Origin of the sequence: Streptomyces viridiviolaceus, from assembly GCF_014650995.1 — a bacterium.
Lineage (GTDB): Bacteria > Actinomycetota > Actinomycetes > Streptomycetales > Streptomycetaceae > Streptomyces > Streptomyces viridiviolaceus.
Genome location: NZ_BMWA01000028.1, coordinates 1 through 111,890, shown reverse-complemented (window position 1 = coordinate 111,890; position 111,890 = coordinate 1). Strand labels below are relative to the sequence as shown.

Annotated in this window: 111 protein-coding genes and 6 pseudogenes (1 of these 117 running past the window's edge); 59 read left to right on the top strand and 58 right to left on the bottom strand. The window is 72.7% G+C overall.

Annotated features, from left to right (window positions below; genetic code table 11):
- The 4 genes in view from IE260_RS32960 to IE260_RS32945 are tightly spaced (each overlapping or abutting the next) and all read left to right on the top strand, a layout consistent with a single transcriptional unit that may run on beyond the window.
- Positions 1 to 455: the 3' portion of a hypothetical protein gene (locus tag IE260_RS32960; RefSeq protein ID WP_189878597.1), read on the top strand. Its footprint begins 253 nt before the window's first position; only the last 455 of its 708 coding nucleotides appear in the window; its start codon lies beyond the left edge, outside the window; it ends in the stop codon at positions 453 to 455.
- Positions 452 to 1,489, top strand: coding sequence for a DUF6895 family protein (locus IE260_RS32955; RefSeq protein WP_229881514.1), 1,038 nt, complete (start codon positions 452 to 454; stop codon positions 1,487 to 1,489). The genes IE260_RS32960 and IE260_RS32955 overlap by 4 nt, the downstream gene beginning before the upstream one ends.
- On the top strand, positions 1,486 to 2,406 hold the full coding sequence (locus tag IE260_RS32950; protein ID WP_189878595.1) for a DUF6895 family protein: 921 nt from the start codon (positions 1,486 to 1,488) through the stop codon (positions 2,404 to 2,406). Before IE260_RS32955 ends, IE260_RS32950 begins: the two co-directional genes overlap by 4 nt.
- Positions 2,403 to 3,485: a serine hydrolase domain-containing protein gene (locus IE260_RS32945; protein ID WP_189878593.1), complete on the top strand. Its 1,083-nt coding sequence runs from the start codon at positions 2,403 to 2,405 to the stop codon at positions 3,483 to 3,485. The genes IE260_RS32950 and IE260_RS32945 overlap by 4 nt, the downstream gene beginning before the upstream one ends.
- 64 nt (positions 3,486 to 3,549) lie before the next feature.
- Here IE260_RS32945 and IE260_RS32940 read toward each other — a convergent pair whose 3' ends face one another.
- On the bottom strand, positions 3,550 to 4,926 hold the full coding sequence (locus IE260_RS32940; protein ID WP_189878591.1) for an alpha-lytic protease prodomain-containing protein: 1,377 nt from the start codon (positions 4,924 to 4,926) through the stop codon (positions 3,550 to 3,552).
- A gap of 194 nt (positions 4,927 to 5,120) precedes the next feature.
- On the bottom strand, positions 5,121 to 6,785 hold the full coding sequence (locus IE260_RS32935; protein WP_189878589.1) for an alkaline phosphatase D family protein: 1,665 nt from the start codon (positions 6,783 to 6,785) through the stop codon (positions 5,121 to 5,123).
- Between the two features lie 326 nt (positions 6,786 to 7,111).
- On the opposite strand from IE260_RS32935, the gene IE260_RS32930 reads away from it, so the two are divergent.
- The 4 genes from IE260_RS32930 (at position 7,112) to IE260_RS32915 (ending at position 9,824) form a co-directional block, all read left to right on the top strand.
- Positions 7,112 to 7,417 (top strand): hypothetical protein, encoded by a 306-nt coding sequence (locus IE260_RS32930; RefSeq protein WP_189878587.1) that lies wholly within the window; start codon positions 7,112 to 7,114, stop codon positions 7,415 to 7,417.
- Positions 7,418 to 7,634: 217 nt separating this feature from the next.
- Positions 7,635 to 8,336 (top strand): helix-turn-helix transcriptional regulator, encoded by a 702-nt coding sequence (locus IE260_RS32925; protein ID WP_189878584.1) that lies wholly within the window; start codon positions 7,635 to 7,637, stop codon positions 8,334 to 8,336.
- A complete protein-coding gene (locus tag IE260_RS32920) occupies positions 8,333 to 9,310 on the top strand; it encodes a threo-3-hydroxy-L-aspartate ammonia-lyase (RefSeq protein WP_189878582.1) in 978 nt (325 codons plus the stop codon). The genes IE260_RS32925 and IE260_RS32920 overlap by 4 nt, the downstream gene beginning before the upstream one ends.
- Before the next feature lie 154 nt (positions 9,311 to 9,464).
- Complete coding sequence (locus IE260_RS32915; protein ID WP_189878580.1) at positions 9,465 to 9,824, top strand: cupin domain-containing protein; 360 nt, start codon at positions 9,465 to 9,467, stop codon at positions 9,822 to 9,824.
- A gap of 10 nt (positions 9,825 to 9,834) precedes the next feature.
- Here the strand turns inward: IE260_RS32915 and IE260_RS32910 are convergent, their stop codons facing one another.
- Together IE260_RS32910 and IE260_RS32905 are read right to left on the bottom strand one after the other, a co-directional pair.
- Positions 9,835 to 11,193, bottom strand: coding sequence for a vWA domain-containing protein (locus IE260_RS32910; protein WP_189878577.1), 1,359 nt, complete (start codon positions 11,191 to 11,193; stop codon positions 9,835 to 9,837).
- Positions 11,190 to 12,047 carry an AAA family ATPase gene (locus IE260_RS32905; RefSeq protein WP_189878575.1) on the bottom strand — a complete coding sequence of 286 codons (858 nt, stop codon included), beginning with the start codon at positions 12,045 to 12,047 and terminating at the stop codon, positions 11,190 to 11,192. Before IE260_RS32905 ends, IE260_RS32910 begins: the two co-directional genes overlap by 4 nt.
- 157 nt (positions 12,048 to 12,204) lie before the next feature.
- On the opposite strand from IE260_RS32905, the gene IE260_RS32900 reads away from it, so the two are divergent.
- From IE260_RS32900 to IE260_RS32890, 3 genes are read left to right on the top strand one after another with little or no spacing between them, the layout of a single operon-like run.
- On the top strand, positions 12,205 to 12,882 hold the full coding sequence (locus IE260_RS32900) for an ABC transporter permease (protein WP_189878573.1): 678 nt from the start codon (positions 12,205 to 12,207) through the stop codon (positions 12,880 to 12,882).
- On the top strand, positions 12,879 to 13,550 hold the full coding sequence (locus tag IE260_RS32895; RefSeq protein WP_189878571.1) for an ABC transporter permease: 672 nt from the start codon (positions 12,879 to 12,881) through the stop codon (positions 13,548 to 13,550). The genes IE260_RS32900 and IE260_RS32895 overlap by 4 nt, the downstream gene beginning before the upstream one ends.
- Positions 13,547 to 14,482 carry an ABC transporter substrate-binding protein gene (locus IE260_RS32890; protein WP_189878569.1) on the top strand — a complete coding sequence of 312 codons (936 nt, stop codon included), beginning with the start codon at positions 13,547 to 13,549 and terminating at the stop codon, positions 14,480 to 14,482. The genes IE260_RS32895 and IE260_RS32890 overlap by 4 nt, the downstream gene beginning before the upstream one ends.
- A gap of 22 nt (positions 14,483 to 14,504) precedes the next feature.
- Here IE260_RS32890 and IE260_RS32885 read toward each other — a convergent pair whose 3' ends face one another.
- From IE260_RS32885 to IE260_RS32870, 4 genes are all read right to left on the bottom strand, one after another.
- The gene (locus tag IE260_RS32885) at positions 14,505 to 15,659 is read right to left on the bottom strand and encodes a betaine/proline/choline family ABC transporter ATP-binding protein (protein ID WP_189878567.1); all 1,155 of its coding nucleotides are present in this window, start codon (positions 15,657 to 15,659) and stop codon (positions 14,505 to 14,507) included.
- Between the two features lie 273 nt (positions 15,660 to 15,932).
- Positions 15,933 to 16,601 carry a LutC/YkgG family protein gene (locus IE260_RS32880; protein ID WP_189878565.1) on the bottom strand — a complete coding sequence of 223 codons (669 nt, stop codon included), beginning with the start codon at positions 16,599 to 16,601 and terminating at the stop codon, positions 15,933 to 15,935.
- Positions 16,598 to 18,076 (bottom strand): LutB/LldF family L-lactate oxidation iron-sulfur protein, encoded by a 1,479-nt coding sequence (locus IE260_RS32875; RefSeq protein WP_189878563.1) that lies wholly within the window; start codon positions 18,074 to 18,076, stop codon positions 16,598 to 16,600. Before IE260_RS32875 ends, IE260_RS32880 begins: the two co-directional genes overlap by 4 nt.
- Entirely contained in the window at positions 18,073 to 18,825 is a 753-nt protein-coding gene (locus IE260_RS32870; protein ID WP_189878561.1) for a (Fe-S)-binding protein, read from the bottom strand. The genes IE260_RS32875 and IE260_RS32870 overlap by 4 nt, the downstream gene beginning before the upstream one ends.
- Positions 18,826 to 18,983: 158 nt before the next feature.
- Between IE260_RS32870 and IE260_RS32865 the strand changes: the two genes are divergently transcribed.
- From IE260_RS32865 to IE260_RS32850, 4 genes are all read left to right on the top strand, one after another.
- The gene (locus tag IE260_RS32865) at positions 18,984 to 20,009 is read left to right on the top strand and encodes a LacI family DNA-binding transcriptional regulator (RefSeq protein WP_189878559.1); all 1,026 of its coding nucleotides are present in this window, start codon (positions 18,984 to 18,986) and stop codon (positions 20,007 to 20,009) included.
- 103 nt (positions 20,010 to 20,112) lie between these two features.
- Positions 20,113 to 21,414 carry an alpha/beta fold hydrolase gene (locus tag IE260_RS32860; protein ID WP_189878558.1) on the top strand — a complete coding sequence of 434 codons (1,302 nt, stop codon included), beginning with the start codon at positions 20,113 to 20,115 and terminating at the stop codon, positions 21,412 to 21,414.
- 42 nt (positions 21,415 to 21,456) lie between these two features.
- The gene (locus tag IE260_RS32855) at positions 21,457 to 22,200 is read left to right on the top strand and encodes a PIG-L deacetylase family protein (RefSeq protein ID WP_189878556.1); all 744 of its coding nucleotides are present in this window, start codon (positions 21,457 to 21,459) and stop codon (positions 22,198 to 22,200) included.
- Positions 22,201 to 22,350: 150 nt separating this feature from the next.
- Positions 22,351 to 23,181 carry a pentapeptide repeat-containing protein gene (locus tag IE260_RS32850; protein ID WP_229881512.1) on the top strand — a complete coding sequence of 277 codons (831 nt, stop codon included), beginning with the start codon at positions 22,351 to 22,353 and terminating at the stop codon, positions 23,179 to 23,181.
- On the opposite strand, the gene IE260_RS32845 is transcribed toward IE260_RS32850, so the two are convergent.
- Positions 23,143 to 24,669, bottom strand: coding sequence for a cytochrome P450 (locus tag IE260_RS32845; protein ID WP_189878551.1), 1,527 nt, complete (start codon positions 24,667 to 24,669; stop codon positions 23,143 to 23,145). The genes IE260_RS32850 and IE260_RS32845 overlap by 39 nt on opposite strands.
- A gap of 108 nt (positions 24,670 to 24,777) precedes the next feature.
- Here IE260_RS32845 and IE260_RS32840 point away from each other — a divergent pair, with 108 nt between their 5' ends.
- Positions 24,778 to 25,386: a TetR/AcrR family transcriptional regulator gene (locus tag IE260_RS32840; protein WP_189878550.1), complete on the top strand. Its 609-nt coding sequence runs from the start codon at positions 24,778 to 24,780 to the stop codon at positions 25,384 to 25,386.
- A gap of 160 nt (positions 25,387 to 25,546) precedes the next feature.
- Positions 25,547 to 26,272, top strand: a complete 726-nt coding sequence (locus IE260_RS32835; protein WP_189878548.1) for a DUF2470 domain-containing protein — start codon at positions 25,547 to 25,549, stop codon at positions 26,270 to 26,272.
- Here IE260_RS32835 and IE260_RS32830 read toward each other — a convergent pair.
- The 4 genes from IE260_RS32830 to IE260_RS32815 form a co-directional block, all read right to left on the bottom strand.
- Entirely contained in the window at positions 26,240 to 27,448 is a 1,209-nt protein-coding gene (locus IE260_RS32830; RefSeq protein ID WP_189878545.1) for a lactonase family protein, read from the bottom strand. The two genes, IE260_RS32835 and IE260_RS32830, sit on opposite strands and share 33 nt — an antisense overlap.
- A 43-nt stretch (positions 27,449 to 27,491) precedes the next feature.
- The gene (locus IE260_RS32825) at positions 27,492 to 28,550 is read right to left on the bottom strand and encodes a hypothetical protein (RefSeq protein ID WP_189878543.1); all 1,059 of its coding nucleotides are present in this window, start codon (positions 28,548 to 28,550) and stop codon (positions 27,492 to 27,494) included.
- A 32-nt stretch (positions 28,551 to 28,582) separates the two neighbouring features.
- The gene (locus IE260_RS32820) at positions 28,583 to 29,857 is read right to left on the bottom strand and encodes an FUSC family protein (RefSeq protein WP_189878541.1); all 1,275 of its coding nucleotides are present in this window, start codon (positions 29,855 to 29,857) and stop codon (positions 28,583 to 28,585) included.
- Between the two features lie 303 nt (positions 29,858 to 30,160).
- Entirely contained in the window at positions 30,161 to 30,655 is a 495-nt protein-coding gene (locus IE260_RS32815) for an FBP domain-containing protein (RefSeq protein WP_189878540.1), read from the bottom strand.
- Between the two features lie 236 nt (positions 30,656 to 30,891).
- On the opposite strand from IE260_RS32815, the gene IE260_RS32810 reads away from it, so the two are divergent.
- On the top strand, positions 30,892 to 31,221 hold the full coding sequence (locus IE260_RS32810) for a hypothetical protein (protein ID WP_189878538.1): 330 nt from the start codon (positions 30,892 to 30,894) through the stop codon (positions 31,219 to 31,221).
- A gap of 51 nt (positions 31,222 to 31,272) precedes the next feature.
- Here IE260_RS32810 and IE260_RS32805 read toward each other — a convergent pair whose 3' ends face one another.
- The 4 genes from IE260_RS32805 to IE260_RS32790 all read right to left on the bottom strand — a co-directional run bounded on the left by IE260_RS32805 (position 31,273) and on the right by IE260_RS32790 (position 35,685).
- Positions 31,273 to 32,304: an SDR family oxidoreductase gene (locus IE260_RS32805; protein WP_189878536.1), complete on the bottom strand. Its 1,032-nt coding sequence runs from the start codon at positions 32,302 to 32,304 to the stop codon at positions 31,273 to 31,275.
- A gap of 317 nt (positions 32,305 to 32,621) precedes the next feature.
- Positions 32,622 to 33,884 carry an FUSC family protein gene (locus IE260_RS32800; protein ID WP_189878534.1) on the bottom strand — a complete coding sequence of 421 codons (1,263 nt, stop codon included), beginning with the start codon at positions 33,882 to 33,884 and terminating at the stop codon, positions 32,622 to 32,624.
- Between the two features lie 61 nt (positions 33,885 to 33,945).
- Positions 33,946 to 34,602 carry an HAD family hydrolase gene (locus tag IE260_RS32795; RefSeq protein ID WP_189878532.1) on the bottom strand — a complete coding sequence of 219 codons (657 nt, stop codon included), beginning with the start codon at positions 34,600 to 34,602 and terminating at the stop codon, positions 33,946 to 33,948.
- Positions 34,603 to 34,647: 45 nt separating this feature from the next.
- Entirely contained in the window at positions 34,648 to 35,685 is a 1,038-nt protein-coding gene (locus IE260_RS32790; RefSeq protein ID WP_189878530.1) for a PHP domain-containing protein, read from the bottom strand.
- A 134-nt stretch (positions 35,686 to 35,819) separates the two neighbouring features.
- Here IE260_RS32790 and IE260_RS32785 point away from each other — a divergent pair, with 134 nt between their 5' ends.
- From IE260_RS32785 to IE260_RS32775, 3 genes are all read left to right on the top strand, one after another.
- Positions 35,820 to 36,629: an SDR family oxidoreductase gene (locus IE260_RS32785; RefSeq protein WP_189878528.1), complete on the top strand. Its 810-nt coding sequence runs from the start codon at positions 35,820 to 35,822 to the stop codon at positions 36,627 to 36,629.
- 104 nt (positions 36,630 to 36,733) lie between these two features.
- Positions 36,734 to 36,970 carry a hypothetical protein gene (locus IE260_RS32780; protein ID WP_189878526.1) on the top strand — a complete coding sequence of 79 codons (237 nt, stop codon included), beginning with the start codon at positions 36,734 to 36,736 and terminating at the stop codon, positions 36,968 to 36,970.
- A 226-nt stretch (positions 36,971 to 37,196) separates the two neighbouring features.
- Entirely contained in the window at positions 37,197 to 37,739 is a 543-nt protein-coding gene (locus IE260_RS32775; RefSeq protein WP_189878524.1) for a MarR family winged helix-turn-helix transcriptional regulator, read from the top strand.
- A gap of 17 nt (positions 37,740 to 37,756) precedes the next feature.
- Here the strand turns inward: IE260_RS32775 and IE260_RS32770 are convergent, their stop codons facing one another.
- The 3 genes from IE260_RS32770 to IE260_RS32760 all read right to left on the bottom strand — a co-directional run bounded on the left by IE260_RS32770 (position 37,757) and on the right by IE260_RS32760 (position 40,727).
- On the bottom strand, positions 37,757 to 38,110 hold the full coding sequence (locus tag IE260_RS32770; protein WP_189878523.1) for a hypothetical protein: 354 nt from the start codon (positions 38,108 to 38,110) through the stop codon (positions 37,757 to 37,759).
- Complete coding sequence (ctaD, locus tag IE260_RS32765; protein WP_229881510.1) at positions 38,097 to 39,788, bottom strand: aa3-type cytochrome oxidase subunit I; 1,692 nt, start codon at positions 39,786 to 39,788, stop codon at positions 38,097 to 38,099. The genes IE260_RS32770 and ctaD overlap by 14 nt, the downstream gene beginning before the upstream one ends.
- 399 nt (positions 39,789 to 40,187) lie before the next feature.
- Positions 40,188 to 40,727, bottom strand: a complete 540-nt coding sequence (locus tag IE260_RS32760) for a VanZ family protein (RefSeq protein ID WP_189878519.1) — start codon at positions 40,725 to 40,727, stop codon at positions 40,188 to 40,190.
- 252 nt (positions 40,728 to 40,979) lie between these two features.
- Between IE260_RS32760 and IE260_RS32755 the strand changes: the two genes are divergently transcribed.
- The 6 genes from IE260_RS32755 to IE260_RS32730 are packed head-to-tail and all read left to right on the top strand — an operon-like array spanning position 40,980 to position 44,791.
- The gene (locus tag IE260_RS32755) at positions 40,980 to 41,162 is read left to right on the top strand and encodes a hypothetical protein (protein ID WP_189878517.1); all 183 of its coding nucleotides are present in this window, start codon (positions 40,980 to 40,982) and stop codon (positions 41,160 to 41,162) included.
- Complete coding sequence (locus IE260_RS32750) at positions 41,159 to 41,611, top strand: monovalent cation/H+ antiporter complex subunit F (RefSeq protein ID WP_189878516.1); 453 nt, start codon at positions 41,159 to 41,161, stop codon at positions 41,609 to 41,611. The genes IE260_RS32755 and IE260_RS32750 overlap by 4 nt, the downstream gene beginning before the upstream one ends.
- Positions 41,604 to 41,867, top strand: a complete 264-nt coding sequence (locus tag IE260_RS32745; RefSeq protein ID WP_189878514.1) for a hydrogenase subunit MbhD domain-containing protein — start codon at positions 41,604 to 41,606, stop codon at positions 41,865 to 41,867. Before IE260_RS32750 ends, IE260_RS32745 begins: the two co-directional genes overlap by 8 nt.
- Positions 41,864 to 42,649 carry an MnhB domain-containing protein gene (locus IE260_RS32740; protein ID WP_189878512.1) on the top strand — a complete coding sequence of 262 codons (786 nt, stop codon included), beginning with the start codon at positions 41,864 to 41,866 and terminating at the stop codon, positions 42,647 to 42,649. The genes IE260_RS32745 and IE260_RS32740 overlap by 4 nt, the downstream gene beginning before the upstream one ends.
- Positions 42,650 to 42,656: 7 nt before the next feature.
- Positions 42,657 to 43,016: a sodium:proton antiporter gene (locus IE260_RS32735; protein WP_189878510.1), complete on the top strand. Its 360-nt coding sequence runs from the start codon at positions 42,657 to 42,659 to the stop codon at positions 43,014 to 43,016.
- Entirely contained in the window at positions 43,016 to 44,791 is a 1,776-nt protein-coding gene (locus tag IE260_RS32730; RefSeq protein WP_189878509.1) for a complex I subunit 5 family protein, read from the top strand. The genes IE260_RS32735 and IE260_RS32730 overlap by 1 nt, the downstream gene beginning before the upstream one ends.
- A gap of 21 nt (positions 44,792 to 44,812) precedes the next feature.
- Here IE260_RS32730 and IE260_RS32725 read toward each other — a convergent pair whose 3' ends face one another.
- Positions 44,813 to 45,475, bottom strand: a complete 663-nt coding sequence (locus IE260_RS32725) for a DUF4230 domain-containing protein (RefSeq protein WP_189878507.1) — start codon at positions 45,473 to 45,475, stop codon at positions 44,813 to 44,815.
- A gap of 268 nt (positions 45,476 to 45,743) precedes the next feature.
- On the opposite strand from IE260_RS32725, the gene IE260_RS32720 reads away from it, so the two are divergent.
- Positions 45,744 to 46,697, top strand: coding sequence for a ribose-phosphate diphosphokinase (locus tag IE260_RS32720; protein ID WP_189878505.1), 954 nt, complete (start codon positions 45,744 to 45,746; stop codon positions 46,695 to 46,697).
- On the opposite strand, the gene IE260_RS32715 is transcribed toward IE260_RS32720, so the two are convergent.
- Both IE260_RS32715 and IE260_RS32710 read right to left on the bottom strand, forming a co-directional pair.
- Complete coding sequence (locus IE260_RS32715; protein WP_189878503.1) at positions 46,663 to 47,049, bottom strand: anti-sigma factor antagonist; 387 nt, start codon at positions 47,047 to 47,049, stop codon at positions 46,663 to 46,665. The genes IE260_RS32720 and IE260_RS32715 overlap by 35 nt on opposite strands.
- Before the next feature lie 147 nt (positions 47,050 to 47,196).
- Positions 47,197 to 48,147 carry an NADP-dependent oxidoreductase gene (locus IE260_RS32710; RefSeq protein WP_189878501.1) on the bottom strand — a complete coding sequence of 317 codons (951 nt, stop codon included), beginning with the start codon at positions 48,145 to 48,147 and terminating at the stop codon, positions 47,197 to 47,199.
- 290 nt (positions 48,148 to 48,437) lie between these two features.
- Here IE260_RS32710 and IE260_RS32705 point away from each other — a divergent pair, with 290 nt between their 5' ends.
- From IE260_RS32705 to IE260_RS32685, 5 genes are read left to right on the top strand one after another with little or no spacing between them, the layout of a single operon-like run.
- Positions 48,438 to 49,988, top strand: coding sequence for an ATP-binding protein (locus IE260_RS32705; protein WP_189878499.1), 1,551 nt, complete (start codon positions 48,438 to 48,440; stop codon positions 49,986 to 49,988).
- A 5-nt stretch (positions 49,989 to 49,993) separates the two neighbouring features.
- Positions 49,994 to 50,404, top strand: a complete 411-nt coding sequence (locus tag IE260_RS32700; protein WP_189878498.1) for a roadblock/LC7 domain-containing protein — start codon at positions 49,994 to 49,996, stop codon at positions 50,402 to 50,404.
- Positions 50,401 to 50,772: a DUF742 domain-containing protein gene (locus IE260_RS32695; protein WP_189878495.1), complete on the top strand. Its 372-nt coding sequence runs from the start codon at positions 50,401 to 50,403 to the stop codon at positions 50,770 to 50,772. The genes IE260_RS32700 and IE260_RS32695 overlap by 4 nt, the downstream gene beginning before the upstream one ends.
- The gene (locus IE260_RS32690; RefSeq protein WP_189878493.1) at positions 50,753 to 51,358 is read left to right on the top strand and encodes a GTP-binding protein; all 606 of its coding nucleotides are present in this window, start codon (positions 50,753 to 50,755) and stop codon (positions 51,356 to 51,358) included. Before IE260_RS32695 ends, IE260_RS32690 begins: the two co-directional genes overlap by 20 nt.
- On the top strand, positions 51,355 to 52,596 hold the full coding sequence (locus tag IE260_RS32685; protein WP_189878491.1) for a cytochrome P450: 1,242 nt from the start codon (positions 51,355 to 51,357) through the stop codon (positions 52,594 to 52,596). Before IE260_RS32690 ends, IE260_RS32685 begins: the two co-directional genes overlap by 4 nt.
- A gap of 45 nt (positions 52,597 to 52,641) precedes the next feature.
- On the opposite strand, the gene IE260_RS32680 is transcribed toward IE260_RS32685, so the two are convergent.
- The 3 genes from IE260_RS32680 to IE260_RS32670 all read right to left on the bottom strand — a co-directional run bounded on the left by IE260_RS32680 (position 52,642) and on the right by IE260_RS32670 (position 57,016).
- Positions 52,642 to 53,673: a 7-epi-alpha-eudesmol synthase gene (locus IE260_RS32680; protein WP_189878489.1), complete on the bottom strand. Its 1,032-nt coding sequence runs from the start codon at positions 53,671 to 53,673 to the stop codon at positions 52,642 to 52,644.
- 179 nt (positions 53,674 to 53,852) lie between these two features.
- Complete coding sequence (locus tag IE260_RS32675) at positions 53,853 to 55,484, bottom strand: amidohydrolase (protein WP_189878623.1); 1,632 nt, start codon at positions 55,482 to 55,484, stop codon at positions 53,853 to 53,855.
- 29 nt (positions 55,485 to 55,513) lie between these two features.
- A complete protein-coding gene (locus IE260_RS32670) occupies positions 55,514 to 57,016 on the bottom strand; it encodes an APC family permease (RefSeq protein ID WP_189878488.1) in 1,503 nt (500 codons plus the stop codon).
- 135 nt (positions 57,017 to 57,151) lie between these two features.
- Here IE260_RS32670 and IE260_RS32665 point away from each other — a divergent pair, with 135 nt between their 5' ends.
- Positions 57,152 to 57,874, top strand: coding sequence for a TetR/AcrR family transcriptional regulator (locus tag IE260_RS32665; RefSeq protein ID WP_189878486.1), 723 nt, complete (start codon positions 57,152 to 57,154; stop codon positions 57,872 to 57,874).
- Between the two features lie 79 nt (positions 57,875 to 57,953).
- The gene (locus tag IE260_RS32660; protein ID WP_189878484.1) at positions 57,954 to 58,346 is read left to right on the top strand and encodes a VOC family protein; all 393 of its coding nucleotides are present in this window, start codon (positions 57,954 to 57,956) and stop codon (positions 58,344 to 58,346) included.
- A gap of 54 nt (positions 58,347 to 58,400) precedes the next feature.
- Here the strand turns inward: IE260_RS32660 and IE260_RS32655 are convergent, their stop codons facing one another.
- A complete protein-coding gene (locus tag IE260_RS32655; protein ID WP_373303438.1) occupies positions 58,401 to 58,700 on the bottom strand; it encodes a DUF4235 domain-containing protein in 300 nt (99 codons plus the stop codon).
- Between the two features lie 49 nt (positions 58,701 to 58,749).
- Complete coding sequence (locus IE260_RS32650; protein WP_189878482.1) at positions 58,750 to 59,775, bottom strand: glutathione S-transferase family protein; 1,026 nt, start codon at positions 59,773 to 59,775, stop codon at positions 58,750 to 58,752.
- Positions 59,776 to 60,037: 262 nt separating this feature from the next.
- Between IE260_RS32650 and IE260_RS32645 the strand changes: the two genes are divergently transcribed.
- A complete protein-coding gene (locus IE260_RS32645) occupies positions 60,038 to 60,958 on the top strand; it encodes a cation diffusion facilitator family transporter (RefSeq protein WP_189878481.1) in 921 nt (306 codons plus the stop codon).
- A gap of 66 nt (positions 60,959 to 61,024) precedes the next feature.
- On the opposite strand, the gene IE260_RS32640 is transcribed toward IE260_RS32645, so the two are convergent.
- Complete coding sequence (locus tag IE260_RS32640; RefSeq protein WP_189878479.1) at positions 61,025 to 61,474, bottom strand: nitroreductase family deazaflavin-dependent oxidoreductase; 450 nt, start codon at positions 61,472 to 61,474, stop codon at positions 61,025 to 61,027.
- 201 nt (positions 61,475 to 61,675) lie between these two features.
- Here IE260_RS32640 and IE260_RS32635 point away from each other — a divergent pair, with 201 nt between their 5' ends.
- Positions 61,676 to 61,888, top strand: a complete 213-nt coding sequence (locus IE260_RS32635; RefSeq protein WP_189878477.1) for a ferredoxin — start codon at positions 61,676 to 61,678, stop codon at positions 61,886 to 61,888.
- Between the two features lie 35 nt (positions 61,889 to 61,923).
- On the opposite strand, the pseudogene IE260_RS32630 reads toward IE260_RS32635, so the two are convergent.
- A pseudogene (locus tag IE260_RS32630) lies at positions 61,924 to 62,467 on the bottom strand (TetR/AcrR family transcriptional regulator).
- A 98-nt stretch (positions 62,468 to 62,565) separates the two neighbouring features.
- Between IE260_RS32630 and IE260_RS32625 the strand changes: the two are divergent.
- From IE260_RS32625 to IE260_RS32615, 3 genes are all read left to right on the top strand, one after another.
- A complete protein-coding gene (locus IE260_RS32625; protein ID WP_189878475.1) occupies positions 62,566 to 63,027 on the top strand; it encodes a nuclear transport factor 2 family protein in 462 nt (153 codons plus the stop codon).
- Positions 63,028 to 63,050: 23 nt separating this feature from the next.
- Complete coding sequence (locus tag IE260_RS32620) at positions 63,051 to 63,593, top strand: flavoprotein (RefSeq protein WP_189878473.1); 543 nt, start codon at positions 63,051 to 63,053, stop codon at positions 63,591 to 63,593.
- Between the two features lie 81 nt (positions 63,594 to 63,674).
- A complete protein-coding gene (locus IE260_RS32615; protein ID WP_189878471.1) occupies positions 63,675 to 64,643 on the top strand; it encodes an aldo/keto reductase in 969 nt (322 codons plus the stop codon).
- 10 nt (positions 64,644 to 64,653) lie between these two features.
- Here IE260_RS32615 and IE260_RS32610 read toward each other — a convergent pair whose 3' ends face one another.
- On the bottom strand, positions 64,654 to 65,298 hold the full coding sequence (locus IE260_RS32610; protein WP_189878469.1) for a DUF4232 domain-containing protein: 645 nt from the start codon (positions 65,296 to 65,298) through the stop codon (positions 64,654 to 64,656).
- A gap of 86 nt (positions 65,299 to 65,384) precedes the next feature.
- Positions 65,385 to 67,763 carry a SpoIIE family protein phosphatase gene (locus tag IE260_RS32605; RefSeq protein ID WP_189878467.1) on the bottom strand — a complete coding sequence of 793 codons (2,379 nt, stop codon included), beginning with the start codon at positions 67,761 to 67,763 and terminating at the stop codon, positions 65,385 to 65,387.
- Positions 67,764 to 68,060: 297 nt separating this feature from the next.
- Here IE260_RS32605 and IE260_RS32600 point away from each other — a divergent pair, with 297 nt between their 5' ends.
- The 3 genes from IE260_RS32600 (at position 68,061) to IE260_RS32590 (ending at position 70,782) form a co-directional block, all read left to right on the top strand.
- A complete protein-coding gene (locus IE260_RS32600; RefSeq protein ID WP_188181172.1) occupies positions 68,061 to 68,306 on the top strand; it encodes a hypothetical protein in 246 nt (81 codons plus the stop codon).
- A 3-nt stretch (positions 68,307 to 68,309) separates the two neighbouring features.
- The gene (locus tag IE260_RS32595) at positions 68,310 to 68,687 is read left to right on the top strand and encodes a toxin Doc (protein ID WP_189878465.1); all 378 of its coding nucleotides are present in this window, start codon (positions 68,310 to 68,312) and stop codon (positions 68,685 to 68,687) included.
- A gap of 487 nt (positions 68,688 to 69,174) precedes the next feature.
- On the top strand, positions 69,175 to 70,782 hold the full coding sequence (locus IE260_RS32590) for an RICIN domain-containing protein (RefSeq protein WP_189878463.1): 1,608 nt from the start codon (positions 69,175 to 69,177) through the stop codon (positions 70,780 to 70,782).
- Here IE260_RS32590 and IE260_RS32585 read toward each other — a convergent pair.
- On the bottom strand, positions 70,769 to 71,752 hold the full coding sequence (locus IE260_RS32585) for a 2-hydroxyacid dehydrogenase (protein WP_189878461.1): 984 nt from the start codon (positions 71,750 to 71,752) through the stop codon (positions 70,769 to 70,771). The two genes, IE260_RS32590 and IE260_RS32585, sit on opposite strands and share 14 nt — an antisense overlap.
- Positions 71,749 to 72,918: a lactate 2-monooxygenase gene (locus IE260_RS32580; RefSeq protein ID WP_189878459.1), complete on the bottom strand. Its 1,170-nt coding sequence runs from the start codon at positions 72,916 to 72,918 to the stop codon at positions 71,749 to 71,751. The genes IE260_RS32585 and IE260_RS32580 overlap by 4 nt, the downstream gene beginning before the upstream one ends.
- Positions 72,919 to 73,271: 353 nt before the next feature.
- On the opposite strand from IE260_RS32580, the gene IE260_RS32575 reads away from it, so the two are divergent.
- A complete protein-coding gene (locus IE260_RS32575) occupies positions 73,272 to 73,706 on the top strand; it encodes a protease inhibitor (RefSeq protein ID WP_189878457.1) in 435 nt (144 codons plus the stop codon).
- Positions 73,707 to 73,837: 131 nt separating this feature from the next.
- Here IE260_RS32575 and IE260_RS32570 read toward each other — a convergent pair whose 3' ends face one another.
- From IE260_RS32570 to IE260_RS32530, 9 genes are all read right to left on the bottom strand, one after another.
- Complete coding sequence (locus IE260_RS32570) at positions 73,838 to 74,068, bottom strand: CDGSH iron-sulfur domain-containing protein (protein WP_189878455.1); 231 nt, start codon at positions 74,066 to 74,068, stop codon at positions 73,838 to 73,840.
- Entirely contained in the window at positions 74,049 to 74,702 is a 654-nt protein-coding gene (locus IE260_RS32565) for a HemK2/MTQ2 family protein methyltransferase (RefSeq protein ID WP_373303437.1), read from the bottom strand. Before IE260_RS32565 ends, IE260_RS32570 begins: the two co-directional genes overlap by 20 nt.
- A gap of 39 nt (positions 74,703 to 74,741) precedes the next feature.
- Positions 74,742 to 75,737, bottom strand: coding sequence for an iron-containing redox enzyme family protein (locus tag IE260_RS32560; protein WP_189878451.1), 996 nt, complete (start codon positions 75,735 to 75,737; stop codon positions 74,742 to 74,744).
- A 55-nt stretch (positions 75,738 to 75,792) separates the two neighbouring features.
- Entirely contained in the window at positions 75,793 to 75,972 is a 180-nt protein-coding gene (locus IE260_RS32555) for a hypothetical protein (RefSeq protein ID WP_189878449.1), read from the bottom strand.
- A gap of 39 nt (positions 75,973 to 76,011) precedes the next feature.
- A complete protein-coding gene (locus IE260_RS32550) occupies positions 76,012 to 77,019 on the bottom strand; it encodes a Ppx/GppA family phosphatase (RefSeq protein ID WP_189878448.1) in 1,008 nt (335 codons plus the stop codon).
- Between the two features lie 86 nt (positions 77,020 to 77,105).
- On the bottom strand, positions 77,106 to 79,928 hold the full coding sequence (locus IE260_RS32545) for an NHLP bacteriocin export ABC transporter permease/ATPase subunit (RefSeq protein ID WP_189878446.1): 2,823 nt from the start codon (positions 79,926 to 79,928) through the stop codon (positions 77,106 to 77,108).
- 1 nt (position 79,929) lies between these two features.
- Positions 79,930 to 82,152 (bottom strand): NHLP family bacteriocin export ABC transporter peptidase/permease/ATPase subunit, encoded by a 2,223-nt coding sequence (locus IE260_RS32540; RefSeq protein WP_189878443.1) that lies wholly within the window; start codon positions 82,150 to 82,152, stop codon positions 79,930 to 79,932.
- A complete protein-coding gene (locus IE260_RS32535) occupies positions 82,149 to 82,955 on the bottom strand; it encodes an HlyD family efflux transporter periplasmic adaptor subunit (RefSeq protein WP_189878441.1) in 807 nt (268 codons plus the stop codon). Before IE260_RS32535 ends, IE260_RS32540 begins: the two co-directional genes overlap by 4 nt.
- A gap of 102 nt (positions 82,956 to 83,057) precedes the next feature.
- Positions 83,058 to 83,273, bottom strand: coding sequence for a type A2 lantipeptide (locus tag IE260_RS32530; RefSeq protein ID WP_188181184.1), 216 nt, complete (start codon positions 83,271 to 83,273; stop codon positions 83,058 to 83,060).
- 568 nt (positions 83,274 to 83,841) lie between these two features.
- Here IE260_RS32530 and IE260_RS32525 point away from each other — a divergent pair.
- The 8 genes from IE260_RS32525 to IE260_RS32490 all read left to right on the top strand — a co-directional run bounded on the left by IE260_RS32525 (position 83,842) and on the right by IE260_RS32490 (position 93,916).
- Positions 83,842 to 85,146, top strand: coding sequence for a S1 family peptidase (locus IE260_RS32525; protein ID WP_189878439.1), 1,305 nt, complete (start codon positions 83,842 to 83,844; stop codon positions 85,144 to 85,146).
- Positions 85,147 to 85,586: 440 nt separating this feature from the next.
- On the top strand, positions 85,587 to 88,031 hold the full coding sequence (locus IE260_RS32520; RefSeq protein ID WP_229881508.1) for a SpoIIE family protein phosphatase: 2,445 nt from the start codon (positions 85,587 to 85,589) through the stop codon (positions 88,029 to 88,031).
- An 88-nt stretch (positions 88,032 to 88,119) separates the two neighbouring features.
- A complete protein-coding gene (locus tag IE260_RS32515) occupies positions 88,120 to 89,046 on the top strand; it encodes a LysR family transcriptional regulator (protein ID WP_189878435.1) in 927 nt (308 codons plus the stop codon).
- A gap of 106 nt (positions 89,047 to 89,152) precedes the next feature.
- A complete protein-coding gene (locus tag IE260_RS32510; protein ID WP_189878433.1) occupies positions 89,153 to 89,575 on the top strand; it encodes a CBS domain-containing protein in 423 nt (140 codons plus the stop codon).
- A gap of 84 nt (positions 89,576 to 89,659) precedes the next feature.
- Complete coding sequence (locus IE260_RS32505) at positions 89,660 to 89,842, top strand: hypothetical protein (protein ID WP_189878432.1); 183 nt, start codon at positions 89,660 to 89,662, stop codon at positions 89,840 to 89,842.
- 172 nt (positions 89,843 to 90,014) lie between these two features.
- Entirely contained in the window at positions 90,015 to 90,995 is a 981-nt protein-coding gene (gene rfbB, locus IE260_RS32500) for a dTDP-glucose 4,6-dehydratase (protein ID WP_189878430.1), read from the top strand.
- A gap of 46 nt (positions 90,996 to 91,041) precedes the next feature.
- Positions 91,042 to 91,569 carry a metallophosphoesterase family protein gene (locus IE260_RS32495; RefSeq protein ID WP_189878427.1) on the top strand — a complete coding sequence of 176 codons (528 nt, stop codon included), beginning with the start codon at positions 91,042 to 91,044 and terminating at the stop codon, positions 91,567 to 91,569.
- Positions 91,570 to 91,945: 376 nt separating this feature from the next.
- Positions 91,946 to 93,916: an elongation factor G gene (locus tag IE260_RS32490; protein ID WP_189878426.1), complete on the top strand. Its 1,971-nt coding sequence runs from the start codon at positions 91,946 to 91,948 to the stop codon at positions 93,914 to 93,916.
- Positions 93,917 to 93,925: 9 nt separating this feature from the next.
- On the opposite strand, the gene IE260_RS32485 is transcribed toward IE260_RS32490, so the two are convergent.
- Positions 93,926 to 95,179 (bottom strand): YncE family protein, encoded by a 1,254-nt coding sequence (locus IE260_RS32485; protein ID WP_189878424.1) that lies wholly within the window; start codon positions 95,177 to 95,179, stop codon positions 93,926 to 93,928.
- A 169-nt stretch (positions 95,180 to 95,348) separates the two neighbouring features.
- Here IE260_RS32485 and IE260_RS32480 point away from each other — a divergent pair, with 169 nt between their 5' ends.
- Positions 95,349 to 96,017 carry a TetR/AcrR family transcriptional regulator gene (locus IE260_RS32480; RefSeq protein ID WP_189878421.1) on the top strand — a complete coding sequence of 223 codons (669 nt, stop codon included), beginning with the start codon at positions 95,349 to 95,351 and terminating at the stop codon, positions 96,015 to 96,017.
- Between the two features lie 29 nt (positions 96,018 to 96,046).
- Here IE260_RS32480 and IE260_RS32475 read toward each other — a convergent pair whose 3' ends face one another.
- The 3 genes and pseudogenes from IE260_RS32475 to IE260_RS43405 form a co-directional block, all read right to left on the bottom strand.
- Complete coding sequence (locus tag IE260_RS32475; protein WP_189878419.1) at positions 96,047 to 96,412, bottom strand: nuclear transport factor 2 family protein; 366 nt, start codon at positions 96,410 to 96,412, stop codon at positions 96,047 to 96,049.
- 111 nt (positions 96,413 to 96,523) lie between these two features.
- Complete coding sequence (locus tag IE260_RS43410) at positions 96,524 to 96,706, bottom strand: hypothetical protein (protein ID WP_444545577.1); 183 nt, start codon at positions 96,704 to 96,706, stop codon at positions 96,524 to 96,526.
- A 118-nt stretch (positions 96,707 to 96,824) separates the two neighbouring features.
- Positions 96,825 to 97,278: pseudogene (locus IE260_RS43405) on the bottom strand (6TM ABC transporter family protein); the annotation flags it as partial.
- Between the two features lie 173 nt (positions 97,279 to 97,451).
- Between IE260_RS43405 and IE260_RS32465 the strand changes: the two are divergent.
- The 5 genes from IE260_RS32465 (at position 97,452) to IE260_RS32445 (ending at position 101,946) form a co-directional block, all read left to right on the top strand.
- Complete coding sequence (locus IE260_RS32465; RefSeq protein ID WP_189878417.1) at positions 97,452 to 98,540, top strand: S-(hydroxymethyl)mycothiol dehydrogenase; 1,089 nt, start codon at positions 97,452 to 97,454, stop codon at positions 98,538 to 98,540.
- The gene (locus IE260_RS32460) at positions 98,537 to 99,169 is read left to right on the top strand and encodes an MBL fold metallo-hydrolase (RefSeq protein WP_189878415.1); all 633 of its coding nucleotides are present in this window, start codon (positions 98,537 to 98,539) and stop codon (positions 99,167 to 99,169) included. Before IE260_RS32465 ends, IE260_RS32460 begins: the two co-directional genes overlap by 4 nt.
- A 117-nt stretch (positions 99,170 to 99,286) precedes the next feature.
- The gene (locus tag IE260_RS32455) at positions 99,287 to 100,201 is read left to right on the top strand and encodes an SDR family oxidoreductase (protein WP_189878414.1); all 915 of its coding nucleotides are present in this window, start codon (positions 99,287 to 99,289) and stop codon (positions 100,199 to 100,201) included.
- A 94-nt stretch (positions 100,202 to 100,295) separates the two neighbouring features.
- Positions 100,296 to 101,096, top strand: a complete 801-nt coding sequence (locus IE260_RS32450; protein ID WP_189878412.1) for an SDR family NAD(P)-dependent oxidoreductase — start codon at positions 100,296 to 100,298, stop codon at positions 101,094 to 101,096.
- Positions 101,097 to 101,250: 154 nt separating this feature from the next.
- Positions 101,251 to 101,946 carry a L,D-transpeptidase family protein gene (locus tag IE260_RS32445; RefSeq protein ID WP_189878411.1) on the top strand — a complete coding sequence of 232 codons (696 nt, stop codon included), beginning with the start codon at positions 101,251 to 101,253 and terminating at the stop codon, positions 101,944 to 101,946.
- Positions 101,947 to 101,978: 32 nt separating this feature from the next.
- Here IE260_RS32445 and IE260_RS32440 read toward each other — a convergent pair whose 3' ends face one another.
- Positions 101,979 to 102,200, bottom strand: a complete 222-nt coding sequence (locus IE260_RS32440; RefSeq protein ID WP_189878629.1) for a hypothetical protein — start codon at positions 102,198 to 102,200, stop codon at positions 101,979 to 101,981.
- 337 nt (positions 102,201 to 102,537) lie between these two features.
- Between IE260_RS32440 and IE260_RS42075 the strand changes: the two are divergent.
- Positions 102,538 to 102,699 (top strand): annotated as a pseudogene (locus IE260_RS42075) (DNA/RNA non-specific endonuclease); the annotation flags it as partial.
- A gap of 119 nt (positions 102,700 to 102,818) precedes the next feature.
- On the opposite strand, the gene IE260_RS32435 reads toward IE260_RS42075, so the two are convergent.
- The 10 genes and pseudogenes from IE260_RS32435 to IE260_RS32390 all read right to left on the bottom strand — a co-directional run.
- Positions 102,819 to 104,057 carry a PucR family transcriptional regulator gene (locus IE260_RS32435; protein ID WP_189878409.1) on the bottom strand — a complete coding sequence of 413 codons (1,239 nt, stop codon included), beginning with the start codon at positions 104,055 to 104,057 and terminating at the stop codon, positions 102,819 to 102,821.
- A 1,328-nt stretch (positions 104,058 to 105,385) separates the two neighbouring features.
- Entirely contained in the window at positions 105,386 to 106,099 is a 714-nt protein-coding gene (locus IE260_RS32430) for an alpha/beta fold hydrolase (protein WP_189878407.1), read from the bottom strand.
- 160 nt (positions 106,100 to 106,259) lie between these two features.
- A complete protein-coding gene (locus IE260_RS32425; protein WP_229881506.1) occupies positions 106,260 to 106,931 on the bottom strand; it encodes an AraC family transcriptional regulator in 672 nt (223 codons plus the stop codon).
- Between the two features lie 238 nt (positions 106,932 to 107,169).
- The gene (locus IE260_RS32420) at positions 107,170 to 108,006 is read right to left on the bottom strand and encodes an alpha/beta fold hydrolase (protein ID WP_189878403.1); all 837 of its coding nucleotides are present in this window, start codon (positions 108,004 to 108,006) and stop codon (positions 107,170 to 107,172) included.
- Positions 108,007 to 108,380: 374 nt separating this feature from the next.
- Positions 108,381 to 109,097, bottom strand: coding sequence for an alpha/beta fold hydrolase (locus tag IE260_RS32415; protein WP_189878401.1), 717 nt, complete (start codon positions 109,095 to 109,097; stop codon positions 108,381 to 108,383).
- Positions 109,098 to 109,132: 35 nt separating this feature from the next.
- Positions 109,133 to 109,955 (bottom strand): annotated as a pseudogene (locus IE260_RS32410) (alpha/beta hydrolase).
- Positions 109,956 to 110,212: 257 nt separating this feature from the next.
- Entirely contained in the window at positions 110,213 to 110,713 is a 501-nt protein-coding gene (locus tag IE260_RS32405; protein WP_189878399.1) for a GNAT family N-acetyltransferase, read from the bottom strand.
- A gap of 123 nt (positions 110,714 to 110,836) precedes the next feature.
- Positions 110,837 to 111,112 (bottom strand): WhiB family transcriptional regulator, encoded by a 276-nt coding sequence (locus IE260_RS32400; protein ID WP_189878397.1) that lies wholly within the window; start codon positions 111,110 to 111,112, stop codon positions 110,837 to 110,839.
- A pseudogene (locus tag IE260_RS32395) lies at positions 111,109 to 111,764 on the bottom strand (FMN reductase). Before IE260_RS32395 ends, IE260_RS32400 begins: the two are co-directional and overlap by 4 nt.
- A pseudogene (locus IE260_RS32390) lies at positions 111,761 to 111,890 on the bottom strand (5,10-methylene tetrahydromethanopterin reductase); the annotation flags it as partial. The pseudogenes IE260_RS32395 and IE260_RS32390, both read right to left, overlap by 4 nt.

Below are 111,890 nucleotides of genomic sequence, written 5' to 3'. Positions count from 1 at the left end.
CGCCACGCGCCGACGCGGCCCCCGCCGTCGTATGGAGCCACTGGGCCATGGCCCGGGCCCTGCGGCGGCTCGACGAACCGCTTCCCGGACCGCTCGCCGGTGACGGCGACACGGAACCCGACGCCGCCTGGCTGGAGGACGCCGGGTGGCAGTCGCTGACCCACCAGCTCGCCGTGCTCGCCCCGCTCGCGCTGCCCGGCGAGGAGTGCGCGGTGACCCGCGTGGCCCGACGCCGTCCGGTGGACGTCGCCCGGGGCTTCGTCCGGGCGGTGCGCCGCCGGGACTGGCAGCAGGCGGCCGGGGCCGGCCGCTGGCTCACCCTCCTGGACGGCGTGCCGGACACCCTCGGCCTCGACACGGGGCTCGACTTCGTGCGCCTGATGGGCGGCAGCGACCCGCGGGTGGCCCTCCAGCTGGAGGCGGCGCGGCTGATGCCGGCCGGAGTGCTCCTGTGAACGCGACGCCCCCGTCCGAGGCGCGGCGCGTCGGTGAGGCCGCACTCGACTGGGTGTCCGCCCACCGCGACCGCTTCGCACTGGGGGACGACGCGCTGGCGGCCGACGGCCAGGTGAACCGCACCTGGAAACCGCTGGGCGAACTGGCCCAGGTCTGCGCGACCGTGTCCCTGCAGATCCCCCCGTCGGACCCGCTCCACCCGTGCGTGTCCGACCTGCTCGACTTCGCCTGGGAGCAGACGGGCAGGGGTGAGCTGTTCCTGCGCATGCAGGCGCTGGAGCCGTTCGCCACCTACCCGCTCGAGGTGTACGCCGCCTTCGCCTCGGCCGGGTTCCGGCACCCCGGCTACGAGGCGTCCGCCGCCCTGGTGGCCCGGACCCGGAGCTGGCGGCTGACCGAGCAGTACCCCACCCGGCGGCTCGGCGTCATGGAGGCCGAGCGGCGCGGCGGCATCACCCCGCACGGACAGGTGCCACAGGCACTGAGCCGCACCTGGCTCGGCGGACTTCCGGAGCCGTGGACATTCGAGCGCGCGGCAGGCTACGCGCTCACGCACGTCGTCTTCCACCTCACCGACTGGGGACGCGCCGTCCAGGGGGTGCCCCCGGACCTGGCGACCTATCTGCTGCACTGGCTGCCGCCCTGGCTCGACACCTGCCTGGACGCCCGGATGTGGGACCTGAGCTGCGAGCTGCTGGCAGTGGCGGTGAGCCTGCCCCGCCTGACCGAACCGGCCGTCCTCCAGGACGCCTGGCACCGCGTCGCGGCGGCGCAGCACACGTCGGGAGCGATCCCGGAAGAGGGCGTCATGCAGGACGCGGCGCACGAAGCGGGCCTCGAAACCGCCCCGGACCCCTACGACTTCACCGACTGCTACCACTCCACCCTGATGGCGGCGTACGCGGCGGCCCTGACCACGGCACGGCCCGCGGACACGGACGAGGACGGCGGGCGGCGGAAGGCGGCTCGCGGCCCGGCGCCGACGGCCGGCCACACGCACGAGCGGCAGAGCGGACAAGGAGTGCCGGCATGACGGACACCCGCCTGATCCACCACGTCGGCGTCAGCGCCATGGAGTGGCTGTGGGCCCACCGTGACGGATTCCGGCTGGAGCCGGACGTGGACCCCGAAGTGGGCTTCCTGGAACGCTTCAAGCCGGTCGGCGAACTCGCCCTCATCTGCGGGGTGCTGTTCCGCGAGGGCGTCGCCGGGTCACGCCAGGCACAGCTGGCCCGCCAACTGCTCGACCACGCCTGGCGCGAGACCCTGGACGGCGGCCGGATGCTGGTGCGCGGGCAGCGGATCGAACCGTTCTCGCCCATCCCGTTCGAGGTGTACCTGCCGTTCAAGGAGCTGGGCCACAGCCAGCCCGAGCTGGAGCAGGCCACCGCCTTGAACCACCGGCTGGACAGCTGGGTGCGGTTCCCCGTGAATCCGACCCGGCGACTGGGACTGTCCGCGTTCCAGCGCCGCTTCGGCCTGACCGCCCGGCCGCCCGAGGCCGACCTGGTCGGCACCACCTGGCTGGCCCGCACCCCCGAGCCGTGGACGGTCGAGGGACACACCGCCTACGACATCACGCACACCGTGTTCCACCTCACCGACTGGGGCGAGAGCCCCGACGGCCTGCCGCCCCGCATCGCGGACTACCTCGCCACCTGGCTGCCGGTCTGGATCGACGACTGGCTCGACCTGGAACGCTGGGACCTGCTCGGCGAACTCCTCGTCGTCGACGCCTGCCTGCCCCGCCCCACCCTGGACGAGCGGGCCTGGGAGGGCTTCGCCGCCGCACAGCAGCCCGACGGCGCCATGCCCGCCGTACGGACGATGCCCGAGGGCGACCCCGACACGGTGTTCGACATGGTCTACCACCCGACGCTGGTCGCCGCCTTCGCCTCCGTGCTGGCCACCTCCCGCGCCCTCACCGAGCTGGCCCGGACCCCGTCATGACGGCCCGTGCCCCGCTGCCCTGGCCGGGCGACCCCGCCGACGGCGAGGACACCCCGCCGGAGTCCGACCTGCCCGACGAGGGGCCACTGAGCGAGCGGCTCGCCGCCGCCGTCGCCGCCGCCGACGCACCCGACGTCGTCTTCGCCGTCTCCCGGCACGGCCGGCGCACCCTGCACTGCGGCGGCACCGGCACGCCCCCCGACGTGCCCCGCGAGGACCTGCGCTACGAGATCGGGTCCGCCACCAAGGCGTTCACCGCGCTGCTGCTGGCCCGGCTCGTCCGGCGCGGCGAGCTGACCGGGGGAGAACCGGCCGCAGTCTGCCTCGAACCCGGCCGGCCGCCCGGCCCCCGTCCGGTGACACTCGCCCACCTGATCACGCACACGTCCGGACTGCCCGCCCTGCCGCCCGACTTCCTCGTCCGCGCACTGCCGGCCTGGCGCACCAACCCCTACGCCCGCTACCCGGCGGCACGGGTGACCGACGCGTTCCTGCGCCACCGCCCCCGGCACCGGCCGGGCACGCGCTGGCACTACTCCAACTTCGGTGTCTCCGTGCTGGGACACGCCGTCGCGGCGGCCACCGGCACGGCCTGGGAGGACCTGCTCACCGAGCACGTCCTGCGCCCGTTCGGTCTGAGCGGCACGGCCTTGCGGGCGGAGGACGTCAAGACCGACGCCGTCGGGCACCGCAGGGACGGCCGCACCCCCGTCCCGGCCTTCGACGCCGGCGGCTTCCAGGCGGCCGGGGCGGTCCGGGCCACCCCGCACGACCTGCTCACCTTCCTCGAAGCCCACCTCTACCCGTCCGGCTCACCGGCGGCCGGTGCGCTGCGGGCGGTGCGGGTGCCCGTGCTGCGCCGGGGACTGGGTCACCGGCACGTGCACACCGTGGGCTGGTTCCGGCACCCCACCGACGGCGGGCCCATGTACTTCCACGGCGGGGCCACCCTCGGACAGCAGGCGTTCCTGGGCTTCAGGCCCGACACCGGCACGGCCCTGGCCGCGCTGTGCACCCGCCGGTTCCGTGCCCGCGACCCCTTCGTGGCCGCCGCCTACGCGTTCCTCGCCGAGGGATAGGGGGCGGCCGGACGCCGCGCGGCGCGGGGCAGCAGCCCCGCGCCGCGGACCGGTTCACCGTCCGTCACACACGCTGCCACAGGGCGGGCGTGCCGGCGGGTGACCAGGCACCCTGTGCCTGGTGGTTCTGCAGGCACTGGTACCGCACGCCGTCCTGGGTCACGACGGCTCCGACCTCGTAGACGCGGCCCGCGGTCCACGCGTCCGCCGCCGCGTTGTCCTGCGGGGCGGGCGTCTGGACCTGTGCGGTGCTGGTCCTCAGGGTGAGGCCGAAGTCGCTCAGCACCGGATTGATCGGCTGGTAGAAGGTGGTCCCGCCACGCGTGCAGTCACCCGAGCCGCCGGAGGTGGTGCCCTGTGCCTGGGCGCCCGCGGCGAACGGCCCGCCGGAGTCGCCCGGTTCGGCGCACACCGTCGTCTCGGTCAGCCCGTCGACCGTGCCCTCCGCGTAGCTGACACTCGTGTCGTGCTGCCGGATCGTGCCGCAGTGCCATCCGGTGGTGGAGCCCGAGCGGCACACCGACGCCCCGACGAGCGCCTGCACCGAGCCGGCCATCTGCACCCTCTGGTCGTTCTGCGCCCTGATGTCGGGGGTGGCGGTCCAGTCGGCGTTGACCCCCACCCAGGCCATGTCCTTGCCGGGGAACGTGGACGCCTGGACGGTGCCCTGTGCCGCCTGGTTGTACCCGGTCGTCGAGGCGCCGGCCCGTCCGCAGTGCCCGGCCGTGGCGAAGCCCTGCCGGGTGCCCTTGGTGACCGAGAATCCGACGGAGCAGCGGGCCCGGCCGTCGATGTAGTAGGCGTCGCCGCCGACCAGGTCCTCCAGCAGCCGCGGACGGTTCGCCGACACCCGGACGCCCACGTCCTGCCCGGCGACCCCGGCGGCCTCGACGAAGGCCGCGGCGGCCGCGTCGCTGGTGGCCTGGACGACGACCCGGTTCGCCGGCACGTCCACGTACCAGACCGGCGTGTCGGTGGTCTTCACGCGGGTGGCTGCGGCGTCCAGCCGGTCCTTGAGGCCGTCGAGGTCGTCCAGACTCCTCCTGACGACGACGGCCTTGGCGTCCTGGGCCTCGATGGCGGCCACGTCCGCGGCGGCGGTGGTGGCGACGGTCAGCTCGGCGGAGGTCGCGCCGCTCACCCATGCCCCGGCGAAGCGCTCGCCCAGCGTGTTGCGCAGACGGCCCGCGCGGGTGCCCGCCTCCGCCTCGTTGACCAGCCGGGCGTCCGCCTGTTCCGGCGTCAGTTTCAGGTCCCGCTCCATCGCGCGCAGCAGCGACGCCGGCGCGTTGTCGACGCCGAGCGTCTGTGCCGGGGTGGCCAACGAGCCCGTCGTGGGCGGCGGCGCGGCCGACGCGGCCGGGGGGAGCGCGGTCAGGACCAGGGCGCCGAGCGCGGTCAGGGCGGCGCGGCGGCTGCCCACGACGTGTCTGCCGACCATGCGATGTGCCTCCTTGGAAGCGGTGCGAAGCGGTGGGGGGACGGTGAGCCGCGAGGTGACCGTGGTGACTGCGGCGGAGTCCTAGTCCTTGCCGGAACCGCCGGGACCGATGTCGGATGCATGCGTCTTTCGCGCTATGGGGGCGCACAAGGGGTGCCAAGTGCAGTAGGCCGGCGTCATCGCCGGCTCCGGGCTCAGGCGGGCTTCAGCCCGGGGGCGCCCGCCTCGGTGACGAAGGACGCGGCCGTGGTGACGGGGGCGCCGGGGGTGGTGACGGCGGAGACGGTTCGGAAGTCGAGGCGGGCCGCCCGACGGCCGAACTCGACACGGACGTAACCGCGTTTGCCGTTGTAGAACTTCATGTGCGGGTTGGCCCGCATGTAGGTGTCCCAGTTGTCGGGCTTCTCCACCCCGTCCCGCCCGCTGGCGACGGAGCTGCAGGTGACCTCCGTGCCGAGGGTGGCGGACTGCGGGTCGTCGAAGTCGTCCTTGATGTCGAAGGCGTACCCCACGTGCACGTCCCCGGTGAGGACCAGCCAGTTGTCGATCCCGGCCGCCTTCGCGCCGGCGACGACCCGGTCGCGCGAGGCCGGGTAGCCGTCCCAGGCGTCCATGGAGACCGCTGCCTCGGCGTCCTGGCCGAACTTGCGCTGGGAGAAGCAGATCTGTTGGGGCATCACGTTCCACAGCGCGGTCGAGCTCTGCCAGCCGTCGACGAGCCACCGCTCCTGCGCGGTGCCGGTCAGCGTGCGCGCCGGGTCCTGGGACTCGGGTCCCGGGGCGTGCGGCCGGTCGTCGTAGGCCTGGTCCGACCGGTACTGGCGGGTGTCGAGGATGTCGAACTGGGCGAGTGTGCCCCAGTGGAGACGGCGGTACAGCTGCGCGTCCGGGCCCTGCGGCAGTTGGGCGGCGCGCAGCGGCTGGTTCTCCCAGTAGGCCCGGTAGGCGGCGGCCCGCCGCACCAGGAACTCCTCGGGCGGGACGGCGTTCTCGGGGATGTCCGCCGCGTAGTTGTTCTCGGTCTCGTGGTCGTCCCAGGTGACGACGAACGGATGGGCGGCGTGCGCGGCCTGGAGGTCCTCGTCGCTCTTGTAGAGCGCGTAGCGCATCCGGTAGTCGGCGAGGGTCATGGTCTCGCGGTTGAACACGTCGGGCAGCGTGATGTCGGTGTACCGGCGCTCGCCGCCGGACGGGTTCACGGCGTACTCGTACAGGTAGTCGCCGAGGTGGAAGACCACGTCGACGTCGTCCTCGGCGAGGTGGCGGTGGACCGTGTAGTACCCGTCCTGGTACGCCTGGCAGGCGACGGCGGCCAGCCTGAGGGACGAGGCGTCGGCGCCCGCCGCCGGGGAGGTGCGGGTGCGGCCCGCCGGGCTGAACCAACTCCCGGTCCGGAAGCGGTAGTGGTACACCGTGCCCGGCGTCAGCCCCTTGACGTCGACGTGCACGCTGTGGCTGTACTCGGCGTGGGCGAGCGCGGTGCCCCGCTGCACGACGACGGCGAAGTACTCGTCCAGCGCCACCTCCCACTGGACCGACACCCGCTGCTCGCCCAGCCCGCCGTCCACCGCGAACGGCACCGGTGCCAGCCGCGTCCACAGCACCACCGAGTCCGGCAGCGGGTCCCCGGAGGCGACGCCGAGCGTGAACGGGTCGCTGCTGATCCGGGCGGTGTCGAGTTCGCGCGCGGCGGCGGCCCCGCGGGCCGGCACGTTGGTGGTGAAGGCGAGCGCGGCGGCGGCCGCGGTGACGGTGAGGAAGCGCCGGCGGCCGAGGTGCCGGCCGGCGGCGCGCAGCACGGCGTCGTGCGGGGAGAAGGCGTGCTCGGCCAGTGCGCTGTGACGGCCCGTGGGCGCCATCTGGTGTCCTCTCGTACGGGGCGGGCGGAACCAGGGGCGAACGGCACGGGGAGGGGGTGAGCCCCCGGGCGGTCGCCCCGCGCAGGCCGGCACGGGGTGTTCGCTGGTCGCGAGCAGGCATGCACCGTCCACGCCCGGGTCCCGTCGCGCGGTGACGCCGACCCGCGAAACGCGGACCATGCATGCTAAGCAGACGAAACGCCCGAAAATGGAGGGGCTTGCGGAGTGATCACACTGGAGGCGGTACGGGCGTGTGCGAGCCCTCCGCACGGGCACCCGGGGGACGCGGGACCAGCTGGGCGGGAGAGAAGGGCGGCGCGGAGCCCATGGCCAGGACACGGCGTTACGACGTGGCCGCCTCCGGCGGCTGGTGGGACGAGGAGGACAACCGCCGGCTGCCGGCCGGTGAGGTGCACGCCTGGGAACAGGGCACCAACCAGACCGTCTGCGGCCTGTCCCTGCACCGGTCGCAGCTGACCCGTTTCCCGGGCGTCACCTGGGCCGACGTCCTGCCCGAGTCCGGGGGCGCCGCCGACGCGGTCCGCAGGGTCTGCCCCCGCTGCGCCGCCGCGGCGGGCCGGCGCGGTACCGGCGCCCGCCCGTCCTGGCGGCGCACCAACCCCCGGCCCTAGGCCGCACGCCCGGTGCCGGGAAGCCGGTTCCGTGGCGCGCAGTACACGCGCAGTACGGAGGGCGAATCAGGCCCCGTCATGCGTCCTCCCGTTCCTGTACCCGGTCGTCCCGTGGCCAACGCGAGCGCGTCGTCCCGTTCGGGGCGGTGATTGGACTGACAGTCCAGGAGTTGGACATGTAATCTAAGAAGCTCAGCGAGGGCGAGGGGAGAAGCCGATGGCCGGCGAATCGGCCCTGGACGCCGAACGGGACGCCGTCCTCGCCGCGTTCACCCCGGTGGTCCACGGGATCGCGGCGACGTTCGGGCCGGTCTGCGAAGTGGTCCTGCACGACTACCGGCGGCCGGAGAGCTCGGTGATCGCCGTGGCCGGCTCGGTGACCGGACGGACCGTGGGCGGGGCGATGAGCGAGATCGGCATGCGCGTGCTCGCCCGCGGAGACCAGGCGGAGGACGAGCTGAACTACGTCACGCGGACGGCCGCGGGCACGCTGGTGAAGTCCTCCACGATCGTGCTGCGCGACTCCACCGGCGCCGTGTTCGGCGCCCTCTGCGTCAACCTGGACGTCACCGCGGTCGACAGGGCCACCGCGCTGCTCGGCGCCCTCGCGGGAACCCCGGGAGCCGCCGTCCCCGCCGATCCGCCGACGACCGCCTTCGGCGACGACATCGACACCGTGGTCGACGCGATCGTCGACTCGCACCCGCTGCGCCGGGACAGGAGCTGGGCGGAGCTGGACCGCGCCCGGCGTCTGGAGCTGTTCCGCGACCTGGACGCGCGGGGCGTGTTCGCCGTGCGCCGCTCGGTCGAGCAGGTCGCCGCCCGGCTCGGGATCTCCCGGGCGTCCGCCTACAACTACCTCTCCAGGGCCCGGGCCACGACCGACACGACTTCCGACTCCGCTGGAGGACACGCGTGACGACCACCACCCCGCCGGTCACCCTCGACGACGTCCGCGATGCCGCGGCCCGCCTCGCCGGCGTCGCCCACCGCACCCCGGTGCTGCGCTCGCGCACCCTGGACGCGCTCGTCGGCGCCGAGGTCTTCCTCAAGTGCGAGAACTTCCAGCGCGTGGGCGCCTTCAAGTTCCGCGGCGCCTACAACGCGGCCTCACGCCTCACGCCCGAGCAGCGCGCCCGGGGCATCGCCGCCTACTCCTCCGGCAACCACGCCCAGGCCGTAGCCCTCGCGGCCCGGGAACTCGGCACCACCGCGGTGATCGTCATGCCCGAGGACGCCCCGCCGTCCAAACGGCAGGCCACGGCCGCCTACGGTGCCGAGATCGTCACGTACGACCGCTACGGCGGCGACCGCGTCGCCGTCGCCGAGGCCCTGGCCGCCGAACGGGGCCTGAGCCTGATCCCGCCCTACGAGCATCCGCACGTCATCGCCGGACAGGGCACCGCCGCCCTCGAACTCCTCGAAGATACGGGAGAGCTGGACGCGCTGGTCGCACCGGTCGGCGGCGGCGGACTGATCGCCGGCAGCGCCACCGCGGCCAAGGCCCTGCACCCCGGGATCCGGGTCATCGGCGTCGAACCGGAGGCCGGCGACGACACCAAGCGGTCCCTGGAGGCCGGGCGGCGCGTCACCGTCCCGGTCCCGCACACCATCGCCGACGGCCAGGCCCTGCACACCCCGGGTGAGCTGACCTTCTCCCTCAACCGGCGGCTGCTCGACGGGATCGTGCTCGTCTCGGACGACCAGATCCGGGACGCGATGCGCTTCGCGTTCGAGCGGCTGAAGATCGTCGTCGAGCCGAGCGGCGCGACCCCGCTGGCCGCCCTGCTCACCGGCCGCGCCGGCCGCCTGCCCCGCCGGGTCGGAGTGATCGTCTCCGGTGGCAACGTGGACGCCGACCGCTTCGCCCGGCTCTGCGGCCCCGCGCGCTGACGCAGGGGGCGTCGTCCGGATGGCACCGCCCGTGCGAGGGGCGGACGATGGAGTCGTGGGCCGGCCCCGGCCCTGGCCGTGCGTGGGGGACACCTCGTGGCAGACGGAGACCGGCCCCGGCCGCATGCCGACGCGGCCGGGAAGGAGAAGCGTCATGCTTGAGGTCAAGACGCTCGACAAGCCGGACGAGCGGCGCGATTTCCCCCGCGGTCACCTCGAAGCCGTACACCTCGAAGGGCTCGATTTCGCGGTGGCCACCTTCGAACCGGGCTGGCGCTGGTCGGAGTCCGTGGCCCCCGTCGCGGGCACCGACAGCTGCCAGATCCACCACAACGGCTACGTCGCCCAGGGCCGTATGCGCATCCGCATGGACGACGGCGCCGAGAGCGAGGTGGGCCCCGGCGACGTCTTCGTCTGCCCGCCCGGGCACGACGCCTGGGTCGTGGGTGACGAGCAGTGCGTGATGTACGACTTCGCGGGCCCCATGGCCCAGAAGTACGCGAAGGCCGACTAGGTCCGGTGCCTCACACCGGCAGCAGCCGGGTCACCAGGGCGCCGAGCTGGCGGGCGTTGCGGCACTCGTGCATCTCGACCAGTTCGGCGTACGCCGGCGCGGCGGAGTCGCCCGTGCCCCAGCGGGAGCGCTGCTCGGGGTTCAGCCAGTACACGCGGCGGGCCCGTTCGGCGATCCGCCGCAGGGCCGCGAGGTTCGGGTCGCTCATGTTCGTACGGGCGTCCCCGAGCACGAACACGGTCGTGCGCGGGCCGACCGCGTCGCCGTACCGCTGCGCGAACTCGCCCAGGGCGACGCCGTAGTCGCTGCTGCCGTGCCAGCCCGTGAGCGTCGCCTCCGCACCGATGCGGGCGCCGAGGCCCTCCGGGTCGGCGGCGCCGTGCACGAGCAGCCCGGTCACCTCGTCGATCCGGTTGACGAAGGCGAACACCCGCACCTTGCTGAACTGGTCGTGCAGCGCCTGCACCAGCAGCATCGTGAAGTCCGAGAACCCCGCCACCGAGCCCGACACGTCGCACAGCAGCACCAGTTCGGGCCGGACGGGACGGCGCCGGCGCAGCACGGGCTTCATCGGCACCCCGCCCGTGGACAGCGACCCGCGCAGCGTCCGCCGCAGGTCGACGCTGCCGCGGGAGGCACGGCGCCGGCGTGCCGCGAGCCGCGTGGCGAGCTTCCGGGCGAGCGGGGCCACGGTCCTGCGCAGCTCGGCCAGCCGGTCTTTGCCGATGAGCAGGAAGTCGACGCGGTCGGGGGCCGGGGCCACCGCCCGCCGGGCGATCTCGTCCCGTCCGCGCCGCTCGGCGGCCCGGCGCCGCGCCTCCGCCGCCACCATCCTGCGGAAGCCCTCGATGCGCCGCCTGATCTCGTCCTCCAGCAGCCGGTCGGTGAAGCCCGCGCCACCACCCCTCGCCCGGACCTCGTCGCGTACCCGGGCGAGCAGCGTCTGCGGGCGGAGCCGGTCGAGCGTCTGGTGCGACGACCAGCCGTCCGAGCCGGGGGAGGAGCCGTACCCGCCGAAGCCCTCGACCGCCGCCACCGCCAGTCGCTCCATCAGCGCCCGGTCGTCGTCGGCGAGCGCGGCGGCGAGCCGGTCCCGCAGTTCCTCACGGCCGGCGGACGCCGCCTCGGGGCCGGGGCCTCCGACACCGCGGGGGAAGTACAGGTCGAAGACCGGGTCGAACACCTGCCGCTGGCCCGCGGTGTGCAGCAGTGTCGCCGCCAGTCCCTCCCGCAGCCGCTCCCGGTCCGCCAGCCCGAGCGCCTCGACCGCCCGCGCCGCGTCCACCGTCTCGCCGGTGCCGACCCGGATGCCGTGCGCCCGCAGGGCCGCGACCAGCGAGGTCAGCCGCTCGGCGACGCCCGTGGTCACAGGGCGTCCAGGTCCAGCTTGGCCGCCGCCTTCAGCACGTCGTCCTGGTGCTTGAGGACCACGCCGAGGCTGTCCCGTACGACGGTCTCGTCCAGGTGGTCGGCACCGAGCGCCAGCAGCGTGCGGGCCCAGTCGATGGTCTCGGCGACCGACGGCACCTTCCGCAGGTCCATGGCCCGCAGCGCACCCACCACCCGCACCAGCGACGCGGCGAGGGCCTCGTCGAGGCCGGGCACCTTCAGCCGGACGATCCGCCGTTCCAACTCCTCCTCGGGGAAGCCGATGTGCAGGAACAGGCAGCGTCGGCGCAGCGCCTCCGACAGCTCACGGGTCGCATTGGAGGTGAGCACGACGAAGGGGCGCCGGGTCGCGGTGATGGTCCCCAGCTCGGGGACGGTGACCTGGAAGTCGCTGAGCACTTCCAGGAGCAGGCCCTCCACCTCGACGTCCGCCTTGTCGGTCTCGTCGATCAGCAGCACCTTGGGGTCGTCGCCGCGGATCGCGGTCAGCAGCGGGCGGGTGAGCAGGAACTCCTCGCTGAAGATGTCCGTCCGGGTCTCGTCCCAGCTCTCGTCGCGGCCCGCACTGATCCGCAGGAGCTGCTTGGCGTGGTTCCACTCGTACAGCGCGCGGGACTCGTCGACCCCCTCGTAGCACTGGAGTCGCACCAGCCGTGCGTCCGCGACCCGGGCGACGGCCTTGGCGAGCTCCGTCTTGCCGACCCCGGCCGGCCCCTCCACCAGCAGCGGCTTGCCCAGGCGGTCGGCGAGGAAGACGGTCGTGGCGACCGCGGGCGACGCCAGATAGCCGGTCTCGGCCAGACGGGCGGAGACGTCGTCGACGGAAGTGAACACCGGGTGCCTCCAGCTCGGGACGGTGCCTGGGCCTCTATCTAAGCGCTTGTTCACCCTCACTGTCACCCAGACGGTGATGAGCGCCTCGTCCGGCCGTGACGCCCGTACGGGCCACCACAACGAGACCGCCCCGGGCACGTCCCGATGCAATGGAGAGGTGACCGCGCCCCCGGACGACTGCCTCGCGCGCAACGAGTGGATCTGCGGCGAGTACCTGAGCACCCGCCGCGAGATCCTCCAGGACGCGGTGGTCCAGCACCTCCAACTGACGGCCGCCTCGGTGCTGATCGCGCTCGTCGTCGCGCTGCCGCTCGCCCTCCTGGCCCGCCGCCGCTGGGCGGCCGGGCCCGTGCTCGCCGTGACGACGGTCCTCTACACGATTCCGTCCCTGGCCATGTTCTCGCTGCTGCTGCCGGTGTACGGGCTGTCGGCGAGTCTCGTCGTCGCCGGACTCGTGCTGTACTCGCTGACCCTGCTCGTCCGGAACATCCTCGCCGGACTGCGTGCGGTGCCGGAGGAGACCCGGCAGGCCGCCCGCGGCCTGGGCTACGGTCCGATCCGCTTGCTGCTCACCGTCGAACTGCCGCTCGCGCTGCCCGCCGCCATGGCCGGACTGCGCATCGCGACCGTCTCCGCCGTCTCCCTGCTCACCGTGGGCGCGATCGTCGGGTTCGGCGGGCTCGGCAACCTCATCTACGCCGGCATGAACACCTACTTCAAGGCACAGGTACTGACCGCCTCGGTGCTCTGCGTCGTCATCGCCGTCGCGGCCGACCTGCTGCTCCTGGGCGTGCAGCGGCTGATCACGCCGTGGACCAGGGCGGCACGCGGATGAACACACTCACCGACGCCTGGGAGTGGCTCACCGACCCCGTCCACTGGCCGGGGCCCGACGGCATCGCCCACCGGCTCCTGGAACACCTGGTCCTCACCGTCGTCTGCCTGGTCGTCAGCTGCCTGGTCGCCCTGCCGGTCGCCCTCGTCCTCGGCCACCTGGGCAAGGGCGGCGCCCTGGCCGTCAACATCTCCAACGTCGGCCGGGCCGTGCCCACGTTCGCCGTGCTGGTGCTGCTGCTCCTGACCCCCGTGGGCCGCTGGGGCGAGGGCCCGACCGTCGTCGCCCTGGTCCTGTTCGCCGTGCCGCCCCTGCTGACCAACGCCTACGTCGGCATGCGCGAAGTGGACCGGGGGGTCGTCCAGGCGGCCCGCGGAATGGGGATGACCGGGCGGCAGATGCTGTTCCACGTGGAACTGCCCCTTTCGCTCCCGATGGTGCTGACAGGGGTCCGCATCGCCGCCGTGCAGCTCGTCGCCACGGCGACCATCGCCGCCCTGGCCGGCGGAGGAGGGCTGGGCCGCATCATCACCGCGGGCTTCAACCTGGCCAGCACGCCGCAGGTCGTGGCCGGAGCGGTACTCGTCGCCGGCTTGGCGCTGGTCGTGGAGGGCCTCTTCGGACTCGTCGAACGCCTGGCGCCCCGGTGGGCCCGGGGAGCGCCGTGAGACTCCGCTCGGCGCTGGCCACCCTGCTGCTCGTCACCGGCTGTGCCACCGGCCCCTCCCTGGAGAACCGCGGCCAGGTCACCGTCCCGCCCGGCGACAGCCACCGGCTGACCGTGGGATCCGCCGGCTTCACCGAGAGCGACCTGCTCGCCCAGATGTACGCGCTGTTGCTGGACCGGGCCGGACACGACACCTCAGTGATCACCGTCGCCAACCGGGAACTGTACGAACCCGCCCTGGAATCCGGCCGGATCGACGTCGTGCCCGAGTACGCGGCCACCTTCGCCGACTGGCTGGCCGCCAAGACCCACGGCGCCGACGCGCCGCCCGCCGGTTCCCCCGACCTCGGCGCCACCATGGACGCCCTGCGCCGTCTGGCCGCGCCCCGCGGGCTCGCCGTACTCGAACCCGGCCGGGCCGTCGACCAGAACGCCTTCGCCGTGAGCGCCTCGTACGCCCGCCGGCACGATCTGAGGACCCTCAGCGACCTCGGCGCCTCGGGACTGAAGGTACGCCTCGCGGCCGGCGACGAGTGCGTGCAGCGGCCGTACTGCGCCCCCGGACTGCGCAAGACCTACGGCATCGACATCACGGGCGTGGACCCGAAGGGTGTCGGCACCACGCAGGCCAAACGGGCCGTGCAGAGCGGCACCGACCAGATGGTGCTCACCACCACCACGGACGCCACCCTCGACGAGTTCGGCCTGGTGCTGCTCGCCGACGACAAGCACCTGCAGAACGCCGACCACGTCGTCCCGGTCGTCAACCGCGCCAGGGCCGGCGGCGAGGGCGTCACCAAGGCGCTCGACCGGCTCAACGCCGTGCTGACCACGGCCGACCTGGCCTTGATGAACCAGCAGGTGGACAGCTGGCGCCGACTGCCGAAGGACGTGGCCCGCTCCTATCTGGAGGAGAAGGGACTGGTGCGGTGAGCCGCGGCGGCACAGGCACCGCTCAGGCGTCCGCCACCGAGTCGAACGGCACCTCGGCGCGCGCGACGCCCCGGGCCTCGGCGTCGACCGACCGGCGCAGCGCCTCGTGCAGCTTCGCGGGCGTCAGCACGCCGAGGAACCGTGCTCCGTCCAGGACCGCGACCCAGCCGGCGTCGTGCTGGAGCATCACCCCGAACGCCTGCTTCAGGGGAGCCCCCACCGGCACCCAGGCGCTCATCCGGTGGGCCTGGTCGCCGACCGAGCCGCCCCCCTGCAGATCCTCGGCCCCGACCCAGCCGTGCAGCTCACCCCGGTCGTCCAGCACGACGGCCCACCGCGCGCCCCGCGCCCGAAGTTCCGCCGCCGCCCGCCCGGCCGGATCGTCCGGACGGACGACCGGCGGCTGCTCCAGGTCGCCCGGCTCGATCTCGGTGACGGACAGCCGCTTCAGCCCTCGGTCCGCACCGACGAACGAGGCGACACGGGGCGTTGCGGGGCTGCCGAGTACCGCGCCCGGCGTGTCGAACTGTTCGATGCGGCCCTGCCCGTACACGGCGATCCGGTCGCCCAGCCGCACGGCCTCCTCGATGTCGTGCGTGACCAGCAGCACCGTCTTGCGCACGGCGGCCTGCATCCGCAGGAACTCGTCCTGCAACTGCGCCCGCACCACCGGGTCGACGGCGCCGAACGGCTCGTCCATCAGCAGCACCGGCGGATCGGCGGCCAGCGCCCGCGCCACGCCGACCCGCTGGCGCTGCCCGCCGGAGAGCTGGTCCGGATAGCGCGGACCGTACGTCGCCGGGTCCAGGCCGACCAGTTCGAGCAGCTCGGCGGCGCGTGCGCGTGCCTTCGCCTTCTTCCAGCCGACGAGCGCGGGCACGGTCGCCGTGTTGTCGAGCACCGTGCGGTGGGGGAAGAGCCCCACCTGCTGGATGACGTACCCGATGCGCCGCCGCAGCCGCACCGGGTCGACCGCGGCGATGTCCTCACCGCCCACGAGGATGCGGCCCGAGGTGGGCTCGATGAGCCGGTTCACCATCATCATGGTCGTCGTCTTGCCGCAGCCCGACGGCCCGACGAGCGTGACCAGTTCCCCCTCGGACACCTCGAAGCTCAGGCCGCCCACGGCCGTCGTACCGTCCGGATACCGCTTGGTGACGTCCTCGAACCGGATCATGACCTCACGCTAAGCGCGGGTGTCTCCCGCCGCTCACCGGCGGCGTCCCGCCGACTGACCGGGCAGCCCGGGCGACAGGGGCCGCGTCGTCGTCGACGCCGCCCGGACCGTCACCGACCCCGACCGTGCCGCCGGGGCCACCGCGACCCTGCGCATCCCGGCCGCCGACCCGGCCGGCGTCCGCGCGGGCCGCACGCCGCTGGAGCGGGTCGACCAGGTGGAGCACCTGGGCTTCGAGGACGGCACCGCCTCCTACCGGCTCCCCTCCGGACGCTACGACCTGACCTCGTCCCTGGACTGATCGTCCACCAGCACCACCTCCAGGGTGCGCGGACCGTGCACCCCCTCGACCCGGTCCAGCTCGATGTCGCTGGTCGCCGACGGACCGGAGATCCAGGTCAACGGGCGGGCCGGGTCGAGGCGTTCGAGGGCCTGGGGGACGGAGGAGACGACCTGACCGGGCACCCGCACCACGCAGATGTGGTGGTCGGGGACGAGCGTGATCCGGCGGCGGCCCTGGTCGGCGGACCCGTCCAGGACGATCGTGCCGGTCTCGGCGACAGCGACGGCGCAGCCCGTGACCACGCTGTCGATCCGGTCCAGTTCGTGCGCTGTGCTCCCGGCCCGGTCCGGGACCCGTTCCGCAACGGACGACGCGAGCCAGTCCGGGTCCAGGCCCGGCGGCACGAGCACCGTCCTCGAGCCGCGCGCGGCGAGCAGCCCGGCGACCGTCGACGCCAGGTCCCCGGCCGTGCAGCGGTGCACGACGGCCCGGTAGTCCGCGAGGTTCTCGGCGAGCAGCTCCACCGTCTCCGCGACGGTCCGCTCCCCGTGCTCGCGCAGACAGTCCCGTCCGACCGCCCGCTCGTACGGAGCGTCGTCGCGGGGCACGTCCGCGAGGGCGCGCCGCACCCGGCCCAGGATCCGTTCCCTGCTGCTCACTTCGCCCCGTCCCTTCCACCGCGCGTGCGCTGCCACCAGTCGCGGAACGGCTCCGCGGGCACCTCGGGCAGGTCCCGGCTGCCGGTCCACGCCCGTCCCGGACCCGGCAGCGTCCGCGGATGCAGACGCCGGGTGCGCGAGGCCAGCCGCTGGCCGGTCCGCAGGGCGCCGGGGTGCGACAACGCCCACTGCGCGGCCCGCATCGCCGCCCGCTCGGCCGCGTGTCCCTTGGCCGGCTTCAGGACCACCTTGTTGCCGTGCCGGATCACCGGCCCGCCCTGGACGACCCGTTCCCGCAGGTGGACCAGGACCTCCGGGATGTCGATGGCGACCGGGCACACCTCGTAGCAGGCGCCGCACAGCGAGGACGCGTACGGCAGGGAGGCGTCGATCTCACTGCCCGTCCCCCGCAGCTGGGGGCTGAGGATCGCGCCGATCGGGCCGGGGTAGACCGACCCGTAGGCGTGGCCGCCGGCCCGCTCGTACACCGGGCAGACGTTCAGGCACGCCGAGCAGCGGATGCAGCGCAGCGCCTGCCGGCCGACCTCGTCGGCGAGGGTGTCGGTGCGCCCGTTGTCCAGCAGGACCAGGTGGAAGGTCCGCGGGCCGTCCCCGTCAGTGGTCCCCGTCCACATCGACGTGTACGGGTTCATCCGCTCGGCCGTCGAGGAGCGGGGGAGCGTCTGCAGGAACACCTCCAGGTCCCGCCAGGCCGGCACGATCTTCTCGATGCCGACGACCGAGATCAGCGTCTCGGGCAGGGTCAGGCACATCCGCCCGTTGCCCTCGGACTCCACGACGACCAGCGTGCCCGTCTCGGCGACGACGAAGTTGGCGCCCGAGATGCCGACCTTGGCACGCAGGAACTTCTCCCGCAGGTGCAGCCGGGCGGCCTCGGCGAGTTCGGCGGGCGTGTCGGTCAGCCCGTCGGGAGCCGGCCGGCCCCACTCGCTCATCTCGGAGCGGAAGATGTCCCGGATCTCACCGCGGTTGCGGTGGATCGCCGGCACCAGGATGTGCGAGGGCCGGTCCTTGCCCAACTGCACGATCAGCTCGGCGAGATCGGTCTCGTAGGCGCGGATCCCCTCGGCTTCGAGGGCCTCGTTGAGACCGATCTCCTGCGTCGCCATCGACTTGACCTTGACGACCTCCGACTCGCCGGTCTCCTTGACCAGCCGCGTCACGATCCGGTTGGCCTCGTCCGCGTCGGCGGCCCAGTGGACGATGCCGCCCGCCGCCGTCACCGCCTCCTCCACCTGCACCAGGTAGCGGTCGAGATGGCGCAGCGTGTGGTCCTTGATCCGCTTCCCGGCCTCGCGCAGCGCCGCCCAGTCCGAGACCTCCGAGACGGCCTTCGCGCGCTTGGCGCGGATGGTGTGCGTGGCGTGGCGCAGATTGCCGCGCAGCGTCGCGTCGCGCACGGCCGTCCGCGCCGCCTCGGGGAAGGCCGGCATCCCCAGGTACGTCCCGCTCATGCGGCAGCCCCCTCCGTGCTCGCCAGGATCTGAGCGATGTGCACCGGACGCATGCCGGACCGCAGCCGCGCCATGGTCCCGCCGATGTGCATCAGACAGGAGTTGTCGGCCGCGCACAGCACCCGGGCGCCCGTCGACTCGGCGTTGCGCACCTTGTCCGCGCCCATCGCCGCCGACACGTCGGAGTTCTTCACGGCGAAGGTGCCGCCGAAGCCGCAGCACTCCTCCGCGCCCGGCAACTCCACCAGCTCCAGCCCCTTCACCGCCTCCAGCAGCCGCCGGGGCCGGTCGCCCAGGCCCAGGCCGCGCAGCCCGTGGCAGGTCGGGTGGTACGTCACCGTGTGCGGGTAGTACGCCCCCACGTCCGTCACCCCCAGCACGTCCACCAGGAACTCCGTCAGCTCGTACGTCTTCGGCACCACCGGCGCCAGGGTGGCGGCGAGCGTGCCCCCGCGGCCCTCGGCCCGGGCCCGCTCGCCCATGCGGGGATACAGCTCCCGCACCATCGCGCCGCACGATCCCGACGGCGTCACGATCGCCTCGTACTCCTTGAAGACATCGGAGAAGTGCCGTGCCAGCGGCTCCGCCTCGTACCGGTACCCCGTGTTGTAGTGCGCCTGTCCGCAGCACGTCTGGGCCATGGGGAAGTCGACTTCGACGCCCAGCCTGGTCAGCAGTTTCACCACGGCACGGCCGGTGTCCGGATAGAGCGTGTCGTTGACGCAGGTCAGGAACAGGGCGACACGCATCGCGGCTCCTTGTGCTCGATCATGATGATCACCGGTGAGACGCAGGGTAGTCGGCAGGCCGGGGCCCCGGGGAGACCGGCGACGGTAATGTGAAGGTCTTCCGGCCGCCCCGCGTTCCTGGTGCGTTCCCCTAGCTCGACCCTGGAGGTCCCTGCCCGATGGCCCAGTCGGTGGGTATCAAGGACGTCGCCCGCGCCGCCGGAGTCTCCGTGGGCACGGTGTCGAACGTCATCAACCGTCCGGACAGCGTGGCCACCGAGACCCGCGCCAGGGTGCTGTCCGCGATCGACCGGCTCGGCTACGTCCGCAGCGAGTCCGCGCGCCAGCTGCGCGCGGGCCGCAGCCGGATCATGGGGCTGCTCGTCCTGGACATGGGCAACCCCTTCTTCGTCGACGTGGCACGAGGCGCCGAGCGGGCCGCGCGCGAGGCCGGGCTCGGGGTGATGGTCTGCAACAGCGCCCAGAGCCCGAGCGAGGAGGCCGATTACCTGTCGCTCTTCGCCGAGCAGCGGGTGCGTGGCGTACTGCTGACGCCGGCCGACGCCACCGGCCGCAACATCGACGCCTTCCGGCGCCACAACATCCCCTTCGTCCTGGTCGACCGGGTCGCCGAGGGCACCACCGAGTGCTCGGTCTCCGTCGACGACGTCGCCGGCGGCGCACTGGCGGTGCGCCACCTCGTCCACGCCGGGCACCGCTCCATCGCCTACGTCAGCGGACCACCCGGCCTGAACCAGGTGCGCGACCGCCGCACCGGCGCCCTCGCCGCCCTCGCCGAGGCCGGCCTCGGACCCGACGCCCTGCGCGAGGTGCCCACCGAACGCCTCGACGTCGCCGCCGGCCGCGACGCCGGCGCCCGCCTGCTCGGCCTCACCGACCGGCCGACCGCCGTGTTCTGTGCCAACGACCTGCTCGCCCTCGGCGTGCTGCAGGCCATGTACGCGGCCGGCGTCGCCGTCCCCGACGACCTCGCCATCGTCGGCTACGACGACATCGAGTTCGCCGCCGCGGCGGCCGTCCCGCTCACCTCGGTGCGCCAGCCCGCCGTCACCATGGGCGCCATGGCCGCGGAGCTGCTGCTGGAGGAGACCGAGTCCGAGGGCGCGGCCCGGACGCACACCCACCGGCGGGTCGTGCTCCAGCCCGAACTGGTCGTGCGGCGCTCCAGCCTGGCCGCCCGCTGACCCGCCGTTCAGCACGATGTCGTGATCCCGGCGGGTCGCGGCCGCAGAACCATGTGCTGAACTGGGACACGGCCGAAAGAATCCGTCCGTCCAGGGAGCCCCGTTGAGCGTCAGCTACCGTCAGCCCGGCGTCGTCCTCACCGACCGCCGTTTCACCGTGCCCCTCGACCACGACGACCCGGCGGGGGAGACGATCGAGCTGTACGCGCGCGAGGTCGTGGCGAGCGACCGGACGGGACAGGACCTGCCGTGGCTGGTCTACCTCCAGGGCGGCCCCGGGTTCGGGGCGGACCGTTTCGTCGGCCGCCCCGCCTGGCTCGGCCGCGCCCTGAAGGACTATCGCGTGCTGCTCCTGGACCAGCGCGGCACCGGCGCCTCGACGCCCGCCAACCGGCAGACGCTGCCGCTGCGCGGCGGCCCCGCCGAACAGGCCGACTACCTCACCCACTTCCGCGCCGACTCCATCGTCCGCGACTGCGAGGCGATCCGCCCCGCGATCACCGGCGGCGCCCCGTGGACCGTCCTCGGCCAGAGCTTCGGCGGCTTCTGCACCGTCGCCTACCTGTCCCTGGCCCCCGAGGGCCTGAGCACCGCCCTGATCACCGGCGGCCTGCCCTCCCTGGACGCCCACGCCGACGACGTCTACCGGGCCGCCTACCCGCGGATCGAGCGCAAGGTCGCCGCACACTACGCCCGCTACCCGCAGGACGTCGAGCGCGCCCGCCGCATCGCCGACCACCTGCTGAGCCACGACGTCGTCCTGCCGGGCGGCTACCGGCTCACCGTCGAGGCCTTCCAGTCCCTCGGCATCCTCCTCGGCCGCGGCGAGGGCAGCCACCGGCTGCACTTCCTCCTGGAGGACGCCTTCGTCAGCACCCCGCGGGGCCCGGAACTGTCCGACGCCTTCCAGGAACAGGTGCAGAGCCTGCTCTCCTACGCCGGCCACCCGCTGTACGCCCTCGTCCACGAGGCCATCTACGGCCAGGACGGGCGCCCCACCGACTGGTCGGCCGAACGGGTCCGCGCCGAGTTCCCCCGCTTCGACGCCGCCAAGGCCCTCGCCGGGGACGAGCCGCTGATGTTCACCGGCGAGTCCGTCCACCCCTGGACGTTCGACTGCGACCCGGCGCTGCGCCCGCTGCGCGAGACCGCCGAGCTGCTCGCCGCCCGCACCGACTGGCGGCCCCTGTACGACCGCGCCCGCCTCGCCGTCAACGAGGTACCGGTCGCGGCGGCCGTCTACCACGACGACATGTACGTCGACACCGACCACTCGCTGACCACCGCCCGGGCGATCCGCGGCCTGCGCACCTGGGTCACCGACGAGTTCGAGCACGACGGCGTACGGGCCGGCGGGCCCCGCGTCCTGGACCGCCTGCTGGCCCTCGCCCGCGACGAGGCGTGAATTCCCGCGTCCGATGTCAGCGGTGGGGGTTAGTGTGCGGGCATGACGGAGCCGACGATCACGCAACTGGAGGCCATGCCCGGCGACTGGCAGCGAGCCCTCGCCGTCGTGGCCCACCCCGACGACCTGGAGTACGGCTGCTCCGCGGCGATCGCGGCCTGGACCGACGAGGGCCGCGAGGTCGCCTACGTGCTCGCGACCCGGGGCGAGGCGGGCATCGACACGCTGGCGCCCACGGAGTGCGGGGCACTGCGGGAGCGGGAGCAGCGGGCGAGCGCGGCCGTGGTCGGGGTGAGCGAGGTGGAGTTCCTCGACCACCGGGACGGCGTCGTCGAGTACGGCATCCCGTTGCGCCGGGACATCGCCGCCGCCATCCGCCGGTACCGGCCCGAGCTGGTCATCACCCTCAACCACCGGGACACCTGGGGCGGCGTGGCCTGGAACACCCCGGACCACGTGGCCGTCGGCCGGGCCACGCTCGACGCGGCGGCCGACGCCGGCAACCGGTGGATCTTCCCCGAGCTGATCGAGCAGGGCCTCGAACCCTGGAACGGCGTCCGGTGGGTCGCCGTCGCCGGTTCCACCCGGCCCACGCACGCCGTGGACGCGAGCGCGGGGCTGGAGCGCGCGGTCCGCTCGCTGCTCGAACACCGCACGTACATCGAGGCGCTGACGGACGAGGACCCGGAGACGTACGTCCGCGGATTCCTCACCGGGTACGCCCAGGCCACGGGCGAGCGGTTCGGGGGCAGGCCGGCGGTCGCGTTCGAGCTCCTCGGCCGGTAGCGGCAGGGCGGCGGGGGAGGACCCGGCCGGGCGGTTCGAGGAGCACCGGGGCCGTCCGAAGGCGGCGGCCCCTCGGCATGCTCGGTTCCCTGCCCGAGGCGCAGGCAGGCCCACGACACGCGGGCGCGGCCGTTCCGTATGCTCGACGCCATGCAAGAAGAGACGGCTGACCTGGCAGAACTGCGCGGCGACTGCGAACGGTGCTTCGGTCTGTGCTGCGTCGCCCTGCCGTTCTCCGCATCGGCGGACTTCAAGATCGACAAGGCCGCCGGAAAGCCGTGCCGCAACCTCCGGGACGACCACCGCTGCGGCATCCACGCGCGGCTGCGCCAGAGCGGCTTCACCGGCTGCACGGTCTACGACTGCTTCGGCGCCGGGCAGAAGGTCTCGCAGATCACCTTCGCCGGTCAGGACTGGCGGAACGCCCCGGCGGAGCACGCCCGGCGCATGTTCGACGTGTTCCCGGTGGTCCGTCAGCTGCACGAGCTGCTGTGGTACCTGACAGAGGCCCTGGCCCTGCCCGCCGCCCGCCCGGTCCACGCCGACCTGCGCCGGGCGCTGGCCGCCACCGAACGGCTCACCCGCGAGCCCGCCGAGGAACTGGCCGGCCTGGACGTGGCCGCACACCGGCAGGAGATCAACGTGCTGCTGCTGCGCACCAGCGAGCTGGTGCGGGCCGGGACGCGCGGCCGTGGGAAGAACCGCCGGAACGCCGACCTGATCGGTGCCCGCCTCAAGGGCGCCGACCTGCGCGGTGCCGATCTGCGCGGCGCCTACCTCATCGCCGCCGACCTGACCGGCGCCGACCTGCGGGGCGCGGATCTGATCGGAGCGGACCTGCGCGACGCCGACCTGACCGATGCGGACCTGACGGGCGCGTTCTTCCTGACCCAGCCGCAGGTCGACGCGGCCCGGGGCGGCGCCGGTACCCGGCTGCCGGGGTCAGTCACCCGGCCCGCGCACTGGGCAGCGCGGCTCTGACGGGGCCCGTTCCGCGACCGGCGCGGCGACGGCGGGCGCACCCGAGCGCCGGGTGGGCCACAGCCGCAGCCCGTGGGGCATCAGTGTCAGGCGTTCGGTCACGCGCAGCCGGTAGCCGGGGTCGGGCCGCAGCTCGTAACGGCGCAGCAGCAGCCCGAGGACGAGCGTGGCCTCGTGCAGGGCGAACTGCCGCCCGATGCACGCCCGCGCACCTGTGCCGAACGGCTTGAAGGTGTGCGGGGGGCGGGAGCGCACCGCCCCCGCGTCGAAGCGGTCCGGATCGAACCGTTCGGCGTCGGGCCCCCACACCTCCGGGTCGCGGTGCAGCATCGGGGTCAGGACCAGTGCCCAGGCGCCGCGCCGCATCGGATGCGTGCCGGCCAGCACCGTGTCCGCGCGGGCCTCCCGCGAGAAGGCGGGCGCGGTCGGCCACAGCCGCAGCGACTCGTCCAGCACCCGGCGCACATAGCGCAGCTTGGCCACCTGCTCGTAGCCCGGCGCCGCCGCGTCGCCCCACACGCGGTCCACCTCGGCACGGGCGCGGGCGGCGACGTCGGGGTGCCGGGCGAGGTAGTGCAGGGCGAAGGAGAGCGCGCCCGAGGTGGTCTCGTGACCGGCGACGAGGAAGGTGATGACCTGACGGCGGACGTTCTCCGCGGAGAGCCGCTCACCGGTTCCGGGGTGGGTCGTCTCCAGCATCCGGTCGAGCAGGTCTCCCTCTCCGCGTGCGCCGCGGCGGGCCCGGACCACCTCGTCGACCGTGCGGTTGAGGTGGTCGATGTCCGCCCTGTTCCGGCGGCTCGCGCCGCGCAGGAGCCACGGGGCGAGCGGCGCGGGCACGGTGTTGAGGCGCTGTGCGTAGGTGAGCGTGCCCACCATCGCGGTCACGAAGGGGTGGAGCCGGGGGCGTTCGAAGGACCCGAAGTCGTGCCCGAACCCGGTGCGGGCGATCGTCTCCAGCGTCAGCTTGGTCATGTCACCCGGCACGTCCACCGACCGGCCCGCCGCCTGAGCACGGTCCCAGTGGGCGGTGAGCCGGTCCGCCACGGCCAGCATCATGGGGTGGTACCCGGCCATCGCCTCCCGGCTGAAACCGGGTGCGAGCACGTCGTGCGCGAGCTGCCAGTTCGGCTCGTGGTTGTACGCCGTGAACAGCCCGTCACCGGCGACCGGCCGCAGATTGGCCACGCCGAGGCCCACGTGCTTGGCGAAGCGCGACTCGTCCGCCAGGTCGGCGGCGAGCTCGGCGCCCCACACGAACACGAACTCCTTGCCGAAGGCCCTCCGCCGGAAGATGGGCCCCAGCTGCCGCGCGTACCGCAGCGAGTCCTGCAGCGGGGTGCGCCGGCCGGCTCCGATCACGTCCCCGAGCAGGGGGAGCCGGTGCGGCGGATGCGGTATGCGGTGCAGCTCGGGCCAGCCCAGTTCGGCGCTGCGGAATCCCTTGGGCAGTCCGTTCCCGGCCGGCGCCTCGGTCGTCTCCGCCATGAAGCGATCTCCCTTGCCGTTCGGACGTCTTCAGCTCGTTGTACGTGGGTTCAATAGCGCTTTCCAGTCTCGTCCCGCTGTTGAACCGGCGTCAAGTAGAGTGCCGCCATGGCCGCCGACCAGGGCGAGCGCACGCGCCGCCGGCTCAGCACCGAGGAGCGCCGGGAGCAGTTGCTGTCGGTGGGGGCTCGGCTGTTCTCCGAGAGCCCCTACGACGACGTGTGGATCGAACGGGTCGCCGAGATGGCCGGGGTCTCCCGCGGGCTGCTCTATCACTACTTCCCCACCAAGCGGGACTTCTTCGCGGCGGTCGTCGAGCGGGAGAGCGCGCGCATGCTGCGGATGACGGCGGCCGTGCCCGGCGTTCCGGTGCGCGAGCAGCTCACCGCCGGTCTCGACGCGTATCTGGAGTACGTCGAGGCCCACGCGCACGGTTACCGGGCCTTCCACCGCGCCGACGCGGCGGGGGACCAGGCCGTGCGCAGGGTCTATCGGGAGTCGCTGGCCGCGCAGGAGCGGCAGATCCTCGCGGCCCTGACCGCCGACCCGGAGTTCGGACCGGTCTTCCGGGAACGGGCCGACGTACGGCTGGCGGTGCGCGGCTGGCTGGCGTTCACCACCGCGGTCTGCCTGGAGTGGCTGCGCGGCCCGGAGCTGACCCGGGAGCAGGTGCGCGACCTGTGCGCGCGGGCCCTGCTGGGCGCCCTCGCGCCCTGATCGGCTCCGTTGCGCTCCGGAACACGCGCACAGCCCGCTGAGATGCGCCCCTTCGTGCGCTGAAAGGTCTCGCAAAGATCACGCCTGCTGGTTGGCGCGCACCTTGATCTCCGATAGGTTAGGCAAGCCTTACCTAATGAGTTGACGACGGAGGTTGGGGATGGGTGACAGCCACACCTGGACGGCCGCGCCTGCCGCGGCGGAGCAGGCCCGCTCCGTGCTCGCCGCCGCTTGGTCCTGCGCGGTGACCGCGGAGGGCGGCCGCGAGGAGTTCGTGGGCGCGCACACCGTGGCCGACGACGGCCGGGTGCTCCTGCACGTACCCGAGGACAGCGCCCTCCTCGCGGCGGCGATCTGCGCGCCACGAGGGGAGCCGTCCGCGGTGCTGGAGTTCGCCGACGTCGCGCCCGTCCCGGTGCGGGGCCGGATCAGGGCCCGGCTCTGGCTCGCGGGCTGGTTCGCCCCGGAGGACGGCCACCTGGTGTTCCGGCCCACCCGCGTGGTGCTGCGGCGGCCGTCCGGCGCCGTGGTGGTCGACCTCGACGAGTTCGCCACCGCCGCACCCGATCCGCTGGCCACGGCCGAGGCCCGGCTGCTGACCCACCTCGCCGACTGCCACGGCGACGCGGTGGAGCGGCTCACCCGGCTCGTCGACGCCGACAGCCTGCACGGCGCGGTCCGGGTCCGCCCGCTCGCCGTGGACCGGCACGGACTGACGCTGCGGATCGAGCGGGCCCGCGCCCACGGCGACGTACGACTGCCGTTCCACGCGCCCGCCGACGATGTCGCGCAGCTCACGGAGCGCATGCACGTGCTGCTCACCCAGGCGAGCGCCGCCTCCTGCCCCCGCGCCCTACAGCGGCAGCGCACAGACGGCGACGGGTGAGGCGAACGGCTCCCCGGTGAGGCGCAGTTCGCCGCTGCCCTCGTCGACGTGGAACACGCTCACCGTGCCGGACCTCTGGTTCGCGGTGAACAGCAGCCCTCCGTCCGGCGAGAAGGCGATGTGCCGTGGGAAGTCGCCGCCCACCGGAACCGTGTCCAACAGCCGGAGCCCGGCGCCGCCGGCCTCCACGGCGTAGCGCGTGAGGCTGTTGTGGCCCCGGTTGGCGAGGTAGGCGTACGAGCCGTCGGCGGTCACCAGGATCTGCGCCGGATGGCTGGTGCCCGCGCCCGTGCCGGTGGACTGCGCCTCACCGATGGAGAGGCGGCCGGTGTCCGGGTCGTACGCGCAGACCGCGACCGTGTTGTCGACCTCGTTGGCGAGGTAGGCGTGCCGGCCACCGGGGTGGAAGGTGAGGTGACGCGGTCCGGCGCCCGGCCGGGTGTGCGCCCGCGCGACCTCGGTGAGCGTGCCGGCCCTCTCGTCCAGGCGGTAGCTGTAGACGGTGTCCGTGCCCAGGTCCACGGCGAGGAGGTGCCCGCCGTCGGGGGCGGTCAGGAACTGGTGGGCGTGCGGACCCTGCTGCCCGGGGCCGGGCCCGGGAGAGGAGTGGGTGACCAGGTCGGTGCGCTCCCCGAGCGCGCCGGAGTCCTCGATCGGGTGCACGGCGACGCTGCCCGAGCCGTAGTCGGCGCTCAGCAGCCAGCGCCCGCCCGGGTGCACGGACAGGTGACAGGGCCCGGCACCCCCGGTGCTCCGGCTGCCCAGCACGGTGCGGTCGGACAGCCGCACGGCGGTCACCGCGCCCTCCTCACGCTCGTTCACCGCGTACAGGGTGCGGCCGTCGGGGTGCGGCGCGAGATACGACGGGTCGTCGACGCCGGTGAGCGTGCCCCGGCCGGTGATCCGGCCCGTACGGGGGTCGTACTCGGCCAGGCCGATGCCCTTGCCGCCGCCCTCGGCCGACGTGTACGTCCCGAGGAACAGCGGGCGCGGACCGGTGGACTCGCCGGCCCCGCTCGACGCGTCGGGGCCGGCCTCGGGTGTCGTGGGTGTGGCCGAGGAGCGCGGTGCCGCGCCGCCGCCGCACGCCGTCGCCACCGGGAGAGCCGCCGCCGCGGCGGCCGTCCGTGCGAGAGCGCCGACGAACCGGCGTCTGCTCCAGCCACCACTGCTCATGCGCGTACCCCAGCCCGTCGGTCGTCGCCGTCCGCCTCCGTGTCTACCAGTCGCCGTCCTCCACGGGCTTCCCCGGGGCGTCCCCCAACGGCAGCACCTGCTGCGGTGCGGGTTCCTGCCAGGGCTCGTGGTCGTCGCCGATCCAGTCGCCGACCGGCTTGACGTCCCGCAGCGGCTCGCCCGGGTCGAGGTCGGCGGCGTCCTGGTCGTAGTACTCGTACCAGGGCAGACCGGCCCGGGTGTACGCGGCCCGGTCCACGGGGGACGGCGGGGGCGCCTCGCCGGTGATGCGCCGCCACTCCGGTGGCGTCACCAGGTGCACGAAGACCCGGCCCGCCGGGCGGTCGGCCCAGTCCGTCAGCGGACGGTCGTCGCGGTACACCTCCTGCCGCATGGACCCTCCGACGCCGAGCCCCATGGCCGCCGCGGGGCGCCGGGCCCCGGGCGCCGCGCCGGGTGCCGCCGGAGCGGCGCCCGGGGCGGGCGGGGCGCTCATCGGCATCGCCGCCCCGTAGCCGCCGCCCGTCCGGGCCGCCGCGCGCGCGAGTTCGGCCCGGCGCCGCTCCTCCTCGCGCCACCGGGCCAGCTCCCCGTCGTTCAGGGGGAACGACTGCAATTGCACGCCACCCCAGACCTCCTCGCCGGTGACCTGGCCCTCGACGGTCGCACCCAGGCCCAGCGGCACGGCCACGAACTGGCGGACCGTGCCCGTGCCGGAGTTGATGCCGTCCAGCCAGGGCTGGCGGGGCAGGACGACGTAGTTCTGCGGGTCCCGGGTCAGCCGGTCGCTCCAGGGCCTGCCCGAGACCGCGCACACCTTGCCGACCCCGACCTGCAGGGCGGCGGGCTCGGTCGTGCCGGCGAAGCTCAGCCACATGGCCTCGCGCAGATACACCGGCAGCATCACGCCGCCGCGCGCCCGCCAGGCGTCGGGCACGGTGTCGGCGTGGTCGGCGACCCGGCGGACCGGGAACTCGCCGAGGCCCGGCGGCAGCGCGTGGGTGCCCGTCTCGGGCAGCCGCAGCGTGCGGATGAACCGCACCGCCGCACCGCCCGGCAGCCGCAGGGTGTTTCCGTCGATCCGCACGGTCGTGTCGGTCATCCGTACGCCCCCTCGTTCTGTTTCGGTGTCCGTCACTTGGAACGCTGCCCGGCCGGGGTCCGGTTCCGGCCACGGCGCCGTGGTCCGATCCGGCGCAGCCAGCCCAGCAGCCGGTCACGCAGCCGGGTCAGCCGCGGCCGGCGCTCCCGCTGCTCGCTCGTGTGGCGGTCCAGCTCCTCCAGCAGCCGGCGCGATCGGTGCTCGGTGTCCATCTCGTCGAGGATGCGGTTGACCTCGGTCAGGACGGCACCCCGCAGCTGCCACTGCCGGGCGTCGTTCTGGACCTCCTTCAGGAGCAGCTGGGCAAGCTTGTCACGGGTGATCGCCGCCTGCCGCAACTCGGCGGTCAGCCGCTCCTCCGCCGATTCGGCGTCGTCGCTGACGCTGGTCGTCACCAGCACGGCGAAACTGACCACGGCGTCGGCGATCTCGGAGAGCAACTGCTCGAGGACGGCACCCGTCTCCTGGGGGAACAGGGGCTCGGGTTCGCGCTCCTTGGCCAGGTCGGTGAGGGTACGCGCGAGCACCCGGAGGACGACGGTGCAGATCTCCAGGGTGTCCAGGCCCGTGCGCAGGACGATCCGGTGCAGCAGTCCCTCGCGGACCCGGGGGTTGAGCCGCAGGCTGTCCTCGGCCTGCCGGAGGTCCTCGTCCACCTCGGCGATCTCGTGGTCGAGCCGCCTGGCCTCGTGCAGGCGCGCCGCCGCCTCGCGGTACGGGGTGCGGCCGGCGGCCTCCTCGCCCATGCGCAGCATCAGCTGCCGTACCCGCCGGGCCAGCCCCTCGATCGACTCACCGGCCTGTTCCACCCACACCGGAGGGGCGAAGAGCAGGTTGAAGGCCAGACCGACGACCGCCCCGATCAGCGTCTCCACCACCCGGGCCCAGGCCAGGGCCCCGTGCGCGGTCACCCCGAGCACCAGCATCGCGCTGATCGCCACCTCGGCCACGAACTCGTGCGCCCGCACCAGGTGTCCGACGCCCAGCGCCGCCAGGATCACCAGGGCCAGACTCCACCAGCTCAACCCCACCACCGCGCTGAAGGCGATGGCGACGAGCACACCTGCCACCACGGAGTTCACCCGGCGGACGCTCATCTTGAGCGTGGCGTACAGGGTCACCTGGACGACCAGGAGCGCGGTGAGGGGCGCGGTGAGCGGCGGGGCGTCGTCAGGGCTCAGCCGCACGGCGATCACATAGGCGATCGACGCGGCGGCGGCCGAGCGCACCGCTTGCACGGCCATCGGATCCCGGTGCCACTTCACCAGGCGTGCGGCGGACGCGGCGGTCTCACGTACATCCAGCATCCTCGGGCTGTTCCCCTTCCCCAGGGGCATCGAACGTATCCGGACAGGACGGTATCCGGACGCAGGCAGCCGTAATCCCTCCCACGCGCCGTGCACCGTGAGGAAACCCCGGGGCCGTCCGGCGCTCGTCCGCGCCCCAGGTCGGAGGCCCACCGGCCCGCGCCGGGCCCCGGCGGCGCGGCAGCCTTGGATCATGAACCGGCGCCGGACCGGAATCTCCCGACCGTGTCCGTCGTCCCGGCGCGGTGACGGCCGGGACCCGGGCCGTGGCGGCGCAGGCTCCGACCCGGCCCGCCCGGCCGGTCAGGCGGTCAGCTTGTCGAGGAAGGCGGACAGATTGCCCGCGGTCCGCGCGACCTGCTCCTCCAGCGTGAGGCTCTCCTCGAAGCGGGCGGCGGTCCCCGGCGCCTTCTTGCCGCGCAGATAGAGGGAACAGGCGAGGTCGGTGCACATGTACAGCCCGACCGAGTTGCCCTCACGGCCGGCCGTGCCCGCCTTGCGCGCGGTCATCAGCGACACACCGCCCCGCAGATGCGTGGTCAGGCACAGTGAGCACATGCTGCGGTGGAGGAAGCCGCGCTGGGCGGGCTGGAACCGCAGGGCCACGCCGACGAGGCGGTCCCCGCGCTCGGTGACCAGATAGCTGCGGTCCGGCGCCCCGGGGTCGCGCCAGCCGAGGAAGTCCAGGTCGTCCCAGGGGTGCTCGCCGAGATCCCGGGGCACGGCCAGCCGCTTGGCCTCGCCCTTCGAGCAGTTGATGAACGAGTTGCGGATGTCCTGCTCGCTGAGTGGTCGCATGGCGGAGTCTCTCCTGGGCTGTTTCACGCTGATGGTCCGAACCTAGGGAGCCTAGGTTTCCACCTAGCCTACGTAGCGCCATGGTGAGGGGCCAATGGATTTTCACGGAGATCGGACGCCGTGCACGGCAGGAGCGGGAACGGCCCGCTCCGCGCGCCCGCGTCTCCGAGGGTTTCGCTGGTCACCGCGGAGGTACCCGAGAGCGCTCGGACCAGAACGACAGGAGGGAGAGCGCCGTGACCGACCACCGCCTCGAAGGACCGGGCGAGAACGGTGTTCCCGTGCCGAGGGACCTGCCGGACCAGCAGGCCGGGACCGGCGAGGACCCGTGGGAGGTCGCCCCGGGCGCCCCGGCCCGTACGGACCCGGAGCGCGACGACGAGAGGGCAGAGTCGGCAGAGGCCGAAGCCACGGCCGGTGGCGACGAGGCCGAGCCGTCGGCCGGGCAGGACCGCGACGTGGCCGACGTCCCCGACACCGACGAGGCGGGTACCGGCCGTCAGGGGGCACCGCAGTCGGGCGCCGTGCACCCTGAGCACCCCGTTCCCGACGAGCCCGCCGACTGACCGAGGGGCCCGCCCTGCGCCCGTGGGCCGCGCGGCGGAGGGGCCGGGTGCTCAGCCGACCTTGCGCCCGCGCAGGGGCTCCGTCTCCGCGCCCGCGCCCTGCTGCAACCCCTGAAGGAACTCCTCCAGCACCTCGATGGCCGTGCGCTCCGGGCGCCAGCCCAGGACCGCACGCGCGCGCGTGCAGTCCATCAGCGGCAGCCGCAGCACCGCGTCGAACAGGTGCGGGGAGGCGGGCAGGAGATGCAGCCCCCACGCGGCGGCGATCGCCGTGCGGGCCGCGGTGCGGGGCAGCCGCACCGGGCGGACCCCGATCATCCCGCCCAGCGTCTCGGCGTCGACCGGCGGCTCGGCCGCCAGGTTGAACGCGCCCCGGGCGTCGTCGGAACGCACCGCGAGCCGGTAGGCGCCCGCCGCGTCGTCGGTGTGCAGCGCCTGCACCCGCAGACCGGGGACGTCCGGCAGGAAGGGCAGCAGCTCGGGACGCGCCAGCGGACCCGGCAGGAACCTTCCGCCGAAGATCCGGCGCTGCTCGCTCGCCGACTCGCGCTTGAAGAGGAAGGCCGGCCGCATCCGAGCCACCCGGATGCCCGGATGATCGCGTTCGAAGGTGTCCAGGGCACGCTCCAGGTACGCCTTCTCCCGGCAGTAGGCGGCGTCCGGCCAGCCGTGCGTCGGCCAGGACTCGTCCACGGCGTGGTTCTTCGGCCCCGGCGAGTACGCGCCGACCGACGAGGCGTGCACCAGCGCCGGCACCCCGGCCGTGGCCACCGCCTCGAACACCCGGATGGAACCGAGCACGTTCGTGCGCCAGGTCCTCGCCGGATCGTGCGTCGGCTGGAACGCCCACGCCAGATGGACCACGGCGTCGGCGCCCGAGAAGTGGCCGACCAGCTCGGCCTGCTCGGAGGCCAGGTCGACGGCGGCCCACTCCGTCTTCGGCGGTGACCACCGGGGGATCCGCCGGGCCAGTCCCAGGACGGAGCCGACCTCCGGATCCTCGGACAGGAGCCGCACCACGCTGGTCCCCACGTTGCCGGTCGCACCGGTGACCACGATCCTGCTGCCCGTTGCGCTGCTCACCTTCCGCTCCTCTCGGCCGTACTGCTCGGGCGGAGAACACCGGGTACCCCGGCCCGCCCGGGCGGCACCTGACGCACGGATCCGGCGGAAAAGGAAGAGCCCCGACCGGACGGGGGAATCACGGTCGGGGCGTTCTGTGGTGGACACGGATGGCGGTCGCCTCTCGGCGGGGGGCTCCACAGGGCTTCAGCCGAACGATCGTCCCTGTGGGCTACTGGTGAGGCCCGGGGACACTGTCCCATCCGTACCCACGCACTCTTCAACGGGGCACGGCCTCCCCGTGTTCCACCGTCTGTCGTGTTTTGCGGTGATCTGCGTCACTGCTCTCCGGTCACCGGAACGACCTCGGCCCACAGGTTCTCGGCCTGCAGCAGCAGCGTGCCGAGGACCGCGGTCCGCGCCGCTCCCTGCCCCGCGTGTTCCCGCAGCCCGTCCTGCAGCCGGCGGTGCAGTTCCTCCATCGTCGCCTCCGTGGCGCCGTCCGGACGAGCCACGCGCTCGCCCAGCAGCCGGCTGGCTTCCGCGTGGCAGGCGTCACCGATGAGCTCCAGCAGTCGCGCGTACAGGTCGAGGACCGGACCCTCGGGTGGAGCCGGCGTGCGGTGCTCGTCGGCGGCCACCGCGAGCGTCCGGGTCAGCGCCGCGATGTGCCCGGTCACCCGGCTCCAGCGCTGGTCCTCCTCCTCCGGCGGGGCGGCCGGCGGGGCGCGGTGCAGCGCGCGCAGCGGACCGTAGGTCAGCCGCAGGCTCTCCTGACTCCAGGAGCGGGCCGAGGCCAACGCGTCGAGACGCCGCTGCAGACGTGCCGCCCCGCTCGACCAGCCGGCCGCGGTCTGCGCGTCCCACTCGGTGTCCCGCAGGTCGGCGGCGACGGCGTGCAGGACGTCACCCGCCTCCCGCGCGAGCGCCGCGAGGTTCTCCCGGACGTCCCGCAGATGGATCGGCGGCAGTACGAGGGCGTTGACCGCGACGCCGATGACCGCGCCGAGCGCCGCCTGCCCCACCCGGTGCCCGACCGCGGACGCCGAGACGGCCGTACCGGAGGCCAGGGTGAACACCGCCGTGGTGGCCGCGTAGACGCCCTGGTCGCCGAACCGGGACCAGTTCGCCAGCAGCATGAGCAGGGGCAGGGACAGCGCCAGCGCGCCCGTGGTGTCGTCGGTGACCGCCTGGGCCCCCGACGCCACCAGCGCCCCGACGCAGATCGCCGTGAACTGCTGCCCGGCCAGCCGCACCGAGCTGTAGACGGTGGCCTGGACGAGGACCAGCGCCACCCACGGCGCCATCAGGGCCATCGGGTCGTCCAGCCAGACGCCCGCCACGGCCCAGGCGAGCAGGGCCGCGGCCGCCGCCTTCAACGACTGCACGACGAGGTCGCGCTCCCGTCCGGGCCCCTGCCAGGCGGCCCGGACGGACCGGCCGACGGCACACGCCCCCCGCCGTACCGTGTCCACCGGCCGCAGCCCCCGCAGCGCCTGCCCGGCGGCGCTCGTCCAGCGGCCCCGGTGCCGTACCGCACCGCTCCCGTCGTCCCGGTCCTCTCGCCGCGCGCGCCGCAGCGCATCCGTCACACGGGTCATGCGCTGCCGGGTGCCGACGCGGCCGGCCGAGGCGGGCCTGCCTCACGGATCTCGGGGCGCCTCATGCCAGAGGGCTGTCCGGCAGGGAGGCCAGCAGGTCGGCCGGATCGGCGTAGACCGCCTCCGCACCCGCCTCCTGGAGATCGGCACGGGGAAGACCGCCGCACAGAACGCCGACGCAGCGGACCCCGGCCCTGCTGCCCGCGCGCATGTCCCAGACGGTGTCGCCGACGAACACCGCCCGCTCGGCCGGCACCCCGGCCAGCTCCAGCGCGTGTTCGACCGGCTCGGGAGCCGGCTTGCCCGCGTCGACGTCGTCGGCGCTCGCGGTGGCGGCGATCGCGTCGTCCGCGCCGATCGCCCGCCGCAGCGCGCTCAGCTCCGCGCCGCCGGCCGAGGTGGCGAGGACCACCGTCCAGCCGGCGCGGGCCAGCTGCCGCAGCAGGTCCCCGGCGTCGGGAAGCGGGGGCAGCCGGTCGAAGTACTGCCCGTACAGCGCCTTGTGGGCATCGCTCAGCTGCGCGTCGCCGTCCTTGTCGCGCTCGTCGCCCAGCAGGTGGGCGATCAGGTCGGTGGAGGCCAGCCCCACGGCGCGGTGCACGGCGTGCATCGGCACCCGGTGTCCCGCCTGCCGGAACGCCTCCCACCAGGTCACCACGTGCAGATGATTGGTGTCGACGAGGGTTCCGTCGACGTCGAACACGGCCGCCCGTTCCATGCACCGTTCCCTTCCTCGAGCCAGGTCGCCCACGCGGGTACCACGTCAGCGGGCGGCCACTCCGGACGGCGTACGACCCTCCCCGGTCCAGGCCAGCAGCTCCTCACGGGACCACGTCGTCACCACCCTCTCCGCGGGCACCCCGCACTCCTCCGCCCGTGCGCAGCCGTGGATCTGCCAGTCCAGCTGCCCCGGTGCGTGCGCGTCGGTGTCGATCGAGAACAGCACGCCCGCGTCCACCGCCCGGCGCAGCAGCCGCCGGGGCGGGTCCAGCCGCTCCGGGCGGCTGTTGATCTCCAGTGCCGTGCCGGACTCCGCGCAGGCCGCGAAGACAGCGTCCGCGTCGAACTCCGACTCCGGCCGCCCCCGGCCGCTCAGCAGCCGCCCGGTGCAGTGGCCGAGGACGTCCGCGTGCGGATTGCGTACGGCGGCCACCATGCGGCGGGTCATCGAACGGGCGTCCATCCGCAGCTTGGAGTGCACGGACACCACCACGACGTCCAGCCGCTCCAGCAGCTCGGGGTCCTGGTCGAGCGAGCCGTCCTCCAGGATGTCGCACTCGATTCCGGTGAGCAGCCGGAACGGCGACCATGTCTCGTTGAGCTCCGCCACCACGTCCAGCTGCTCGCGCAGCCGCTCGGCCGACAGGCCGCGCGCCACCGTCAGCCGGGGGGAGTGGTCGGTCAGCACCGCCCAGTCGTGCCCGAGCGCGGCGGCCGCCCGGCCCATCTCCTCGATCGGGCTGCCCCCGTCCGACCAGTCGGAGTGCAGGTGACAGTCGCCGCGCAGCCGCTCCCGCAGCCGTTCACCGCCGCGGGCGAGCGGGGTGTCGGCCTCCCCCTCCAGCTTCTCCAGATAACCGGGCACCCGACCGGCCAGCGCCTCGCGCGCCACCTGCGCCGTCTTCGGGCCGACGCCCTTGAGCGTCTCCAGCGAGCCGGCCTCCGCCCGCTCGCGCACCTCGTCCTCGGGCAGTTCACGCAGCACCCGGGCAGCGGTGCGAAAGGCTCGGACACGGTACGTGGGCGCCAGGGACCGCTCCAGCAGGAAGGCGATCCGGTCCAGCGCCTCGACGGGATCCATCGCCACCTCCTCCTTCGGACCTCCCAGGGTTCCCCAGGGCCGCGGGGTCCGCACGGCGGCCGAGCGGTTTGCCCGCACGGCGCCCGGGTACTGCGATGCCTCGTCACACCGCCCCGCGCCGACGAGGAGACGCCATGCCCACTCCCACGCCGTCCGACGCCAAGGTGGCCGTCATCACCGGCTCCGACTCCGGGATCGGCCGCGCCACCGCCGTACGCCTGGCCGAGGCGGGGATGGACATCGGCATCACCTGGCACACGGACGCCGAGGGCGCGGAGCGCACCGCCGAGGAGGTCCGCGCCCTCGGACGCCGGGCGGAGGTCGTCCAGGTGGACCTGACCCGGCTGCCCGCCGCCGCGGACACCGTCGACGAGCTGTGCGAGCGGCTCGGCAGGATCGACGTCCTGGTCAACAACGCCGGTACCGGCACCGCCACGCCCTTCCTCGACCTGGGACTCGACGACCTGCGCCACGTGCTGGACGTGGACCTGGCCGGCCCGTTCCTGTGCGGGCAGAAGGCGGCGCGGCGCATGATCCGGCAGGGCGACGGCGGGCGGATCGTCAACGTGACCTCCGTCCACGAACACCAGCCGCGGGTGGGAGCCGCCCCGTACTGTGCGGCCAAGGGCGGCCTCGGCCTGCTCACCCAGGTCATGGCGATCGAGCTCGCCGAGCACGGCATCACGGTCAATGCGGTCGCGCCCGGCGAGATCGCCACCCCCATGACCGGCCAGGAGGACACCGACCCGCACACCGAGCACCGCCCCGGTGTGCCGCTCGGGCGGCCCGGTGACGCCCGCGAGGTCGCCGCCGTGATCGCCTTCCTCGCCGGGCCCGACGCGTCGTACGTCACCGGGGCGTCCTGGAGCGTGGACGGCGGCATGCTCCGGATGGGGCCGATGGCGGGATCGCACCTGAAGAGCGACGACTGGCGGCGCCCCTGAGCGTGGGGGCCGGCCACCGGGCCTCCACGGGACGGCGGTTCCCCGACCCCGTCCGTGGCCTGCGCGCACGGCATCTACCGCCGGTTGCGGCCTACCCTCTAGGCATGACCGAAATCGCGAGCCCGCACATCGGCAGTCCGCGGATCCTCGTGCTCGGGGTGCAGCCGGGCACGCCGCCGTTCCGGATCGTGGAGATCGACGGCCAGGTGGTCGGTGAGGCCAAGACCGTCACCGACGTACTGGAGGCCGCCGCGGCCTTCGGCATCACGGTCCACGACCTGGACGACCCGGACGTGGTCCGCTGGGTGGGCGGGGACAAGTTCACGTGGACGGTGCACTAGGGGTGCCGCGGACCCGTGCCCGCGGCACGGCGCGGCAGCCCGCACGGTGGGAAGGATGAGCGTGGCCCACTGACGAGACGCGTGGTCGTCGTGCCGAGGCCCCGACGCTCCACGGGCCCCGCCCCGCGGTTGTGGCCCCGGCAGGGTGGCCGCGGCCGGCGATGCGCGCCGGTCTGTCTCGAAGGCGGCCGGCCATCGGTCGTCGTGCCGATATCCTTGCCGCACGATGGGCGAGGACGACGAGATCGACGCCGTGGCTGACGGCGACAGTGTGGACGTGATGCAGGCCGAGTGGCGGAGCGAGTGGCCTGAGCTCGACGTTTCGTCCAGTGAAGTAGTGGCGCGCCTGTTGCGCGCGGCCCGGCTGCTGGATGAGCAGATTGCGGCCCGGCTGCGCCGCTCGGCCGGGATGCCCATCACGAATGTCGGCGACTTCGACCTGCTGCAGGCGCTGCGGCGCAGCGGCGCCCCGTACGCCCTGACGCCGGGCCAGCTGCGCCGGGCGTTGGTCGTGTCCTCGGCCGGTCTCACGGGACGGCTCAAGCGGCTGGAGGAGGAAGGGTGGATCGAGCGCCGACCCTCGCCCGCCGACGGCAGAAGCACCCTGGTGAGCCTGACAGAGGAGGGGCGGGCGAGTTTCGACCGCACGGCGGAGCAGCACTTCGGATGGGAACGCCGACTCCTTTCCGTACTCGGGTCCGAGGAGTGCACGCAGGTCGCGGGCGCCCTGCGCAAACTCCTTCTCTCCCTTGAGCAAGACGCCCGCTGACCGGCGGACGGGCGGCCTCAGGCGGAGCCGGCCGCTGTTCCGAGGATGACCGCGATGCAGAGACCGATGAGTCCCGTCGTGATCACCGCCATCACGGCGGCCGTCTCCCGGGCGAAGCGGCGGTGGCGTACCTCGTACTGAGCCCTCACCTGGCCGACGCGTTCTGCGATCTGCTCGGCGACCCGGCGCGAGTTCTCCACTTCCTCGCGAGCGTAGGCCTCCTCGATCACCATGCGCTGGTCGGTCGTGAAGCCGGGCAGCTCCCGGGCGAAGTCCCGGGCCTTGCGGTGCGCCTCGCGGCGGCCGGCCTCCAGGCGGAGGAATCCCTCGATCTGATGCAGCCCGAGAGCTGCTTCGTCACTGGCGTCCATGGACATCTCCTGAGAACTCGCGGGCGGCGATTTCGGGATGGTGCAGGTCGAAAGCGGGTGACTCGCTGCGGATCCGCGGCAGCTTGACGAAGTTGTGTCGGGGCGGCGGGCAGGACGTCGCCCACTCGAGCGAACGGCCCCAGCCCCACGGGTCGTCGACGCCGACCGGCCGGCCGTACTTGGCGGTCTTCCAGACGTTGTAGAAGAACGGCAGGATCGACATGCCGAGGAGGAACGAGCTGATGGTCGAGATGGTGTTCAGGGCGGTGAAGCCGTCGGCCGCGAGGTAGTCGGCGTAGCGGCGCGGCATGCCCTCGGCGCCCAGCCAGTGCTGGACGAGGAAGGTGCCGTGGAATCCGGTGAACAGGGTCCAGAAGGTGATCCTGCCGAGGCGTTCGTCGAGCATCTTGCCGGTGAACTTCGGCCACCAGAAGTGAAAGCCCGCGAACATCGCGAACACCACGGTGCCGAAGACGACGTAGTGGAAGTGCGCGACCACGAAGTAGGAGTCGGTGACGTGGAAGTCCAGTGGCGGCGAGGCCAGGATGACGCCGGTCAGCCCTCCGAACAGGAAGGTGACCATGAAGCCCAGGGACCACAGCATCGGGGTCTCGAAGGACAGCGAGCCCTTCCACATGGTGCCGATCCAGTTGAAGAACTTCACGCCGGTCGGGACCGCGATCATGAAGGTCATGAGGGAGAAGAACGGCAGCAGCACAGCACCGGTGGCGTACATGTGGTGCGCCCACACCGTCACGGACAGACCCGCGATGGCGATGGTGGCGCCGATCAGGCCCGTGTAGCCGAACATCGGCTTGCGGGCGAACACCGGTACGACCTCGGAGACGATGCCGAAGAACGGCAAGGCGAGGATGTACACCTCGGGGTGGCCGAAGAACCAGAAGAGGTGTTGCCACAGGAGTGCGCCGCCGTTGGCCGGGTCGAATATGTGGGCGCCGAACCTCCGGTCGAACTCGAGCGCGAACAGGGCGGCTGCGAGGACCGGGAAGGCCAGCAGGACCAGCACGCTGGTGAGCAGCACGTTCCAGGTGAAGATCGGCATGCGGAACATCGTCATACCGGGCGCGCGCATGCAGATGATGGTGGTGATGAAGTTGACGGCGCCGAGGATCGTCCCGAATCCCTGCAGGGTCAGGCCCATGATCCACATGTCGTTGCCGGCGCCCGGTGAGCGGACGATGTCCGAGAGCGGGGCGTAGGCGGACCAGCCGAAGCTCGCGGCCCCGCCCGGGGTGAGGAAGGCGCCGACGGCGATGAGTGAGCCGAACAGGTAGAGCCAGTAGGCGAGCATGTTGAGCCGCGGGAAAGCGACGTCGGGCGCCCCGATCTGCAAGGGCAGGATCCAGTTGGCGAAGCCGGAGAAGACCGGCGTCGCGAACATGAACAGCATCACCGTGCCGTGCATCGTGAAGGCCTGGTTGAACTGCTCGTTCGAGATCAGTTGCGTACCCGGGCGGGCCAGTTCCGCACGCATGAGGAGCGCCATGAGGCCGCCGAAGCAGAAGAAGGCGAACGCGGTGACCAGGTAGAGCGTCCCGATCCGCTTGTGGTCCGTGGTGGTCAGCCATCCGACCACGGCGCGGCCGGGAGTCCGGCGCCCCTGCGGAGGTGACGCCGGCGGCGACGAAGCGGGCGATGGCGAAGCGGGCAGGACCACGGCAATCCTCCATGCGTACGAAGCCTTCCGGGCATGCGGCATGTGTGCGCCGGCGCCCCGACCTCGACCATGGTATCTCGCTCGCGAGAGAAATAACTGAGAGTGGTGTTCGTGTGCGCCAAGGCCTGTCTGTCCCGGGCGCTGCCACAGGCCACCGCCCGGTGGTCGAGCGGCGTCCCCGTCACCGCCGGACCGGCCCGAGAAGCCGGGGGTCTGCTCCCGGCGTGCGGCCGGGCCGGCTGCCAGTCACCGGAGGCTCGACGGTCCGGACCGCCTGGACGACGTCGTCCAGGCGGTCCGGTGTCCCTGGGGGGAGCGGGGCGACCGCCGGGGAGATCTCGCCGTCGGGACGACGGTCCGCAGGTTCCTCGTGCGGCCGGGTGCGGCCGAGCCCTCGGCTCAGGCGCGGCGCTTGCGGGCGTGCACCGCGCGGCTCATCCGGCGCCCCAGGAGCAGGTAACCGATCAACGCGCCCGTGGTGTTGAGGATGACGTCGTCGACGTCGAAGGCGCGCCCCGTGACCAGGGCGCCCTGTGCGAACTCCACCATCAGCATGACGACCGCGGTCAGCAGGAGCACCCTGAGCAGGCCGCGCGTGCCCGGGGCGACGACCGGGACGAGCACGCCGAAGGGGACCCCGAGCAGCAGATTGCCGCCGATCTGCTTGACGGCGTCGCGCAGCGCGGGCTGATCCAGGTAGGCCGCCAGGGAGCGGCCGGGCCGCAGGTTGGTGTGCGTCAGCGCCTCGGAGGCGGGGGAGGGGTGCAAGGTCAGCCGTGCCAGCACGACCGCGAACCCCACCATGAACGCGAACGCGCACAGCATCGCCAGCAGTCGCAGGGGCAGGGGAAGCGGGCGCCGCTCGCGCCCGGCGGTGTCCTTCGCCCCCGCGGAGCGGGGGCGCAACAGGGAACGCGGCCCTGAGGCGGCGCGAGCCATTCGGTCCTCCAGTCGTCAACTTCCCCGGTCGATAAGGCGGTTACCCGCCCATCCGTCGGCGATGCCGTACGGGTCGCGGATCCGGCCGGAGGCGCTGTCGTTTTCCCTCGCCCCGTCGGGGCACTCCGGCCGGGAGGCCGCCGCGCGCCGCCGCCCGGCACCGCCCGCGCGGTGCTTGGATGGCCGCCAAGGCGATACGAACAGGGGCGAATGCGGCACAGCGGGCATCCGAACGGGTCGTGGAGGTGGCGGGTGAACCGGCGTAGGACACTCCTCGCCGTGGTCGAGGTGGCCGCCTGGTGGGCGGCCCTCGGAGCGCTGTGGCTGGTGTTCGTCACCGTCGTCGACCCGCTCGAACTCGCGGTGGGCGCCGGCGTGGCCGGTGTGGCGGCCCTGGCGGCACGAGGGGCCCGACGGGCGGTGGCCGGGTGGTGAACGGCTGGATCCTCGCCGCGACCGCCGTCCTCGGCGCGGGCGTGGGCGCCACCGTGTGGGGCGTGGCCACCGGGCCGCTGCGCCGCCGGGTCGTGGCCCAGAACCTCTCCACCGCGCTGGCCTGTCCGGCCCTGCTGCTCCTCGCCCAGGGCTACGACCGTCCCGCCTACGTCGATCTCGCCCTCGTCCTCGCCCTCCTCGGCCCGGTCGGCACCCTCGTGTTCGCCCGGCTGCTCGCCGGCGAACTGGCCGGTGACCCGCCGCGCGCCAGGGCGCTGACCCGGTCGGCCGCGGGCCTCGGGGCCGGCGTGGTGCTCGCGCTGTGCGTGGCCGTCGGCCCGAGCCGGGCGCTGCTGAAGCTGCTGGTCGTCGGGGTGCTGCTGGTGGGCGGGAACCTCCTCGCGTCCCGGGCGCTGTCCGGCGGGATGGCGGGAGCCCGCCGTGGGTGAGGCGGTGATCGTCGTCGCGCTGCTGCTGGTCGCCGTGTCCGCCACGGCGGCGGTCGCGGTCCGCGACCCCGTGCGACAGTCCCTCGTCCTGGCCGTCCTCGGCGTCGTCCTGGCCGTGCTGTTCACCGTGCTGCAGGCGCCCGACGTCGCTCTCTCGCAGCTGGCGGTGGGCTCCGCCCTGACCCCGCTGCTGCTCCTGCTGACGGTCCGCAAGGTGAAACGGCGCGGGCGGCGGCGCAGGGAGAACGAGCCGTGAACCCCCGTACCCGGCTGTGGCTGGTGGCCACGGGAGGCGCCGGCCTCGCCGCCCTGCTCGTGGCCGCCTGCCTGCGGCTGCCGCGCTTCGGCGGCGACCGGCACCCCTACGGCGACCGGGCCGTGCACGCCTCCCTCGAACGGCACACCGCCAACACCGTCGCCTCCGTCAACTTCGACCAGAGGGCCTTCGACACCCTCGGCGAGATGACCATCCTGTTCGCGGCGGTGCTGGGCTGCGTGGTCCTGCTGCGCCAGACCCGTGACGAGCACCGGGCACACCCCGAACCCGCCGACGTCGCCCGGCCCGTCCGCCGCTACGCCCTGCTGGTGCTCCCCGTAGCCCTGCTGACCGGCCTGTACGTCGTCGCGCACGGGCAGCTCAGCCCCGGCGGCGGGTTCCAGGGCGGTGTCGTCGCCGCGACCGCACTGCACGTGCTGTACCTCGGCGCCGACTACCGTGCCCTGGAGCGCGTCCGTCCGGTCGGCGCGTACGAGGTCGGCGACGCGCTCGCCACCTCGGCCTACCTCGTCACCGGCGTCGCGGGCCTGATCGGCGGCACCGCCTTCCTCGCCAACACGCTGCTGCCGTACGGCACGTTCAACACCCTGTCCTCCGGCGGCACCGTCCCGCTGCTGAACGCCGCCGTCGGCATGGAGGTCGCCTGCGCCGTGGTGGTCCTGCTCGCCGGGTTCCTGGACCAGGCCGTGGAGATCGTGGACGAGGGCGAGGACGACGACCGTGCCGGGGACGGCCACCACCACGAGGAGCGCGGGAAGTGAGGCCCCTGTGACCGCCGTTCCGCACGTACTGCCCTACCTGGTCGCCGTGTGGGTCTTCCTGGCCGGCGCCTACGGCCTGGCCACCAGCCGCAACCTGATCCACGCCGTCGGCTGTCTGTCCGTCTGCCAGGCCGCCACCTACGTCCTGCTGCTGGCCGTCGGCTACCGTGACGGCGCCACCGCGCCGGTCTTCTCCGACGTCGAGCCCGGCACACGCCCCGTGGTCGACCCCGTCGTGCAGGCGCTGGCCCTCACCGACGTCGTCGTCGGCGCCACCGTCACCGCGCTGCTGCTCGCGCTCGTCGTGCAGGTCGCCAAGCGGCACGGCACGGTCGACCCCGACGAACTGACCGAGCTGCGCGGCTGATGCGCCATCTGCTGCCGCTCCTCGTCGCCGTACCCCTGCTGGGCGCCGCCCTGCTGGCCTGCGTCGGCCGGGTCGTGCCCCGGGCCTTCGCCGAGGCCGTGGGCTGCGCCGTCTCGGCCGGCACCGCCGCGCTCGCGGTCGTGCTGCTGCTCGACGCCTCGCCGCCGCTGGTCGAGTGGGCCGGTGGCTGGGAGCCCGTGGCCGGGCACAGCGTCGGCATCGTCCTGGTCGGGGACGGCCCCGGCCTCGGCATGGCCGCGCTGGTCTCCCTGCTGACGCCGGCGGCGCTGGCGTACTCGTGGCGCTCCTTCGACGCGCCGCCGCGCGGGAACGCCGGGTCGTTCCCGGCGCTCGTCCTGCTCTTCCAGGCCGGCATGTGCGGTTTCGCGATCGCCGGGGACCTGTTCAACGCGTTCGTGTGGTTCGAGCTGATGAGCGTCGTCGCGTACGCCCTGACCGGGCACCGGGTCGAGGAGGCACGGGCCGTGCAGGGGGCGCTGACCTTCGCCGTCGTCAACTCGCTGGGAGCGTACGCCCTGCTGATGGGCATCGCGCTGCTGTACGCCCGCACCGGCGAGCTGGCCATGGCGGAGATCGGGCGGGAACTGGACGCGTACGGTCCGCCGGACGCGCTCGTGCTCGCCGGCTTCGTCCTCGTCCTGACCGGTCTGCTGGTCAAGGCGGCGGCGGTGCCGTTCCACTTCTGGCTGCCGGACGCGCACGCGGTCGCCCCCACCCCCGTGTGCATGCTGCTGTCCGGCGTCATGGTCGAGCTCGGCGTGTTCGGCGTCTGGCGGGTTCTCGGCACCGTGTTCTCGGGGCCCGGCGGGCTGCCGGCCGCCGACGTGGAGCGCGCCCTGATGGTGCTCGGCGCGCTGACGGCCGCGATCGGCGCGCTGATGTGCTGGTACCAGCGCCACATCAAGCGGCTGCTGGCGTACTCGACGATCGCCCACACCGGGCTGTTCCTGCTCGGCATCGGCACCCTCACGCTCGAGGGCGACGACGGCGTCGCGCTGTACGTCGTCGGCCATGCCGGGGTGAAGGCCGCGCTGTTCGCCTGCACGGGCATTCTCCTGGACCGGTTCGGCAGCGTCGACGAACACGTCCTGCACGGCAGGGCCCGTCCGCTGCGCGGTGTCGCCGTGCTGTTCACCGCGGGGGCGCTGGGCCTGGCGGGACTGCCGCCGTTCGGTACGGCGCTCGGCAAGTCCGTCACCGAGGAGGCCGTGGGCGGCCCGCTCACCGTGGTCTACGTCCTGGCGAGCGCGGTGACCGCCGGAGCGGTGCTGCGGGTCGCCGCACGAGTCTTCCTCGGCCTCGGCCCCAGGCCCCAGGAGGCCGCCGGCGACGAGGGCGCCTACGAGACGACCGGATCGGGAGAGGAACCCGAGACCCGGCAGCCGCTGAGCCGGGTCCCCGACACCATGACGGCGGTCCCGGCGGTGCTGCTCGCCGGGGCGCTCGCCGCCGGTGCCGTCCCCGGCTTCGCCGACGCGGTGGCCCGCGCCATGAGCGAGGCCACCACCGCGGGTCTCGTGCAGACCTCCGTGCACTGGACGCCCGTCGGTGTCGCGCTGGGCCTGGTGTCGACCCTCCTGGCCGTGGGCCTGGCCGCCGTGGCCGTCGTCCGCCCGAAGCTGCTCGCGCCACCCGCGCGGGCACTGCCGCTGCGGCGGCTGCAGTCGGGGCACGTCGGGGACTACGTGGCGTGGCTGCTGGTGGGCACCACCGTCCTGGGCGTGCTGGCCCTGCCCGCGGTCCTGACGGGGTGAGGCGACGGGCGTCCGGCGGGCTCAGGACCCGTACGACACCCGTACCTCCTCGAAGCCGAGGGACCGCAGCAGTCCCTGGAGCATCGCGGTGGTGTTGCTCTCGGCGCGCGCCGCCAGCTCGCTGTCCTTCGCCGCGTCGCCGATGTGGCGCGACGCGAGCTTCTGCACGGCCTGTTCTCCGTTCGGGTTGTCCGAGAACAGGTCGCCGAGACGGTCGAGAAGGCCGCGCTGCTTGGACACGGCGTAGGAGCGCTCCGGGTCGAGGGCGGGCTCGCCGAGCGCGGCGTGCGGCAGCCGCAGTGTCGCCGACGTCCGGTCCTCGTCGACCGTGACGTCGTCCTCGCCCACCTTCCCCAGGTCCACGTAGGCGTCCACGGTGCCCGCCCCGACGTACAGGGTGCGGGTGCCGCGGATCGCGTCGGGCAGGAACCGGGCGTCCTTCTCCAGGTCCACGACGACCTGGAAGTTGCCGGAGGCGGCCTCGTAGCGGCTGATGTCCCGGACGGACTTCAGCAGCGCGGGCCCCGAGCGGTCCTGGGTGTCGGTGCCGAACAGGTCCTTCAGACCCGGGACGACGCTCAGCCGGAGCCCCGCGAACAGCACGACGAGCACCAGCACGAGCGCGACCAGCGCCTTGGCCCAGCCGGGTATGCGCCTGGGGAGGTGCCTGATGGGAGTCGTCATGGCGACGGCCCTCCTTCCTACTGTCCGCATGCCCGCCATCTCCTGTGGCAGGCAATCGAGTTGAGGACCCGGTGCGGGGGACGGGCGCACGGTCCCCACCCGTCCCGGGGCCCGGTGCGACGGTGGCCGCGGCGACGGCCGTGCGCGGGATCCCGACCCGGGAGAACATGGACGGCGTCACCACGGCGCGACCCCCCAAGGCCCGCCGCGACAGCACGTCCGGGGCCCGGCACCGTCGAACCGGACAGGATCACGCGAGGAGCGGTCCGTGCGAGACATCGCCGTGTTCAGCGGGAGTGCCCACCCCGAGCTGGCCGAGGAGGTCTGCGCCCACCTGGGCGTCCCCCTCAGCCCGACCCGGATCAGCCGGTTCGCCAACGACTGCCTCGAGGTGCAGCTTCAGGCCAACTGCCGGGAGCGCGACGTCTTCCTGATCCAGCCGCTGGTCAGGCCGGTCCAGGAGCACCTCGTCGAACTGCTGCTGATGTGCGACGCGGCCCGCGGCGCCTCGGCCGGGCGGATCACCGTCGTCATGCCGCACTACTCCTACGCCCGCTCCGACAAGAAGGACGCGCCCCGGATCTCCCTGGGCGGGCGCCTGGTCGCGGACCTGCTGGTGGCGGCGGGCGCCGGCCGTGTGCTGGCGATGACGCTGCACTCGCCGCAGGTGCACGGCTTCTTCTCGGTACCCGTCGACCATCTGCACGCGCTGCGCGAACTGGCCGCGCACTTCCGCCGGTACGACCTGTCCCGCACGACGGTCGTCTCGCCGGACCTCGGCAACGCCAAGGAGGCCGCCGCGTTCGCCCGGATGCTCGGCGCCCAGGTCGCCGCGGGCGCCAAGCAGCGGTACGCCGACGACCGGGTCAGCATCAGCTCCGTCATCGGCGACGTCGCCGGACGCGACGTCATCGTGCTCGACGACGAGATCGCCAAGGGCAGCACCGTCCTGGAACTCCTCGCCCGGCTGAGGGAGGCCGGCCCGCGCACCGTCCGGCTCGCCTGTACGCACGGGCTGTTCGCCGCAGGTGCCCTCAAGCGGCTCAGCGAGCAGCCGGACGTACTGGAGATCGTGTGCACCAACACCGTGCCGGTGCCCGCCGACGACCACACGGACAAGCTGCGGATCCTGTCCATCGCCCCCGCGCTCGCTGAGGCCGTGCGCCGCATCCACAACGGCGAGTCGGTCAGCGCCCTGTTCGACGCGCGGCCGACCGGGTGACGCCGAGCGCCTCCTCCAGGGTCGGCGACGGGGGCAGCAGCCCCGCCAGGCCGGTGATCCGCAGCATGCGCAGCGTCAGGGGGTGGGCACACACCAGGTGCACCTGTCCGCCCTGGTCGAGAGCCTGGCGACGAGCCCGGTACAGCAGCCGCAGTCCGGAGCAGTCGAAGAACTCGATCCCGCTGAGGTCGAGCACGACCCGGGCGCCGGGGCGCCTCGTCTCCTGGTCCAGGCGGGGGGCGATCTCGGCGGCCGCGGCGATGTCGATCTCGCCCCGGAACTCCAGCACCGTGTAGCCCCGGTCCCGGCGGACACGCAGATGCCGGGTGGGCGAAGCGGATTCCTGCCGCACGACGACAACGCCTCCAGCCTGCGGATGGGGAGCCTGTGGGGGCCGTAGGTGGCTCCAACGGCCCTGCTTACTCAGCAAGTTACCCTCGATGGAGTGAATATGAGCATGTTCGATTGACATATGTCATCGAAATCTCAGGCCGCTTCGTCAGTCGACGACGAGGACCAGCTTGCCCGTGGTGCGGCCGGTCTCCCCGAGGGCGTGTGCCTGAGCGGCGTCGGCCAGCGGGAACGTCTTCGCCACCGTGGCACGCAGCCCGCCCGACTCGACCAGTTCGGCGATCTGCCGCATGTCGCTCCGGTCGGCGTCGACGAGCATGCGCACCGCCCGTACGCCGAGCCGCTCGGCCTCCTCGTAGAAGTCCGCCGACCCGACGGGCAGGATCGACACCACCACCCCGCCCGGGCGCAGCACGCGCAGCGACCGGACGGACGTCTCGCCGCCGATGGTGTCCAGCACCACGTCGATGTCCTTCACCACCTCGGCGAAGTCCGTCCCCCGGTAGTCCAGCGGCTCGTCCACGCCGATGGAGCGCAGGAACTCGTGCTTGCCCGCGCTGGCGGTGCCGATGACGTACGCTCCCCGGGCCTTGGCGATCTGCACCGCCACATGGCCGACGCCGCCGGCCGCCGCGTGGATCAGCACCCGCTGCCCGGGACGGAGGTCCGCCCGCTCCACCAGGGCCTGCCACGCCGTCAGCGAGACCAGGGGGAGGGCGCCGGCCTGGACGTGGTCGATCCCGTCCGGCTTGTGCGTGAACGTACGCGCCGGGGCCGTCACGTACTCCGCGTGGGAGCCGTGGCCGAACGGGTAGGACAGCATGCCGAAGACCTCGTCGCCCGGCCGGAACGCGGCCACGCCGATCCCCACCGCCTCCACCACGCCGGAGACGTCCCAGCCCAGCACGAAGGGTGGCTCACCGAGGAAGCCGCCGTTCGCGCGGTGCTTCCAGTCGGTGGGGTTCACTCCGGCGGCACGCACCCGCACCAGCACCTCGTTCGGGCGCGGCTCGGGGCGCTCCAGCCGTACTTCCTTCAGGACCTCGGGCCCGCCGAGGGTGTCCTGGCTGATGGCTCGCATCGTGTTCACGTCGTTCATGGTGACCCAGCCTGCCCACCCGCGCCCGCCCGGACACGGCCCGGCCGCCGTGTGCCGTCGGAATCACACCCCTCCGCGAGGGCCCGGCGACCCTCGCAGGACGTGGCGGAATCCTCACTTCCACCGGGCCACCGAATTGATCTTTTCGGCATCGCAACGGCTAAGCTCCCCATCAGCGTTGCGAGTTGACGGACCGACGGTTCGTCTTTCGACGCGTACTCATGGGCGCGGTCTCCTCGCGGTCTCCTCGCACACCCCCTTGTTCGATCGTTTTGCTTCGAAGGATGCAGATGGAACTCGCCACTCCGCCGCCGGCGGCGCGGGCCCCTGTCGCCTGGCACACCTGGTGGCTGATGCCGCTGGGTCTGGGCGGCGGGACGTTGGCCGCCACTTTCCTGAGTTCGGAGCGAATGACCACCGCCGTCGCCGGTGCCGCGGCGACGGCGGCCGGCACCGTCTGCGTGCGCCTCCTCCTCCGCTCCCGCGCGCAGCTGCGCCGCGCCGAGGACGCCCACCGGGCCTCCCGGGCGGAGCAGACACGGACGTACGAGGCACAGCTCGCGGAACAGGTACAGGCGTACGAGGAGCGGCTCGGTCACCAGCTGGCCGCGGTGTCCCGGCTCGCCGACGAGCAGCTGCCCGACGCGATGAAGCGGCTGCGCGCCGGAGACGCCATCGACGACATCCTGCCGACCACCGAGAGCTGCGCGAAGGTGGGCGCCGCTCTGCAGGCCGAGCTGCGCAAGGTCCTCAGAACCGCGCTGATCGGCGTCGAGGCGGAGTTCGACCGCTCCACCTCCGCCGAACAGGCCGTCATCGGCGTCGGCAACCGCATCCACGTCCTGACCAGCAAGCTCCGCGGCCGGCTGCACGAGATGCAGGGCGAGCACGGCAGGCTGCCGGCCGTCGCCCGGGGCCTGATGGAACTCGACCAGGCGATCGGCCCCGCCGACTGCCTCGCCGCCAGCATCGGCGTGCTCGGCGGCTCCGACCGCCCGGGGCGGCAGTGGCAGGAGCCGCAGCGCCTGCTGAGCGTGGTGCGCGGTGGCATCGGGCGCATCAAGGACTTCCACCGCGTCCAGCTGCACCACCTGCCCGAACTCGGCGTCGACGGCGGTCTGGTGGACCACCTCACGCTGATCTTCGCCCACCTGCTGGACAACGCCGCACGGTACTCACCGCCCACCGAGTCGGTGGTCGTCTCCGGCAAGGAGGTCCCCAACGGCGTCGGCATCGAGATCCAGGACTCCGGCAAGGGACTGAGCGGGGAGAAGAAGCGCGAGGCCGAGCACGCCCTCGCGGGGACCGCGCCCGGCGCGGGGCTCGGCGGCATCTCGGAGGACGCTAACATCGGCCTGCGCGTGGTCGGCATCCTCGCCCGCCGCTACGGCATCCGGGTCACCTTCGCCGACTCGCCGTGGCTGGGCACGTCCGTCGTGGTGGTCGTGCCGCACAAGTACTTCAGCCCGCTGCCGGCCGCCGCGCAGGCGCCCCCGCCCACCGCCGCGGTCCCGTCCGGGCGGCCCGCCGCCGCCCCGGCCGGCGACGACGCCGCGCGGACCACGCCCGGCGGACTTCCCCGGCGCCGCAGCCGGCGCGACGAGCCGGCCGCCGGGCCGACGCCGGCCGGGTCCACCGGCCGGGACGGCGGGTCCTCCGCCTCCGCCGTTCCGGCCGTTCCACCGGACGCCTCCTTCGCCGGACTCGCCGCCTTCGCCACCGCCGGACGCGACCCCGGCGCGGCGGGGGCCGGCACCTCCCCGAGGCCGGAGGGCGCCGCAGACCGTGACACGACCACCGGTGGCGAGGCCACCGGGCACCGCACTGAAGAGAGCGACTAGTCCCCATGACGCACCAGGGAACCGACGTGAGCTGGGCGCTCCGCGACCTCGTGGAGAGCATCCAGGAGATCCGTTTCGCCCTCGTGGCCTCCAGCGACGGCAAGGCCATCACCTCCCACGGCGCCGAGGACCCCGACGACGTGGACCGCTTCGCCGCCGTGGTGGCCGGCCTGCAGGCGCTGGCCCAGCCGGTCGCCGAGCAGTTCCGGCAGGCCGCGGGACACCTGCGGCTGGCGATGATCGAGGTCGACGGCGGGCACCTCTTCGTCGTCCGCGCGGGGGTGGAGACGTATCTCGGCGTCCTCGCCCGGGAGGGCCTCGACCAGGGTCTCCTCGGCCATCAGATGAGGGACACGGCCCGCAGGATGGGTGAACTCCTCGGCACCAGTCGGCGCCTGGAGGAGCACCCTGGATGAGTGCTGCCCGCCGGCCGACGGAGCCGTCCGGTCTCGAGCGCTACTACGTCCTCACCGGTGGGCGCAGCGGACCGGCTGGTTCGGCGGCGAGCCTCGACGTCGCGACCCTCGTCGTGGCCCGCACCGCCCCCTCACCGGGCATGCAGCACGAGCACCAGGAGATCCTCCGGCGCTGCCGCGATCCGCTGTCGGTGGCCGAACTCGGCGCCCACCTGGGGCTGCCCTTCAACATTCTCGCGGTGCTGCTGTCGGACCTGCTCCAGGCAGGCCGTATCGAAGCCCGTGACCCCATCCCGGCGCACGACGCCGGCCGCGGGACCGACCTCGCGCTCCTGGAGGAGATACTCAGTGGACTTCAAAGGCTTTGACCGGCCCGGGCAGCCGGGTGGCGGGCCCACCCGCTCGGTGAAGGTGATGATCGCCGGCGGTTTCGGTACGGGCAAGACCACCATGGTCCGCTCGGTCAGCGACATCAGGCCGCTCACCACCGAGGAGACCCTCACCCAGGCCAGCGCCGACGTCGACCACCTCATCGGCGTCGCCGACAAGGCCCGGACCACCGTCAGCCTGGACTTCGGCAAGATCAGCATCAACGACACGCTGACGCTGTACCTGTTCGGCACCCCCGGCCAGGAGCGCTTCTGGTTCCTGTGGAACGGGCTGTTCAAGGGCGCGCTCGGCGCGGTCGTCCTGGTGGACACCCGGCGCCTGGCCTCCAGCTTCCGGGCGATCGAGGAGATGGAGCGGCAGAAGGTGCCCTTCGTCATCGCGCTCAACGTCTTCCCGGACTCCCAGGACTACCCGGTCGAGGAGATCCGGGACGCCCTGGACATCTCCCCGCACACCCCGGTCGTCTCCTTCGACGCCCGCGACCGCGCCGCCGGCCGTGACGTGCTCGTCGCCCTGATACGGCACCTCAAGGACCACGCGGCCGCCGCCCTGGAGCCCCGATGAACCACCAGACGCCGTCCGGCCCCGCCACCGGCTGCCCCGTCGCCCACGGCGAGGGTGCCACGCGGCTGTACGGCACCCAGGCGGCGACCGACCCCCACGGCATCTACGCCCGGCTGCGCGAGGAACACGGTTCCGTCGCGCCGGTCCTGCTGGAGGGCGACGTGCCCGCCTGGCTGGTGCTCGGCTACCGGGAGAACCGGCGGGTGCTGGACAACCCCCTGCAGTTCAGCCGTGACTCGCGGATCTGGCGGGACTTCAGGGACGGCCGCGTCGACGCGACGTCCCCACTGATCCAGATGCTGGGCTGGCGCCCCGACTGCGTCTCGCAGGACGGCGAACCGCACCGCCGGCTGCGCGGCGCGGTCACGGACAACCTGTACGCCGTGGCCGGGCGGGGCATCCGCCGCCATGTGACGCACTTCGCGCACAAGCAGATCGACGCGTTCGCCGACGCGGGCCGCGCCGACCTGGTGGCCGACTTCGCCGAGTACCTGCCCATGCTGGTCCTCACCCGGGTCTTCGGACTCGCCGAGGGCGAGGGGCGCAGCCTCGCCGAGTCCAGCAACCTGGTGATCAAGGGCGGCGCGGACGCGCTCACGCACAACGACCGCATCATGGGCATCCTCGGCGAACTCGCCGCTCGCAGACGCGCGGAACCCGGCTCCGACTTCACCTCCGGGCTCATCGAGCACCACGCCGGTCTCGACGAGGACGAGATCGTCCAGCACCTGCGACTGGTGCTGATCACCGCCCACACCATGACGAGCAACCTGCTGGCCCGGGCGCTCCAGCTGGTCCTCACCGAGACCTCCTGGCTGTCCGGGCTGGTCAGCGGGCAGCTGAACCTGTCCGCGGTCGTGGAGGAGGTGATGTGGAACACCCCGCCGCTGGCCGTGCTGCCGGGGCGGTTCGCCACCGCCGACCTGGAGCTCGGCGGCTGCCCGGTCAAGGAGGGCGACCTGCTCGTGCTGGGCCTGGCGGCCGGCAACCACGACCCCGGCATCCGGCCCGACCCCGGTGTCTCGGTCCAGGGCAACGCCTCGCACCTCGCGTTCAGCAGCGGGCCCCACGAGTGCCCCGGGCAGAACATGGGCCAGGCCATCATCGAGACGGCCGTCGACGTCCTGCTGCACCGCCTTCCCGGGCTGCGTCTGGCGGTACCGCCGGAGGAACTCACCTCCACCGCCTCCACCTGGGAGTCCCGACTGGACAGCCTGCCGGTCGAGTTCACCGTGTAGCGGCCCGGCCGGCGACAACCGGCCGGGCCGCACGGTGCGGTGGTGTCACACGGTCAGCAGGTCGTCCACCGATCCCCGCCCGGCCAGCTCGGCCGTGGCCACGGGGCCCTCCTTGGCCGCCGCGTACCTGCCGGTGGTCAGCGCCCACTCGTAGTTGCCGTTGATCCAGTGCTGGATGGCCTCCACGCCCATCCCGACCCGGGCCCGTTCGTCCCCGTCGAGGCCCAGCTCGTCGCACATCAGCGGGACGCGGGCCTGCAGTCCGACGTACTCGTCCAGGCAGGCGGTCGTCATGCGGTACGCCTCGTCGGTGGCCTCCTGCCAGGAGCAGCCCCGCTCCCGGTGCAGCACGGCGATGAGGTTGTGGCCGTCGCCGCGGCGCCGCTCGCGCTCGAAGGAGTGGATGTCGTTCATGAACCCGATGGTGTCCGCGGCAAGGTCCCGCATCCGCTCCATCAGCGGATGCGCCATCGCCGCCGCCGGCACCTCGAAGCCGCGGCTGCGTTCGCCGGCGTCGATGCTGTGGTGGATGCCCACCGTGCGGCGCCGGAACGCGGCGTACTCCTCCAGCCCCAGCGTCCCGGCCAGCCCCCGCGCCGCGAGGTCGACCTCCTCGCAGTGGGCCACCAGGAACCGGCCCCAGGAGGCGGCGAAGCGCGACCGCCAGGTCAGGGACATGCCCTCGCCGAGCTGCTCCCAGACCTCCGTCCAGGCCAGGGTGATGGGACAGACCACCCGCGGCGGCGTACCGGCCGGACGCAGCGGGGTGGCGATGAGCTCCCGGGCCACCTCGGCTATGCGCTCCGCGCGGTCCGGACGGCCGGCGTCGAACTGGTCGTCGAAGAGAAAGGCCAGGGAGAACCAGTTCATGAGGACGACCATGTCGTCCGCCGAGGCGTAGGGGTAGGTGCGGGCCGCGGCATCGGCCAGGTCCCAGGACCGGTACTCCTCGAAGCCGGCCCGGCTGCGCACCAGGCCCCTCTCCCGCACCCAGCGCAGATGGCGCTCCCGGGCGTACTCCAGGTGCCGGCTGACGGGAGTGTCGAAGGGGAGGTCGAACCGGACGTCCTGCGGCATGTGCTTCCTTTCGGGAGACGGTACGCAGAGTCCCCCGGCCCTGCGGGCGGGCGGCCGCGTCGACCGCCCGCACACTCGAACGCGCCTTCGTGGTCCGTACGTCGGACCGAGAGGCGGTAGCAGGCTGCCCAGGCCCCAAATGATCTACACGGTGCCCTCTTGGTGATCTTGGTTACTGCTCACGCCTCGTGCGCCGCGTACACTCGCTCGCCTCCCACATACGTCAGCGCCACCCGCGTCTCGGCGATCGCCTCCGGGGGCCCGGCGAACGGGTCGCGGTCCAGGACGACGAGGTCCGCCAGAGCCCCCGCGCGCACCCGGCCGGTGTCGTCGAGGTGGTTCACGTACGCCGAACCCGCGGTGTACGCCGCCACTGCCGCCGCCAGGCCGATGCGCTGCTCCGGCAGGAACGCCGGCGCGTCGGCGCCCGGCTCGACCCGGTTCACCGCGACATGGATCCCCTGGAGCGGATCCGGGCTGCTGACCGGCCAGTCGCTGCCCGCCGCGAGCCTGGCGCCCGAGCCGAGCAGCGCGCCGAACGGGTACTGCCAGGCAGCCCGTTCGGGACCGAGGAACGGGATCGTCAGTTCGTCCATCTGCGGTTCGTGGGCGGCCCACAGCGGCTGGACGTTGGCGGTGGCGCCGAGCCGGGCGAAGCGCGGCACGTCGTCGGGGTGCACCACCTGGAGGTGCGCGAGGTGCGGCCGGGTGTCGCTCGGTCCGTTCGCCGCCCGGGCGGCCTCGACCGCGTCCAGGGCGCCGCGCACGGCCCGGTCGCCCAGCGCGTGGAAGTGGCACTGGAAGCCGAGCGCGTCCAACTCCGCCACGTACTTGGGAAGTTCGGCTGCGTCCAGGAAGGAGGTGCCCCGGTTGGCGGTGGCACAGCCGCACCGGTCCAGGTACGGGTCCAGCAGTGCGGCGGTCCCCGTCTCGGCGACGCCGTCCAGCATCAGCTTGACGCTGGTCGCGCGGAACCGGCCGTGGGTCAGCGCCGCCCTCCTCTCGACGAGCTCGGGGATCTGCTCGGCCCCGCGCTCGCGGTCCCACCACAGGGCGCCGACGACCCGGGCGGTGAGCGAGCCGGCGCGGGCGGCGGCGAGATACGCCTGCGACGGGTCCTCCATGCCGATGAAGTCCCCGACGAGAGCGTCCTGCCAGGCGGTGATGCCGAGCGCGTGCAGACGGCGCTGGGCGCGCAGCAGTGCCGCCAGCCGCTCGTCCGGCCCGGCCGGCGGGGTGAGCCGCCCGACCAGCTGCATCGCTCCCTCCTGCAGCGTGCCGCTCGGCTCGCCGGCGGCGTCCCGGTCGATGCGTCCGTCGTCCGGGTCGGGCGTGTCGCGGCCGATGCCGGCGCGTTCGAGGGCCCGGCTGTTGACCCAGGCGCCGTGGTGGTCGCGGTTGGGCAGGTAGACCGGCCGGTCGGGGACGGCCGCGTCCAGCAGCTCCTTGGTCGGCGTACCGCCCGGGAACGCCTCCATGGACCAGCCGCCGCCGGTGATCCACTCCCGTTCCGGATGCGCGGCGGCGTAGGCCCGGACCGCGGCGACGGTCTCCTCGGCCGTCCGGGCCCCGGTCAGGTCGCACCGGCCGAGCTCCAGGCCCGCCGGCATCGGATGGACGTGCGCGTCCTGGAAGCCGGGCAGCAGCAGCCGTCCGGCGAGGTCGACGACCTCCGTGCGCGGCCCGGCGAGGTCGTGCACCTCGTCGTGCCCGACGGCGGTGATGCGGTCCCCGGTGACCGCCACGGCGGTCGCCGTGCGTCCCTCGGGGGTGAGGACGGGGCCTCGGGTGAAGAGCAGGTCGGCGTGCATGGTCACTTCCTTGTCGGACACGGGTGTGGTCACTGAGGCGTCGGAATCGGGCGGGGCGCGTCGGCGGGGGTGCCCTCGCCGGTGCGGAAGTAGGGCGATCTGCGCACCCACTTGGCCCACGCGGCGGCCACGAAGCCCGACGCGATCATCACCAGGGGAGTGAGCAGCAGGAACCAGCCGTTGTCCGGGCTGATCTCGAGGTGGTCGGCGGAGTCGTAGAACGACCAGCCGAGGTACCCGCCGAGGGCGAGCAGCGCGGCCGCGCTCAGCGCGGGCAGCACCACCGCGCGCAGCCCCTGCCGCCAGTCCTCGCGCAGCAGGGAACGGAAGCGGACGGCCGCCGCGAGCGCCGTGAGCGCGTACGACAGGGAGACCACGATCCCCACGGCGTTGACCGTCGCCATGATCATGTCGGCCAGGCGCGGGATGACCAGGGCCAGTGCCGCGACCGCCGTCGCCAGCGCGCCGATCAGCAGCGTGCCGGCGGCCGGTGTCCCGTACCGCGCGCTGACCCTGGACCACACCGGCCCGAGCGTACGGTCCCGGCTCATCGCGAACATCGCCCGGGCCGTCGGAATCACCCCGGCCTGCAGCGAGGCGACCGCCGAGAACATCAGCGCCACCAGCGGGAGCGCCGCCAGCGGCTGGGCGGCGAGCCGCTCCCCGAAGTACGCGAGCCCCTCGGCGCCGTGGCCCACCAACTCCTCCTCGGACAGCACGCGTTGGAAGGCGACCGAGCCCAGCAGGAACAGCCCCAGCATCGTCACCAGGGTGATCGTCCCGGCACGGGAGGCGTCCCGGGGGTCGCGCACCTCCTCGCTGACGCTGAACGCGGACTCGAAACCCCAGTAGCAGAACACCGTCAGCAACAGCCCCTGCGCCAGCGCGGACGCCGACGGGATGGCGAACGGGTCGAACCAGGAGAGGCTGAAGGGGTGCGGGCCGGTGACGATGCCGTAACCGCAGAAGCCGAGCAGGACCACGTACTCGAAGACCAGCAGCCCGGTCTGCAGCCGCGCCGCCGTCCGCACGCCCGTCACCGCGGTCAGCGTCACCGCCGCCAGGACCACGATGCCCAGCGCGGTGGTCTGCGCCGTCGACCCCGGATCGAGCACGAGGCCGGCCACGCGGCGCAGCCCGGCGTCCTGGGCCAGCTGGATCAGCGCCGACCCGGTGACCGCCGTGGTGTACGCGAGGAAGGCCACCGTCGCCACGATGTTCACCCAGCCGACCAGGAAGCCGAGCCAGGGGCTGAGCGAACGGCCCACCCACACATAGCCGTTGCCCGCGTTCGGCTCCACCCGGTTCAGCCGGGCGTAGGCGCCCGCGATGCCCAGCACCGGCAGGAACGCCAGCAGCATGATCGCGGGCAGGTGCAGCCCGACCACCCCGGCCGTGACCCCCAGGCCGATGCCGATGCTCGTGGTCGCGGCCGTGCTGGACGCGGCGATCGCGATGCCGTCGAACACGCCGAGGGACTTGCGCAGTGCGGGCCGCGCCGGTGGGTCGCTGCCGTAGGGCTGGTCGGTCATGCCGGATCTCCGCTCGCACCAGGGGGCTCGGTCGGCCCCGGTGACCGCACATGAAACTGCCCGGGCACTTAACAGGTCAACGGTGTTGTCATAAGGTGCGCGCACAGCTGTCCACGGGACCGGAGGAGGCTTGTCATGACCGAGCGCGTCGTCCCGCCCGCCGCCCGGCGGCGCAGACGGCCCACCAAACAGGGCGTGGTGCTGTCGGAGGAACTGATCGTCGCCACGGCCCTGCGCCTGATCGAGGAACACGGCGCCGACGCCCTGTCCGTGCGCCGCCTCGGCCGGGCCCTCGGCGCCGACCCCAGCTCGCTCTACCGCTACTTCCGGCACACCGACGACCTGATGCTCGCCATCGCCGACGAACTGATCGGCCGTACGCTGCGCACCTGGAGCCCCACCGGTGACTGGCGCGCCGACCTGCGCGAGCTCGGTCTGCGCATGCACGCCGGGGCGCTCGCCCACCCCCGGGCGGCCGTCCTCAGCTCCTACCGGGTGACCGGACGCGTGCACGAGATCGAGGCCGTGGAGGCCATCCTCGGTGTGCTGCGCGGCGCCGGCTTCCCCGACGCGGAGGCGGTGAGGATCTACCACGCCTTCGTCGACCAGACCCTCGCCTTCGGCGCCCTCGACTCGGCCTCCACCGCCCTGCCCGGGCCCGCCCGCGCGGCGGAGGCGTCCGTGTGGCGCGCGACGTACGTCCGGCTCCCCGCCGACACGCACCCCAACATCGCGGCGACCGCGCGCCACCTCGTCGCCGACATGCCGCGCAGCTCCTATCCCGCGGCCCTGGAGCTGCTGCTGGACGCGGCCGCGGCACGGCTGACGGCGTTTCAGCGGCGGCCGGTGGCCGACTGAATCCGGCGGGCCGGGATATCCGCAAGGTACGGGGCGACGGGACACGACCGTCCCGTCCCCGTGACCCTTCGGAGGAGACATGGCACTGGTGAACGCGGGCGTCGTGGTGCTCGACTGCGCCGAGCCCGAGAAGCTCGCCGAGTTCTACACGGAGCTGCTGGGCGCGCGGCAGACGGACGTGAGCGCCAACCGGATCGAGATCAGGGGGGTCGACGGCTTCCGCATGGCGTTCCGGCGGGACGTCAACGCCACCCCGCCCAGCTGGCCCCGCCCCGAGAACTCCCTCCAGGCCCATCTGGACTTCGTGGTGGAGGACCTGGACGAGGCCGAGCGCGGCGTCGTCGGGCTCGGCGGGCGCCCACTGGAGGCGAAGGACGCCCCGGGCCCGTACGAGGAGCGAGGCTTCGCCGACCCGGCAGGTCACTCCTTCACCCTGCGCCGCATGGCACCGACGGCACCCAAGCAGGGCTGAGGCCCTGCCCGGGTGCCGTCGGGGACGGGGTGCGGCGGGAGGGACGGGCCGCGGTCAGTCCCGCCCGCCCGCTTCCTTGGTCGGCCAGACACCGGTCGAGCGCGCGATGGCCTTGGCACCGGTACGGTCCACGGCGCTGCGCACCACCGCGAAGATGGCGCCCTGGACCGCGGCGGCCAGCAGGATCTCCCCCCAGCCGCGGTCCGGGTCCAGCGCGTCGGGCGCGTCGTCCTCGTGCCGGATCACCTTCCACGTCTTCTGGAAGGCCATCCCGGCCAGCGCGCCGCCCGCCCAGCCCAGCACGAAGCCGACGGGCTTGTAGGCGAGGGAGAGCTTCTTCTTTTTCTTGCCCACGGAAATCTCCTTCGGTCGGTGAGCGAATCGGGGGCCGGGGAGGTGGCGCTCAGGGCCTGCCCCGCGCCGGGACCTCCTCGTCGGCGCGGACCGGCTTCGGCGGTGTCCCCTCGCCGAACGGCCGGCCGCCCAGCTCCTCGCGGTGATGGGGCGTGAGCCAGCCGGACAGGTCCGGGCCGAGCGGTACGACGGCGGTCGGGTTGATGCCGGTGTGCACCTGGTAGTAGTGGCGCTTGATGTGGTCGAAGTCGACGGTGTCGCCGAAGCCGGGCGTCTGGAAGAGGTCACGGACGTAGGCCCACAGCACCGGATTCTCCGTCAGCTTCCAGCGGTTGCACTTGAAGTGACCGTGGTAGACCGCGTCGAAGCGGACCAGCGTGGTGAACAGCCGGATGTCCGCCTCGGTGATGGTGTCACCGACCAGATAACGCTGCCGTTCGAGCCTCGGCGTCAGCTGCTCAAGCCGCCGGAACACGCCCGTGCAGGCCGCCTCGTACTCCTCCTGGCCGGTGGCGAAGCCCGCCCGGTACACGCCGTTGTTGACGTCCTGGTAGACGCCCGCCATGACCTCGTCGATCTCGTCGCGCAGTGCCTCCGGATACAGGTCGGGCGCCCCGGCCCGGTGCAGGGCGGTCCACTCGGTCGCGAGGTCCAGGGTGATCTGCTGGAAGTCGTTGGTGACCAGCCTGCCGCTGGGCACGTCCACGATCGCCGGCACGCTCACCCCGCCCGGGTACCCGGTCTCCCGCCGGTCGTACGCCTCGCTGAGGAAGCGGATGCCGAGGACCGGGTCACGGCCGTCCGGGTCCAGCGTGAACCGCCAGCTGCGGTCGTCCTGGATCGGATCGGCGATCGCCAGGGACAGCGCGTCCTCCAGCCCCAGCAGCCGCCGTGAGACCAGGGCCCGGCTCGCCCACGGACAGGCGCGGCTGACCACCAGACGGTAGCGGCCCGCCTCCACCGGCCAGCCGTCGCGGCCGTCCGCGGTGATCCGGTCCGCGAAATGACTCCTGGACCGCTTGAACGCCTTCCTGCCGTACGCGCTGTTGCCGGACTCCCCGCCGTCGCCACTCATGTCCGCTGCCCTCCGGTCGTCGTGTGCCCTGGTGGACGCGTTCCCCGTTTTCGGCCGTCGGCACTGGTGAGCCACCCACAAGGCGGGTGTGAGCAGCGTGGGCCGGGGCAGTCGGCGAATCGTGAGCGGGACATCCTCGAACGGGAAGACGGACCGACAGCCGGACACACGGACCGAAAGGGAGGGGGAGCAGGAGCCGAAAGCGGACCGGCGGCCCGGGGGCGGGCCGGACGGGAAGACGGACCGCAGGACACGCGTCACCGTGCTGGTGGCCCTGGCGGCCAACCTGGTGATCGCGGCCGCCAAGGCGGTCGGCGGCTTCGCCGCCGGATCGCCGGCCCTGCTCTCCGAGGCGGCGCACTCGGTGGCCGACAGCATGAACGAGGTCTTCCTCCTCGCCGCCCTGCGCCGCAGCAGCCGCCCGGCCGACCGGCGGCATCCCTTCGGCTACGGCAAGGAGCGGTTCTTCTGGTCGCTCCTGGCAGCCGTCGGGATCTTCGTGATGGGCGGCTGCTTCTCGTTCTTCCAGGGCGTCGAGGCCCTGCACACGGGAGCGCAGGAGAAGCTCGGCGGCTACGTGGCCGGGCTGGTCGTGCTCGGCGTCGCCTTCCTCGCCGAGGGCGCCTCCTTGCTGCGCGCCCTGCACCAGGTGCGCAAGCAGGGCGGGGCGTCCGCCGGGCTGCGCGACCCGGCGCTGCGCACGGTCGTCGCCGAGGACGGCACCGCGGTGCTCGGCGTGACCCTCGCCGCGATCGGCATGGTGCTGCACATGGTGACCGGGCAGGTGGTGTGGGAGGCGTGCGCCTCGCTGGCCATCGGCGTCCTGCTGGTGTACGTCGCCTACCGGCTGGGCCGCGAGGCCCGCGACCAGCTGATCGGCGAGGCCGCCGATCCGGAGGCGACCGCACGGATCCGCTCCCTGCTCCGGGCGCAGCCGGAGATCGACAGCGTCGAGGCCCTGTTCACGATGAAGACGGGCCTCGACTCCGCCCTGGTGGCCGCCCGTGTCGACCTGGTGCCCGGTCTGGACAGCGAACGGGTCGAGGAGGTCGCCGTGCGCATCAAGCGGTCCATCGCGCGCACCGTTCCCGAGGCGCGGCAGATCTTCCTGGACGTGACCGACCGGCCCGCACAGGAGGCAGCGGAGAGCCCCGCCGCGACGGGGGAACGCGGCGGGGCCTGACCTCCGTCTGCCCTGCGGGCGCCGGTCCATGCACGCGCGCCCGCGGAATCCTCCCCGTCGCGGCGGTCAGTGTCCGGCGGCCGGTTCCAGGACGAAGACCGGGATCTCCCGGTCCGTCTTCTTCTGGTAGTCGGCGTACGGCGGATAGGCGGCGACGGCACGCTCCCACCACTCGGCCTTCTCCGTCCCCGTGACCTCACGGGCCGTCATGTCCTGCTTCACCGGCCCGTCCTGGAGCTCCACGTGGGGATCGCTCTTGACGTTGTAGTACCAGACCGGGTGCTTGGGCGCGCCGCCCAGGGAGGCGACCACCGCGTACCTTCCCTCGTGCTCGACGCGCATCAGCGGCGTCTTGCGGATCTTGCCGCTCCGGGCGCCCCGGGTGGTCAGCACGATCACGGGCATGCCCGTGTCCATCAGGGTCGTCCCCTTCGTGCCGCCGGAGCTCTCGTAGAGCTCCACCTGCTCGCGCACCCACTGCGTCGGGCTGGGTTCGTACTCGCCCTCAAGAGGCATGGCATCCGTCCCATCGTCGGGTCGTACGGCTGACCGGCACCGTCATTCAACACTGCCGCGTGCGAATTCCATCCATACCCCATCCGTCCCCGGCCCGGCACCGACGCGATCACCCCGCGCGTCACCGCGCCGCCCCCGCGAACGGGCGACACGGCGCAGGGGGTGCTGGAACTTCCCGCGGCCCGGTAGCAGGCTCCGGACATGCACAGCGACGCACGCATCGGCATCGACAAGGACCTCTGCGTCGGCGCGGGCCAGTGCGCCCTGACCGCCCCGGACGTGTTCACCCTGGACGACGACGGCTACGGCACCGTGCTGCCCGGCCGGGAGGGCGGCGAGGGCAGCCCGCTGGTGCGGGAGGCGGCACGGGCCTGCCCCGTGGGCGCCATCACCGTGCCGGAGCCGGTGAACTGACACCCGGCCAGGTCCTCCGGCGCGCCGCCCGCCGGTCAGTCGGTGCGCAGCGGCGACCGCGCCGCCTCACGCGCGGGCCGCGGGCTGCCCGTGATCCCCGCGGTGACCATGGCGCCCTCGACCGGCAGGAACAATGGCCCGCCCGTCGCCGCCGGCAGGCGCGCGTCGGCCACCAGTCCGTCGAGGAATTCCCGCAACGCCCGCTCGTGGGCCCGCACCTGGTCCGCCACCCGGGGGGAGACGGCGCCCAGTTCGCCGTAGGCGTTGATCCACGCGCAGCCGCGGAAGTCCGGTTCCTCGAACCACTGCCCGAGCCGGTCGAAGACGGCCAGGATCCGTGCGTCCGGCTCCTCGTGCCGGTCGACGTACTGCGCGAGCCGCCCCCCGCCGGCGCACGTCGCGGCGCTGCAGACACGCCTCCGCCCGTTGTTCCGTGGCCGGGAAGAGCTGGTGGAGCCGCTTGAGCGAGACGCCGGAGGCGCCCCGGACGTCGTCCGTGCCGACCGACTGGACGGCCCGCGCGGAGAAGAGCCTCTCGGCGGCGTCCGGCGCCCGCTCCCGGGCGACCTCGCTGTCCATTTCAGGACCCTTCCTTGACCCGAGAACGAACGTTCTCCTACGGTGGCAGCCTCACGGGAGAACGCTGGTTCTCCCCTGCAGCGTCCGGAGGTTCACCCATGACGACCGACCGCCCGCCCCTGCCGCCGTTCACCCGCGAGACCGCCGCACGCAAGGTCCAGGCCGCCGAGGACGCCTGGAACACCCGCGACCCCCACCGGGTGGCGCTCGCCTACTCCGAGGACTCGGTCTGGCGCAACCGCGACACCTTCCTGACGGGCCGGGACCGGATCGTCGAGTTCCTCACCGCCAAGTGGGCCCGCGAGCGGGAGTACGCGCTGCGCAAGGACCTGTGGGCCTTCGACGGCAACCGCATCGCGGTCCGCTTCCAGTACGAGTGCCGCGACCTCGACGGCCAGTGGTGGCGCTCCTACGGCAACGAGATGTGGGAGTTCGACGAGCACGGTCTGATGACCCGTCGGGAGGCGAGCATCGACGACGTGCCCATCGAGGAGACGGAGCGCCGCATCCGCGGGCCGCGTCCCGCCGCCGAGCACGGGCGGTCCCTCCCCGTGCGATAGACCCCGTTCAGTAGGGTTCCGGCGTGAGCGAACAGGCCGGGAGCGCCGGGAAACCCTTCCTCTACGTCGTCGTCTGCGCCGCCGGCGTCGCCGCCGACGTCGGTGAGCTGATCACCGCCGCGCAGGAGCGCGACTGGGAGGTCGGCGTGATCGCGACGCCGGTCGCCATGGGCGGCTTCTTCGACACCGCGGCCGTGGAGGCACGGACCGGCCGGCCGATCCGCTCGGCCTGGCGCCGGCCGGGTGACCCGCGTCCGTTCCCTCCGCCCGACGCCGTCGTGGTCGCGCCCGCCACCTTCAACACGGTCAACAAATGGGCCGCCGGCATGGCCGACACCCTCGCCCTCGCCACCCTGTGCGAGGCATGCGGCCTCGGCGTCCCCGTCGCCGTCCTGCCGTGCGTGGCCAACGCGCTGACGGCCCATCCCGCCTACCGGGAGAGCCTGATACGCCTGCGCGGCATGGGCGTCCGCTTCGGCGAACCGTACGCCGGGGAGGCGGGCGAGGACGGCGGCCGGCCGGCCTTCGCCTGGGAGCGGGCGCTCGACCTGCTCGACGGGCGATAGCGCCCGGGCCCGGGTTGGAGGGCACACGAACACGTACGCTCGCCACTGGTACTGATCACCCCGAAGGCAGGAGCAGCAACGATGGAGTACGTGAAGCTCGGTTCGACGGGCCTGGACGTGTCGCGGATCTGTCTGGGGTGCATGACCTACGGCGTTCCCGACCGCGGCACCCACGAGTGGACCCTCGACGAGGAGGCCTCGCGCCCGCTGATCCGGCAGGCGCTGGAGGCGGGCATCACCTTCTTCGACACCGCCAACGTCTATTCCGACGGCACCAGCGAGGAGATCGTCGGCCGGGCGCTCGCCGACTTCGCCCGCCGGGACGACATCGTGCTCGCGACCAAGGTGCACGGCCGGATGCGGCCCGGACCCAACGGCGGTGGTCTGTCCCGCAAGGCGATCATGACCGAGATCGACCACAGCCTGCGGCGGCTCGGCACCGACTACGTCGACCTGTACCAGATCCACCGGTGGGACCCGCACACGCCCGTCGAGGAGACCATGGAGGCCCTGCACGACCTGGTCAAGGCGGGCAAGGTCCGCTACATCGGGGCCAGTTCGATGTACGCCTGGCAGTTCTCCAAGGCGCAGTACACCGCCGAGCGGCACGGCTGGACCCGCTTCGTGTCCATGCAGAACCACTACAACCTCCTCTACCGCGAGGAGGAGCGCGAGATGCTGCCGCTCTGCGCGGACCAGGGCGTGGGCGTCCTGCCCTGGAGCCCCCTCGCCCGCGGTCGCCTCACCCGGGACTGGGACACCACGACCGAGCGCAGCGCCACGGACAACTTCGGCAGCACCCTCTACCAGGAGGGCGACCGCGCCGTCGTCGAGGCGGTCACCCGCATCGCCGGGGACCGCGGCGTCCCGCGCGCCCAGGTCGCCCTCGCCTGGCTGCTGCACCAGGACACGGTGACGGCGCCGATCATCGGCGCCTCCAGGCCGGGACACATCGAGGACGCCGTGGCCGCCGTAGGACTGCGCCTGAGCGACAAGGAGATCGAGGAACTCCAGCGGCCCTACGCGCCGCACCCGATCGCCGGCCACTGACCTCCGGGAATCACGGGCCCGTGCCGGCCTCCAGGACGGTGACGGACACCGACGACTCGTCGCCGCCCACCGGCACCGCACCGGCCGTCCACCGGACACGGAGCGAGTCCCGCTCGTCCGGCGGGGTGACGAGCAGCGTCGCCGGCGTGGCGGTACGGGCCCCGCTTATCTCGGGGCTCGCGAACGACAGCCCGGCCCAGGCGCTCCCGCCGGGCGGCAGCGTGACCGCCTCCGGTGACGCCGGGGCGCGTTCGGGGTCCGGACCCAGCTGCCTGCCCGACGCGTCCACGAAAGCGGCGCCCGGATAGCCGTACAGGGTGCAGGTGCGGTCGGAGGCGTTGGTCAGGACGACCGGGAAGTTCCGCTGCCCGGCGCCGGGGTCGACGCGGCCGACCGAGGCACGCAGCTCGGAGCTCTGGCAGCGGCCGTCGGTGCGCGCGGAGGCGGACGCGGATCCGGCGGTGTCGCTGGGCACGGCGCGGGACGCCGGAGTGCTGCCGGTGGCGCCGGCCGTGTGCGTCGCGCGGTCGGCCTCGGTGGGCCGCGGGGCGGTCGTCGTACCGTTCTCGGTGCCGCAGGCGGTCAGCAGGGCGAGCATCGCGACCGCACTCGCGAACAGGGCCGTCCGGTGCACGGGCGGGGACGTCTTGGCCATGGCTACTCCGAACTCCCGAGAGGTCGTCGGGCATTGCACGCCCTGTCCCTTCGAGTGTCCCGCCGCGCGGGCGCGGAAACCGTGGCTCACTCGTCCTCGAGCAGCGTGAGCTCCGCCCAGATCGTCTTGCCCTCGGTCGTGTGGCGGCTGCCCCAGCGCTGGGTGAGCTGGGCCACCAGCAGCAGACCGCGCCCGCCCTCGTCCCAGGTCTTGGCCCGGCGCAGGTGCGGTGCCGTGTGGTTGGTGTCGGAAACCTCGCAGATCAGGGTGGTCGTGTCGTGGATCAGCCGCAGCCGGATGGGCGGGGCACCGTACCGGATCGCGTTGGTGACCAGCTCGCTCACCACCAACTCGGCGGTGAAGGACGCCTCCAGCAGCCGCCAGGCGGACAACTGCTCGAGGACCTGCTTGCGGATGGGGGCGACCAGTGCCGGGTCGGCGGGGATGTCCCAGGTGGCGACCTGGCCGGCCGGCAGCCCGCGGGTCCGGGCCAGCAGCAGGGCCACGTCGCCGGCGGGGCCGCCCACCGGGAGCATGGCGTGCAGCACCCGGTCGCAGGCGGTCTCCAGCGAGCCGGACGAGTCGGTGAGGGTCCCGCAGAGCAGCTCCTGGCCGGCGTCGGCGTCCCGCTGCCGGTTCTCGACCAGTCCGTCGGTGTAGAACGCCAGCACCGTGCCCTCGCGCAGTTCGAGCTCCGCGGACTCGAAGGGCAGTCCGCCCACGCCCAGCGGCGGGCCGGAGGGCAGCTCGATCCGCCGGGGCGGGCCGCCGGGCGGGGCCAGGACCGGCGACGGATGCCCGGCCCGGGCGAGTGTGCAGCGCCGCGACACCGGGTCGTAGACCGCGTACAGACAGGTGGCGCCGACCTCGCCGGTGCCGTCGGCGCCGGACTCCTCCGACAGCCGGACGACCAGGTCGTCGAGGTGGGTGAGCAGCTCCTCGGGGGGCAGGTCGATGTCGGCGAGGGTGCGGACGGCGGTGCGCAGCCGGCCCATCGTGGCCGATGCCTGGATGCCGTGGCCGCCGACGTCCCCGACGACCATGGCGACCCGCATGCCCGACAGCGGGATGACGTCGAACCAGTCGCCGCCCACCCCGGAGCGCGCGGACGGAAGGTAGCGGGAAGCCGCCTCGACCGCGGCGGCGGGGCGCAGCGAGCGGGGCCGCAGACTGCGCTGGAGGGTCAGTGTCGTCTCGCGCTCGCGGGAGTAGCGGCGGGCGTTGTCGATGCAGACGGCGGCGCGCGCCGCGACGTCCTCGGCCAGCAGCACGTCGTCGTGGGTGAAGGGGTCCGGACGCCGGAACCGGGTGAAGACCGCGACACCGAGGGTCGTGCCGCGGGCCTGCAGGGGGACGGACATCGTCGAGTGGATGTCGTGGTCCTTGATCCGCTGGAGCCGGACGGGGTCCCACTCCAGCCACTGTTCCAGATCGCCCGAGGGCACCGTGGCCACGATCGCCTGGCCGGTGACCAGGGACGTCGCCTGTGGGGAGGCGGCCGGGTAGACGTCCAGCTGCCCCGGCTCGGCCACCGCCTCGGGGCACCCGGGGCTGACCGACTGGTGGGCCGTCCGGCGCAGGGCGACCGGCGGCGTCGGCGTGGCGGTGGGCTCGTCGCCGTGGTCCTTCGGGTCGAGCAGGTCGACGCTGACGAAGTCGGCCAGCGCGGGGACGCACACGTCCGCCAGCTCCTGGGCGGTGCGGGTGACGTCGAGGGTGGTGCCGATGCGCACGCTGGCCTCGTTGACCAGCTGCAGGCGTTCCCGGGCGAGGTGCTGTTCGGTGACGTCGTGCGCGCTCACACAGACGCCCCGCACCTGTCCGTCGGGGCCAGTGAGCGGGGCGAGGCGGGCGAGCCAGGCGTGGGCCCTGCTCTCACCGGGGGCCTTCAGGTGCGTGTGCATGTCGTATCCCTGGCCGGTGGCCAGCACACGCGTCATGCGTTCCTCGAGCTCCGCGTTCGGCGCCCGGTGGGAGATGTCGGTGGCCCGCAGTCCGCGGATGCGCTCCGCCGGGAGGCCGATCAGCTGTTCCATGGCGTCGTTGACCGCGCGCAGCCGCAGCCGGTCGTCGAAGACCATGGTGGGGCACGGCGACTGGGCCATGGCCGCTCTGACCAGAGGGTCGTCGAGCTGTTCCGGTCCGCGGTACAGCGGGGCGACGAGGAGCCAGCGGCCGGGTCCGCCGTCCTCGGGGTCACGTCGGCGGGCCAGCACCCACACCGACACGGTGTGACCGTCGCGGTGCCGCAGCGTGAGCGTGCCGCTCCAGCGGTGGTCACCGGCCCGGGGAAGCGTGTTCTCGCCGCCCTCGGCCAGCAACTCGGCGGCGGGACGGCCCACCACCTCCGCCGCCGAATGACCCAGCAGACGGCGTGCGCCTTCGCCCCACTCCCGCAGCGTCCCCGCGTCGTCGATGACGACCCGGGCCGTGGCGGCATCGTCGAACGGGTTGACCGGGCTCATCGTCGCCACTCCATCGCGCACACTCACAGTGAACAACCGCGTCACTTGAGTTCCAGCCTAGTGCGTCCGGCGACCGTGCGGACCCGAACCCCTCGGCTCCGGGCGGTTCCGGTCGACCGCGTCCGGTCCTGGTCGGCCCACGAGCGCACCGACGACCGGAAGCGGCACTGGCCAGGACGGACTCCTTCGTGGCGGACCGGGGCCGAGGTGCGGGTCGACCTCTCGCGGTACCGTTCGAACACTGGTCTGACCTGGGGCTATTTACTGGCCAGTACCCCGCGCGGTACCGTGGCAGGCATGCCAGCTCTGAACGTGGAGTTCAGCGACCGCGAGCTCGAGGACCTGCGGCAGATCGCCAAGGAGCGCGGTACGTCGATGAAGGCGCTCGTGCGGGAGGCGGCCGCCGCGGACATAGCCCGGCACCGGGCGCTGCAGGAGGGCGCGGAGGCGTTCCGCCGCTTCTTCCAGGCCCACGCCGACGAGTTCGCCGCCGCCTTCCCCGACGACGAACCGCCCGCGAGGGGCGAGGGGCGGGCCGCCTGACCCATGGCACCCGTCCTGCACATCGACGTTCCCTGGCTGCTCCAGCGTCACGAGGAGGTGCTGCCGGAGCAGCCCACCATCAACGACTTCTCGGCACTGGTCGCCGCCGTCGCCCGGCACCGCGTCGACCCGCCCCGCCTCGGCGTGAACTCCGACCCCGCCTGGCGGGCCGCCGCCCTGCTGCACACCCTCGCGGTGCTCAGGCCCCTGCCGTCGGCCAATGCCCGCTTCGCCTGCGCGACGGCCGTGGCGTACATGTTCGTCAGCGGTGTCGGTATCGACCCGCCCTACGGTGCCCTCGTCGACCTCGCCCGTGACCTGATCTCCGGTGAGGCCGACGTCTACAGCGCGGCCGACCGGCTGCGCTCCTGGCAGATCTGAGGCACCACCCGTCCTTCCCCCCGGGGCCGCCGACCGAGGGCGGGAGGAACAGGGCCGGCGGCCCTTGCGCGCGGGAGAGCCGCCGTCCCCGCGCGGGGCCTTCCGAGAAGGGCCGCTTCCAGTGCACTACGCCGGACCCCGCGCCGGGAGCGTGCGCGGCGTGCTCGCGCGTGCGCGTGTTTCACACGGGGCGCATCAAGAATGACGAAAGCCGCGGCGAGTGACGTGAGCCGCCGCGCAATTGACCTTCTTTCAAAGGCGGCTGATGTTGCTCGGGCGCCTTGTTGACCATGAGTGCTTTGTGCGAGAGTGAAGCACTCGTGCGGGGGGTAATGGCCGGGTCTCGCACGCGTCTTGAGAACCAGGTCCGATTCACCGTCGGTGAATTCGCCTCCCCACATCGCGCCCAAAAGGTATACACCAATCCTGGGTCCTTTTCGGCGACCAGAACTTCTGTGTCACATGCGCGTGGGAAGGAAATGTCTCAGTGCCCACCCCCCACCCCCCTCGTCCTCATCACCCCCCTTCCGGCGGGGACCCCGGGGAGCCCGACGAGACCCTGGCCGCCCGGCTCAGGGACCGGCCGGAGAGTGAGGCCGCCCGGGCCGCCGCGTTGCTGATGGCGCGGCACTGGCAGCCCGCGCACGACTACGCGGCCATCTGTCTCGCTTCGTCGGCGCAGGTCACCGCCATGGTCACCGCCGCCGCCTGGCACCGTGTCCTGGACCTCCTCGCGCAGGGCGAACCGGCCACGGCGCTGCGCCCGCGCCTGCTGGTCGCCGTGCGGGACACGGTCCGGCAGTGGTCCGCCGACGAGCGGACGTCCGGCGTTCTTCCGGAACTGCTCAAACCCGCCGGCGGGCGCGGTATGCGCGCGGCGAAGTCCCTGACACCGGAAAACCGCACGCTGGCCGCCCGGTCTTTCGCATCCCTTCCCGGACCCGCCCGCTGTTTGCTCTGGCACACGGAGGTCGAGGGGGAGCCCATAAGTGTCCCGGCCGGCCTGCTCGGCATGGATACCGACACGGCGTCGGTCACGCTCGAACAGGCGCGTGAGAAATTCCGCGAGGGATGTGTCCATGCCCATCGGCAACTCGCGCCGACCCAGGACTGCCGCTTCCACAGCCGCCTCCTCGACGTCCCGATCCGCCGGGGCGGCACCCTGCTGCCGGATGTGCGGAAACATCTGGCGGACTGCCGTCACTGCCGTCACGCGGCCGAACAGCTCAGTCATTTCGAACGGGGCCTGGGCACGCTGATGGCCGAGGCGGTGCTCGGCTGGGGCGCCCGGCGCTATCTCGACTCCCGCCCGGGCCGAGGGGCGCCCGGCACACGTGGCCACGGCGCCGCCCGGCACCGCGGTGGACGCCCCGGTCTGCTGGCCCGGGTACCCGTGCCGGTCCGCCGGACCCCGCTCGGGCCGCGCTCGGTCCGGTCCGTGCTCAGGGGGGTCGGTGCCGCCTCGGCGGGGGTGCTGGCGATCGTCCTCGTGGTGAGCGTGTGGTCGTACGACGGCGGCGGCGCCGATCCCGCCGCGTCCACCAGCGCGGTCGACGGCCGCGGCGTGGCCTCCGCGACCAGCCGCCCCGAACCGCCCGGCACCGCGGATCTGCCCACGGCACCCGACCGCACCCGGCTGCGCAACGTCGCCGCCGGTCTCTGCCTCGACGTCCGGGGCGAGCCGATGGCCGGGGCGGGCGCCCGGCTGGCGGAGTGCTCCCGGTCGTGGACACAGCAGTGGACGTACGAGGACGACGGACTCCTGCGCAGCGTCGCCGACCCGGGGCTGTGTCTGGACTCGCAGGCGGACGCCGGAGTCGTCATCCTCGGTACCTGCGCCGACGAGGGCACCGAGCGGGGCGACGACGTCCGCTACGAGCAGGGCGCGCAGGGCGAGCTGCTGCCCCGCTGGGAGAGGCAGTTGGCCCTCGCCGCCACCACCGACGACCCGGGCGCCGACATCGTGGTCAAGGTCCACGACGGCTCCACCGGCCAGCGCTGGCGGACCGAGCGGGCACCGGCGGCCGAGGGATCGCTTTCGATCGCGAGGGCCGGCGCGGCACCCGTCCGGCCGGCCGGTGTCACGGCCGGTTGACGACGTCCCGTGGCGACTCGCCCGCGAGGAACGAGCTCACGTTGCGGACCGCGGCCAGCGCGATCCGTACCAGCGTCTCGCGGGTGACCCCGGCGACGTGCGGCGAGAGCACCACGTTCGGTGACTTCAGCAGGCGCAGCGCCGGGGTGGGCGGCTCGGGATCGAAGACGTCGATGCCCGCCCCGGCCAGGGCGCCCCGCTCCAGCGCGTCCGCGAGCGCGTCCTGGTCGATCAGGGCGCCCCGCGCCGTGTTGACGACGAACGCGGTCGGTTTGAGCAGCGCCAGCCGCCGTGCGTCCAGCAGATGCCGGGTCTCCTCGGTGAGGGGCGCGTGCAGCGTGACGTAGTCGGCGGTGCGCAGCAGTTCGTCCAGCGGGACGTGGCGGGCGCCGCCGAGCCGGGCCTCCGTCTCCGGCGGCACCCGGCGCCGGCCGGCGTAGACGACGGTCATGTCGAACGCGGCGGCGCGGCGGGCGACCTGCTGCCCGATCTGGCCGAGGCCCACGATGCCGAGGGTCTTGCCGGACAGCTCGGTGATCGATCGCTGGAGCCGGGGGAGCGCCCAGTCGGCCTCGGTGAGCGCGAGGTGGGCGGGCACCAGCTGCTTGGCGAGCGCCAGCATGAGGGCGAAGGTCTGCTCGGCGACGTTCTGCGCCTCGGCACCGCTGGAACCGATCGTGCACACCGGGATGCCGCGCTCGCGTGCGGCGGCGACGTCGACGTAGTCGAAGCCGTGGCTCGCGCACTGGACCAGGGCCAACTCGGGTGCGGCGCCGAGGTGTCCGGCCGTCACCGGGGCGAGCGCCGTGATGACGACATGGGCCTCGCGCAACGCGGCCGGGTCCTCGTCCGCGCTCTCGACGACGGTGACGCGTGCCTCGCCGGGCAGGACCGTGGCGAGCCCGGCACCGGCGGCGCGGCCTCCCACGTGGGGCGCGACGATCGCGAGGACGTTCCTGAGGCCGGTCACGCGGATTCCTCGACGAGGTCGGCGGCGCCGGGCGTGGCCGGTGAGGCGTGTCCGGACAGGGCGAGGGTGAGGTCGAGTTCGGCGAGCAGGCAGCGGATCACGTGCTCGACGCCGGCCTGACCGTCCAGGCCGAGGCCGTAGACGTACGGGCGGCCGAGGAGCACCGCCCGCGCGCCGAGCGCGAGCGCCTTGAAGACGTCGTCGCCGGTGCGGACGCCGCTGTCGAACAGCACGGTGAGACGGTCGCCGACGGCCTCGGCCACGCGGGGCAGCGCGTCGGCCGCCGCGACGGAACCGGCCACCTGACGGCCGCCGTGGTTGGACACCACCACGCCGTCCATCCCGGCGTCGGCGGCGAGCCTGGCGTCGTCCGGGTGCAGGATGCCCTTGAGCACGATCGGGCCGTCCCAGTTCTCCCGCAGGAACGCCAGGTCCGGCCAGGTCTTGCCGGGGTCGGAGAACATGCCGACGAAATGCATCACCGCCGCGTTCGGGTCCTCGTGGACCGGCTTGGCGAGCCCAGCCCTGAACGCCGGGTCGGAGAAGTAGTTGGCGGTGCCGACCCCGTGCAGGAACGGCAGGTACGCCTGGTCGAGGTCCCGCGGGCGCCAGGACAGCATCGGAGTGTCCAGCGTGACGACGAGCGCGGTGTACCCGGACGCCTTCGCCCGGTCCAGGAAACTGCGGGCCACCTCGCGGTCCTTGGGCCAGTACAGCTGGAACCAGCGCTCGCCCTCGCCCATCGCCTCCGCGACCTCCTCCATCGGCGTGCTGGACGCGGAGGACAGGATGTACGGCACGCCCTGCGCCGCGGCGGCACGCGCCGCCGCCGGCTCGGCGTCCGGGTGCATGATCGACAGAACGCCGACCGGTGCCAGCGCCAGCGGGGCGGGCAGCGCACGCCCCAGCACCTCGACGGACAGATCGCGTGTCCCCACGTCCCGCAGCATCCGCGGCACGATCCGCCGCCGGTCCAGCGCCGCGCGGTTGGCGCGGGCCGTGCTGCCGTCGCCCGCGCTGCCCGCCACGTACCCGACGGGGCCGGGGCCGAGCCGCTGTTCGGTGAGCTGTTCCAGCCGGGTCAGATCGGTGGGCAGCCGTGGCACGGCCCCCGTCATCCCGTTCAGGTAGATCTCGTACTGGAAGTCCGCCCAGTGCTTCGCCATCCGGGTGCCCCGCCTCTCGTCGTCGAGCTCGCGTCGCCCCGACGATACTCGCGAGTAGGCCGGGGCTCCCCGGGCAGGGGTGGACCGAGTCCCAAGCGGAATGTTTCAGGCCGATTGCCGAACGCGTGGATCGCGCCATCCGGCGTAACCGGGCGATCAAGAACCGCCCTGTTCCGGGCTTGGAACGTTCGAATTCCGTGACTTCCCGCCACTGATTCAATACGCAAGGTTACTGAAACGCATGGGGTCGAGGTGTGCTTCGGCGGCGGACTCGGCAAGACTCGCGCTCGCCGTTCCGGCACCGACCGAGCCGGGCCGGCGACACCCTCGAATCGAGCGGAAGGATGCACACAATGCGGAACACCGCGCGCTGGGCAGCGACTCTGGGCCTGACGGCCACCGCCGTCTGCGGGCCCCTCGCCGGGGCCGCCCTCGCCTCCCCGGGCACCGCCCCTGCGTCGCTCCACGCCCCCTCGGCCCTGGTGCTGACCGTCGGGCACGGAGAGAGCGCTGCCACCGTCACACCGGTCCGCGCGGTCACCCTGACCTGCGCCCCGACGGCCTCCGGCACCCATCCGGCCGCCGAGTCGGCCTGCGCCGAGCTGCGCGGCGCGGGAGGCGACCTCGACGCCCTCGCGGCCGACGCCGACGTGCTGTGCACCCGGGAGTACGCCCCCGTCGTCGTCACCGTCGACGGGGTCTGGCAGGGCCGGCGCGTCTCCTACGAGCGCACCTTCGCCAACGAGTGCGTGAAGAGCGCCCACGGCGCGAGCGTCTTCACGTTCTGAGGACCGGGACCGCCCGGCCCGCGCGGCGTGACCGGCGGCTCGCTGCTGGGGAGTGCGAGCGCCGCCGCGCGACTGTCGCGGTCCCGCACCGGGGGCGGCGGACGGAGTGGGGCCGTCCGCCGTTCCCCGGGTCAGCCGCCGGACGCGGCCCCGTCGTCGGGCCCGGACGACCTGGCGCGGTGGCTGGTGTCGCACCAGGGGTAGCGGCGGCTGCGGCGGCAGGTGCACAGGGCGACCCGGAAGCGGTCGGAGGACACCGTCGTGCCGTCCTCCAACTCGACCTCCACGGGGCCCTCCACCAGCAGCGGGCCCCGGCGCTGGACGGTGATCCGGCGAGGGGTGTCAGACGGGGAGTTCGGCACGGACGACCACCAGTTCCTCTTCGTCGTCGGTCGTGGCCAGCAGGCCCCGCTGCCGCAGCCAGCGCTCCCTGCCGCGCACCACGGGACCGAACGCGATCCGGTGCCGCCGTGTCACCGCGGCCTTGAGGCCGGCCGCGCGCAGCTGCCCGACGGTCCGGTCGGGATCGCTGAGCGCGGACTGCACGAGCAGCAGCACGCCACCGGGACTCAGCATGGCCGGCACCTCCCGGCAGATCCGGTCCAGGACGAGCCGGCCGTCATGGCCCGCGTCCCACGCCCGGGCCGCACCGCGCGGCCGCCGGCCACCGCCCGGCGCCGGAACGTACGGCGGATTGGCCAGGACGAGGTCGAACGACTCACCCCGCACCGGGTCGAAGAGGTTGCCCCGCAGGACCCGGACCCGCAGCCCGGCCCGCGCGGCGTTCAGCCGGGCCGCGTACACCGCCCGCCGTGACACATCCACTGCGGTCACCCGGCAGCCCAGGCGGGCGGCCGCGAGGGCCAGCGCACCCGTGCCGGTGCCCACGTCGAGGACGGCCGCGCCCACGAGGAGCGCCTCGTCGGACAGGGCACCGGCCAGCAGGGCCGTGTCTTCCTGAGGGGCGTAGACGCCCGGTGGTACCAACGGATTCACGAAGACCACGTACCCCGCAGGCCACGAAAGATGGCTGTCTCAGGAGGGCAGGGGAGTGCGCAGCGACGACCGGCCGGCCCGCCAGTCGCCGAGCAGCCGGGCCGCCAAGCGGTCCTCGACGTGGCCGGTGGCGTCGATGCCGAAGACGACGTCCGGCTCGAGATGCGGCTCCTGCTCCAGCAGACCGCCGATCACCTCGTGGCGCACGACCTGCTCGTGGACCGCGTCGGCCTCGACGTGCTCGTCGTAGAAGTGCTCGGCGGCCGGCCCGGCGCCGGTGCGCCGCATCGCCTCGGCGAGCCGCCGGGAACCCGGCGACGAGGTGATCTCGACGGCCGCGAAGTGACCGACGAGAGCGCCCCGCAGTGCCCGGTGCAGGCCGAACAGGGACATCAGGTTCACCGTGGCCAGGCACTCCGCGGACGCCGCGTCGAGATGGCGCCCGTACGTCGTGTCCAGGCCCAGGTCCCCCATCAGGTCGGCGAACAGGCGGGCGTGCACCCGGTCGGGGCGGCCACCGCCGTACTCGTCGAACTCCACCGCCGCCATCGCCGCCTTGGCCCGGCCCGACAGCCGGGGCAGCACCCAGGCGTGCGGGTCGGCCTCCTTCAGGTGGTACAGGGACCGCTGGGCCGCGTACTCGCGCAGGTGCCACAACTCGCCCTCGTTGCGCAGGAAGTGCGTGACACCCTTGCCGTCCACGGGTTCCACGAGCAGGTCGCCGACCGCGTCCGCCACACTGTCGTGGACGTCGGTGTCGGCGCGCAGGGCGGTCAGGAAGCGGTGCTCCAGAGCCGCGCGCAGGCGCAGCAGGTCGGGGTCCCACTCCCGGTCGGGGGACACCCCGGCGAAGCCCCGGTAGTGCAGCTCGTAGCACTGGTACAGGGCGAGCTGGAGGTCGTCGCCGTACGCGGGCGCGGCGGCGACGGCCTCTTCGGGCGGCAGCAAGCCCCCGCTGAGCAGGTAGTCCCGGACGGCCGCGGACAGCGGGCCCCGGGCCGACGGCAGCGGCGGTCCTTCGTGGTCGTACTCCATGCGTCGCGAGTACCCGGGGGACGCCGTGGCACCCCCGGTCCCCGCGCGCGCCGCGTCACTCTCCTGCGGATTCCTCCTGTGCCTCGGTGTTCGGTGAGGTGGCGTCCCCCGCCTCACCCCGGTGCCGCCGGTCCCTCTCGCTCCCGGGGTCACGGGTCTCGGCGTCCTCGACCTCGCGGAGCACCTCCTCGAGGGCCGTCTCGGGCTTGTCGGGGGTGCGGTCGTTCTGGGACACGGATGTCTCCTTCCTCGTGCGTTTCACTTCTCGCGGTGGTCAGCTCGACGTGGTCGCGATGCGCAGCGGCACCGGGCCCGGGGGCGTGGCCTCCTCGTTGCGCCGGGTGATCTCGGCCCACCAGGACGGGCCGTCCTCGATGTGGCGCAACAGCACCCCCTCGCGGATCGCCCAGGGACAGATCGTCACCGCTTCCAGGCCGGTCAGTTTCATGACGGTGTGCCCGACCACCGCGCCGGCCAGGCTCTGCGCGGCGCGCGGTGCGGAGATGCCGGGCAGACGGGCCCGTTCGGCGGCGGGCAGGACCGCCAGCCGGTCGACCGCCGCCCGCAGGTCCGCGCAGTGCAGTCGGCGCTCCACGAACGGGCCCTGGCGACCGGGCGCCGCACCGCACAGCCGCCCCAGCTGCTGGAAGGTGCGCGAGGTGGCCACCGCGGTGCGCGGCCCCTCCCAGCGGATCCGGGCCGCCACGTCCCGCAGCTGGTGGCGGACCTTGCGGCGCAGCGCCCGGACCTGCTCCGGCAGCGGCGGATCCGCCTGCGCGAAGAACTCGTGGGTCAGCCGTCCCGCCCCGAGCGGCAGCGAGGCCACGAAGTCGGGGAGCCGCCCGCGGCCGAAGGCGACCTCCAGGGAGCCGCCGCCGATGTCCAGCAGGGCGAGCGGGCCGGATCGCCAGCCCATCCAGCGCCGGGCCCCGAGGAACGTCAGCTCGGCCTCCACCTCGCCCGGCAGCGTGCACAGATCCACCCCCGTGCGGGCGCGGACGGCACGCAGCACCTCCTGGCGGTTCGGCGCGGCCCGCACCACGGCGGTCGCGAAGGCGAGCGGCCCGGCCGCGCCCCACCGGGCCGCGGTCCTGCTCGCCTGCGTGACCGCTTCCACGAGCCGCTCGACGGCCTCCTCCGGGACCGGCCCGCCCGGTGTGACGTGCTCCGACAGCCGCAGTCGCCACTTGGCCGTGTGGACCGGCAACGGCACCCCGTCCTGCGCGTCCGCCACCACCAGACGGACCGTGTTCGACCCCACATCCACCACGCTGATTCGCATGCAGGCGCAGGTACCCACTTACGCGCCGCTCAGCCGGAGGGCGGGCCGGTACGGCCGGAACACGCCGCCACGCCGCACGGTACTGGTCAGGCCAGCTGCCTGCGCACCAGCTCGTGCAGCCGGCCGCCCGTGTCCGCCAGGAGCGCGGCCGGCGGGCCCTGCTGGGCGACCTTGCCGTCCTCCATCACGATCACGCGGTCGGCGTCCAGCACCGTGGACAGGCGGTGCGCGATGACGATCCGGGTGGCGTTGAGGGCCTTGGTGGACTCGATCACCGTGCGCTGCGTCTCGTTGTCGAGGGCGCTGGTCGCCTCGTCGAGGAAGAGGATGCGCGGGCGGCGGATCAGCGCCTGCGCGATCATCAGCCGCTGCCGTTGGCCGCCGGAGACCGCCCCGCTGCCCGAGACGATGGTGTGCAGGCCCATCGGCATCCGCTTGATGTCCTCGGCGAGCCCGGCCATCTCGGCCGCCGCCATCGCCTCCTCCGGCGTGTACGGCTCGGTGCCGCAGATGACGTCCAGGATCGAGCCGGTGAACGGCTGCGCGTGCTGGAGCACCACCCCGCACTGGCGGCGTACGGCGGACTGGTCCAGCGCGGCCAGATCCTGACCGTCGTACAGGACGCTGCCCGACAGCGGACGGTCGAAGCCGATCAGCAGCCTCAGCAGGGTCGACTTGCCGCAGCCGCTGGGACCGACGACCGCCACGAACTCGCCCGGACGCACCTCGAACGACACGTCGTCCAGCACCAGTGGCCCGTCGTCGGTGTACCGGAACGACAGCCGCCGCGCCTCGATCGCCCCGGACAGCGGACCCGGCCGGGTGCTCGCCGTACGCACCTCGGGCGTGGCATCCAGCACCGGCCGGATCTCCTCGAACAGCGGCAGCGCGGCCACCGCCGAGACGAACGCGCCGGTCAGCTGGGTGACCGAGGTCAGCAGCATCGTCATCGAGGTGTTGAAGGTGAGGAACGCCGCCGCCGACATCGAACCGCGCGCCGGGCCGGCCAGCAGCATGAACATCAGCAGGGTGCACAGCGGCAGATAGACCGCGCCGAGCACCGCGTTGAGGTTCTTGACCCGTCCCGCCCGCTGCTGCAGCTCGCGGCTGCGGGCGAACCGGTCCGCCCAGGCCGCGTACGCGTAGTTCTCGGCCGCCGCCACCCGCAGCTTGGGCAGTCCGCGCAGGGTCTGGAACGCCTGGTTGTTCAGCTTGTTGGTGAGCCGCACCAGCCGCCGCTGCCAGCGCACCTGCCACAGCCCGAGCGCGAGGAACACGGCGGCGACGACGACGAGCATGCCGATCGCCGCGAGGGCCATCGGCACGCTGTACCACAGCAGCAGACCCAGGTTCATCGCCCCGACGGTCACCGACTGGGCCACCGTCGGGCCGACCCCCGCGAGCAGTCTGCGGATGGCGCTGATGCCCATGGCCGCGCTCGCCAGCTCACCGGTCGAGCGCTGGGTGAAGAACGTCGTCGGCAGCCGCAGCAGCCTGTCCCACACGGCCGGCTGGAGCGTGGCCTCGATACGGCCCTCCAGCCGCAGGATGGTGAGGTTCTGCAGCAGCATGAAGGCCGCGGCGACCACGCTGCTCAGCATCACCGCGAGACAGACCTGCACGATCAGACCGGTCTGGGCCTTCGGCACGAACTCGCCGAGCACCTTGCCGGTCGCGACGGGCACCAGCGCGCCGATGGCCACCGTCACCAGCCCGCTGAGCAGCAGACCGGTCAGATCACCGCGGGTGCCCTGCAGACAGAACCGCAGCAGCCGCAGCGGGCTCAGCCGGCGCTCGGGCAGCGGCCGGTAGAACATCACCGCGCGCGGCTCGAACTCCCCGGCGTTCGCCTTCTCCACCGGTGTCTCGCGTCCGGTCGCCGGATGGACGGCCACGTACCCGCCGCGCCGCCACAGCAGCGCCACCGGTGCTCCCGACAGGGCCCGGCGGCCGACCAGCGGCCCGACGTCGTCCCGCCACCAGCGGCCCTCCAGCGTGACCGCCCGGGTCCGCACGCGCGAGGCGAGGGCGACCCGCTCCACCGGGTCGAGACGGTCGCTCTCCGTACCGCTCTGGGCGGGCTCGGCGAGCGTGATGCCGGCCGCCCGTGCGACCAGCTTGCAGGCCGCGTAGGTGGCGTCGGCGTCGGCGGCCGTGGTGCCCCGGCCGGACCGCTTGCCGATCGACGCCAGCAGCGTCCGGTCGGCCTGGGCCCGTACGGCCTCGCCGGCCCTGATGCCGGCCGCCGTGCGGGTCTCGTGGGTGCGCTCCAGCTGTTCGATCCAGCGGTCCAGCGTGGTCAGCAGCCGGAACTGCTGGTCGACCATGCTCTGCCACAGCGCCGGGTCCATGAGCAGGTCGGCAGCTGCCTCGTCGCCGTACAGGGAGCCGTACTGCACGCTGCCGGGCGGGACCTGCATCCAGAACACGTCGTCGTCCGTGGGCGCCGCGGCCCGCTCCGTGGCCATCGGCGCCTGGAAGAGGATGGACAGGCTGCGGCCGACGCCGAGGGCGAGGGCGTACTCCAGCGGACTCGTCGTCGGGGGCACGTACTGGGGGTTGCCGTACTCGTCGTACGACCACGTCTGGGTGCTCGCCGGCTGGTACAGCTCGCGCAGCCCGATGCGGTGCACGACGCAGTCCCGCAGCGGGCGTGCCACCAGCGTGTGCTGGGGCCCGGCGACCGGGCCGAGCAGCACCGAACCCGCCTCCAGCCGGCCCAGGTGGTGCCAGTGGCCCTGCTGCTCGGCGTCGACCGCGAACAGGTCCACCGCGCCCGCGGCCACCAGCCACAGCACCTGCGGGCCCTCCAGGTCCAGACGGCTGAACCCGGCGCAGTCCACGCGCGTGCCCAGGGACCCGAGCGCGCCGAGGACGAGGTCGCCCTGTCCTTCCTGCACGGACGTCATCTCACCGCTCCCTGACCAGCGCCGCGTAGGCGCCGCCGTGCGCCAGCAGCTCCTCGTGCCGCCCGCGCTCGACGACCGTGCCGTGCTGCAGGACGACGATCTCGTCGCTGTCCCGCACCGTGCTGAGCCGGTGCGCGATCACCACGCAGGCACAGCCCCGCCTGCGCAGGTTGTCCATCACCACCAGCTCCGTCTCCGCGTCCAGGGCGCTGGTCACCTCGTCGAGGACGAGGATGCTCGGCCTGCGCACCAGCGCCCGCGCGATCTCCAGGCGCTGGCGCTGCCCGCCGGAGAAGTTGCGGCCGTCCTGCTCGACCCTGCTGTGGATGCCGCCGGGGCGGCGCATGACGACGTCGTACAGCGCCGCGTCCCTGAGCGCCTCCACCACCGCGTCGTCCGGGACCGACGGGTCCCACAGCGCCACGTTGTCGCGCACGGTGCCCTCGAAGAGGAACACGTCCTGGTCGACGAAGGAGACGGAGGAGGCCAGCGCCCCGCGCGGGATGTCCTCCAGGCGCTGTCCGTCGATGCGGATGACGCCCTCCCACGGGGCGTACAGCCCCGAGATCAGCCGGGACACCGTGGACTTGCCGCTGCCGGAGCCGCCGACCAGGGCCACCTGCCGTCCCGGCCCGACAGTCAGGTCGAAGCCGGTGAGCAGCGGCTTGTCCAGCGGGTTGTAGCCGAAGGAGACGTTCTGCAGCTCGACGTGGCCGTGCAGGCGTCGCGTGGAGTCGCCGGCGCCGGGGCGGTCGTAGAGCGGGTCGGCGCGGAAGTTCTCCACGTCCTTCAGCCGGGCCACGTCGGCCGCGAAGTCCTGGATGCGGCCCGCGACGCCGTTCAGGCGGGTCAGCGGGGCGGTGAAGCGGGTGACCAGCGCCTGGAAGGCGACCAGGAGGCCGACCGAGATGTGGCCCTCGACCGCCCGCATGCCGCCGATCCACAGGATCAGCGCGCTGTTGAGCGTGGCGAGTGTCGGGGCGACCACGCCGAGCCAGGCGCTCGGCACCCCGAGCCGCTGCTGCTCCTCCAGAGTGGTGGCGTGCTGCCCGGCCCACTTGCGGAAGTAGCCGTCCTCGCCGCCGGTCGCCTTCATCGTCTCGATCAGCTGCAGGCCCGTGTAGGCGGTGTTGGTCAGCCGGGCCGTGTCCGCGCGCAGCTTCGCCGTGCGCGTCGCGCGCAGCCGGATGACGACGCGCATCGCGAGGATGTTGAGCAGCGCCACACCGATGCCGACGAAGGTGAGCTGGGGGTCGTACGTGTACAGCAGTACGGCGTACAGGACGACGACGATCGCGTCGACGCCGGCCGCCGCGAGATCGCGGGCCAGGGTCTCGGCCACGGCGTCGTTGGACTGCAGCCGCTGCACCAGGTCGGCCGGGCTGCGCTGGGAGAAGAACGTCACCGGAAGCCGCAGCAGGTGGCGCAGGAAGCGGGCGCTGGAGAGGGTGGAGGAGATGATCCTGCCGTGCAGCAGGTTCGCCTGCTGGAGCCAGGTCAGCACCACCGTGAGCAGCACGCACGCCGCCATCGAGGCGAACAGCACGCCAAGCAGCGAGGTCTGGCCGCCGATCAGGAACATGTCGATGTAGGTGCGGCTGAGCGCGGGCACCGCCGCGCCGACCGCCACCAGCAGCAGGCTCGCCAGCACGGCGGCGGGCAGCGTGCCCGCGGTGCCGCGCAGCCGGGCCGGCATCGCGCCCAGCACGCCGGGCCGGCGCCCGCCCCGGCTGAAGTCCTCGCCGGGCTCCATGGTCAGCACGACCCCGGTGAAGCTGCCGTCGAACTCCTCCAGGGAGACGAAGCGGCGGCCCTTGCCGGGGTCGTTGACGAACACCCCGCGGCGGCCGAAGCGGCGGCCCATGCCGTCGTAGACGACGTAGTGGTTGAACTCCCAGAAGAGGATGGCGGGGGCCGTGACCTCGGCGAGGGCGGCCAGGTCCATCTGCATGCCCTTGGCGGTCAGGCCGTAACTGCGCGCCGCCTTCAGCAGATTGCTGGCGCGCGAGCCGTCCCGGGAGACGCCGCAGGCGATGCGCAGCTCCTCCAGCGGGACGTGCCGCCCGTAGTGGCCGAGCACCATCGCCAGTGAGGCGGCGCCGCACTCGACGGCCTCCATCTGGAGCACGGTGGGCGTCCGGACGGTCTTCGCCCGGCTGCTGGGCACCCTGCGCTTCGGCGGGGCGGCACGGCGTCTGCCCCGGGTGTCAGTTGCGGTGCTCACGGCAGCAGCCAATCGACGGGACGCCGGTCGGCCAGCCGGATCGATCCGGTGGCCAGGGTCATGGAGGTCAGGGGGTACGGCGGGCCGTCCGCGGACGACCACTCGTAGCCGCTCTTCGTGGACTTCGAGGTGTCCAGCCGGACCGTCACGGCCACCGGCCTGCCCTTCTCGGTGAACTGCTCGCCGAGCTGGCTGTCGCCGAGGAACGCGGAGATCGCCTGCGCGGACTGGGCCGAGCGGTCCACCGACTTCACGTGGCCGTGCAGCACGCCGTACTCCTGGGCCGGCACCGACTGGACGGTCAGGTCGACCCTGGCGTCGGCCGGGATGGCGGCGGCGTTCTCGGCGGGGACGTACACGGTGGCGTAGAGCGGGTCGTCGGCGTGGGCGACCTTCTCGACGGAGGCGACGTTGGCGCCGGTCTGGATGATCTGGCCGACGGTGGCGGCCAGGGCGCTGACACGGCCCGCGTCGAGCGTGCGGACGACGGTCTCGCCGTCGGCGGTACGGACCTTCAGTACGGGGGAGTCGGCGGGCAGCCGCTGGCCCTGCCGGGCGAGGACGGCGGTGACCTGGCCGGAGACCGGGCTCTGCAGGAGGTAACTGCCCTGCCCGTGCGTGAGGACGGCGGGCGCGCCGACGGTGGAGGTCACCGAGCCGGTCACCGCCCAGACGGAGGCGGCGGCCATCGCGACCACGGTCACGGAGAGCACGAGCCAGCCCTGAGGGCGGGCGAAGCGCACCGGGAGGTCGAGCTCCTCGGGCGACTGGAGCTTGGCGAGGGCCTGTTGGCGGAACTGCACGTCGGACGTATCCCAGAGAAGACCGGAGGATTCCGGAAGAGGACGGCCGAAAAGTCCCGGAACCGGGGGGCGGCTCCGGGACTCAACGGCACAAGGGCGCGATCAGAGACCGGCGACCAGGTTGGTGACCGGGGCGGTGTTCAGACCGGTGACACCCTCGACCGTGCCGACGGCCGTGTTGAGCAGGCCGGAGACCGGGGCGATGCCGTCCACCAGGCCGGTGACGGTGCCGACGGCGTTCACGGACAGGCCGCCGGAGACGTTGTCGAGCTCGGCGTCGGAGATCTCGACGGTCTCAACCTGGGGGGTGGAGTTCATGATGGAACTTCCCTTCGTATAGCCAATTTCACAAGGGGGGAGCGGCCCCCTCTGGGGACAGACGACGGCCGCGGCCGCGGGTGCCGGGCGCCCTTCTCCGGAGCCCTCCGCGGCCCCCGCGGTGCGATGGATCAAAGCACGCGGCCGGTCCGTGCTTCCAATCAATCACCCGCTCCCACCAGGGCACTTGCAACGACGGGGCAGGCAACCGTGCAGGTGCGCGCACGCCTTCGCGGCGACTTCTTCACATGGGGCGCGGTATCGGTCCGCGCCACCCCTTGCCTCCACGGCGGCGAATCCGGCACTTGCGTCCCAAAGGCGTGAGCGGCACCGGGGATTTGTGGAGGTCCGCCAACGGCGGTGACTGGGTTGGGTTTTCGATGTGCAGATTTTCTGAAGTAGGCATTCCGCTCCGTGATCGGAACTGAACGTCGCCGACCAAATGCGGAGCGTGTCGATCCGGTGGAGTTGAACGCGCCGTCCGGCCCCTGCGTACCAACTGCCATCCAGGCGCCCCCGACAACTGCCGCACGAACGGCACGGACCCCGTCCCAGGAGGTCGAGAAGGTTGAGTCACAAGCGAATTCCGAAGCGCAAGGCCGCCATGGCGGCAGGCGGCGTGGTGGCGCTCGGAGCGGCCGCGATCCTGCTGCCGAACGCCAACGCCTCGCAGGACGGCGGCACTTCGGACGACGTCGCCGCGGCGCCCAGGACCCTGAAGGCGGCCGACGCCTCGGACCTCGCCGCACAGCTCTCCGGACTGCTCGGCGACGCCTTCGCCGGCTCGTACTACGACGCCGGCGAGCAGCAGCTCGTCGTCAACGTCGTACCGGGCGACAACAACAACGTGATCGTGCAGGCGAAGAAGGCGGGGGCGGCCGTCCGCGCGGTCGACAACAGCATCGCCGAACTGCGCGGCGGTGCGCAGACCCTGAAGGCCGAGGCGACCATCCCGGGCACCTCGTGGGCCATCGACCCGCGGACGAACAAGATCCTGGTGACCGCCGACAGCACCGTCACCGGAGCCCGGTGGGACCGGCTGGAGTCCACCGTCGACGGCCTCGGCTCCGGCATGGCCACCCTCAGGAAGTCCACCGGCACCTTCAAGCCGTATCTGTCGGGCGGCGACGCCGTCTTCGGCGGCGGCGCGCGCTGCTCCCTCGGCTTCAACGTCACCGTGGGCGACGGCTCGCCCGCCTTCCTGACCGCGGGGCACTGCGGGGTCGCCACCGACCAGTGGTCCGACGCGCAGGACGGCCAGCCGATCGCCACCGTCGACCAGGCGGTCTTCCCCGGCGAGGGGGACTTCGCGCTCGTCCGGTACGACGACCCCGCGACCGAGGCCCCGAGCGAGGTCGACGTCGGGAACCAGACCGTGCGGATCACCGAGGCCGCGGAGGCGACGGTCGGACAGCAGGTGTTCCGGATGGGCAGCACCACCGGACTGGCCGACGGTCAGGTGCTCGGGCTGGACGCCACCGTGAACTACCCCGAGGGCACGGTCACGGGCCTCATCCAGACCGACGTCTGTGCCGAACCCGGTGACAGCGGCGGCCCGCTGTTCACCCAGGACGGGCTGGCCATCGGCCTGACCTCCGGCGGCAGCGGCGACTGCACGGTCGGCGGCGAGACGTTCTTCCAGCCGGTCACCACCGCCCTGCAGGCGGTCGGCGCCACCCTCGGCACCGGCGGTGCGGCGGGCGACGAGGGGGCCGGTGCCGGTGAGCAGACCGGCGGCGGCGAGGCCGTCGGCGGCGGGGACGAGGCCGGCGCCGGGCAGGCCGGTGCAGGTGAGGACGCCGGAGCCGGGGACGCCGGTGACGGTGCGGGCGACGGCGGCGCGGACGGCTCCGGGGGGACGCAGGCTCCCTGAGACCGTGGCTCCCGAGCCGCCGGCCACCCCCGTCGTGGCGCCGGCCGGCGTGGGACCGTCCGGCCCTCCGGCGGGAGGGCCGGACCGCGTCCCGGGCCGTGCCGTCAGCCGCCCGATCGGAACAGCGGCGCGATGCGGGCGATGCGTCCCTCCCCGCCCGCCTCATGCCGCACCAGGCCGGATCTCCCCGTCGACGCCGCCCTGCCGTGCACGGCGGACGCCACCACGCCCGGTGCCGCGGACGTACGGGCCCCGGCACGGAGCCGCTCCGGGTGACGATGCGGTCCCTCGCGTCCCCCACCGGACCCCGTCCACGCCCCTGCCGGCCGCCCCCGGGGAACGGCCGCCGCACACCCCGCGCGAGGCCCCCGCCGATGCCTGATCCACCGTTCCCCGCCGCAGGGGCTGCGCAGGTGTCCCATAAGCGCTGTAATGGCGGCGTGGTCAGTGAGGGCGCAGCGGAACGCAGAACGGGAACGCTGCGTGCCGAGGGTGCCCTCAGCGCGATCGCGTCCGGGCCGGACGCGGGCGACCGGCTGCACCGCGTCATCGAACAGGCCCTCGTCTTCGCCGGGGCCGCCTTCGTCGCCGTCTACGCGCCGGGCGAGGACCGCGAGACGCTGAGGCTGATCGAGTCCGCGGGCGTGCCGAGGACTCTGTTCGGGCTGCGCGACAGCTACACCGCGGCCGGCGGCTCCTCGGTCGCCGACGCGCACCGCGGCGGGGGACCGGTGTGGCTCGGACCCGAGGAACTCGCCGAGGGCGCCGAGTCCCGGCGCGTCCCGTCCGGCGGCTTCTGGCTGGCGGTCCTCCCCGTGCACGGGAACAGCGGCGGCTGCCTGCTCGCCGTGACCGAGCGTCCGGGCGGCTTCGGCACCGAGGACCGCGCATCCCTGGAGCTGATCGCCGAGGCCGTCACCTGCCCCGCCCCGACCGCGGCGACAACGGGGGGCGAACTGCCGCCCGGGGCGTTCACCCTCGCCATGGACTCCGGCCGGGTCGAGGTCGGCGACGACATCCTGCGGCTGTTCGGCCTCGGCCCGGACGACTTCGACGGCAAGGTCGAGACGCTGCTCGGCATGACCGTGCCCGAGGACCTGCCCTCGCTGATGTCGGTGGTCGAGGCCGACCACATGTCCATCGGCGACCGGGAGCTGGAGTTCCGGGTGCTGCAGCCCTCCGGCCCGCCGAAGTGGCTCCGGCTGCGCGGACGCCTGCTGCCGGCCGGCGAGGGCCACCCGGCCCGTCTCGTCGGCACCGTCGCCGACGCCTCCACGCTCCGCCCCGACGTCACCGACGTCGCCCGCGTGCAGCGCCTCGCCGCAGCGCTGGCCACCGCGGGCACCGTCCGCGACGTCAGCCAGGCCGTGGTCGCCGCCCTGCGCAAGCCGCTGCGCGCCGACCGGATCGCGCTGGCCGAGCTGGAGAACGACCGTCTCGTCGTCACCGTCCTCGACCCGCCAGAACCCGAGTCCTGGCCCGAGCTGTGGCGGCTGGAGTGGCGCAGCGAGTGGCCCGACGCCCCGGTGCGCGCCATGCCCACCCTGGCCGCCGCCCTGCGCGAGGGCCGCGCCCACATATGGCCCGCCGGAACCGCCCTGGAGCCGGCGCTCGCCGATGTCGGCCCCGGAGGACTCGCGGTACTGCCGCTGCCCGCCGCCGGCCGCATGGCCGGCGCCTGTCTGATCGGCTGGGACACCCCCCACGACTTCGGCCCCGACGAGCGCGCCCTGCTCACCGCCTCCGCGGGCCTCGCCGGCCAGGCCCTGATGCGCGCCCGCGCCTTCGACGCCGAACACGAACTGGTCGGCATGCTCCAGCGCCAGCTGCTCCCGCGCCGCCTGCCGAAACTGCCGGGCGCGGTCGCCGTCGCCCGCTATCTGCCCAGCACGGCCGGACTGGAGCTCGGCGGCGACTGGTACGACGTGATCCCGCTGCCCGACAACCACGTGGCCCTCGTCATCGGCGACGTCCAGGGCCACAGTGCCGGCGCCGCCACCCTCATGGGCCAGATGCGCACGGCCCTGCGCGCCTACGCCGTCGAGGGCCACCCGCCGGACGTGGTCGTCTCGCACGCCAACCGGCTGCTCACGGACATGGGAACCGACCTCTTCGCCACCTGTGCCTACGTCGACCTCGACATGGAGGAGGGCTCGGCCTGGTGCGTCCGTGCCGGACATCTGCCGCCGGTGCTGCGTCATCCGGACGGCGCAACGGAGATCGCGGAGGTCGAGGGCGGCCCGCCGCTCGGCGTCGTGGCGCAGGCCGATTTCCCGATGAGCCCGCTCAGGCTGCGGCCCGGCACGCTCATCGCGCTGACCACGGACGGCCTCGTGGAGTCACCCGGCGCCGACATCGACGACGGCATGGACCGCTTCGCCCACGCGCTGGCCGCCTCCGACCCCGCCCACCTCGGGCTGGTGGCCGACGCCCTGCTCGGCAACGCCCGGCGCAGCGACGACGTCGCCCTGCTCCTCGTGCGCTACGACGGCATGGCCCTGCGCCCGCTGCGGGAGAGCTGGACGGTGTGGCGCGTCCCCGAGGCCGTGCGGCACGCCCGCCGCTTCACCCGGCGAACCCTGCGCTCCTGGGACGTGGCGGAGGGTGACGTCGACGTCGTCCTCCTCGTCGTCTCCGAGCTGGTCACCAACGCCCTGGTGCACACCGACGGCAAGGTCCGCCTCGACCTCACCCTGGTGGGCGGCCGGCTGCGCGTGGCCGTGGCCGACGCCTCACCCCGTACACCTGTGAAGCCGACCAGCATCGGCTGGGAGGCCACGGGCGGCCGGGGCATCCTCCTCGTCGAGGCGATGTCGGCGGCGTGGGGGACGCTGCCGGTCAGCGGCGGCAAGCAGGTGTGGAGCGAGATCCCGCTGGACCGGTGAGCCGCCCGGTGACGCCCGTGGCCGAACCGATGGCTCCCATAGGAATCGTCATGGGCGCAACGCCGTGGCGCGTCCGTAGGGTCCTCCTGTGAGACACAGCGACCCTGCGGGCTCCGCCTCCCAGCCCGACCTCAACCTGCTGCGCACCTTCCTGGCCGTCCACCGCTCCGGGTCCTTCACGGCCGCGGCCCAGTTGCTGGGGCTGTCCCAGCCCACCGTCACCACCCAGATCCGCAGCCTGGAGCGGCAGACGGGCCGTGAGCTGTTCGAACGACTGCCGCGCGGCGTCGCCCCGACCGCGGTCGCCGACGAACTCGCCGCCCGCGTCTCCGGCCCGCTCGACGCCCTCGCGGCGGCCACCGGACACGGCCCGGCCGGCCGGACCCGTCCGGAACCGGTCCATCTGGCCGGCCCGGCCGAGCTGCTGTCCACCCGCGCACTGCCCGCGCTGGCCGACGTCGTCACGCGGGGCGTACGGCTGCGCGTCACCATGGGGCTGACCGATCCGCTCCTGGACGAGCTGCGCGCGGGCCGCCACGACCTGGTGATCGCCACCACCCGGCCGCGCGGACGGACCTTGTCCGCGGTGCCCCTGCTCGACGAGGAGTTCGTCCTGGTCGCCGCCCCCGTCTGGGCCGAGCGCCTCAGGGAGCCGCTGGCCGCCGAGGGCCCCGGCGTGCTGCACGAAGTGCCGCTGATCACCTACGCGGAGGACCTGCCGATCGTCCGCCGCTACTGGCGCCACGTCTTCGGCCGGCGGCTGAACTGCCGCGCCGCCGTCTCCGCCCCCGATCTGAGGGCCGTCGTCGCCATGGTGCGGTCCGGGGCCGGGTTCAGCGTGCTGCCGCGCTATCTGTGCGCCGACGAGCTGGCCTCCGGCGCGCTCGTCCTGCTGGACGAGCCCGAGGACGCGCCGATCAACACCGGCTACCTGGTGCAGCGCCCGGGAGCCTCGTACAACCCGCACGTGGACCTCGTCCGCGACCGTCTCCTGCACGCCGCCCGCGACTGGTGAGAACGCCGGGATCGATGCCGCCCCACAGGTGCCGGCGCCGCGCCACCGGGTACCCGGCGGGCGACCGCACAGGACCCGGAAAGAGCAAGAACAGCAGGAGTACGTCATGACCCAGTACGTCCGCGACATCATGACCGGCGACCCCGTGACCGTGGAACCGCAGACCTCGGTCACCGATGTGGCCCGCATCATGCGCGACCAGGACCTCGGAGCCGTCCTCGTGACGGAAGGCGACGATCTGCGCGGGCTGGTCACCGACCGTGACCTGGTGATCCGGTCCATCGCCGAGGGCGGCGACCCCGGGCAGACCACCGTGGCCGCCGCGTGCAGCGGCGACCTGTTCACCGTACGGCCCGACGAGGAACTGGACCACGCGGTGGAACTGATGCGCGAACACGCCGTACGCCGTGTGCCGGTCGTCGACGAGGGGCAACACCCGGTGGGCATCGTCTCGCTCGGCGACCTGGCGATGGAACGCGACCCGGATTCGGCGCTCGGTGACATCAGCGCCGCCCGGCCCAACCCCTGAGGGCGCGCACCCGGCGTTTGACGGGACCACGTCCGGGGACCCGGAGGGCGACGGCACCGGACGCAGAAAGAAGATGATGACGCCGTGACCACGGACACCAGCGACAAACCCACCGCCCGTCGGCTGGAGACGGGCTGGTCCGAGGCCCGCCGCATGCGGCACGAGGGTGCGCTGCCACGCACCTGGGTACCGGCCGTCGAGGACGGCAGCGCCCCGCGAGGACCGCATGCGGGCCTGGAGTCGAACATCGTCAGGGGCGAGGACTGACCGAGTCCCGAGGGCGGTGGGATTGCCGAGCGCCGGCCACCGGGCCGGCGCTGGTGCGTTTCCGGGCCACGCACGGGGGACGGGTAACGTCGGTGGCGGCACCACCGGCCCCGTCGTCCCCCATCGGCACCGAACGCGGACAGCACAACAGCAGCAAGGCGCACACCCCTCCATGAACCTTCTCGTCACCGGCGCCGCCGGCTTCATCGGCTCCCGCTACGTCCGGGCGCTGCTCGCCCCCGACGCCCCCGGCGCGCCGCACGTGACCGTGCTCGACAAGCTCACCTACGCGGGCACCGTCGACAACCTGGAACTCGGCCACCCCCGTCTGGACTTCGTCGAGGGCGACATCTGCGACGCCGGACTCGTCGACAAGCTGATGGCCGGAGCCGACCAGGTGGTGCACTTCGCCGCCGAGTCCCACGTGGACCGCTCGATCCACACCGCCGCCGACTTCGTCCTCACCAACGTCGTCGGCACCCAGACGCTGCTGGACGCGGCCCTGCGGCACGGCGTGGCACCCTTCGTGCACGTGTCCACCGACGAGGTCTACGGATCGGTGGACACCGGCTCGGCGACCGAGGAGCACCCGCTGCGCCCCAGTTCGCCGTACTCCGCCTCGAAGGCGTCCGCCGACCTGCTCGCCCTCGCGTACCACCGCACCCACGGCCTGGACGTGCGGGTGACCCGCTGCTCCAACAACTACGGCCCGCACCAGTTCCCCGAGAAGCTCGTCCCGCTGTTCGTCACCCATCTCCTCGACGGCCGGACGGTGCCGCTGTACGGCGACGGGCGCAACGTCCGCGACTGGCTGCACGTCGACGACCACTGCCGCGGCGTCGACCTGGTGCGGACCCGGGGCAGGGCCGGCGAGGTCTACAACATCGGCGGCGGCACCGAACTGAGCAACCGCGAACTGACCGGACTGCTCCTGGACGCCTGCGGCGCCGGCTGGGACCGGGTCGCGTACGTGGAGGACCGCAAGGGTCACGACCTGCGCTACTCCGTCGACTGGAGCAAGGCCCGCGACGAGCTGGGCTACCGCCCGTCCCACGACTTCACGGCCGGGCTCGCCGGGACCGTCGCCTGGTACCGGGACAACCGGGACTGGTGGGAGCCGCTGAAGCGGCGCGTCGGCGACGCGCGGAACTGAGCCGGCGCACCGGCACCGGGCGGGCGACTGCCCCTAGGCTGGCCGCGTGCGCCTGCTGATCATGTCCGACACCCATCTGCCGAAGCGGGCGAAGGCACTGCCCGCGCAACTGCTGGCGGAGATCCCGCGCGCCGACGTCGTCCTGCACGCCGGGGACTGGGTCGACACGGCCACTCTCGACCTGCTGGAGGGCCGCAGCCGCCGGCTCGTCGGCGTGTACGGCAACAACGACGGCCCCGATCTGCGGGCCCGGCTGCCCGAGGTGGCCCGCGCCGACCTCGGCGGCCTGCGCTTCGGCGTCGTCCACGAGACCGGTCCCGCCCAGGGGCGCGAGGCGCGCTGCGCGCACCGCTTCCCCGACCTGGACGTCCTCGTCTTCGGGCACAGCCACATCCCCTGGGACACCACCGCCGACAGCGGCCTGCGCCTGCTGAATCCGGGGTCACCGACCGACCGGCGCCGTCAGCCGTACTGCACCTACATGACCGCCACCGTCGCCGACGGCCGGCTCACCGGCGTCGAACTGCACCGGCTGCCGCCTCGGCCGGCCACACGCGGCGCCCGCGGTACCTGAGCGGGGAGTGCGGCGAAGCCGTCCGGAGTCCGTGCCGCCCGGCCCGGAACGACCCGGGCCGCTTCGCAGTGGAAGCGGCCCGGTCTGCTTCGAGTGTGCGCTGTCACGGACCTCCTTCCGATCACGGTGGAGCAGAGGTCATGCATGCCTCGTCCTTCGAGCGCCGCCTACCCCTTGCGGGCCGGCTCACACGCCACCGTCTCCTTTTTCCGGCCGAGGATTTTTCCCGGGCGGCGATTTAATCCGTTGCCGTCGCCCGCGCCGGTCTGCTGCACTGCACCGCATCAGTCGTCGCACTCCCGAGGAGCAGCAATGCGCACACCGTTCATGTCCCCCAAGGAAGGAACGCCCTGCTCTCCGAAGGACATGACACTCCGTGCACATGCTCAACCTGGGAATTCTCGCGCACGTCGACGCAGGTAAGACCAGCCTGACCGAGCGGCTGCTGCACTCGGCCGGCGTGATCGACGAGATCGGCAGCGTCGACGCCGGGAACACGCGGACCGACTCGCTCGCACTGGAACGGCAGCGCGGCATCACCATCAAGTCCGCCGTCGTCTCGTTCCCCCTCGACGGCGTGACCGTCAACCTCATCGACACCCCCGGCCACCCGGACTTCATCGCCGAGGTGGAACGGGTGCTCGGCGTACTCGACGGTGTCGTGCTGGTCGTCTCCGCCGTGGAGGGCGTCCAGGCCCAGACCCGCGTGCTGATGCGCACGCTGCGCCGACTGGGCATCCCGACCCTGCTCTTCGTCAACAAGATCGACCGGCGCGGTGCGCGGTACGAGGACGTGCTGCGGTCCGCCGCCGAGCGGCTGGCGGTGCCCACCGTGCCGATGGGCACGGCCACCGGACTCGGCACGCCCGGCGCCCGCTTCGTCCCCGCACTCGGACCGGCCGCCCTGGACGTCCTCGCCGACCGGGACGACGCCCTGCTGACCGCCTACGTCGAGGGCACCGTCACCGACGGCCTGCTCCGCGCCGCCCTCGTCACGCAGACCCGCCAGGCCCTCGTGCACCCCGTCTACGCCGGCTCCGCCGTCACCGGCGCCGGCACGGACGCCCTGCTGGCGGGCATCAGGGAACTGCTGCCCGCCGCGGACGGCGACCCGGGCGGCCCCGTCTCCGGCTCCGTGTTCAAGGTCGAGAGGGGCCCGGCGGGGGAGAAGATCGCCTACGCGCGGATGTTCTCCGGCACCCTGCGGGTCCGCGACCGGATTCCGTTCGGCGAGGCCCGCACCGAGGGCAAGGTCACCGCGATCAGCGTCTTCGACCGTGGTACCGACGTCGCACGGGACGAGGTGCCGGCGGGCCGGATCGCCCGGCTGTGGGGCCTGTCCGACATCAGGATCGGCGACGCCGTCGGTGCACCCCGCACGGTCCACGAGCACTTCTTCGCCCCGCCGACCCTGGAGTCCGTCGTGCTCCCGGGCCCGGACGTGGACGGGCGGGCCCTGCACCTCGCCCTCACCCAACTCGCCGAGCAGGACCCGCTGATCGCCCTGCGCCACGACGAGACGCGCCAGGAGATCTCGGTGTCCCTGTACGGCGAGGTCCAGAAGGAGGTGGTCCAGGCCACGCTCGCGGACGACTACGGGCTCGAGGTCGGGTTCCGCGAGACCAGGCCGCTGTGCGTCGAGCGGCCGGCCGGCACGGGAGCGGCCGTGGAGTTCAACAAGAAGGATCCCAACCCCTTCCTCGCGACCGTCGGGCTGCGCGTCGATCCCGCGCCGGTCGGCACCGGCGTCGGCTTCCGGCTGGAGGTGGAGCTGGGCTCCATGCCGTACGCCTTCTTCAAGGCCGTGGAGGACACCGTGCGGGAGACCCTCGGCCAGGGCCTGTACGGCTGGCGGGTCACCGACTGCACGGTGACCCTCACCCACTGCGGCTACTCGCCCCGGCAGAGCCACGCCCACCAGGGGTTCGACAAGAGCATGTCCTCCACCGGCGCCGACTTCCGCGGACTGACGCCGCTGGTGCTCGTCGAGGCGCTGCGACGGGCGGGCACCCGGGTGCACGAGCCGATGCACCGTTTCCGCATCGAGGCCCCGGCCGACACACTGGGCGCCCTGCTGCCCGCGCTGGCCGCGGCGGGGGCCGTACCGCGGACGACGCAGACCCGGCGGGGCCTGTGCGTCCTCCACGGCACGGTGCCCGCGGCCCGCGTGCACGGGCTGGAGCAGCGGCTGCCCGGGCTCACCCGGGGCGAGGGCGAGCTGGAGAGCGCCTTCGACCACTACGCGCCCGTCACCCGTGGCACGGTGCCGCGCCGGTCGCGCACCGACCACAATCCGCTGAACCGCAGGGAGTACCTGCTGAACGTCACGCGCAGGGTCGGCGGCTGACCGGGCGTCTCAAGTCGCCGACGGTCCCGTCCAGTTCGCCGCCACGTGGCCGAGGCGCACGCGCTGGGGGTGGTCGCCGACCGGGACGGACACCGACTTCTCACCGGTGCTGAAGTCGATGGCCGTGACCTGGTCGGCGCCGCTCTCGGACACCACGCAGTGCCGGCCGTCGCCGCTGACCGTGGCCCAGTAGGGCTTGGCGGCGGGCACGAGGGGGCCTTCCTTCAGCGTGGCCCGGTCGACGACCGTCGCGTAGTCGTCCATCGTGCCCGCGACGCACAGCTTGCGGCCGTCCGGGCTCATGGAGATGCCGTGGTGCCGTGAGTCGTTGACCCAGGTGGTGCGGTCCTCACTGGTGGCGGGGTTCTTCGGCAGGGTCCTGGTCCGGGTGATGCGGTCGGTGGCGATGTCGTACTCGAAGAAGCCGTTGAAGAAGGAGACCTGGAAGTACAGCTTGGACTCGTCGGGGGAGAACACGGCGGGCCGGACGGCGTCCGAGTGGTCACCGAGACCGATCGCGTCGAGGCGCTCGCGCACGTCGATCACCTTGACCTGCTCGTACGTGGTCGCGTCCACGACCGTGATGCGCCGGTCGCCCTTCGTCCAGTCCAGCCAGGGAGCGTCGAGCGCGGTGTTCACCTCGCCGATCGACATGTTCCAGATGTACTTGCCGTCCCTGGTGAAGATGTTCTCGTGCGGCTTGTCACCCGTGCGGAACGAGCCGAGTTCGTCGCCCGTGCGGATGTCCAGGACGTGCACGGTGTTGGAGGTCGAGGCCGACACCGCGACCCGCGTGCCGTCGGGGGAGACCGCCATGTGGTCGGAGCGGTGGCCGGAGACCGGGAAGCGCCAGTCGATGCGCCCGGTGGCGAGGTCGATGGACACGACGTCGGCGAAGCTCGGCCGGGAGACGACCACCGACCTGCCGTCCGGGGCGGAGTACATGTCGTCGACGAGCTGGTCGTGGCCCTCGCCGACGCTGTTGCGGATGGCCTGGAAGTAGATCCACCTGATCGGATCGGCGTTGATCTCGGCCATCCGCCGCTCCTTGTCCGGGACGACGTCGATCCGGCCGACCCGCGCGAAGCCGCCTGTGGACTCTATGACGTCGGCGGTGCCGTCCCAGTTGTTCCCGACGAACATCACCTCGCGCAGGGCGGCGGGGGCGTCCTCGGAGGCGTCGGCGACGGTCGCGGGGGCGGCGACGGTGAGGGCGAGGGCGGCGGTCACGGAGCAAAGGTGCCTGGATCTGAGGACAGGCATGACTGCTCTCCTGACGGGAGTGGGGGAAGGGGGAGCGGGGAATCTGAACACGCCCGCTTTCAGAGTGAACTTACTGCAAAGTAAATAAGGTTCGGCCTTCTCCACAAGACTGCGTACACGACAAAATCGGCCGAGAGGCGGGACGTCCGGGCACGGAAGGGGGGAGCCGGTGGCGGGCAGGCTCAGGGCGCCCACGGGCCGCTACGGCGGCAAGACCGCCGCGCAGCGGCAGGCCGAGCGGCGCGAACGCTTCCTGGACGCCGCGCTCGAGCTGTTCGGCGGCACACCCGGCTACCGCGCCACCACCGTCGCGGCCCTCAGCGAGGCCGCCGCCCTGTCCACCCGCCAGTTCTACGAGGAGTTCCGCAGCCTGGAGGACGTGCTCGCCGCCCTGCACCTGAAGGTCAACGCCTGGGCCGAGGAGGCCGTCCTCGCCGCGGCGGCCGACGCGCGCGGCCTGCCGCTCACCGAACGAGCCGCCGCCGTCTTCCGCGCCTACGCCGCGAACGTCACCGCCGACCCGCGCCGCGTCCGCATCGCGTTCGTGGAGATCATCGGCGTCAGCCCGCGCCTGGAGGAACAGCGGCTGGCGCGCCGCGCCCGGTGGGTCGACCTCATCTGCGCCGAGGCCCGGGCGGCCGTCAGCCGCGGGGAGGCGCCGCCCCGCGACCACCGCCTCGCCGCCACGGCGTTCATCGGCAGCGTCAACGGCCTGCTCCACGACTTCAGCGCCGGGTGGGTGGACGCGACGCTGGACGAGGTCGTCGACGAACTGGTCCGGCAGCTCCTCGGCATCCTCCGCCCACCGGGCCGGAGCCCCGCCGGCCCGGGGCGCTGACCCGTCCCTGTGCCTCCTCTACCTGTCCGTCATTCGTCCCAGGCCTGGATCGTGGTCTGCTCGACGATCTTGCCGTCCCGCAGTGACATCATCGACTCCGCGAGGACACGGACCCCGTCGGGGTACGCGCACGACTCCGTGAACGCGACGTGGTCGCCCTGGACGACGCAGTGCTCCATCCTGTGCGTCATGTCGCGGCTGTACACGTCGCCGAGCATCTCGGCGATCTCGTCGCGGCCGTGCAGCACCTTGGGACTGCTGGGCTGGGCGTAGCGGTCCACGATGCGGATCTCCGCGTCGTCCGCGTAGAGCGACAGGAGGGTCTCCGCCGTCTCTCCCTCGATGCCCCGGCGCAGCGTTTCGGTGTCGAAGCCGGGGTCTGCGGTGGTGCCCATGACGACCTCCTTCGAAGGTCGCGGCCCGACCGGGACACGGGCCGCTGAGGGCCTCTCCTTCCGAGACTCCTCCGCCCCGGCGCGTCCGGCAAGCGTGCGCGCCGGTCCCGCTCAGCCGCCCGCGGCCGGGAACCGGGCCGCTGTCGGCTCGGCGTCCAGCGGGTCGGCGGTCACGAGTTCCCGGTGGGTGCCGACCGCGCGGACGCGCCCGGCGTCCATGACGACGATCCGGTCGGCCGTCGTCACCGTGGACAGCCGGTGGGCGACGACCAGCACCGTCGTCGTCCGGGCCACGTCCGCTACGGTGTCGCGCAGCGCCGCCTCGTTCTCCGCGTCCAGCTGCGAGGTGGCCTCGTGGAGCAGCAGCAGCCGGGGTAGGCGCAGCAGTGCCCGCGTGATGGCGACCCTCCTCCGTGCCCAGGCCGACCAGGGAGTCGGTGGTCACCTGGCACAGCGGTCGTGTCGGAGGTGATCCGGGCCGTCGGATCGCCCGGCTCGGTGCGGCCCACGGTCGCGATGCGCAGCCGCAGCGGGTACGACGACAGCGAGCGCCGCGCCCCGAGCACCACCGACCCGGCGGTGCGCCGCAGCACGTACGAACCCGGCGCTCCCGGCGCCGCGTTGGCGACAACCGGCCCCGACATGGCGAGCAGCGCGCCGGCGACGGCCGGCCGTTCTCCAGGGTCGTCGACCAACTCCCGCGCCACCAGCGGCAGCAGCAGCCCCGAGGCCCCGGTCACCGGGGAGAGCACCGCGCCCGTGAACAGGGCCCGCCGGTGCGGCCGGGCATGGGTCAGGAGCAGACGCCGGGCCGGCGACGGGTCTGCGCATCGGCGACGCTCACGACACTCCTTCGGCAGGCGCACAGGCAGCGGGCGCGAGGCTCCGGGCCACGTCGGCGGGACACGGCGGGGCCCGCCCTTTCCGTGGTCACGCGCGGCACCGGCACCATGTCCGACCGCCCGTCACGCGTCCCTTACCGATCAGTTGCGCGTAGGGTTCGAGGGAACGCAGAACGGCAGAGGAAAGGGTCAGGACCATGGCGCAGGAAGTACGCGGCGTGATCGCACCGGGCAAGGACGAGCCGGTGCGGATCGAGACGATCGTCGTACCCGATCCGGGGCCGGGCGAGGCCGTGGTGCGCGTCCAGGCCTGCGGCGTGTGCCACACCGACCTGCACTACAAGCAGGGCGGCATCAGCGACGACTTCCCCTTCCTGCTCGGCCACGAGGCCGCGGGCCTGGTGGAGTCGGTCGGCGAGGGCGTCACCGACGTCGCCCCCGGGGACTTCGTCGTCCTCAACTGGCGCGCGGTGTGCGGGAAGTGCCGTGCCTGTCTGCGCGGGCGGCCCTGGTACTGCTTCGACACCCACAACGCCGAGCAGAAGATGACCCTCGCCTCGACCGGCCAGGAGCTCTCCCCGGCCCTGGGCATCGGCGCCTTCGCCGAGAAGACGCTGGTCGCCGCCGGACAGTGCACCAAGGTCGACCCGGCGGTCTCCCCGCAGGTGGCCGGGCTCCTGGGCTGCGGCGTGATGGCCGGCATCGGCGCCGCGATCAACACCGGCAACGTCGGCCGGGGCGACACGGTCGCCGTCATCGGCTGCGGAGGCGTCGGCGACGCCGCGATCGCCGGCTCCCACCTGGCCGGCGCGGCGAAGATCATCGCCGTGGACATCGACGACCGCAAGCTGGAGACCGCCCGCACCATGGGCGCCACCCACACCGTCAACTCCCGCGAGACCGACGCGGTCGAGGCGATCCGCGAACTGACCGGCGGCTTCGGCGCCGACGTCGTCGTCGAGGCGGTCGGCCGCCCGGAGACCTACCGGCAGGCGTTCTACGCCCGCGACCTGGCCGGCACGGTCGTCCTGGTCGGCGTCCCCACCCCGGAGATGAAGCTGGAGCTGCCGCTGCTGGACGTCTTCGGGCGCGGCGGCGCGCTGAAGTCGTCCTGGTACGGCGACTGCCTGCCCTCGCGCGACTTCCCGATGCTCATCGACCTCCACCTCCAGGGCCGCCTGGACCTGGCGAAGTTCGTCACCGAGACCATCCAGCTCGACGAGGTGGAGAAGGCGTTCGAGCGGATGCACACCGGTGACGTCCTGCGCTCGGTGGTGGTCCTGTGACGACCGCCCGCATCGAACGCGTGGTCACCTCCGGGCAGTTCAGCCTGGACGGCGGCACCTGGGACGTCGACAACAACGTGTGGCTGGTCGGCGACGACCACGAGGTGATCGTCATCGACGCCGCACACGACGCCGACGCCATCGTGGAGGCCGTAGGAGGCCGCCGCGTGAAGGGCATCGTGTGCACCCACGCCCACAACGACCACGTCAACGCCGCCCCGGCCCTCGCCGAGCGCACCGGCGCGGTCATCTGGCTGCACCGCGACGACCTGCCGCTGTGGCACCAGACCCATCCCGACCGGGACCCCGACGCGTGGCTGACCGACGGTCAGGTGATCGAGGCCGCCGGAGCCGACCTGACGGTGCTGCACACGCCCGGGCACGCGCCCGGCGCGGTCTGCCTGTACGACCCCGGCCTCGGCACCGTCTTCACCGGCGACACCCTCTTCCAGGGCGGGCCCGGGGCCACCGGCCGCTCCTACTCCCACTTCCCGACGATCATCGACTCGATCCGCGACCGGCTGCTCGCGCTCCCGCCGGGGACGAAGGTCCTCACCGGCCACGGCGACCCGACCACGATCGGCGCCGAGGCCCCGCACCTGGAGGAATGGATCAGACGCGGCCACTGACACCCGGCCGAGACCCAAGGGCGCACCGAAAGGAAATCCCTGGCAAAAAAGGCGACAGAAGATGTCCGGCTTCCCGGGCACCCTCGACTGCGAACGTCACGAAATGGGAGGCCGGACATGTCACAACCCCTCGCGGGCAAGGTCGCACTCGTCGCCGGGGCGACCCGGGGAGCCGGACGGGGCATCGCCGTCGAACTCGGCGCGGCCGGGGCCACCGTCTACGTCAGCGGCCGCAGCACCCGCACCCGCCGCTCCGAGTACGACCGCCCCGAGACCATCGAGGACACCGCCGACCTGGTCACCGAGGCCGGCGGCCACGGCATCGCCGTGCCCGCCGACCACCTCGACCCCGTCCAGGTCCGCGCGCTCGTCGAACGCATCGCCGACGAGCAGGACCGCCTCGACGTCCTGGTCAACGACATCTGGGGCGGCGAGAACCTCTTCGAGTGGGACAGCCCCGTCTGGGAGCACGACCTCGACAACGGCCTCAAGTTGCTCCGGCTCGCCGTCGAGACCCACGCCATCACCAGCCACCACGCCCTGCCCCTGCTGCTGCGCCGCCCCGGCGGACTCGTGGTCGAGGTCACCGACGGCACCGCCGACTACAACCGGGACCACTACCGCAACTCCTTCTTCTACGACCTCGCCAAGGCATCTGTCCTGCGCATGGCCTTCGCCCTCGGCCACGAACTCGGCCCGCGCGGCGCCACCGCCGTCGCCCTGACGCCCGGCTGGCTCCGCTCGGAGATCATGCTCGACCACTTCGGCGTCACGGAGGACACCTGGCGCGACGCCCTCGACCGCGTGCCCCACTTCGCCATCTCGGAGACCCCCCGCTACGTCGGCCGGGCCGTCACCGCGCTCGCAGCCGACCCCGACGTGGCCCGCCTCAACGGCCGCTCCCTGTCCAGCGGCGGACTCGCCCAGGAGTACGGCTTCACCGACCTCGACGGCAGCCGTCCGGACGCCTGGCGCTACCTCGTCGAGGTCCAGGACCCTGGCAAGCCGGCGGACACCACCGGTTACCGGTGAGGCCACCGGCCGAAGGCGACGACCACCAAGTGCCGCGGGAACGTGGACGCGTGGACGTCTGTCGGACCGATCACCGCGCGGCTACCGTCGCTCCATGACCCACGCCACACGCTTCGAAGGATACGGAGTCCTCATCACCGGCGCCGCGCGCGGCATCGGGGCCGCCACCGCGGCGCGGTTCGCGCAGGAGGGGGCACGGGTGCTGGTGACCGACGTGGATCCGTCCGCGGCGGACCGCACCGCGGGGGACCTGCGTGAGCAGGGCCTCGGTGCCGAGGCGTTCCCGTGCGACGTGGCCGACCGGGCGTCCGTCGAGGCGGCCGTCGGCCACGCCGTCGACGCCTTCGGCAGGCTCGACGTACTGGTCAACAACGCCTACGCCTGCGCCCCCGACGCCCCGCTCTTCGAGGACGAGCCGGACGGGACCTGGGCCCGCGACCTCGACGTGACGCTCACCGGTGCCTACCGCTGCTGCCGCGCCGCCCTGCCGCACCTGGCGGCCTCGGGGCGCGGCGCGGTGGTGAGCATCGGTTCGGTCAACGGCATCCAGGACTTCGGCAATCACGCCTACAGCGCGGCCAAGGCGGGCCTCACCTCCCTGACCCGCACCCTCGCCGGCCACGCCGCGGCCCGCGGGGTCCGCGTCAACCTGGTGGCGCCGGGCACCGTGCGGACCACGGCGTGGGAGGGGCGGGACGACGAACTGGCCGCGGTCCGGCGGCTGTACCCGCTGGAGCGGGTCGGGGAGCCCGAGGACATCGCGGCCGCCGTCGCCTTCCTCGCCTCCCGCGACGCCTCCTGGATCACCGGGACCACGCTGGTCGTCGACGGCGGTCTGACCGCCGTCAACACGGGATTCCGCCAGGCGCTCCACCCCGGCGGCGAAGGGCGGTAGCGGCGCGGCCCCATGGTGCGGAACGTCACTTTTCGGTAGCGGCGCGGGGCGGCGGGCAACCGATGCCGCCGTACATCGGTCTAGCAGGCAGAGATCGCACCACATGCGAGCTCTTCCGCACATATCCGCCCTTCGACGTGAAAGGCCGACGGCCATGGGGGACATACGCAGACGGGGAGCCGTCGCACTCGGGATCACCGCGCTGGTGGCACCGCTCACACTCGCGCTCGGGGCCGCCCCGGCGCAGGCCGCGAGCTGCACCACGCAGACCGGGCCGTACCAGAAGAAGGTGGAGAAGTTCCTCGGCCGCCCCGTCGACGGCAAGCAGTCCGCCGCCGACTGCAAGGCGATCCGGGCCTTCCAGACCAAGCACGGCATCACACCGAACATCGGCTACGCCGGTCCCGTGACCTGGGGCGTGATGGATCTGATGCTGAAGCAGAAGGCGGTCGGGAAGAACCCCAACAAGTCGGGCAAATGCCCTGTCGGCAAGGGCCGTATCGCGTGCGTCGACCTGACCCTCCAGCTCAGCTGGATCCAGGACGGCAAGAAGCTCGTGTACGGCCCGGTGCCGGTCCGCACGGGCCGCAACGGCTACGAGACCCGCACCGGGCTGAAGAAGATCTACTGGCGGAACATCGACCACGTGTCCACCATCTACGACGTGCCGATGCCCTACAGCCAGTTCTTCGACGGCGGCCAGGCCTTCCACTCCGTGGGCATCAGCATGTGGAACCCGCCGGGCTCGCACGGCTGCGTCAACATGACCAAGACCGACGCCAAGAAGTACTGGTCGCTGCTGAAGAAGGGTGACGACGTCTACGTCTACGGCCGCAAGCCGGGCACCTGACGGGCGCGGGATCTCCCGGCCCGCCGGGCACATCACGTCTCCGGTGCGTCCCCGAAGTCCGGTCTCCGCAGCCGGACCCCGCCCTGCCGAGCGGACTCGTGCGCGACGATGCCCGGCAGGGTGCAGCGGGCCGCCACCCAGGCGTACCTGTTGGTGTTCGAGCAGCAGTTGCCGGCCCGGGTGTCCGAGCCGCAACGCCTGCGCAGCGCCAGCATCGTGCACTGGGGCTGGCCGACCCAGACCGCCGTGGCCACGGCACTCATCATCACCGCGCTTGCTCTGGCCACACCGCGTGGTGGCTCGTACTTCTCATACTGCGGGCGCCCGCTTCCGGCGCGGTTCACGCAGAGTCCGGCACGAGTCCGGCCACCTGAGTTTCACCCTCCGGCTCCTCCCTCGGTGTGATGTGTCCGCGGGCGGGGGCTGCGCCGCGCCCGATAACGGGTCGACGGTGAAGGGGAACTGTATGGCAGACGACGCGCAGGTCCGGGCGAGGATCGGCAAGCGCCGGCGGGCCGTCCGTACCGCTGCCCCGCCCTGCCGATCAAGCCGTCGAGACCGTCGTGCTGCCGTACACCCACTTCAGCGTGGATGTTTCGTCCCGACCGACGGTTGGCCACGTCAACGGCTGTCATGATCGACGGCCTGAAGTTGGTCGACGCGGAGCGCGACGACGACTGGCGCTTTGATCCACGTCTTCCCGACGGTCAGTGGACGGGGTACCCCGTACACAAGAGCAACCCGCTGGACAAGGGCCACCTCGTCCGCAGGCTCGATCCGGTCTGGGGAACGGGTTCCGAGGCAGAAACGGCGCGCCCCAGAGCGGACCGCACGCGAGAAGCCGCACGGCGAACCTGCCTGGCTCCACCCGCTCAGGATATGGAGCCAGGCTCCAAGAGCGCACGAATCCGCAGTCCAAGGTGCAGCACCAGCCGGTCGCCGCCATTGTCCAGATCGAGGCCGGTGATCTCCTGGACCTGCCGGAGGCGGTAGTAGAGCGAGGTGCGGTGGATACCCAACGCCTCCGCCGTACGAGGTATGGAACCGGCATTCTCCAGGAAGCACCGCAGTGTGTCCTCGAGCCGCTGACCCACCGGGCTGTTCAGCAGTATGCGCACGGGCTTGGGCAGCAGCGACGCGTTGAGCGCCTCATCAGGCAGCCGCAGCAGTACGGCGAGCTCGCCCAGCGTCTCGTAGCTGGCCATGTTCTTCAGGTGGGGCATCCGGCGTGCGGCGCGGGCAGCGACGAGTGCTTCGTCGTATGAGGTCCGTGCGTCAGCCAGGCTGTCCTGAACACCGCCGACGCCAACCACTGGGGCGGTGGATGCATCAAGGTAGGTACACAGCGTCTCGAGGATGCTGGTGGCCTGGTCCGCGAGTTCACTCTCGCCGACCGGCCGGGTGTAGCACTGCAGGAGAATTGCGCTCTCCGGGGTGACGGCCATGATTCCGGTTGCCGAACGTGACCGGCAGAATCGTTCAAGTGAGCCGCGCAGAGCCATCTCCAATTGGCCTGGTGGCTCCAGAGACGGACTCAGCTGGACGACGCTGACCACGACGTGAGGAGCGTCGGGAAGCAGCCCCTCAGTAAGTATTCGCTGGCGCGCAGAGGCGCGCGCGACCTGACTGTCGTCGACGAGCGCAAGCAGTATCTCCTGGACGTCGGTCCGCTCGGTCCCGGCGGCCAGCTGGTCCGCGTACATCTGTGCCGCGATCGCCGGCACCGCCTGCGTGATGGTTGCCGTCTCGTCCGGTGCGAGGGTGCCGTCGGGGGCGACGACCATCAGCAGCCCGACAAGGTGGCCTCGCTCGCGCAGCGGTACGCAGTAACGGGTGAGCAGGCCGATGTCGTCACGTCCGTCGATGAAACCGGGCTTCTGCCATTGGGTGACCCCCTGGTCCAGGACATACCGGATGATCTCGTCGGCGGCCCGGCCCTGCAGCAAGCTGTGGATCCGTACCGGATCGGCGTCTCCGAAGTGCTGGCTCGAACAGACGAGTCTGACCAACGGGTCGTCTACGACCACCGCGCGGCCCAACTGCGCCGCGAGCGCCTCCACCAGTCGCTGCAGTGCATCGCTGCCGACTCGAACCCGCTGCTGCTCAACCATGAGAATCCTCTCGTGAGCTGCCTTTTCTACAATCTGCGCAACCAACATGACAAATTTTCAACAATGTGAGGTCAGGTGCGCGGACAGTGGCCTCGCGAGCAGGTTGGATGTCCGGGTGAATGGAAGGGGGCCTCTGCCCGGCCGGACTACTTCGGGCGACTCCGTCCTCCTTCGTCGCTCATCCGAACCGCGACCAGCGCATATCGCGCGAATCGACCGCGCTTGGCTCGGTCGGGACGTGATCACCAGCCCGGCCGCCTCGCCGTTCGGGCGGGGGCGCGGTGAACTCGGGCAGCCGGTCGGTTCATGGCGCGGTCGCAGTTCGCTCGGTGTGTGTTGCTGACTGCTCCGGGCGCACCGCGAGCAGGTACTCGGCCACGCGATCCGGGTCGCGTCGGCGGCTTTCGTCGCCGCCTCGCCAACCTGTGGTCGGACTGGTCGTATCAGGAGCGGCCCTGCTCGGCCCTTGTACACCACGGCGCTGCGCGGTTTCGGCTGTGACGGATGCGACGCTGCCCGGGGCGCTCAGGTCGGCGGAGCAGGCTGCCGCAATGAGACCGGCCTCGCCGATAAGGGTCTCGGTCCGGCGGCGGTGGTCACGGGCTCACACAGCCCGGCAGATCGGGACTGGCCTCAGACCTGATCCGGATACGGCAGGGCCTGACGGGCTGCCTCCGTGGCGGCAGCCGCACGTTCGCGTTCCGCCTGATCCGGGGCAACTGCGCGGGCGGCGTCGCGGCGGGCCTGCTCAGCAGCAGCCGGCTCGCGCCTCCGCGCGGATTTCTCCACCTCGATGGCGGCCTGCGCACACAATTCGGTCCTCGAGGACCCGGCGACGCGTACGGTCGCTCATGGGGCCGGTCAGCTCCCGGTTGATGTCCGCCGTGATCTTCGCGCTCCGCGCGCAGCGGATGTGGACTGCGGTGCAGCAGTTCTCGCACCTGCCGCCGGTGTCCAGCCGCATCCCGTCGTCACGGCGGCAGTCCGAGCGTGCCTGCACCAGGCCCCGCCGGATCAGCCACCCGTACGGGCCGGTGAACAGGTCTTTCCGGCGATCCCCTCCAGCCGGTCGGTCAGCAGCCGCAGCGCGGCCTCCACTGCCCCGGCAGGTCCGCCAGCCGCTCGACTTCTGCCTTCGCGGCCGCCGGCCGCCTTGAACTGGTCCCACTGCCAGCCGGGCAGCCGTCCCACAGCCCCGCGACGAGCCCCGGACCGAGGTCAGGCAGGCGGACAGTCCTTGGCAACGTGGTGCGGGTCAGCGAGCAGTGGCCTCGCGAGCAGGCTGGATGTGCGGCCGGGCAGAAGGGGTCTCTGCCCGGCCGGACCACTCAGCCGAAGGAGTGGACGGCGTCGAGGATGACGCGGGTGACAGCCTTGGGCTGGGAAAGCACGACGGCGTGTGAAGCGCCGTCGATCTCCACTGTGGTTGCGGCGGCACGTTCAGCGCCGAAACGCTCGACCTCGGGGTTGATGGCCTGGTCCGCGCCGGCGATCAGGGCCCATGACGGCTTGGTCTTCCAAGCCGCCACGGGGGCCGCCTCGCCGAATGCTCCCATGCACAGCGGTCGCTGGGTGGAGGCCAGGACGCCGGCCAGATCGGCGGCGACGTCGGCAGCGAAGACGCGGGGGAACGCCTCTTCCGCGATGGTGACCTCCGTGGCGATGCCGCCGTCGGCGGTGGGGTAGGTCCACTGCTGGAGGTTGTTCACCAGCGCTGAGGCCGGGAATCGGCCCTGCAGTTCACCGACGCTCTCCTCCTCATCCAACATGTAGGCCGCGACGTAGACGAGGCCGACTACGTTTTCCGCGGCTCCTGCGACGGTAATCAGAGCACCGCCGTAGGAATGGCCGACCAGGATGACTGGGCCGTCGATCTGGGAGGCGAGGGAGGCAATGTATGCGGCGTCCGACGCCAATCCGCGCAGGGGGTTCGACGGGGCGATGACGGAGATACCGTCCTTCTTCAGTTCGTGAATGACTCCGAGCCAACTGGCCGCGTCGGTGAACGCGCCGTGAACGAGTATGACGGTGGGAGTGGGCATGGGTGCGGCTCTCTCAGGGGCTAGGGTGTGTGGGGGCTGGTCGACTTACAGGACGCAGTCGAGTCAGCGGTAATGGCATTCTGCTGAACGGTGTAGGGCATGGCATCTCCTGCTGGTGAAAGAGAAAGGGGGCAGTGACGGGAGGGAAGGCAGGCCTGTTTCACGCGTCGTGCAGCGCCGATTCCTGCCATTCCTTCGGGGTGATTCCGTAGGTTTGCCGAAAAACCCGACTGAAGTGGGAAGGGCTGGTGAAACCCCAGTGCTGAGCCACGGCGGCCACCGTGCGACGCCTGCGGCGGAGGTCCATGCGGCAGGCGTCCAGCCGTCGCTGACGAATCCAGGAGCCGACTGTGGTGCCGTCGGCCTGGAAGAGTTTGTGCAGGTACCGCACGGAGATGTGGTGCGCGCGGGCGATGGCCTCTGGGGACATGTCGGCGTCGGCCAGGTTCTGCTGGATGTACGTCTGGATGCGCAGCAGCAACTCGGACTCCGGAGGTGCGGAGCAGCGCCTGTCGTCGCACACCTCACTGACCAGCAGTGCCACGAGGTCGGCGGTGTTCAGGGCGAGCCGGCTGTTGACGGCTGTGCGTTGCGAACTCGATGTCCTGGCCAGGGAGCCGAGGAACTGGGAGACCAGCGCGGGCAGGCCGCTGCTCCCGCTGATGCGGGTGGCCGGACCGTCGCGCAATGCCTGTGCAGATGAGTCGAGCAGGTACAAGGGCACGCGGAAGAAGGCCATTTCCTGCGCGTAGTGCACGTCCGGCCGCAAGGCGCCGGCGAGAATAAGATCACCCGGTTCAAGAACGTGCTCAGAATCCGCATGGACACGCACTGCTCCGTCAGACGTGTTGATTCCCAGGTAAAGGTATGAATCCCCCCTCCCTGCGGGCCACGGCAGGCTTATGAAGGGGCCGGAATGATTTCCGGGGCCCGTCGCAGACCTGCTTTGAGTGGCGATTTTTGGCATAGGTATACTGATCGACTTAATCATGTCCGCGTCCCCGTCGTAATATTTTACGTAGTGCGAAGTATTTCGAGTGAAGTTCTAGACGCCCGAAGCGGGCGCTGTGTCATTCCGCAGAAAGAAACGCTTCCACTGTGGAATTGAAAGCCGCCGGGTTCTCGAGGAAGGGGAAGTGTGAGTTCGCCACGGCGCTCGGGAAAACGTAGAGTTGCGCGTCTGGAATCTGCCGGGCAATGAACTGCTGCGAGCGAGGATGGACGTGGCTGCCGTCACATCCGAGAACGAGTGTGGGAACGTCGATGCGCGGCAGGACGTCGCGCCAATCCTGGGCACAGTGGTCAAAGAGCAGCGGCACCGCGGCATGGGCCGGCGTTGCCTTGATCTGCTCGGCGACGAACGAGAGGATCTCCGGGTCGGGATCTCCGGAAAACATGCCGCGGACGAAGTCGTAGCGGACCCGTTCTCCATCAGGACCGGCGAGGGCAGCTCCGAGCGTGAGGAGTGTCGCCACGTCGAAGATCGCGCCGGACGCCTGCTGCTCCTCGATCGTCATCCAGGGGACCGCGGCCACCGCAGCCGGCTGGTCGACCACGACGAAGCGACGGAGCCGGCTGGTGCCGTACTGGTCGATGAAACTCCACCACACCGATGCACCCATCGACCAGCCGAGAGCGTCGAAACGGTCGAGCTCGAGGTGGTCGATGAGGTCCGCGACGTCCGCAGCGAGCCGGGCGATGCGGTAGCCGTGGTGCGGTGCATCGGAGATTCCGTGCCCCCTCAGATCGAGGGTGACGACGCGACGGGCGGGTGCCAGGCCGGCCAGCTGGTGCCGGAACATCTCCTGGGTCTGCCCCCAGCCGTGCAGCATGACGAGAGGAAGGCCGTCGCCACCGGTGTCCCGGTACACCAGACGTACGCCGTCGCTCGTTATCAGTTCGCTCACGACTGTTTCCTCGGTGCTCGTGCCGCACGTGGTTGCGTGCGGGCTTCTGCAGTATTCGACAGGTCGGAGCTGATGACAGGATCAGCTCCGGTGTACTGCATTCTCCGCCGTCGGGGCAGGCGGGCACCACCGCGCTCCGTAGAGATCGGTGGGCGAAAACTTCGTCAGTCTGTAGGGCCGGGGTGTCGCTGCTGCTTCGCCGCGCGCCGCAACAGCGGGCCCGGGCGCCGAGGTCGACCACCTCACGCGTGGCCCGTTCCTCGTCGTGTCGTGGCAAGCCGCAGACCCTACGCGGACGCGGACGACCACGCGCGAAGGCCGCGCGGTCCCCGGGGACCGCGCGGCCTTCGCGCAGGTTGCCGGCTACCGGCACATCAGGTGGTCGCGCGCACCGCGTCGCGGATCAGGTCGGCGACTTCCTTCGGCCGGGAGACGGCGACGGCATGCGAGGCACCGTCGATCTCGACGACCGTTGCTCCGGCCCGCTTCGCGCCGAAGCGCTCCACTTCCGGGTTGATCGCCCCGTCCGCGCCGGCCACGAGCGCCCACGACGGCTTGGTCTTCCACGCCGCGGCCGAGGCAGTCTCCGTGAACGTCGAGGCGGCCAGTGGACGCTGTGCCGCTGCCAGGACCTTGGTCACAGCGGCAGGAACGTCGGCGGCGAAGATACCGGGGTACGCCTTAGCCTTGATCGTGACCTCGACCGCGGGCTCCTCGCCGTCAACCGGGTACGTCTTCTCCGAGAGGTTGCTGACCAGCGGAGACAGCGGGAAACGTCCCTGCAGCTCACCGAGACCCTCGCCCTCTTCGGGGATGTAGGCGGCGACGTAGACCAGGCCGACGACGTTCTCGGTGGTACCCGCCACGGAGATGACCGCTCCGCCGTAGGAGTGGCCGACCAGCACGACCGGGCCGTCGATCTGGGAGGCCACCGAGGCGATATAGGCGGCGTCGGACGCCAGGCCGCGCAGTGGGTTCGGCGGCGCCACCACGGGAATGCCCTGGTTCTGCAGCTCCGCGATGACGCCGGACCAGCTGCCGGCGTCCGCGAAGGCGCCGTGGACGAGTAGGACGGTGGGAGTGGTGCCCATGAGTCAGTGCTCCTTGGACGGGTCGGATGGTCGCGTCAGCGGGTGTGCAGTGCGGTGCGGAGGACGGTGACGGCCTGGGTGATGGCCGCTTCGGCGGCACGGGTCTCGCGCAGGGCGTTGAGCATGACGAAGTCGTGGATGACGCCCTGGAAGCGGACGGCGGTGACCGGAACGCCGGCCTCGCGCAGCTTGTTGGCGTACGCCTCGCCCTCGTCGCGCAGGACGTCGGCCTCGCCGGTGATGACCAGGGCCGGGGGCAGTCCGGTGAGCTGCTCGGTGGTGGCCCGCAGCGGAGAGGCGGTGATCTGGGCACGCTCCGCCTCATCGGTCATGTACTGGTCCCAGAACCACTGCATGCCGTCGCGGCGCAGGAAGTAGCCGGTGGCGAACTGGTGGTAGGAGCCGGTGTCGAAGCTCGCGTCGGTCACCGGGTAGAACAGAACCTCACCGGCGACAGCGAGGCGGCTGGCGTCGAGCCCCTTGGTGGCGCCTTCGGCGACGATCCACTGGGCAACCGCCCGCACCGACGGCGAGCTCGCGCACCAGCCTGTCGTGGGTGTGGGCGTTGCCGAAGACCCAGCCGGCGCCGTGAATGCAGAGGATGACAGGCAGAGTGCCCTCGGCCCCGGCAGGTTTGACGATGCGGGCGCGGACGCTGCCCGTGGGCCCGCCCGAGACGGTGATCCACTCCTCGTCGACGTCCGGCTTGGTGATGTCGCCGGACTGCACCTCGTCGACGGCCTTGCGGCCCTCGGCCGGCGGCAGGTCGAACAGGTACGGAGGGTTGGCGGTGGCCGCGGCGAACGCTGCGGCGGCCGGCTCCAGAACCGGCTGGACCGGCTCAAAGGTCTGGGGCATTTCAACTCCTGGGACGTACGTGCATATCGGCGTTTCCGGCGATGCGCCCTTCACTGGGAACGAAGATCGGCCGGACCGTTCACGACCACGCCAGAACCGCACATACGCAGGTCATTGCACGTTGGCGCACCAACTCCGACCCCACCGCGCACGGTCGGACGCACAGTGCGCTGCCAGGCAATCTTCAGTGCGCTGCACAGAAACCGCAACGGTGGCCGCAGCCATCCCGCCAGCCGGTCCACCGGCAAGATCGCCGTCTACGACTGGAGTGCCGGGTCGCGCTGATGACAGGTGCCTTGCTCACCGCCGAGGTCGGCCGGGACTGCCGGGCCGGCCGGGACGAACCCGGCCTTGGTCAGCACTTTCTGGGACGCGGCATGGGCGTGGGCGGCGGCTGCGCGCAGTGTGCGCAGCCCGTGCCGCGCCGCCGCCGGCCGGCATAACTCCCGGACGGTCGCGGTCGCTACGCCGCGGCCGGCGACGTGCTGCGCGACCCGGTAACCGAGGTTGGCAGTGCCGTCCTCGAGGTCGTACAGGTTGAACCGGCCCAGAACCGAGCCATCCCCGGCGACCAGCACGTAGAAGGCGCAGATGCCGGCCTCTTGCTCAGCCGGCAAGGCGCTGTTCCGGTCGTCGAACTGGTCGTAGAACTCGTCGCCCCGGTCGGGAACCGAGGCAGCGAAGTAGGCACGGTTCGCCGGCTCGAAGGCCAGGACCACCGGGGCATGGCCGGCATCCAGCTGCTTCAGTTCGGGCACGGGGTCCACTCTGCACAGGCGCCGCGCCGAGGCCACCTGAGTTCCCATCAGCGACAGGCAGCCCCAAGACCATGGCACATCACGATCTACGGCTGGAGTGTCAGGAGCGACCGGTAGCCACTTCTACTCTCGTCTCATCTTCTGCACCGCGGAACGGCGCTCGGTCTCGGTGTGCCCACCCCAAATGCCGTACGGCTGCTGTGACGTCAAAGCGAATCGGCTACAGGGTTCGCTCACCGGACAGCTACCGCAGACCGCTCGGGCTTCGTCTTCGCGGCGCCGGCGGGCTCGGCCTCGTTCGCCGGCGGGCGGGAAGAAGACCGAACTGTCCATGCCTCGGCATGCCGCCTCGAGTTGCCATTCCCACACATGCAGAAGCGGCTTCGTCCGAGTCTTCATCGATCTCTCCTTCCACGGTCTCCGGCAGTACGGCTGGGCGCTTGGCCCAGCGCGGTGAGCAGCTGGTCGAACGGCACCGGCTCGAGGTCCTGCCCGGCGGGCTTCGGAACCGTGGCGAGCCCACTCATCAAGGCCGCCAGTTCACCGGCTGCCCGTTCGATTCGCCCGTGCAGCCCTTCGGCGCCCCAGTCCTCCGAGGCGGCGTACACACCGGTCGGGACGACGACGGCCTTCAGGTAGGAGAAGAGCGGACGCAGGGCGTGGTCCAGGACCAGGGAGTGCCGGGCCGTGCCGCCGGTCGCGCCGATGAGGACCGGCTTGCCGGCGAGCGCGTGCTCGTCGGTGACGCTCAGCGCGTCGAAGAACGACTTGAACAGTCCGCTGTACGAGGCGGAGAACACTGGTGTGACGACGATCAGGCCCTCCGCCTCGGTGATCGCCTCGAAGGCGTCTGCCAGCTCCTTCTGAGGAAAGCCGCTGGTGAAGGTGTGTGCGATCTCAAGGGCGAGGTCGCGCAGCTCGATGACCTTGGTGTCGGCTGGCTGGGGCTCGGGAGCAGTGGCTGCCGGCGCGGCGACCGCCGCGAGCCGGTCGGCGAGGAGCCGGGTGGAGGACGGACGCTCAGTCCCGCGGAGACGACGACGAGTTTCATCCAGTGGTCACCTCTTCGGGGGCGTGCTCGCTCTCCTTCAGGGCGAGCTGGGAGGCGTGGGTGGGCGCGTCCGGCACGTTCGCGGGCCGGTTCTTGGCGAACTCCTTGCGCAGCACCGGCACGACC

Coding starts and splice junctions, on each gene's coding strand:
- IE260_RS32475 (WP_189878419.1), bottom strand. CDS start 96,412: ATGGGCACCACCGCAGACCCCGGCTTCGACACCGAAACGCTGCGCCGG.
- IE260_RS32885 (WP_189878567.1), bottom strand. CDS start 15,659: ATGATCCGGTTCGAGGACGTCACCAAGCGGTATCCGGACGGTACGACG.
- IE260_RS32700 (WP_189878498.1), top strand. CDS start 49,994: ATGACGCACCAGGGAACCGACGTGAGCTGGGCGCTCCGCGACCTCGTG.
- IE260_RS32635 (WP_189878477.1), top strand. CDS start 61,676: ATGCACAGCGACGCACGCATCGGCATCGACAAGGACCTCTGCGTCGGC.
- IE260_RS32945 (WP_189878593.1), top strand. CDS start 2,403: ATGACGGCCCGTGCCCCGCTGCCCTGGCCGGGCGACCCCGCCGACGGC.
- IE260_RS32830 (WP_189878545.1), bottom strand. CDS start 27,448: ATGAGCAGTGGTGGCTGGAGCAGACGCCGGTTCGTCGGCGCTCTCGCA.
- IE260_RS32785 (WP_189878528.1), top strand. CDS start 35,820: ATGCCCACTCCCACGCCGTCCGACGCCAAGGTGGCCGTCATCACCGGC.
- IE260_RS32875 (WP_189878563.1), bottom strand. CDS start 18,076: ATGAGCGGGACGTACCTGGGGATGCCGGCCTTCCCCGAGGCGGCGCGG.
- IE260_RS32675 (WP_189878623.1), bottom strand. CDS start 55,484: ATGCACGCCGACCTGCTCTTCACCCGAGGCCCCGTCCTCACCCCCGAG.
- IE260_RS32430 (WP_189878407.1), bottom strand. CDS start 106,099: ATGCCCACTCCCACCGTCATACTCGTTCACGGCGCGTTCACCGACGCG.
- IE260_RS32665 (WP_189878486.1), top strand. CDS start 57,152: ATGACCGAGCGCGTCGTCCCGCCCGCCGCCCGGCGGCGCAGACGGCCC.
- IE260_RS32930 (WP_189878587.1), top strand. CDS start 7,112: ATGGCCAGGACACGGCGTTACGACGTGGCCGCCTCCGGCGGCTGGTGG.
- IE260_RS32780 (WP_189878526.1), top strand. CDS start 36,734: ATGACCGAAATCGCGAGCCCGCACATCGGCAGTCCGCGGATCCTCGTG.
- IE260_RS32790 (WP_189878530.1), bottom strand. CDS start 35,685: ATGGATCCCGTCGAGGCGCTGGACCGGATCGCCTTCCTGCTGGAGCGG.
- IE260_RS32605 (WP_189878467.1), bottom strand. CDS start 67,763: ATGAGCCCGGTCAACCCGTTCGACGATGCCGCCACGGCCCGGGTCGTC.
- IE260_RS32550 (WP_189878448.1), bottom strand. CDS start 77,019: ATGCGAATCAGCGTGGTGGATGTGGGGTCGAACACGGTCCGTCTGGTG.
- IE260_RS32775 (WP_189878524.1), top strand. CDS start 37,197: ATGGGCGAGGACGACGAGATCGACGCCGTGGCTGACGGCGACAGTGTG.
- IE260_RS32895 (WP_189878571.1), top strand. CDS start 12,879: ATGAACACACTCACCGACGCCTGGGAGTGGCTCACCGACCCCGTCCAC.
- IE260_RS32725 (WP_189878507.1), bottom strand. CDS start 45,475: ATGACGACTCCCATCAGGCACCTCCCCAGGCGCATACCCGGCTGGGCC.
- IE260_RS32465 (WP_189878417.1), top strand. CDS start 97,452: ATGGCGCAGGAAGTACGCGGCGTGATCGCACCGGGCAAGGACGAGCCG.
- IE260_RS32815 (WP_189878540.1), bottom strand. CDS start 30,655: ATGCGACCACTCAGCGAGCAGGACATCCGCAACTCGTTCATCAACTGC.
- IE260_RS32950 (WP_189878595.1), top strand. CDS start 1,486: ATGACGGACACCCGCCTGATCCACCACGTCGGCGTCAGCGCCATGGAG.
- IE260_RS32640 (WP_189878479.1), bottom strand. CDS start 61,474: ATGCCTCTTGAGGGCGAGTACGAACCCAGCCCGACGCAGTGGGTGCGC.
- IE260_RS32705 (WP_189878499.1), top strand. CDS start 48,438: ATGGAACTCGCCACTCCGCCGCCGGCGGCGCGGGCCCCTGTCGCCTGG.
- IE260_RS32710 (WP_189878501.1), bottom strand. CDS start 48,147: ATGAACGACGTGAACACGATGCGAGCCATCAGCCAGGACACCCTCGGC.
- IE260_RS32625 (WP_189878475.1), top strand. CDS start 62,566: ATGACGACCGACCGCCCGCCCCTGCCGCCGTTCACCCGCGAGACCGCC.
- IE260_RS32820 (WP_189878541.1), bottom strand. CDS start 29,857: ATGCTGGATGTACGTGAGACCGCCGCGTCCGCCGCACGCCTGGTGAAG.
- IE260_RS32940 (WP_189878591.1), bottom strand. CDS start 4,926: ATGGTCGGCAGACACGTCGTGGGCAGCCGCCGCGCCGCCCTGACCGCG.
- IE260_RS32400 (WP_189878397.1), bottom strand. CDS start 111,112: ATGAAGACTCGGACGAAGCCGCTTCTGCATGTGTGGGAATGGCAACTC.
- IE260_RS32455 (WP_189878414.1), top strand. CDS start 99,287: ATGTCACAACCCCTCGCGGGCAAGGTCGCACTCGTCGCCGGGGCGACC.
- IE260_RS32560 (WP_189878451.1), bottom strand. CDS start 75,737: ATGGAGTACGACCACGAAGGACCGCCGCTGCCGTCGGCCCGGGGCCCG.
- IE260_RS32450 (WP_189878412.1), top strand. CDS start 100,296: ATGACCCACGCCACACGCTTCGAAGGATACGGAGTCCTCATCACCGGC.
- IE260_RS32660 (WP_189878484.1), top strand. CDS start 57,954: ATGGCACTGGTGAACGCGGGCGTCGTGGTGCTCGACTGCGCCGAGCCC.
- IE260_RS32870 (WP_189878561.1), bottom strand. CDS start 18,825: ATGCGTGTCGCCCTGTTCCTGACCTGCGTCAACGACACGCTCTATCCG.
- IE260_RS32595 (WP_189878465.1), top strand. CDS start 68,310: ATGGCACCCGTCCTGCACATCGACGTTCCCTGGCTGCTCCAGCGTCAC.
- IE260_RS32485 (WP_189878424.1), bottom strand. CDS start 95,179: ATGCCTGTCCTCAGATCCAGGCACCTTTGCTCCGTGACCGCCGCCCTC.
- IE260_RS32610 (WP_189878469.1), bottom strand. CDS start 65,298: ATGGCCAAGACGTCCCCGCCCGTGCACCGGACGGCCCTGTTCGCGAGT.
- IE260_RS32795 (WP_189878532.1), bottom strand. CDS start 34,602: ATGGAACGGGCGGCCGTGTTCGACGTCGACGGAACCCTCGTCGACACC.
- IE260_RS32840 (WP_189878550.1), top strand. CDS start 24,778: ATGGCCGCCGACCAGGGCGAGCGCACGCGCCGCCGGCTCAGCACCGAG.
- IE260_RS32865 (WP_189878559.1), top strand. CDS start 18,984: ATGGCCCAGTCGGTGGGTATCAAGGACGTCGCCCGCGCCGCCGGAGTC.
- IE260_RS32615 (WP_189878471.1), top strand. CDS start 63,675: ATGGAGTACGTGAAGCTCGGTTCGACGGGCCTGGACGTGTCGCGGATC.
- IE260_RS32545 (WP_189878446.1), bottom strand. CDS start 79,928: ATGACGTCCGTGCAGGAAGGACAGGGCGACCTCGTCCTCGGCGCGCTC.
- IE260_RS32855 (WP_189878556.1), top strand. CDS start 21,457: ATGACGGAGCCGACGATCACGCAACTGGAGGCCATGCCCGGCGACTGG.
- IE260_RS32825 (WP_189878543.1), bottom strand. CDS start 28,550: ATGACCGACACGACCGTGCGGATCGACGGAAACACCCTGCGGCTGCCG.
- IE260_RS32835 (WP_189878548.1), top strand. CDS start 25,547: ATGGGTGACAGCCACACCTGGACGGCCGCGCCTGCCGCGGCGGAGCAG.
- IE260_RS32760 (WP_189878519.1), bottom strand. CDS start 40,727: ATGGCTCGCGCCGCCTCAGGGCCGCGTTCCCTGTTGCGCCCCCGCTCC.
- IE260_RS32730 (WP_189878509.1), top strand. CDS start 43,016: ATGCGCCATCTGCTGCCGCTCCTCGTCGCCGTACCCCTGCTGGGCGCC.
- IE260_RS32685 (WP_189878491.1), top strand. CDS start 51,355: ATGAACCACCAGACGCCGTCCGGCCCCGCCACCGGCTGCCCCGTCGCC.
- rfbB (WP_189878430.1), top strand. CDS start 90,015: ATGAACCTTCTCGTCACCGGCGCCGCCGGCTTCATCGGCTCCCGCTAC.
- IE260_RS32445 (WP_189878411.1), top strand. CDS start 101,251: ATGGGGGACATACGCAGACGGGGAGCCGTCGCACTCGGGATCACCGCG.
- IE260_RS32935 (WP_189878589.1), bottom strand. CDS start 6,785: ATGGCGCCCACGGGCCGTCACAGCGCACTGGCCGAGCACGCCTTCTCC.
- IE260_RS32600 (WP_188181172.1), top strand. CDS start 68,061: ATGCCAGCTCTGAACGTGGAGTTCAGCGACCGCGAGCTCGAGGACCTG.
- IE260_RS32680 (WP_189878489.1), bottom strand. CDS start 53,673: ATGCCGCAGGACGTCCGGTTCGACCTCCCCTTCGACACTCCCGTCAGC.
- IE260_RS32915 (WP_189878580.1), top strand. CDS start 9,465: ATGCTTGAGGTCAAGACGCTCGACAAGCCGGACGAGCGGCGCGATTTC.
- IE260_RS32580 (WP_189878459.1), bottom strand. CDS start 72,918: ATGGCGAAGCACTGGGCGGACTTCCAGTACGAGATCTACCTGAACGGG.
- IE260_RS32670 (WP_189878488.1), bottom strand. CDS start 57,016: ATGACCGACCAGCCCTACGGCAGCGACCCACCGGCGCGGCCCGCACTG.
- IE260_RS32575 (WP_189878457.1), top strand. CDS start 73,272: ATGCGGAACACCGCGCGCTGGGCAGCGACTCTGGGCCTGACGGCCACC.
- IE260_RS32925 (WP_189878584.1), top strand. CDS start 7,635: ATGGCCGGCGAATCGGCCCTGGACGCCGAACGGGACGCCGTCCTCGCC.
- IE260_RS32650 (WP_189878482.1), bottom strand. CDS start 59,775: ATGAGTGGCGACGGCGGGGAGTCCGGCAACAGCGCGTACGGCAGGAAG.
- IE260_RS32800 (WP_189878534.1), bottom strand. CDS start 33,884: ATGACCCGTGTGACGGATGCGCTGCGGCGCGCGCGGCGAGAGGACCGG.
- IE260_RS32850 (WP_229881512.1), top strand. CDS start 22,351: ATGCAAGAAGAGACGGCTGACCTGGCAGAACTGCGCGGCGACTGCGAA.
- IE260_RS32770 (WP_189878523.1), bottom strand. CDS start 38,110: ATGGACGCCAGTGACGAAGCAGCTCTCGGGCTGCATCAGATCGAGGGA.
- IE260_RS32435 (WP_189878409.1), bottom strand. CDS start 104,057: ATGGTTGAGCAGCAGCGGGTTCGAGTCGGCAGCGATGCACTGCAGCGA.
- IE260_RS32530 (WP_188181184.1), bottom strand. CDS start 83,273: ATGAACTCCACCCCCCAGGTTGAGACCGTCGAGATCTCCGACGCCGAG.
- IE260_RS32695 (WP_189878495.1), top strand. CDS start 50,401: ATGAGTGCTGCCCGCCGGCCGACGGAGCCGTCCGGTCTCGAGCGCTAC.
- IE260_RS32845 (WP_189878551.1), bottom strand. CDS start 24,669: ATGGCGGAGACGACCGAGGCGCCGGCCGGGAACGGACTGCCCAAGGGA.
- IE260_RS32510 (WP_189878433.1), top strand. CDS start 89,153: ATGACCCAGTACGTCCGCGACATCATGACCGGCGACCCCGTGACCGTG.
- IE260_RS32415 (WP_189878401.1), bottom strand. CDS start 109,097: ATGGGCACCACTCCCACCGTCCTACTCGTCCACGGCGCCTTCGCGGAC.